Genomic DNA, 113,655 nt, shown 5'->3' on the forward strand with positions numbered 1-113,655 from the left:
TCACCTCGCCGGCATACATCGTGATCATCCGCGTGCAGGTCTCGGCGACGACGCCGAGATCGTGGGTGATCAGCATCAGCGCGGTCTTCGAGGTCTCGCTGATGTCGCGCAGCAGCTCGAGGATCTGCGCCTGCACGGTGACGTCGAGCGCGGTGGTCGGCTCGTCCGCGATCAGAAGCTGCGGCCCGCAGATCAAACTCGCCGCGATCATCACGCGCTGGCGCATGCCGCCGGACAGCTGGTGCGGATAGTCGTCGATCCGCCGCTCGGGCGAGGCGATGCCGACGCGGCGGAGCATCTCCAGCGTTTTGGCGCGCGCCTCCTCATGGGAAACGTCGGTATGGACGCGCAGCGTCTCGGCGATCTGGTGGCCGACGGTGAAGACCGGGTCCAGCGCGCTCATCGGCTCCTGGAAGATCATCGCGATCCGCTTGCCCCGGATCGCGCGCATCTGCCGCGCGCTGCAGGAAGCGAGATCGACGCCGTCGAACAGGATCTTGCCGTCGAGGCCGGCAAAATTGCCCGGCAACAGCCGCAGGATCGACAGGCCGGTGATGGTCTTGCCGCAGCCGCTCTCGCCGACGATGCCGACGCGCTCGCCGGGCGCGATGTCGAAGTCGATGCGGCGCGTCGCCTGCCAGACGCCCTGCGCGGTCTTGAAGCGGATGCCGAGCCCCCGCACGGACAGCAGCGGCCGCGCGCCGTCGCGCGCCCCCTCCGCCCTGCGCTGTGCCGGCTGGCCTGTCTCCATCAGCCCGCCGCCCGCTTCTTTTCTTTCACCAGCTGCTCCTCCATCAGCATCTCGGTGCCGATGATGCCCTCGCGGGTGAGCTCATCGAGCTCGGCGTCGGAGAGCCCGAGCATGCCGCCGAGGATCTCGCGGTTGTGCTCGCCGAGCGTCGGCGGCACCGAGCGGATCGCGAACGGCGCATCGCTCTCGCGAAACGGCATCGACGGCTGCGGATGTCGTCCGATGAACGCGCGGTCGACCTGCTGGATGAAGCCGCGCGCGTGGAGCTGCGGATCCTCCAGGAGATCGATCGGCAGCCGCGCCACGCCGGAGGCAACGCCGGCAGATTGCAGCGCGGTCATCGCCGCATCGGCATCGCGCGCCGCGGTCCAGGCCGTGATCGCAGCCTCGATCTCGGCCTCGATGGCGCGGCGGCCCGCGGCCGTCTTGAGCGCCGCGTCCGCTGCCCAATCCTCGCGGCCGAGCAGCCGGGCGAGCTTTGGCCACATCGCGGCGTCGGACGCCGCGACGACGATCCAGTTGTCTTCTCCGGCGCAGCGAAAGCAGCCATGCGGCACGAAATCCGGATGGCGGTTGCCGTATTTGGTCGGCGGCTTGCCACTGGTCGAATGCGCCACGATCCAGGGCGCGGCGAACGGCATCATGCATTCGATCTGGGCGAGATCGATGAACTGCCCCTGCCCCGTCAGTTTGGCGTGGATCAGCGCGGTCAGCACCGCGGCGGCGCCGTTGAGGCCCCCGACGGCGTCGCCGAACGCGGTATGGCTCATGACCGGCGGACCAGCGGGATCGCCGACCACGCTGGGCAGGCCGGAGCCCTGCTCCAGCGTCGAGCCGTAAGCGCGGCAATCGCGATGCACGCTGCCGGCGCCGAACGCCGACATCGACATCATCACCAGCTTGGGATTGATCTTGCTCAGCACGTCATAGCCGAGGCCGAGCTTGGGCAGCACCTCGACCGAATAATTGTCGACCACGAGGTCGGCATCGGCGAGCAGGCGCTTCGCCAATTCAAGCCCCTTCGACCGGGTCAGATCGAGCGTGATGCCGCGCTTGTTGCGGTTCATGATGCAGTAGCGCACCGACTTCTCGTACATCTGCTCCAGCACATAGGCCGGACGGCGGTCGACGCCGCGCCACCAGTCCGGATACTGGGTCGCCTCGATCTTGATGACGTCGGCGCCGAGATCGGCGAGCGTGCGGGTGCAGATCGGCCCGGCCCAGCCCATCGAAAAGTCGACGACGCGGATGCCCTCGAGCGGCAAGCGATCGGTTGCAGCGGGCTTGGGCGCTGGCACGCGCGGCGCAGCCTCGCGCCTCGCCTGCTGCTCGCCGAGATCAGGCACCCGGCCGCCGCGCAGCGGCGGCGTTGCGGTCAGCCGCTGCATCGTGCCGGCGGAAAAGCCGGTCTCGTCGCCCATGGTGATCGGGACGATGGCACCACGCGCACGCTTCTCCTCATCGGCGATGAGATCCGCGACCTCCGGCACCGGCACGATTGGAATCTTGCGCTTGAGCCCTTCGGCGAACCATTCCTGCGCGGTGCGCTGCTTCAGCTTCGGCAGGATCTTGGCTTCGATTTCGGCGACATGGCGCAGCCGGTCGACCCCCATGACCAGTGTCGGATCGTCGCGCAGCTCGTCGAGCCCGAGCATCTCGCAGAACGCGCGCCACTGCGCCGGGGTCACCGTGGTGACGCCGAGCCAGCCCTGCTTGGTCTCGTAGATGCCGACCGGAAAGGTCGGCCAGAACCGGTTGACGCCGATCCGCCGCATGATGTCGCCGCGCTGGAATGCCTCGAACATGATGTATTCGGTGACGGCGATAGAGGTCTCGAACAGGCTGAGATGGTTTGCGCGCCCGCGCCCGTCCTGCATGCGCCCGAGCACCGACGATGCGGCGGCGATGAAACCCCACAGCCCGCCCAGAATCCCGATCTGGAAATCCGGCGCATGCATCGGCGGCCCCTGCTCCGGACCGACCAGCTTCACCAGCCCGGTCAGCGCGCGGATCGTGGAGTCGGTCGCCGCGAAATTGGCGTAGGGACCGCGATCGCCGAACCAGGCGAGGTCGAGATGGATCAGGCCCGGATTATCCCGCTTGATCGCGTCGAGATCGATCTCGGGACAATCCGCCGCAGCGATGCCGCGCCCGTCGAGCAGGATGTCGCAGCCGGCAATCAGCTCCCGCAGGCGGGATGCCGCGCCCGCATCGCGCGTGTCGAGCACGACACTCGACTTGTTGAAGTTGAGGAACGCAAACCACGCGCTCCGGCCTTTGGGCGTCAGCGGCGCGGTGCGGCGAAGCGGATCGCCCTGCGGCGGCTCGACCTTCTGCACATCGGCGCCGAAATCGGCAAACAGCCGCGCGCAATAGCTCGTCGCCGCAGCACTTCCGATCTCGACAATCCGCAGATGCGACAACGCGCCCATCAGGCTTCCTCGCGACACATGACCAGCCGGTGACAGCGACTGATTCAGTTTTCTTGTTGGGTGAACTTGAAGCCGCGCGACGAGTGTGATGCAAGTGGAATTTTCTTCCGCTTGACGGAATTAGCGAGCGTATGACCGAAGCTGCTGCTCGGCGCGAAGCGAAGATTGTGCAGCTAATTGCAGGTGAGCTGCGCTTCGAACCAGTGTTGCACTGAGTTCGACAATCGCGGCCATGCGCGCAAGACATGCGCGTATGTGGCCGCGCTCGCACGGGTGATGCCGCGCAGTTCCTGCTCAATGGCGGGAAGATCAACACCGAGGCACCGGCCGGCCCTGGCGACGGTGCGACCATCGACCACAAGCTCTGAGATCAGCGACGCATTGCCGCGCGCGAACAAGAGGTCGAGCGGATCGGCATCGAGAATCTGATCACCCTCGAGGCGATCGAGATCGATGCTGACGAAATCGGCCGGCGCACCGACCGCGAGCTCGCCGGTGCCCGGCGCGCCGGTGGCGCGGCGGCCGTTGCGGATCGCGAGCGTGAAGAATTCCTGAGCAGTCCATGTACGCTTGAAGCCGAGACCACCGTGCATCATCTGCACCAGCCGCATCTCGCGCAGCACGTCGTCGTCCTCATCGAGCGCGAGGCCATCGACGCCGACCGCGATTGCACAGCCGCAAGCGTGCGCCGCCGCGATTGGCGCCAGCCCGGACCGCAGGTGCAGGTTGGAGGAGAAATTGGTGACGATGCGCGCGCCCGACGCCGCGATCATCTCGAGCTCGTCGGGCCGCGCGTGGATGCAATGCGCGAGCGTCAGCCGCTCCGAGAGGAAGCCGATGTCGCGGAGATAGCGGACGATACCGCCGGGAAAATGCCGGTCGGCCCAGGCGCGCTGGTAGATCGTCTCGAGCAGATGCATGTGGATGCGGCGGCCGGTCCGCGCCGAGTTCTCCGCGACTGCTTCCAGCAGCGGCTTCGAGCACCACTGCACCCCGGCTGGGCCAAGCTGCACATCGACCTTCGGCCCGCCGATCGCCGCAGCGATCGCGTCGGTCAGCTCGATATAGGCCTGCGGCGACATCGGGGCGCGCACGAACAGCTGTTCGATCATCTTGCGGTCGTCGGCCGGAAGACCTGACAGCACCGCTTCGCTGTCGCCATAGACGATCGGGTTCTGGTCGCGCACCGCGATGGCAAAGGCGATGCGGATGCCGACATCGCCGGCGGCGCGCGCGATTGCCCTGGCTTCATCGACGAGCGGCATGGTGCCACTCGGGCGGGTGTAGTGCACCATCATCGCCGCGCAGCCGGCCTGCGCCGCGCGGGCAAACGCCGTGGCGGCGCTGAGATACGGATCGACCGGCGTGCCGACCACCGTGCGCAGGATCCAGCTCTCCAGGGGCATGCCGACCGCGCCGAAGCTCGAGGCGCGCGGGCGGGCGTGGTCGTGGGCGTTGACGAAGGCGGGAAGGATGAGGGAACGCGGGCCTGTCGCCTGGCGCGCGGCTTCGGAAATATCGGTGATGACGCCGCCGGCGTGACGGAGCACGACGTCGTTGCGGATGTCGTGGTCAGCACCGCAGAACAGACGGGTTGCCGTGACGTCCATCGGTCCCTCCGCCGTCATTGCGAGGAGCGGAGCGACGAAGCAATCCATCTATTCCCGTGCCGAAGAATGGATTGCTTCGCTTCGCTCGCAATGACGAGTAAACTTAATTCGCCGTATACACCAGCTCCCGCTCCGCGCGCGGCGGCAGGAATTCCCGCGAAAACACTTCGGCCGGGGCCGGCGTGCGGGCGAGCTGGTAGCCTTCGACGATGAAGCCGATGGCGCGGGCCATGCGGTCGTCCTTGACGTCGCCGATGCCGATGTCCTTCATCTCCGGCGAGACGATCAGCTTCTCGAAGGAATATTGCAGGCGGCGCTTCTCGACATCGACATTGATGAGATTATCGTAGTTCAGCGCCGCCTTCATGGCCGCGTTCTGGTCCTTGGCGACCGCGATCGCGCCCTTGTTGATGGCGCGGACGAGTCCGGCCACCGCCTTCGGATTCGACGCGATCAGCTTGCGCGAGACCATCACGCCGTTGGAATAGAGGTCGAGCCCGTAATCGCCGAACGAGAACCATTTGAAGTCCTTGTCGGGGTCCTGGCGGTTCAGCACCAGGTTGAAATAGCTCGTGATGTTGAACACCAGCGCGGCGTCGATGTCGCCCTTGATCAGCATCGGCTCCTGCAGGTTCGGCGCCATGTTGGAGACCTTGATCTTCTCGCCATCGAGCCCGTTCTTGTGCACGAACACCGGCAACAGCCGCGTGGTCGGCGTCCCCTGCGCGCCGCCGAGCGTGTGGCCCTCGAAATCCTTGATCGTCTTGATGCCGCTCGAGTTCTTGGCGACGATCGCGAATGGCGGTTGGTTCCACATCATGTAGACCATGACCGGCGCATCCTGCGGCTTGGTCGCGGCGTTCTGGATGATCGCGTTGACATCGCCGAAGCCGGCATCATAGGCGCCCGACATGATGCGCGTCACCGTCGCGCCGGAGCCCTCGCCCTGGTCGATCACGACGTTGAGGCCTTCCTCTTTGAAGTAGCCGTTGTCCTTGGCGTAGAAGAACGCGGCGTCCGAGCCTTGCGTCTTCCAGCCCAGCGTGAACTTGATGGTGGTGTCCTCGGCGCGCGCGGGACCGGCGACCAGGGCCAATCCCAACAGCGCGGCGCTTACCTTTCTCAGCATCGAGATCTCCTTAAGCTTCATTGCTTGACGGTTGACGAGGTGTCTCAAGTGGCGATGACATTGTCCTTGCGCGTCGCCCAGCCGGTGACCTGGCCCTCGATCAGCGAGAACAGGACGTAGAGCGCGACGCCGAGGCCGGCGAGCACGAACAGCCCGGCGAACACCAGCGGCACGTTGAAATTGGAGGACGCGGTCATCATGACGTTGCCGATGCCGCGGTTCGAGGCGACGGTTTCCGACAGCACCGCGCCGACGAAGGCGTAGGAGACCGCGACCTTCAGCGAGGCGAAGAAGAACGGCATCGTCCGCGGCAGGCCGACGTTCCACAGGATGTCGAACTTGCTGGCGCCGAGCGCCTTCAGCACGTCCTCGAGCTCGGGCTCGGTGGTGGCAAGGCCGGTGGCGATGTTGACGACGATCGGGAAGAAGCAGATCGACAGCGAGGTCAACACCGCCGGCACGGTGCCGGAGCCGAACCACAGCACGAAGATCGGCACCACGGCGACCTTCGGGATCGACGAGAAGCCGACTAGCAGCGGATAACAGGTGTCGTAGGCGGTTTTTGACACCCCGATCACGGCACCGAGCGCGACGCCGAGCGCCACGCCGAGCACGAAGCCGATCATGGTGGTGGCCAGGGTCTGCACGATGTGCGGCCACAGGATCGGGAATTTCTCGAACAGCGTGACGAAGATCTGCGACGGCCGCGGCAACACGAGGTCCGACATCCCCGTCATCAGGCAGAACAGCTCCCAGGCGACGAAAAACAGCACGATCAGCGCCGCGGACCAGGCCTTCTGCCTGATGTCTGACACGGACATGGTCAGGCTCCCTCTCGCGCCGCGGTGCGCGCATCGACGATGAAGGCGCGGAGCTTCTGGTTGAGTGCGACGAAGTCGGGCTCGAAGGTCATCGCCACGGTGCGCGGACGGGCGAAATCGACCCTGGAGTCGTCGAGGATGCGGCCGGGCCGCGCGCTCATCACGCAGATGCGGTTGGCGAGGAAGCCGGCCTCGCGCAGATCATGGGTGACCAGCAGCACGGTCGGCCTGTGGGTGATCCAGAGCTGTTGAAGGATTCCCCACAGCTCCTCGCGGGTGAACTGGTCGAGCGCGCCGAACGGCTCGTCGAGCAGCAGCATGCGCGGCTCGTGGATCAGCGCGCGGCACAGATTGGCGCGCTGGAGCATGCCGCCGGAGAGCTGCCACGGATAGCGACCGCCAAAGCCCTTCAGCCCGACCTGCTCGAGCAGCGTGTTGGCCTTGTCGCGGAATTCGGTCTTGCGCAACTTGCGGAACTGCGAGCGGAACGGCTCGACGATCTTCAGCGGCAGCATGATGTTCTTTTCGATCGTCATCCACGGCAGCATGGTCGGGTTCTGGAACGCCATGCCGACCCGCACCGCGCGCGCCGCGACCTCGCGGCCGCCGACGATGACGACGCCGGTGGTCGGCCGCGCCAGGCCACTGACCAGCCGCAGGATGGTGGACTTGCCGCAGCCGGACGGGCCGACCAGCGCGACGAACTCGCCGTCGGCGATCCGCAGCGTGGTTGTCGACAGTGCCGGCACGGCGCGGGCGCCGCGGCCGAAGGTCACGGAGGCGTCCGACAGCGCGATCGCGGTCGGCGCGGACCCGGCGGCCATCGGCTCGCCGGCGAATTCGGAGTTTGGTTGCATGCGCATCACGAGCAAAGTGCATGCAAGCCGGATGCCAGCGGCCGTAGCGTTGAAAATCAAGGAGATCGCGCGTTCCGCGCCTCAAAGGCCGGATTCCTTTTGGGCAATCCGCGGCTCAAACTGCATGCAATTCGAGCGCCCGATTGCTCTGGCGGTATGATAAAGAGGCGTTCGAAGCACCTTCGAGAGGGATTCGCGGCAATGGCGGGGCGCGCCGACATCGGCAAGACGGCTGAATCGTCAGACAAGGTCAGCGTGATCTGCCGCGCGCTGCGGCGCGCGATCATCGAGCAGGCGCTGGAGCCCGGCGCCAAGCTGCCCGAGGATTCGCTCGGCGAGCGCTTCGGCGTCAGCCGCACCATCGCACGGCATGCGCTCGGGCAATTGGCGGCGGAAGGCCTGGTCGAGCTGCGGCGCAACCGCATCGCCGTGGTGGCGACGCCGAGCTGGCAGGAGGCGCGCGATGCCTTCGATATCCGCATCGAGCTCGAGCGGCTGGTGGTGCGGCAACTCGCGGGCAAGCTGACCAAGGCGCAGATCGCCGAGCTCACAGCCCATGTCGACGCCGAGGATCGCGCCCGCGACGGCACCGACGCGGTGTCGATCCGGCTCGCCACCGAATTCCACATCCTGCTCGCCCATATGACGAGCAGCCCGATCCTGGTGCGCTATGTCAGCGAGGTCGCCTACCGCTGCTGCCTGACGCTGTCGCTCTATAGCCGGCCGCATTCGTCGGAATGCGCGATCAACGAGCACCGCGCGATCATCGCCGCGCTGGCGAAAGGCGACGTCGACAAGGTGATGGGGCTGATGCACAGCCACCTGGATTCCGTGGCGACCCGCGCGCTGGTCGCGCCAAGCCCGCAGCGCGGCCGCGATCTGCTGGATATTCTGGCCCCCTATGCCGACGAGGCGAGCGGCGAGAAGCTGGTGAAGCTGCCGAAGGCGGCGCGGCGCTGATGCTCTTACCTCGCCCCGCCTGCGGGGAGAGGTCGGATCGCATCGCAGATGCGATCCGGGTGAGGGGGTACAGGTCTATCCGCGGCCGATACTCGCGGATGCAGCCCCTCACCCCGACCCTCTCCCCGCAAGAGCGGGGCGAGGGAGAACTGGCACCGCTTCCTACGCCTCGATCCCCCGCTGAATCAAAATCCGCTCGGCGCTGTCGTTCCAGACGTCCATCTTGACGATCTGCCCGCCCCGCACCACGAAGCGGTCGACATAGCGGTTGCCTTCGAACGGCGTGCCGTCGGTCCATTCGCCGTAGAGCGTGCCGACGCTATAGACGACGGTCTCGTCCGTGCCGGGGCAGACATCGAAGCGGTCCATTCTCTTCTTCACCCAGCGGTAGCGCTTCGCGTTGAAGGCGGTCGGCCCGCGCGGATGGTCGAATTCGCGCCCGCCGGTGAAGGTGATCACCGTGTCCGGCTTCATATAGGCCGCGGCCGCATCCGGATCGGGGATCATCGACGCCGTCAGATAGGCCTCGACGATCTCGGCATCGGACATCGGGCGGGCATCGGCTTTGGCGGGTGCGGACATGGGGCCTCCAGGAATAATCAGGACTCTACAATCTGCCGGCAAAAGTGTATGCATATTTTTTAGACAATCGAACCATAAAACTGCACACAATCTGGTGCTGCCGGATCCTCGCCCCTCCGCTAGGCTCAGACCATCCTGATGTTTCCTCGCCGATGATCGCGAAACCTGCCTTCGACCTCGTCTTCCGCAATGCCGTGACGCGCAGCTCCGCCGCCGCGGTCGATATCGGCATCGCCGGCGGCAGGATCGCCGCGATCGCGCCGCGCCTCGTGTGCGAGGCGGTCGACGTCGACCTCAACGGCCGGCTGGCGTTGCCCGGCTTCGTCGACAACCATATCCATCTCGACAAGGCCTGCCTGCTCGGCCGCTGCGGCCACGATCACGCCAGCCTCAGCGAGGCGATCCGCGCGGTGTCGGCGATGAAGCGCGACTTCACGGTCGAGGATGTCTATGCGCGCGGCTCAAAAGTGATCGAGCGCGCGATCACGGCCGGCACCACGCGGATGCGGACGCATGTCGAGATCGACCCGAGGATCGGGCTGCGCGGCTTCGAGGCGGTCAAGGCCTTGAAACGCGACTATGCCTGGGCGCTCGACCTCTCGCTCTGCGCCTTTCCGCAGGAGGGCCTGACCAACGATCCCGGCGCCGACGAGCTCTTGGTCGCGGCGCTCAACGACGGTGCCGAGGCGGTCGGCGGCTGCCCCTATGTCGACAGCGATCCGAACGCGCATATCGCGCGCATCTTCGACCTCGCGCAGGAGTTCGACGTCGATGTCGACCTCCATCTCGATTTCGACCTCGATCCTTCCTGGTGGCACATGGAGGAGGTCTGCCGGCAGACCGAGCGGCGCAACTATCACGGACGCGTCGCGATCGGGCATGCGACCAAACTCTCCGCGCTGCCGCCCGAGCGGCTGAAGGCGGCGAGCACGCGCCTCGCAGAGGCCGGTGTCGCGGTCACCGTGCTGCCGGCGACCGATCTCTATCTGATGGGCCGCGACGCCACCCACAACGCGCCGCGCGGGCTGACCGCCGCGCACCGGCTGGTCGCCGATGGCGTGCTCTGCTCGGTCGCGACCAACAATGTGCAGAACCCGTTCACGCCGTTCGGCGATGCATCGCTGCTGCGGATGGCCAATCTCTACGCCAATGCGGCGCATGCCGGGATCGGCGAGTTCGACGCCTGCCTCGATCTCGTCACCGACCTGCCGGCGCGGCTGATGAACCTGAAGGATTACGGCATCGCGGTCGGCAATCCCGCCGACATCGTCGTGCTCGATACCGACAGCGGAACCAACGCGATCGCCGAGCTGCCCGACGTGCTGATGGGCTTCAAGCGCGGCCGCAAGACGTTTGAGCGTCAGCGGCCGACATTGTTCCGGCCTGACACCGAGATGTTTGTCCCGTCATCCTGAGGCGCGAGCTCTTGCGAGCCTCGAAGGATGCACGGCCCCGTGAGATCCACGCGGAAAGAGCCGGGCCGTCGCCCTTCGAGACGCGCGCAAGAGCGCGCTCCTCAGGGTGACGGTGAACGAAGAGGCGAGTGCCGCCTTGCCAATACGCATTGTCGCCTTGCCCTGGCGCGAATTGACGCGTCCGCCGATCCGTTGTTGGTATCCCGCCAACAGCAACAAACAACCGGGCGGGAAACCATGAGCAAATCCACCACAATCAAAAGCGTCGAGACGCTCGCCTGCGATGCCGGCTGGCGGAATTATCACTTCGTCAAGGTGACGACGACGGACGGGCTGGTCGGCTGGAGCGAATATGACGAGGGCTTCGGCGCGCCCGGCGTGACGGCGGCGATCGAGCGGCTGTCGGCGCGCGTGGTCGGCAAGAACGCGTTCGAGCACGAGCGGATCTATGTCGAGTTGTTCGCCGCGACGCGCCCTGCCGCCGGCGGCGTGGTGGCACTGGCGCTCGGGGCGATCGAGAACGCGCTGCTCGACGTCAAGGCCAAGGCGCTCGGCGTGCCCTGCTACGACCTGCTCGGCGGCAAGATCCGCGACCGCGTGCGGGTCTACTGGTCGCATTGCGCGACCTGGCGCATCAATCATCCCGACTGGTACAAGCCGGCGATCACCGATCTCGACGGCGTCAAGGCGATCGGGGCTGAGGTGCGCGAGAAGAAATTCACGGCGATGAAGACCAACATCTTCGTCTATACCGACGGCAAGCCGCAAGGCTGGCGCCCCGGCTTCGGCTCGCCGTTCCAGCCCGAGATCAATATCGACCGCAATGTGCTGCGCAATCTCTGCATGCATCTGGAGGCGATCCGCGACGGCGCGGGGCCGGATGTCGATCTCCTGCTCGACCTCAACTTCAACGCCAAGACCGAAGGCTATCTGAAGATCCTGCGCGCCATCGAGAAGATGGACATGTTCTGGGTCGAGATCGACACCTTCAATCCGCAGGCACTCGGTTATATCCGCCGCCAGAGCCCGCACCCGATCTCGTCCTGCGAGACGCTGCTCGGCCTGCGCGAATTCCTGCCCTATTTCACCGAGCAGGCGATGGATGTCGCGATCATCGACACGCCGTGGAACGGGGTCTGGCAGTCGATGAAGATCGCCGCCGCCGCCGAGCATTTCGAGGTCAACGTCGCGCCGCATAATTTCTACGGCCACCTCTGCACCATGATGAACGCGCATTTCTGCGCCGCGGTGCCGAACCTGCGGATCATGGAAACCGACATCGATCGGCTGGCCTGGGACCACGAGCTGTTCACCCATGTGCCAGAGTTCGTCGACGGCCATCTCGTGATCCAGGATCGTCCGGGCTGGGGCACCGAGCCGAACGAGGAAGGCCTGCGCGCGCACCCGCCGAAGAACAAGGGCGGGCTGTTGAACTATGGGTTGAAGAAGTAAACTCTCTCCACACCGTCGTCCCGGCGAAAGCCGGGACCCATAACCACCGCTGCGTGGTGTGAAAAGGATTGTTGCCCCAGCGACGCACAAACAACTGAGAGTTGGGGTAATGGGTCCCGGCCTTCGCCGGGACGACGCATGACCCAACTCAACGGCCCTCAATTATCCTCGCGCACTGCCGTGAACGCGCTGTCGATCACGTCGCCGATCGGCTGCCAGGCATTGCCGTCGAACTGCACCAGCCGCATCTGCTTGATCGGGCGGAAGTCCTTCGGTCCGGTGTTGATCACGATCCCGGGCAGCGCGATCGGGCTCTGGTAGTCCTTCAGCGACGCGGCCTGCCGCATGATGTTCTCGCGCGACAGATCGTCGCCGCACTGGCGCAGCACCTGCATCAGCGTATCCGCGGCGGCGTAGCCGAACACGGCGTAGATGTCGTCCTTGTCACCGTCGGGATAATATTTGTCCATGAAGGCGAGCCATGCCTTGATCTGCGGATCGTCCTTCCAGGAGGCATCGCCGGCATCCTTGAGGAACGAGGTCGAGATCACACCGAGCGAATTCTGCAGGCCCGCCGGCCGCAAGGCGCTGGCGATCGAGGCCGACGCGTTGTCGAGGATGAACACCGGATGCCAGTCGAGGTCGGCGGCGACGCGGATCGCGCGCGCCGCGATCGCCGGCGCGCCGTCAAACACCAGAATATCGGCGCCGGAGTTCTTCAGGATTCCGATCTGGTTCTGGATCGCGGTCTCCGATGCATCGAAAGCGAGATCGGCGACGATCATGCCCGCGGTGTCGCCGAGCCCCTCCTGCAATCCCTTGAACAGGTCGCGGCCGAACTGGTCGTTCTGCCAGAGCACCGCGATCTTGCGGGAGGGATAGGCCGCTTGAATGTAATTGGCGTAGATCCGCCCCTCGGCGCGGAAGGTCGGCTGCCAGCCCATGGTCCAGGGAAAGGTCACAGGATGCGCCCACGCCTCGTCGCCGGAAGCAACGAACAGCTGCGGCACCTTGTTCTCGTTGAGGTACTTCCTGACCGCGAGATTGCTCGGCGTGCCGAACGAGCCGAACATCAACAGCACGTCCTGCTTCTCGACGAGATCGCGGGTCTGCTCCATCGCGATCTTCGGATTGGAGCTATCATCGACCGAGACGAACCTGACCTTGCGGCCGTTGATGCCGCCGTGCTCGTTGACCATGTCGAAATAGGCCGCCTCCGCCCGCCCGATGGTCGCGAATGCCGCGAGCGGTCCGGTGTACGGCATGACGTTGCCGATGCGGATCTCGTCGCCGGCCGCCGGCTGCGCCTGTTGCGCGCGCAACGGCGCCGCCGCGAGGACAGCTGCGAGGACCAGGGATATCGAAAGCGCAGTTTGTCTTTTTGTTTGCATCAACATCGCCACAAACGCCGGCGGCGGGCCGACGCTCCTCCCGAGCGAGCGGAGTTTATCGCCCAAGCCAATGCCGGAAAAATGAAATGTTGATGGCGGAGGCAGGCCTTCTTTCACCTCCCCCGCAAGCGCAGGGCAATCGCATATGGCAGCGAAAAGCTTGACGGCGCTATTTCCACATCGTCATGGCCGGGCTTGTCCCGGCCATCCACGTCTTTTTCGCGCGGAAACCAAGACGTGGATGCCCGGCACAAGGCCGGGCATGACGAGTCTGTGGAGGGATCGAGCGCACATGCGATAGCCCTGCCCGCAAGCGGGAGAGGGAGTGCAGTTCCGACTTGGCGATCAGCGCAATGTTATGTCGAGCCAGCCCAGCGGGTTGACCGCGACGCGGTCACCGCTGTCGACCAGGACGGTGGTGGTTTCAGCCTCAATGATCGCCGGACCGGCCAGCGAATGGCCCGGCCTGAGATCGTCGAGCGCGTAGACCGGCACCTCGCGCCAGGCACCGAACCAGGCCTGCCGCTTGCCGCGCGGCGCGCAGGGCGCAGCCGAGCTGGCCTTTCCGGCATCACTGCCGCCGCGCGCCACCTTGCCGACGGCGGCGACGCGGGCGTTGACGAACACCACCTCCTGGCCGCGCGAGGCATAGGTGTAGAGCTCCTCGTGGCGGCGATGGAAGCGCTCCTCGATTTGCGTCACGAGATCGGCGGCGCCGAGATCGAGGTCGCCGAGCGGCACGTCGATCTCGAACACCTGCTCGCCGTACCGCATCTCGGCCGAGCGTTCGGTCGCGATGTCGTCCTTGAACCAGTCGCGCAGCCGCCCCGCCGCCTGCGCTTCCAGCCCGGCGAACAAGGCGCGAACCTCGTCGGCGGAAATCCGGCCCGTGCCGTAATGGGTGCGGCTGACCTCGTAGCGCAGATCGCTGGTCAGCATACCCCAGGCCGAAAGCACGGAGGCGACCGTCGGCACGATGATGCGCTTGATCTCGAGCTCGCGCGCGACCTCGGCGGCGTGCATGCCGGCGGCGCCGCCGAAGCTGAGCAGCGCGAATTTGCGGGGATCGACGCCGCGGCGCAAGGTCATCAGGCGGATGCCGTCGGCCATCTTCAAATTGATCATCTTGTAGATGCCGGCGGCGGCCTCGATCCGCGACAGCTCGAGCGCTGCGGCAATCTGATCCACCGCCGTTTCCGACGCGACGCGATCGAGCGGGCGCGCGCCGCCCATGAAGGCGGCGGCGTCGAGATAACCGAGCACGACATTGGCATCGGTGACGGTGGCAGCCATGCCGCCATTGCCGTAGCAGGCCGGGCCCGGCACCGAGCCTGCGCTCTCCGGCCCGACCCGCAGCGTGCGGCCGCCGTCGACGCTCGCGATCGAGCCGCCCCCGGCGGCGATGCTGGCGATGTCGAGGCTGCGCAGCGCAATGCGCTGGCCTGCGAGCATGCCGTCGGCCGACAGCGAGGCCTGGCCATCGGCGATCAGCGAGATATCGGTCGAGGTGCCGCCCATGTCGAACGGCACGAGATCGGGAATCCCGAGCAGGTCGGCGCAGCGGCGGCTACCGGAAATGCCGCCGGCCGGCCCCGACAGCACAGTGCCCGCGGCAAGCCGCGAGGCCTCCTCCACCGGCGCCATGCCGCCATGCGATAGCACGACGAACAGCGAGCCGGCAAAGCCGGCCTCATGCAGGCTGCGCTCCAGATTGGTGAGATAGCGCCGCACGGTGGGCTCGACATAAGCGTTCACGATCGTGGTCGAGGCGCGCTCATATTCCTTGATCTGCGGCAGCACGTCGCTGGAGCGCGACACGCTGACGTCGGGCAGCTCCTTCGCCAGCTGCTCGACGGCGGCAAGCTCGTGTGCCGGGTTGAGATAGGCATGCAGAAAGCAGACCGCGACGGAATTCGCACCCGACCGTTTCACCTCGGCGACGACATCGCCGAGCGCTGTGGCATCGAGTGCAACCGCGGCGCTGCCGTCGGCCTTCAGCCGCTCGCGCACGCCAAAGCGGCGCTCGCGCGGCACCAGCGGCTCGGGCGGCGGCGTGCGCAGATCGTAGCGGTCCGGCTTCAGCCCTTCGCGCATCTCGACGACGTCGCGATGACCTTCGGTGGTCAGCAGCGCAACTTTGGCGCCCTTGCGCTCGAGCAGCGCATTGGTCGCAACCGTCGTGCCGTGCACCAGGCGATCGGTCGCGGCGAGCATCGCCGCGCGCGTCACGCCGAGGCGGCGCGCCAACTCTTCCAATCCCGCCATGACGCCGATCGACTGATCGGCCGGCGTGGACGGCGATTTCGCAAAAACCGTGCGCCCGGTTTGATCCGTCGCAACCAGGTCGGTGTAAGTGCCGCCGACGTCGACCCCAATCGTGTACATCGCTGCCTACACCGCTTTCGAAACCAAACCTTGCGCAAGGTCGCGCGCCCGCGCGTCCGCCGAGCGCTTCTCCGGTGGCCCCCAGCCGCCGCCGCCGGAAGACCGGATCTCGAGGCAATCGCCCGGACGAAGCTCGATGCCGACTTCTTTCGTCTTCAACACGCGCGGCGCGCGGCCTTCCGAGAGCAGCCGGTAGTGATGCGGCTCGCCGTCCTTGCCGCCGAGCATGCCGCAGGGACCATGGCGCGCGCCGTCGCCGGCGGTGTTGCCCTTGGCCGGCTTTTGCGTCTCCAGCACCATGTCGAGCGCGACGCCAAGGCCGCCGCGATGCTGGCCGTCGCCGCCGGAGTCCGGCCGGAATTCGTGCTGGCGGAAATGCAGGGGAAAGCGCACTTCGGCAACCTCGATGCTGCCGAATTTGAGACCGCCGACCGAGTGCCATTCGCCGATCGACGAATAACCGTCGCCGCCGGGCGAGGCGCCGCCGCCGGGCCGTGCCTGGAACATGTGCCAGATGAAATTGCGTCCGTTGCGTGGATCCTCACCCTGGATCGCGATACGGAAGCGGCGCCCCCACCCGCCCATCACCCGATCCGGACAGGACGCCGACATCGCCTTGATGATGGCTTCGACGATCTCGTTGGAGGGATGGCTGGTGCACAAGGTGACGGGACGGCCGGGATCGGCCCAAACAATCGTGCCCTGCTTCGCCACCACCTTGAGCGGCCGCAGCGCGCCGGTGTTCTTGGGAATGTCGGCATCGATCAGATAGGCAAAGGCCATCGCGACCGCCGCCTGCATGTTGGCATGCGAGGAATTGACAAAACTGGTCGACTGCGGATCGGAGCCGGTGAGATCAACCTCGATGTCGCTGCCCTTCTTGGTCACCTTGGCGGCGATCCTGATGTCGGTGCGGCCGTGGCCGTCATCGTCGAGCAGCGCCTCGCCGTAGAACACGCCGTCCTTCCAGCTCGACACCACGGCGCGGGTCTGCTGCTCGGTCGCGTCCAAAATCGCCTCGATCGCGGCTTCGACCGTCTCCGCGCCGAACTCGCTGAACAGTTTTGCGACGCGGCGCTCGCCGAGATGCGCGGCCCCGAGCATTGCCGCGAGGTCGCCGCGGAATTCACGGGGGTTGCGGATGTTCAAAGCCAGGAGGTCGAGCAGATCCTCGCGCGGCTTGCCGGCCTCGTAGAGCTTGATCGGCGGAATGCGGATGCCTTCCTGATAGATCTCGGTGGCGGCTGGATTGTAGGCGCCGTGGGTGGCGCCGCCGATGTCGCTCTGATGCGCGCGCACGATGGTCCAGAGCAGCCTTTTTCCGCCATCGAATACCGGCACGAAGGCCGTGAGATCAGGCAGGTGGCTGCCGCCCTGGTAGGGATCGTTGAGCAGGATGACGTCGCCGGGCGCGACATCCTTGAAGCGCTCCTCGACCGCCAGCGTCGCCCAGGGCAAGGCGCCGACATGAACCGGAATGTGGTCGGCCTGCGCGATCAGCCGCCCGTTGGTGTCGCAAATCGCCAGCGAAAAATCGCGGCTGGAATTGAGGATCTGCGAATAGGAGGTGCGAAGCATGGCTTCGCCCATCTCCTTCACGATCGACGACAGGCGGTGCTGGACGACGGAGCGGGTGATCGGATCGATCTTGGCGGACATCTTGGCCTTCTTGGCGCGAGCGACTTGCGCAGGGAGGATGGTGGAACCGGTCGATCGAAACCGGAATTCCTTCTTATAGCCAGTGGCTTGCGGATCGCAAATCGGCTGGCCCGGCCGAAACGGATCATTCCGGCGATCAGCAAGTCGTGATCGACAAGAATTTGCCTGACGACGGAATAGAACTCACGCTGCTGCGTCCCACCCATGCAAGCCGGCCCAAGCCCGTAACCGCTCGGGCCTCCCCGACAACTCCCAGGGTGAACGCAAATGCTTCCTCGATTCCTTAAGTCCGGCCTCGCGCCGCTCGCCGGCGTCGCCCTGCTCGCTTTTGCAGCTGCGGCGGCTGCTTTCGCGCATGACGACCATCATCCGGCGCAGGGCGCGCAGACGGCCGAAGAGAGCGCCTTCCTCGCCGAAAACGATACCGCGATGACCAAGATGATGAATGACATGGCCGCCAAGCCGAGCGGCGATATCGACCGCGACTTCGTCGCGATGATGACGCCGCATCATCAGGGCGCGATCGACATGGCGGTGATCGAGCTCCGCTACGGCAAGAACGAACAGCTGCGCCGGATCGCGCAGGAAATCATCGTCGAGCAGCAGCAGGAGATCGACGCCATGAAGCTCGCGATTGGAGCTCCGGTTACGGCATCCGCGCCCGCCCCGACGCAGCAGAGCCCGACGCCCGCCGCTCACGATCATATGAACATGTCCCACGGAATGAAGAACTAGGAGCCTCAAACGATGAACCGTCAAACCCTCAAGAGCCTGCTGGCCACGACCGTGCTGGCGATGTCGGGCCCTGCTTTCGCCGGACAGGCGCCGGGCGCTGCGTCCTCGCCCGACATTCCGGTCAGCCATCACGATCGCGTCTACGCCGCCGAGCAGTTCTCCAACACGGTGTCGGTCACCGACCCGGCCGACAACAAGCTGCTCGGCGTGATCCGGCTCGGCGACCCGCAGCCGGGCAATTTCAGCCCGCTCTACAAGGGCCAGGTGCTGGTCCACGGCATGGGCTATTCGCCCGACCATCACATGCTCGCAGTGGTCTCGATCGGTTCGAACTCGGTGAGCTTCATCGACACAGCAACCAACGCGGTCAAGCACGTCACCTATATCGGGCGGTCACCGCACGAGGCGTTCTTCACGCCCGACGGCAAGGAAGTATGGGTCACGGTGCGCGGCGAGAATTACATCTCGGTCATCGACGCGCAGAGCTTCAAGGAAACAACGCGCATCGAGGTGCCCGCGGGACCGGGCATGCAGATCTTCTCGCCCGACGGCAAGTACGGCTACATCTGTTCGTCGTTCAACCCGGAGACTGACGTGGTCTCGGTCGCAGACCATCAGATCGTCGCCAAGGTGAAGCAGGAAAGCCCGTTCTGCCCGAACATCGCGGCGTCGCCCGATGGCGACCAGGTCTGGTTCACGCTGAAGGATGTCGGCCGGACGCAGGTGTTCAACGCCAAGCCGCCGTTCGACCTGATTAAGACCATCGACAGCGGCCCGATCACCAACCACGTCAATTTCGCGAAGACGCCTAAGGGCACGCTGGCCTATGTCACGATCGGCGGCACCAACGAGGTCAAGGTGTTTCGAACCGACGACTTCTCGCAAGTCGCGACCATTCCCGTCGGCAATCTGCCGCACGGCGTCTGGCCGTCAGGCGACGGCACGCGGGTCTATGTCGGTCTCGAAAATGCCGACGCGCTGGCGGCGATCGACACCGCGACCAACAAGGTGATCGCCAACATCCCGATCGGCCAGGCGCCGCAGGCGATCGTCTATGTGCCGAACGCCGCGCCAAATCCGGATGACCGCCAGAACCTGCAGGCCCTCGGCGTCGCCGGCCAGGCCGCTCACCTCGCGCTCGCACCGAAAAAGCAAGCCAAGGGCGAGAAGCCGCCGACCAGCGTATCGCTGTTCGATCAAGGGCTGATCCAGGTGCTGCAGGCTTCCGTGACCGGGCTCGAGCCGAAGCAGCACTACGTGCTGGGATTGGCCGAACACGCCGACGGTGGCGGCATGGTGGAGCCGCTGGCAGCCTTCATGACCAATCCGGCCGGCTCCGCGATCGTCAACGCGGCCGGTCCGATCCGGCAGATCGTGCAGAGCGCGGCTAGGGCGGAGCGACGCTACCTCGTCATCGCATCCGGCGAACCGGCGAAACTCGGAGCGGTCGTGCAGGTCCAAGCGCCATGAGCGACATGCTGCACCTGGTCGAGCCGCTGATACCCGCCTTGCGGCGCTATGCGCGGGCCCTGGTCCGCGACCATGCGGCGGCCGACGACCTGGTGCAGGACTGCCTGGAACGCGCCGTCATTCACTGGGAGCAGCGGCGGTCGGACAATCCGCGCCCGTGGCTGTTCGCGATCCTGCATAATCTCGCCATCAACCAGTTTCGCCGCGCAACGGTGCACGGCGTTCATGTCGCGATCGACGAAACCAACGAGGGTTCGTTCGGCCAGGAAGCGGCGCAGGAGCACAAGGTGATGTATCGCGATGTCATGGCGAAGCTCGCCAGGCTTCCGCATGACCAGCGTGCGGTGCTGCTGCTCGTCGGTGTCGAGGATTTGTCCTACGCCGATGCCGCGAAGGTGCTGGGCGTGCCCATTGGCACGGTGATGTCACGCCTCGCGCGCGCCCGCGAGCGGCTGCATCACGAACTGGAGGGAACTCCCGGCGACCTGGATCATAACATCGTGCAATTGCGGAACAAGACATGAGCAACCGCCCCATTACAGAAGACGACCTGCACGCCTATGTCGATCGCGCGCTCGAGCCGGAACGCGAGGCCGAGGTCCGAGCCTATCTGGACAAGCATCCGGACGTGGCCAAGTGCATCGCCGCCTACTCGGATGAGCGTAACCTTTTGCGATCGGCGCTGCTGCCGATCGCCGAGGAGCCGCTGCCGCCGCAGCTCAACCTCGCCAGGATGATCGAGAGCCCTCGTCGCCGCCCGTCGTCGTTGCGCTGGGCCATCGCAGCGATGCTGATGCTCTCGCTCGGCGGCCTCGGTGGATGGATGATCCGTGGCGCGACACAGGCACCGGTCGGCGGAATTGTGGCGCTCGCCGAGGAGGCCAGCGATTCCTACAGAGTGTACGCCTCCGATCGCACGCGGCCGGTCGAGCTGCGCGACAGCACCGAGCTTGTGCAATGGGTCTCCAACCGGTTGCATCAACCGGTGAAGCTGCCGGATCTCACCAAGTCGGGATATCGTTTGATGGGCGGACGGGTAGTGCCGACCGCACATGGTCCTGCGGCCATGTTCATGTACGACGACGATCGCGGCGAGCGGCTCGTGGTTCTCACCCGCCCGATGACGTCAGACCAGAACGCGCCGATGGCCGCGCATTCGGGTGGCAACGTCGCGGGCTTCTCGTGGGCCGACGGCGGTACGGGCTACTCCCTGGTGGGGCCGCGCGGGGGCGATTCCCTGCGGCCGCTTGCCAACGAGATTCGCAAGCAGGCGCAGACGATCTGATCGGAACGGAGCGCTAGGGCCTAGTGTAGACCAGGAACAGCACGATCCCGATCACCAGCGCGCCGGCGATGAACAGCAGCACCGCGGGCAACCCGAACAGCGCCGCGACGCCGGCGGTGCTCGATTGCAGCAGCGCCGCGCCGAGGAAGAACGCGAGATTGACCGAGGACAGCGCCTTGCCGGTGTTCTGTGCGGCGACGAGCTGGCGCGTCATGCCGTAGATCAGCGGCTGCGCCGACGTCGCGAGCCCGATCAGGATCAACAGCACCAGGTCATATTGCGTCGGCATCACGGTAACGCCGAAGAGGTTCGAGACCGGGAAATGCGGCGCACCGGCCGCCATCAAGACGAGCAGCAGCGCGGCGATGGCGTGCGTCACCGCCACCATGGCGCGGCGGTGCCCGAACTTGCGATCGAAAGCGCCGATGCAGGCCGGGCCGACGATCATCGCCAGCGTGAACAGGCCGAGCACATTGCCGGCCTCGATCCGGCTCAGCCCTTTCTCGTCCATCAGCCACGGGCCACCCCACAAGCCGCGCAAGGTCAGCGACGCGCCGAGCGACACCAGCGACAGCGCGATCAGGCCGCGCAGGCCGCGCGACATGCCGAGCCGCAGTACCTCGGCCATCTGGTGCAGCGGCGAGGAATCATCCGCATGCGCCGCCGGCTGCCGCGGCACCAGCGCGAACACCGCGATCAGCACGACAATGCCGAAGCCGGCCGAAACCCAGAAACCGGCGCGCCAGCCGAACTGATCGACCACGAAGGCCAGCGGGCTTGCCGACAGCAGCATGCCGATATTGCCGATCGAGAGGATCAGGCCGGACCACAGGCCGAACTTCGCCGCCGACATCTGCTTGGCCGCGAGCGTCATCGGGCACATCAGCATGCCCGAAGTGGCGACGCCGAGCATGAGCTGGCCAAGCACAAAGCTCGCAGGCCCCGTCGCCAGCGCCGAGACCAGCGTTCCGATAACGGTACCGGCGAGCAGGCTCAGCGACACCGGCCGCACGCCGAAACGATCCATCGCGGCGCCGACCGGGATTTGCGAGGCGGCAAAGGAGAAATGATAGATCGAGGTGAGGCTCGCCAGCGCCTGCGGCGAGGTGCCGAAATCCGACGCCATCAGATCGAGGCTGATCGCCGGGATGGTCCGCAGCAGCGTCGACAGCATGTGGCCGGAGGCCAATGCCAGAAGTGCAAGCACCAGGGCGCGGAACCCGATCCCCGCCTCTTCCTTCGTCACCACGCCGTCCACGAATCGCCTCTTCCCCGAGCGGTTTGGCGACGGGCGTAACATTATTGGGCGGAGGGTGCCAACTTTGGCGGCACCGCGATTTTGGCACCCCACATGCCGTCATGGCCGGGCTTGTCCCGGCCATCCACGTCTTTTCTTCGCGTGGAAACGAAGACGTGGATGCCCGGGACGAGCCCGGGCATGACGAGTTTGTGGGGACTGCGTCCCTTACTGCCTATGGAATACCAGCGTGCGCAGCTCGATGCTCTCGCGCGGCGCGGCGTCTGCGGGCGTGGTCGGATCGACAAACGCGGTATGCGGCCCGAACCGCGTCCGGCCGTCGGTCGCCGAGTCGTAGCATTTCAGCAGGATCGCCTCGTCCGGCGTCATCTCGGGAATGTAGAACCAGCGATGGTTCGGATTGTACTTCACCGAATAGGTCTCGCCGCTGCGGTTCGGATAGATCAGGTCCGAAGCAATGAGATCCTCCGGCGCGACCGTGGTGCCGTCGGCCATCGCCAGCGGAGAATCGCGCAATGGACCGCGGATCGGGCGCCACAGATTGATCACCTGGACGCGGCCCTTGACCAGCTGCTCGGCCTCGTCGGGCAGGTGCTCGAACACGCGGTTGCGGCCGGAGACGGCGGTCTGATCGACATGGACGCGGGTCGCCGGCTGGCGCGGACCACCGCCGCGGATATCCGCTGCGCCCTCGACACGCTTGCGCACGGTGTGATCGAAGATGAGAACGCGATCCGCCTTCAGCGTCGCCTTCAGGAAGGCCTCGACGGCAGGATAGTAGACGTTGCGGACTTCGTTCTCGTCGTAATAGTCCCTCACACTGGTCGGATGCTTGACCAGCGCAAAGCCCTCGCGATCGAGCGAGAAGCTGTCGGCGATCAAACGCCCGTCAAAGATCGGAACATTGTGGGCTTCGGGCAGCGCGGTGGATTTGGGTTCGCCGGGCGGCGGATCGAAGGCGTAGGTCCGGGGCTTGCCCGGCGTCGGCGCGATATAATTCAGTTCAGCGGTCACAAACGGCAGCGACTCGATGCGAGTTTGTTGAAGGCCCATGGTGATCTCCCGGACTCGATTGTTCGTGCTTTTGATCTTGGCAGCGCCGGAGGAAGCGGCAAGGCCGCGGCGAAAATAGCAACGTTGCGGTTTTGGAATGTGCCAAACGGGGAAAATCCTTGCCGCGCGGCAGCCCGCGGACGAATGGATGTTTTGAATCACGGGTTCGTTAGCGGTGCAATAGTGCGGAGTTGAATCGCTTCCGCGCAGACGGTCCACATCTCCCGCTTGCAGGGCCGCCGCAGGTGCGCCGGCAAAATATCGAAAACAACCCCATGCAAAGGAGCTCGCGGCTGCCGGCCTTCGACCGGGCAGCTTGACACGTCGGGCAAATCAGGGATACATTTCCAATATTCCGAAATCGTGCAAGCACCCGTCGTCCTGGCGAAAGCCAGGACCCATTACCACCGAATTTGATAGCGAGCGGGATCGCGGCCCCAGCGTCGTACAACAACTGCCATCCGGGGTAATGGGTCCTGGCTTTCGCCAGGACGACGCTGGTGTCGCTTGCAGACTGCCTACAGTCCCGCGCCCTTCTCGACCGCGGTGCCAAACGAGCGATCGACGACGTCGGCGGCGTTGATCTTCTGCCGGATCAGGCCCCAGCGGTCGTAGAGGTCGATGGTCTTCTGCTCGTCGGCCACCACGCTGTCGTCGATCGGCGCGATGCGGATCTTGGCGCGCGTCAGCCAGTTCACGGCCACCGCGGGCGGGATGTTCATCAGCCTGCCCCAGGTCGCAGCGTAGCCCTCGACATTGTTCTGCGACCATGCGCGCGCGGCCGCCAACCGCCGCACGAAATCCTCGAGCTCGGCGCGCTTGGCCTTGATCGCATCCGGTGTCGCGACCTGGAAGCCGAGGCCGGGCGTAATGCCGTCGGCCGTGATAACGCGGCGCGACTTGAACAGCACCTCTTCCTGGCTCACATACGGCTCCCAGGTCGACCAGGCGTCGACCGAACCTTGCGTGTAGGCGACCTTCGCGTCCGACGGCGCGAGGAACACGATCTGCACGTCGTTCGCCTGCCAGCCTTTCGATTCCAGCGCCGCCAGGATCAGCTGATGGCCGATCGAACCGCGGCCGGTTGCGATCTTCTTGCCGCGCAGATCGTCAAAGCTCTTGATCGCAGAGCTTTCCGGCACCAGGACCGCGAGCCCGTCGCGCGACTGCCGCGCGGCCGCAATCGCCTTGACTGGAATTTTGGCGGCCGCCGCGAAGGTGAACGGCGCGTCGCCGACCAGGCCGGTGTCGATCGCGCTTGCGCCCAGCGCCTCTAGCAGCGGCGCGGCCGCGGCGAACTCCTTCCACTCGATCTTGTAGGGGACGTCCTTGAGCACACCGGCCGCTTCCATCACGGCCTGCGAATTGCCCTTCTGGTCGCCGACGCGCAGCGTGGTCTGCGCGGCAGCGCCATCGACGGCGGCGAGCGCAAGCACTGCCGCAACAATGAGACGGATCATTCGGCGGCAATCCCCCGCTGCTGGTCGCGCGCTTCGATCAGCTTGCGGGTCAGCGGGATCAGCGCCCGGCCATAGTCGATCGCATCGACCAGCGGGTCGAAGCCGCGGATCAGGAAGTGGCTGACGCCGAGATCGTAATAATCGCCGAATACCTCGGCGACCTGCTCGGGTGTGCCGACCAGCGCGGTAGTGTTGCTGTTGGCGCCCGTCAGTTTGGCGATCTCCGTCCACAGCCGCTTGTCGATGCGCGTGCCCTGATCGGCGAGCGCCAGCAGCCGCTTGGCGCCGTCCGTCGCGTGGTTGGGACGGCGATAGCCGGTCTGGTCCTGCAGCGCGGTGGCGCGCTCGAGGATGTGCTCCGCCTTCTTCCACGCCTTCTCCTCGGTGTCGGCGAGGATCGGCCGCACCGACAGGCTGAAGCGCGGCGTCGGCCTTCCGTGCTTCGCAGCCGCCGCGCGCACCCGCGCGGTGACATCGCGCACCTGCGCGTAGGACTCGCCCCACAGCGCGAAAGTATCGGCGTGCTTGCCCGCGACCTCGACCGCGGCGTCCGAGCCGCCGCCGACGAAGGTGTAGATGCCGCCCTTCTGCAACGGCTTCACCTGCGAGAAGCCGTTCTCGACGTTGTAATACTTGCCGCTGTAGTTGAACGGCTTCTCGCTGGTCCATTCCAGCCGCACCACATCGAGGAATTCGCCGGTGCGGGCGTAGCGCTCATCCTTGTCGTCGAGCGTGTTGCCGTCCTGGCGCAGCTCGATGGCGTTGCCGCCGGTGATGACGTGCAGCGAGACGCGGCCGCCATAGAACTGATCCAGCGTCGCAAGCTGCCGCGCCAGCAGCGTCGGCGCGGTGAAGCCCGGGCGCTGCGCGATCATCACCTTGAGCTGCTTGGTGATGGTCAGGACATGCTGCGCGACCTGCAACGCATCCGGCGTGGTGGAGTGGAACGCCAGCAGCGCGCGATCGAAACCGGCGAGCTCATGGGCCTTGGCCACCGTCTCGATATAGGGCGGATCGAGCACCGGGCCGGAGCGGACGATGGTCTCGGAGGCATTGTTGTTGGTGATGAAGCCGATGAACTCGACCGGCATGACGGGAACTCCGTTGTTGTTGGCTATTGTTTTCAGACGCCCAGCGCGGAGCGTCCGGCGGAGACACGGGTGGCATCGTCTTGCGGGGTATGGACGCGGCCGCACAGCACGTCGCGGTAATGCCGCTCCAGCGGATTGGTTCGCGACAGGCCGTGATTGCTGGTCAGCGACAAGGCATCCTCCACCACTGCCGCGGCGTTGTTGGTCACCGTCAGCTTGATGATGTTAGACTCGATCGCGGACAGCTGGAAGCCGCTATCGAAATCGGCGGCAAAGCTGTCGATCAGGCGGGCATTGACCGCAAGGCGGGCCTCGATCGCGCCGACGACCTCCTGCATCCGTGGCAAGGTCGCGAGCGGCGCGCCGAGATTGGCGGGCACCCGCTCCTTCAGGAATTCGACCAGCCAGTCGCGGGCCGCGCGGGCGATGCCGTCATAGATCGCGGCGACGAAGATCGCATGCACGGTCGCCTGGGTGACGTCAGGAACCTTCCAGTCGTCGGGCCTGCGGACGTCGATCTCGTAATCCAGCGGAAACACGACGTCGTCGAAGATCACGGTGTGGCTGCCGCTGGCGCGCAGGCCAAGATGGTCCCAGCTCTCCTCGATCCGCGTTCCCGGCAACCCTGCTGGAACCAGAAACAAGCCGACACGGGTCTCCGGCTCGTCGGTCTTCGCCCAGACCGAATACCATTTCAGGATCGGCGCGCCGGTCGAATAGATCTTCTTGCCCGTCAGCCGCCAGCCGGTTTCGGTGCGGCGCGCTGTGGTTGCGGGCAGGCCGCCACGCGCGGGCGAGCCGAGCTCAGGCTCGACGCGGAGCGCATTGATCAGCGCCACGCCCTCGACCGTCTCCTTGGCGAGCTTGCGCGACAGCCGGCCCGGCCAACGCGTGCTGCGCGCCATCACCAGATGCTGGATGTAATGCATCGACAGCACCAGCGCGGTCGACGGATCGGCCTTGCCGATGATGCCGAGCACGCGCGTGGCGTCGCGGGCGCCCGCTCCGCCGCCGCCGAGCGCCGCCGGCACGGTCAGCGCCAGCAGGCCCTCGCGCGACAGATCGGCGAAATTCTCGAACGGAAAACTGGCGTCGCGGTCGTGCGCCGGCGCACGCGCTGCAAACACGTCGGCGAGCCGCAACGCGCGCGCGATGTGCTCCGGCCCGTCCGCCGGATGCAGCTCCCTCGCCGCAGATCTCACCATGTCGCCTCCAGTCCGAGCAGGCCGAGAATCTGCTTGCGCAGCTCAGCCAGATAAGGATCGCCGCGATGCCGCGGATACGGCCGGGCGACAGCGATGTCCGCCTTGATCCGCGCCGGCCGATCGGAGAGCACGATGACGCGGTTGGCGAGCACCAGCGCCTCCTCGACGTCATGGGTGACCAACAGCGTGGTGAAGCCTTTGCGCTGCCACAGCGCGACGAGTTCTGACTGCATCGCGATCCGCGTCAGCGAATCGAGCTTGCCGAGCGGCTCATCGAGCACCAGGATCTTCGGATCGTTGACCAGCGCGCGCGCCAGCGCCACACGCTGCGCCATGCCGCCGGACAGCTGGTGCGGATAAGCGTTGCGGAACGAGGACAAGCCGACCAGCTCGATGACGTCATCGACGCGGTGACGCTGCGCCTTCAGGATGCCCTGCGCTTCGAGGCCAAGCGCAACATTGTCCCACACCGTGCGCCACGGAAACAGCGTCGGATCCTGGAACACGACAACCCGCGACGGATGCGGGCCGGCGATGCGGACTTCATCCTCGCGCAGCGTGCCTGCGCTCGGCTTCTCCAGCCCCGCGACCAGCCGCAGCAGGGTCGACTTGCCGCAGCCGGACGGGCCGAGCAGCGCGACGAACTCGCCCGGCGCGATCGCGAGGTTGACATTGTCGAGCACCGGCAGCGTGGCGCCATCGATATCGAAGGCGTGGCTGACGCCTTCGATATCGAGCTCGGCGCCGACCGCCGAATAGGTGATCGCCTCAGCTGCGGACTGCACTACCATTTGACGACGCCCTTCTGCCAGACCAGCAGGCGGTCGCGGGTGCGAAACAAGAGCGTGATGGCGCCGGAGCAGAGCAGCGACATCACGATCAGCGCCGCATACATGTTGGCATAGGCCGCCCAACCCTGCGCCCATTGCAGGTACCAGCCGAGCCCGGCCTTGACGCCGATCATCTCGGCGACGACGAGCACGGCGAAGGACGAGCCGAGCCCCATGAACAGGCCGACGAACACATGCGGCAGCGCGGCGGGGATCGCGACCTTCAGCACCAGGAATGACGGCTTTGCGCCGAGCGTGCGCGCGACGTCGTAATAGGCGCTGCTGACGCTCGCGACGCCCGACCAGGTCAGGACCGTCACCGGAAAGCCGGTGGCGAGCGCGATCAGGAAGGTCGAGGCGCTCCAGCTCGACGGAAAGGTGAAGAAGGCGATCGGCAGCCAGGCAGTGGCCGGCAGCGGGCCGATGAAGCGCAGCACCGGATGCACCCAATAACCGATCTTCTGCGACCAGCCGATCGAGACACCGGTGATAAAGCCGACGGTTGCGCCGATGACGTAGCCGCCGAGCTGCAGCTTGATCGAGGCGAACACGCTGTCGAGCAGTTTTGGCAGATCGTCGGTATAAACTTCGAGGATCGACTGCGGCGGCGGGAAGAACGGCAGCGGCAGCCAGGCGAACTTTGCGGTGGCGACCTCCCACAACGTCACGAAGGCGCCGAACGCCACCAGCCACGGCGCGCGTTTGCGCAACGCCTGCCCGGCGCCGCCGAGATAATCCGCGCTGAATGTGCCGAACAGGATGAAGGCGGCGATGACGATCGCGCCGATGCCGAGCGATCCGGTCCGCGACCAGTCGCCGACATCGGGCCAATAAAGGCATGAGAGGCCGAAGGCGAGCCAGACGAGGCTCGCCGCAAGGCCGACACCGTAGCTGCCGGAGAGGTTCGAGAACGTGACCGCCGCACGCGGCGCGGGCGCGGCCGTCGTGTCAGACACTGAATACGTCGACATAGATCCGCTCCGCGAATTTGGCCGTGTCGGTGCTCTGCTTGAACACCTGCACCGTCTTGAGGTCGTCGGCGTAGCCCTTCAACTCGCGCTTCAGCACCTCGCCGGTCGGGTGATGGTGATGGGTGTGGTAGCGTGCCATCGCCTCGAGATCGGCGAGGCTCGCCGCCTTCGGCGCATAGGGCTGGAACGACTTCGCCGCCTTGTCCGGGTTCTGCGAGGTGAACATCGCGGCGTCGAGCAGCGCCTGGGTGATGGCACGCGCGACTTGCGGCTCCTCACGCACCAGGCTGCCGCGCAGGCCGACGATGCAGCAGCTCTTGTCGCGATATTCGCCGTCGAGGTTGGAGGCGACCTCCTTGTACTGCGCATCCTTCAGCCAGAGATAGGCCAGCGGGTCCGACGACAGGAAGGCCTGCACCTCACCCTTCTCGACCGCGACGTTCAGGAGATTGCCGGGATAGGCACGCCAATCGACGTCCTTGATCGGGTCGATGCCGAGCTTGGCGAGCTGGATCGAGAAGAAATTCTTGTCGGGACCGGCGAGATCGCCGACCGCGACGATCTTGCCCTTGAGATCGGCAAGCTTGCCTATGCCGGAATTGGTGCGGGTCAGGACGCGCATGCAGCCGCCATGGGTGCCGGCGGCGATCTTGACGTCAAAGCCCTGCTCCAGCGGCTTCAGCCAGCGCAGCGCCATGCCGAGACCGGCGTCGCTCTTGCCGGTGGCGATCGCCTCCAGCAGCTGGTCGGTCGAACCCGAATAGTTGACCAGCTCGACATCGAGGTTCTGCTTCTGGAAGAAGCCGTGGTCGATCGCGACCGGCAGCGGCGCAAGGCAGACCGCGCCGGCGTTCCAGGACAGCTTCAGCTTGCGCGGCGCGCCGGTCAAAGCCGGTGCATCGGATGCGGTCTTGCAGATCGGGAATTCGGAGAAGTCGATCGCCGGCGTGATCGCCCGTGGCGCGAAGGCCTGCGCACTATACGCCCCGATCGGCGCGGCAAAGGCCGCGGCGGCGCCGGCACGCAGCAATGTGCGGCGATCCATCACCGTCTTGTTGTTATCTTTCGACATCTTCACTCCTGCATTTCGGCAAGGCTCCGCCCCGCGCGCAAAGCGTCTCCGTTTGCACGCCCCGTCGTTCGAAGCACATGGTTCAGAAAAAAGCGGATTTCTCCGGCGCGATTGCACTCAAAGCAACATGCAAATGATGCGGCGCGACAAGATCATCGTCAATGAAATGGAATTTCGAATGTTGTCGGCGCCACAGCTGAACTCTCCACGATCGCATCGCGCGGCGATGAAAGGATTTTCACGATCGTCCCGCACGGAGATGCGGCGCGATCACCCGCGACTGCATCAAATTTGAGCGTTTTGTGGCCGCGTGCGCGATGTCTTCTACGCGCGGCCTGCCTGACGAGATCATCCTTGCCGCGCAGCCGGCGAATTCAGATTTCCGTTTCGTTGACGGCGAACGGCTTGCTCATAGACTTGATCGAACGCTGCCGCGCGTTCCGCCGAGCAGCGAATGAATCAGGAAGAAAATTCAAATGCGCAAACTGACTCGCTCGGGCCCCTATACCTTCACCCGCCGCACGGCGGCCGCGTTGATCGCAGCCGTGATCACGCTGTCGACGTCGGCTGCGGCACTCGCGGCTGACGCGATCGTGCTGCGCGTCGGCGACCAGAAGGGCGGCAACCGCTCGCTGCTGGAGATTTCCGGCCTCGCCAAGGATCTGCCCTACAAGATCGAGTGGTCGGAATTCCCTGCCGCGGCCCCGATCCTGGAGGCGATCAACGCCGGCGCGCTCGACGTCGGCTACACCGGCGACCTGTCCTTCCTCACGGTCTATGCGTCGGGCGCCCCGATCAAGGCGATCGGCGGCACGCGCTCCGATGCGCGGACGCAGGCGATCCTGGTGCGCGGGGATTCGCCGATCAAGACCGCGGCCGATTTGAAGGGCAAGCGCCTCGCCGGCACGCGGGGCGGTTGGGGCCAGTTCCTGATCAATGCGACGCTGGAAAAAGCCGGCAGCAGGATCGAGGACGCAACCTTCGCCCCGCTCGGCCCGGTCGACGCCAAGATCGCGCTGCTCGCCGGCTCGATCGACGCCTGGGCGGTGTGGGAGCCATATATCTCCTACGCCACGCTGAAGGACAAGGCGCGCGTCGTCGCCGACGGCGAAGGGCTGACGCCGACCATCACATTCATCGTCGCCTCCGACAACGCGATCGCGACCAAGCGCGCGGCGGTGCAGGACCTGGTGCAGCGGCTCAACAAGGCGCGGCTATGGTCGCTCGACCATCTCGCCGAGTACGCCAGGAACACGGCCGAGCTCACAAAACTGCCGGAGGACGTGCTGCTCGCCGCCTACACTGCGCAAAAGACGAGCCCGATCGCGATCGACGAGGCCGTGGTGAACGAAGTGCAGGCCGCCTCCGATCGCGCCACCCGCTACGGCATCCTCGGCAAGACGCTCGACGTCGGCAAGGCCGTCGACCGGAGCTTCACGGCGAGCGCGAGCTTGAACTAGCGGCGCGAGTGAACCGGGCACGCTCTTTCCTCACCTCCCCTTGAAAAGGGGAGGTCGGATTGCACAGCAATCCGGGTGGGGATCTGCCTCCACAAGCGCCGGTGTCCGTGGACAGCAACCCTCACCCCGCCCTCCCCCTTTCAGGGGGAGGGAGACAGACGGCGGTGCTCGCCCGACGACAAATAAGATGCGCACCACCATGGAGACATCCGATGTCCGGCCCGCTCCATCTCGTACTGATTGTCACAGCACACCTGCTCTGCATGACCTTGTTGGTCGCGCTGTCGGTTTGATAGCGTCCTCTCCGGGCCAGCCCCAGGGAGAACAACAATGAACCTATCAATGAAGGACCGCGTCGCGGTGGTCACCGGCGGCAGCAAGGGCATCGGGATCGCGGTGGCGCGGCGGTTTGCCGAATCCGGCGCCAGGGTCGCGATCCTCGCCCGCGGCGCGGCCGACCTCGCTGCGGCGCGCGAAGCGCTCGCCAGGGACGGCCTTGTGGTGCGCGACTACGTCTGCGACGTCGCGAAGGCCGCCGATATCACCAAGGCCCACGACCAGATCGTCGCGGATCTCGGCAAGATCGATGTGCTGGTCAACAACGCCGGCACGGCACGCACGCTGGCGTTCGAGAGCATCAGCGACGAGGCCTGGCAGGAAGACCTCGACCTGAAACTGTTCGCCGCGATCCGTTTCAGCCGGCTGGTGTGGCCGGGCATGAAGCAGCGCAAATGGGGCCGCATCATCAACGTGCTCAACACCTTTGCCAAGGCGCCGGCCGGCAATTCCGCGCCGACCTCGGTGTCGCGCGCGGCCGGCATGGCACTGACCAAGGTGATGGCCAATGAAGGCGGCGAGCACAACATCCTGGTGAACGCGCTCTTGGTCGGCCTGATCATGAGCGATCAATGGGTCAAGCGGCATGCTGCCCAGGCGCCGAACACGGATTTCGGGGAATTCGCCAAGGGCCTTGCCAAGGGCACGCCGCTCGGCCGCATCGGCACGGCGGAGGAGTTCGCCAACCTCGCCTGCTTCCTGGCCTCGGAGCAAGGCTCCTACATCACCGGCACCGCCATCAATGTCGATGGTGGCCGGTCGCCAGTGGTCTAGAGCCCCGGTCCCGGTTCAACCCGGTCCGGAGCTCCAGATTCTGCTTTGGCGCGTTTTCTTCACGCGAACCGGTGTCCACTCGCTGGAAAACGCGGGCTGGCAACCAACGGCAGGAAGCGACGGCTCAAAAGCAAAAGGCCTCCGTTACCGGAGGCCTTTCATCTTAAACCGCGTCCTTGGCGGCCTTGACCGGCCGTGCGCGGACGATCTTCCGGGCCGGCTTGGCCTTGAACATCATCTCTTCGCCGGTGAAGGGGTTGGTGCCCTTGCGCGCCTTGGTCGCAGGCTTCTTGACCACAACGAACTTCGCGAAGCCGGGGACGAGGAACACCCCGGCCTTCTTCAGCTCCTTGTGGCCGACATCGACAAGCGAGTCCAAAACGTTCTTGACGTCGCGCTTGGAGAGTTCGGTGGTGGTCGCGATCTTCTCGATCACTTGCGACTTCGACAGTTGGGTAGCCATGGTTGCTCCATTGATTCTGGAGTAGGCACGATATGGCGGAAAACGCCGAGAAAAACAGTGTTTTCTGCACTCCCCACCACAATATCGCTGTGGACAGCCTCCGAATCAGGGTTTTTTCCAGTGTTTTTTCAAGTCAAGGCGCTTCCGACCCCTAAAATTACAGGGTTTGCGCGGCTTCGGCGCTCCCGAAACGTCCCTTCGAGAGAATCACCAGACGCAACTCGCGCGGCCCAAACTGCGACAATGCGGCGCCCGATCCGGGTTGCGAAGCGTCGCAATGCGCCACTTCAGGTTTCGGAAACGATCCTCCAAAAGGCCGAGGCATTAGAAAATGACTCGGGTTCCCATTCCATCGTAACATCGCAAAGGGGCGCCACGACCGATCCGGCTGGTCGCCCGATGCAAGCCTTTATGTAAGTACCGGAGACCCGCGTATGGATTTGAGCCGCCTCGAGATCAACCGCCGCACGGCCCTTCTGACCTCGGCCGCGATTGCGGCCAATGTCATCAATCCGATGCGGGCATTCGCGCAGGAGGCCCCGCGCAAGGGCGGCGTGTTCAACGTCCATTACGGCGCAGAGCAGCGCCAGCTCAATCCCAGCATCCAGGCCTCGACCGGCGTCTACATCATCGGCGGCAAGATCCAGGAGAATCTGGTCGACCTTGACGCCAACGGCCAGCCGGTCGGCGTGCTCGCCGAGAGCTGGGAGGCGACCCCGGACGGCAAGACCGTCACCTTCAAGCTGCGCAAGGGCGTCACCTGGCACGACGGCAAGCCGTTCACCTCGGATGACGTCGCCTTCACCGCGATGAACATGTGGAAGAAGATCCTCAACTACGGATCGACGCTGCAGCTGTTCCTCACGTCGGTCGATACGCCCGATCCGCAGACCGCGATCTTCCGCTACGAGCGGCCGATGCCGCTGAACCTGTTGCTCCGGGCCCTGCCCGACCTCGGCTATGTCTCCGCCAAGCATCTCTATGAGAATGGTGACATCAGGCAGAACCCGACCAATCTGGCGCCGGTCGGCACCGGCCCGTTCAAATTCGTCAAATACGAGCGCGGGCAATACATCATCGCCGACCGCAACCCGGACTACTGGCGGCCGAACGCGCCCTATCTCGACCGCATCGTCTGGAAGGTGATCACCGACCGCGCCGCCGCGGCCGCCCAGATGGAGGCTGGCGAGCTGCACTACAGCCCGTTCTCCGGACTGACGATCTCGGACATGGCGCGGCTCGGCAAGGACAAGCGCTTCATCGTCCAGACCAAGGGCAATGAGGGCAACGCCCGCACCAACACCATCGAGTTCAACTTCCGCCGCGAGGAACTGGCCGACATCCGGGTCCGCCGCGCCATCGCGCACGCGATCAACGTGCCGTTCTTCATCGACAATTTCCTGGGCGATTTCGCCAAGCTCGGCACCGGCCCGATCCCCTCGACCTCGACCGACTTCTATCCCGGGCCGAACACGCCGCAATACCCCTATGACAAGGCCAAGGCGATCGCGCTGCTCGACGAGGCCGGCTTCAAGGCCAATGGCGGCAACCGCTTCTCGCTGAAGCTGTTGCCGGCGCCGTGGGGCGAGGACATCTCGCTGTGGTCGACCTTCATCCAGCAGTCGCTGGGAGAAGTCGGCATCCAGGTCGACATCGTGCGCAACGACGGCGGCGGCTTCCTCAAGCAGGTCTATGACGAGCACGCCTTCGATCTCGCGACCGGCTGGCACCAGTACCGCAACGACCCGGCGGTCTCGACCACGGTATGGTACCGCTCCGGCCAGCCCAAGGGCGCGCCGTGGACCAACCAATGGGGCTGGGAGGACAAGACCGTCGACAAGACCATCGACGATGCCGCCACCGAGGTCGATCCGGCCAAGCGCAAGGCGCTCTATGCCGATTTCGTCAAGGAGGTGAACACCGAGCTGCCGGTCTGGATGCCGATCGAGCAGATCTTCGTCACCGTGATCACGGCCAAGGCGCGCAACCACTCCAACACCCCGCGCTGGGGTTCGACGAGCTGGCACGATCTTTGGCTGAGCGCATAAGGCCACATCTGCGCTAGGCGTGGCGCCCTCTTCTCCCTCGCCCCGCTCTTGCGGGGAGAGGGTCGGGGTGAGGGGCTCGCTCCACGATATTGCTCCATCGATAGACCTGTACCCCCTCACCCGGATCGCATCTGGCGATGCGATCCGACCTCTCCCCGCAAGCGGGGCGAGGTAAGAAGGGGCCGGTGCCCACCCCGAACCGGTGTCCACATCGTTCGAAAACGCTATAGATAAAATATGCGTATCCTGAGCCTTGCGGGGCGGCGGCTCGCCGCCTCGATCCCGACCCTGTTCCTGATCCTGATCGGCGTGTTCCTGCTGCTGCAGCTCGCGCCGGGCGACACCGTCGATGCGCTGATGGCGCAGATGGGCGGCGGCGACGCCGCGACCGCCGAGGCGCTGCGCAAATTCTACGGGCTGAACCTCTCGGTTCCGGCGCAGCTCGGGAACTATCTGTGGCACCTGGTCCGGCTCGACCTCGGCTTCTCCTCGATCTACGGCAAGCCGGTGGCGACGGTGATCCTGGAACGACTGCCGCCGACCATCCTGCTGATGACCGCGTCGCTGTCGTTCGCGTTCTTCTTTGGCCTCGTGTTCGGCGTGATCGCCGCGCGTGGCGTCAACCGCTGGCCGGACACGATGATCTCCACCCTCGGCCTGATCTTTTACGCCACGCCCTCGTTCTGGTTCGGGCTGATGGCGATCGTGGTGTTCTCGGTCTATCTGCAGTGGCTGCCGCCGGGCGGCTTCGAGGACATCGGCAACGTCCAGACCGGAATCTGGCGCGTGCTCGATATCGCGGCGCATCTGGTGCTGCCGACGCTGACGCTCGGGCTGATCTTCCTCGCGATCTATTTGCGCATCATGCGCGCCTCGATGCTGGAGGTCCTGAACCTCGATTTCGTCCGCACCGCCCGCGCCAAGGGGCTGGACGAGACGCATGTCATCACCCGCCATGTGCTGCGCAACGCGCTGCTGCCGATGGTGACGCTGATCGGGTTGCAGGCCGGCACCATGCTCGGCGGCTCGGTCGTGGTCGAGAGCGTGTTCTCCCTGCCCGGCCTCGGCCGCCTCGCCTATGAATCGGTGGTGCAGCGCGACCTCAACACCCTGCTCGGCATCGTCTTCGTGTCCGCGCTGCTCGTCATATCGGTGAACTTCGTCGTCGACCTGCTCTACGCGCGGCTCGATCCGCGCATCGCGGCGGAGGGCTGACGATGGATGCCGTGAAGCGCTACTTCCGCAGCCCGGCCGCGGTGATCGGCCTGATCCTGCTGCTGCTCGTGATCGCGATGGCAATCAGCGCGGGTCTCCTCTATCCGCGCGATCCGCTCGCCCTTGCCGGCCGGCCGCTGATCTGGCCGTTCTCCAATCCGCGCTTCCTGCTCGGCACCGACAATTCCGGCCGCGATATCGCCGCCCAGATCTTCTACGGCGCGCGGATCTCGCTGCTGATCGGCGGCGTCGCCACCGTGATCGCGATCCTGATCGGCATCCTGGTCGGCGCCTTCGCCGGCTATTACGGCGGCTGGATCGACAATGTGCTGATGCGGATCACCGAGGCGTTCCAGACGCTGCCGAACTTCGTGCTGCTGCTCGTGCTGGTCGCGGTGTTCGGCTCGACCCTGACCACGGTGACCATTGCGGTCGGCGTGGTGTCGTGGCCGGCGCCGGCACGGCTGACCCGCGCCGAGTTCCTGTCGCTGCGCAACCGCGAATTCGTGCAGGCCGGCAAGACGCTCGGCATGAAGGACGTCCAGCTCATTCTCGGCGAAATCCTGCCCAACGCGCTGCCGCCCGTGATCGTCTATGCCAGCGTGGTGATGGCGGTCGCGATCCTGCTGGAAAGCGCGCTCGCCTTCCTGCGTCTGTCCGATCCCAACGTCGCCTCCTGGGGCAATCTGATCGGGCTCGGCCGCGACGTGCTCCGGGTGCAGTGGTACGTCTCGGCGATCCCCGGCATTGCGATCCTCGTCACCGTGCTCGCGGTGTCGCTGGTCGGCCAGGGCCTCAACGATGCGCTCAATCCGAGGCTGAAGAGCCGATGAGCGAGAGCGTCCTTTCCCTCGACGCCCTGACGGTGCGCCTGCCCAAGGGCGCCGACCGGCCGCATGCGCTGTCCGACGTTTCGCTTTCAATTGCGTCGAACGAGATCCTCTGCGTGGTCGGCGAGTCCGGCTCCGGCAAATCGATGATGGCGAACGCCATCATGCGGCTGCTGCCGAACGAGGTGACGATCGAACGGGGCCGGATGATGTTCGACGGCCGCGACCTCTGCGCCGCCGATAGCGCAGAGATGCGCGATGTGCGCGGCGCCGGCATCGCGATGATCTTCCAGGAGCCGATGACCGCGCTCAACCCGCTGCGCACCATCGGCGACCAGATCGGCGAGATGTTTGCGATCCACACCGCTCTCTCGAAGTCCGAGATCAATGCGCGGGTGCTGGCGCTGCTCGAGGACGTCCGCATCCCCGACCCCAAGGCTGCCGCAAAAGCCTATCCGCACGAGCTCTCTGGCGGCCAGCGCCAGCGCGCGATGATCGCGATGGCGCTCGCCCTCGACCCCAAGCTGCTGATCGCGGACGAGCCGACCACCGCGCTCGATGTCACGACGCAGGCGCAGATCCTGAAGCTGATCCGCGATTTGCAGCAGCGCAAGAAGACCGCGGTGCTGTTCATCACGCATGATTTCGGCGTGGTCGCCGAGATCGCCGACCGCGTCGTGGTGATGCAGCATGGCGCGATCGTCGAGCAAGGCACGGCCGATGAGGTGCTGAACGATCCACAGCATGCCTACACGAAGCAGCTGATCGCAGCCGTTCCACCGCTGACGGCTCCGCCGCCGCGCATCCTTTCCGGCAAGGATATCCTGACCATCGACGGCGTCTCCAAGACCTACCGCACCGGCGGCTTCCTCGGCCGCGGCGCGCGGATCACGGAAGCCGTCAGAAACGTCTCGCTGCACCTGCCGCGCGGCGCGACGCTCGGGATCGTCGGCGAATCCGGTTCGGGCAAATCGACGCTCGCGCGCTCCATCGTGCGGCTGATCGATCCCGATGCCGGCGCGATCGTGCTCGACGGCAAGGACTGGGCAAAGCTCGGCCGCGACGACATCAGGCGCGAGACCCGCCACATCCAGATGGTGTTCCAGGATCCGTTCGCCTCGCTCAATCCGCGCCGCAAGGCGGCCGAGCTGGTGGCGCAGGGACCGATCGTGCACGGTACCGACCGCGCCACCGCGATTGCGGAAGCGCGAAAACTGTTCGAGCTGGTCGGCCTCGATCCGTCCGCCGGTGACCGCTACCCGCACGAATTCTCCGGCGGCCAGCGCCAGCGCATCGGGCTCGCCCGCGCGCTGGCGCTGAAGCCGGATGTACTGGTGGCCGACGAGCCGGTCTCGGCACTCGACGTCTCGGTGCAGGCGCAGGTCTTGAAGCTGCTCGCCGGGCTGCGCCAGCAGCTTGGCCTCTCCATCATCTTCATCACCCACGATCTGCGCGTCGCCGCCCAGATCTGCGATCTCGTCGCCGTCATGAAGGACGGCGCCGTGGTCGAGCAAGGGCTGACCGCCGAGGTGTTCGGCAAGCCGCAGCACCCCTACACGCAGGCGCTGCTGTCGGCGATCCCCGGCGGCGCGTTTGCGCGCGAGCACGGCACCGCAACCGTGTAGCCGGGTACGCGCGGCCCTACTCCGCCGCTTGTGGCTTGGGCTCCTCGCGCAGCCGGAAGCGCTTCAGCAATCCGGATACCGTGTCGCGGAAGCCGCCATATTCCAGCTCTGAATAGGGCAGCATCGCAGCGCCGGACCAGCCCTGGCTGCGCATCTCGATCGCCTTGCGCTGCGCGCGCTGGCGGACCTCGTCCCAGGCAAGGTTGTCAAAGAAGTCGGTATAGGACTCCGAGAACTTCCCGTCCCGGTCGATCGAGAAGCCGACGCAGGACACGATCGGCAGGCAATACATCCCCGTCACCGGGGTGTTGAGCGGCACCGGCATGAGCGGCATCACATGCGAGCCGCGCGCATCGCCGCCCACGAAGTGCGCCTTGGCGAAGGGCGAGATGATTTCTTCGGGCGCCGCAAAAATGCCCTGGTTCCTGACGACCGCGACCGGATCATCCTTGCCGGTGTACTTGCCCGCGATGGAGTGAAGGCGCTGCGCCGAAACGGCGACGGCGACCTCGCCATAGGTTTTCGAGACGATGCGATCAATGCCGAAGCGCTCGTTGTCGCGAAGCAGCGCCGCAATGTGGTAGCCGTCCGCGGGCGCATCGAGTTCGATCACGCTGTCGCCGGCCGTGTTGTCCATATCGATGATATGGAAACGGAAGCCCTTGATCATCGGGGGCAGCATCAGCCCGGCGCAATACATGGGATCGGCAAAAGCCAGATAGAGCGGCAGGTTGTAGGCGCCGGGGCCGCATTTGTCTGCGGCGAACACCATGAAGGACTCCGCGGGTCTCGCGCCCGAGAGGCTGTGGTCGAAGCTGAGTTCGGCGACGGCCGGGCCCGCGCCGCGAACGTTTCCGGACGGGGCGTCGACGAGAAGATCCTGGCCGGCGCCGTAGAGGCCGGAGGTCTTCGCAACCGCGGTGGCCGCGAGAAACGTCTTCCAGGCGAATTGGTGGACTTCGGAGCTCCCTTCGCCCCGCGTGTGCGTCATGACGATCGCAATATCGTCGCCGGTATGGCGCACGAAACCGTCGATCAGGAGACCGTTGTCGATCGCCTTCGCGACCTCCCCTTCGACAGCCGCCATCATGCGCGCAGATGGTTTCGTGTGGCCCCCAACGGAGCCAATGTCAGCCTTGATGACCGAAATAGTGAGTTTCATGAGCATCCCTCCGACCGCAGCGCAGCGCCTTCGCCTCGGCGCTCGCTGCGCCGGGGGCGACGGCGCGCTCATTTGCAAAAAAGAACGTCGTGTGGTGCGACAGGTTCCCTGCGCAAATTGCTTGCGGAACTATGGCCCCTCCGTCACCGCGTGTCGATACGGGCTATCGACGCATCTGGAATAGCTCGTCATGCTCGATGGGGTTACCACTATGAAGCGCGGTTGAGAAAGATCGGCAGGCCCCGCTTGTTGGAATAGAGAGGACGGTAGCGCTCGGTGTTGTACGCGCTTGCGACGTCCAATTTGCGTGGCCCGAGCTTGGCGTCGGGGATCGGCACGAGGTCGTAGCGGCCCTCGACCAGCGCCGACATCAGGCCGGTTTTGCCTTCCAGGATCGCATCGTAAGCCATGTTGCCGAACGTCAGCGCCACAAGCTTGTCGATGAAGTCCGGATCGCCTGACCGCAGGTCGTAGGTGAGGTCAGAGACGATGGTCTCCTCGCCGGTGCGCCGCTTGATCTCGTCCGCGAACGCTTCGGCCACGCTCGCCTTCCTGCGGTGACCGTAGGCGTCAGGCTCGCCGAATTCCTGCACCTTGTAACCCTCCCACTCGGCGCCCTCGCTGAGCACGATCAGCGCATAGTTGCTTGGGTTGCCGTGCTTGTCATCGAGGAGAAGCTGGATCAGCTTGTCGAGATTGACCTTGTACTCCGGTATGGCGCATCGGATCGAGGTTGCGTATGCGGTATAGAGCGCCGTAAAGCCGGCATCGCGACCAAAGACGCGGAAAATGCCGATTCGCTCGTGCGAGCCGACGGTGGTGCGCTGGCGCTGGATGGCATCGCTGGCACGGGTGATCGCGGTCGAGAAGCCGATGCAGTATTCGGTGTTGCGAACGTCGTTGTCCATCGTCTTCGGGATGGCAATGATCTTGACGCCTCGCCTGTTGAGCTTGTCCGCGTAGCTGAGAGTATCGTCGCCGCCGATGGCGATCAGATGTTCGATACCGAGCCCCGCGAGGTTCGCGAGCACCTCGTTGGTGAGGTCCCACGTCGTGGTTGCGATGCCGCCCTTGGTGCTCTCGGAAACCGGAAAGTCGCGGCCCGCGAGATGATCGGGCAACTTCTTCATTTTGGAGGGATTGGTGCGGCTCGAGTGCAGCACGGTGCCGCCGCGCCGGTCGATGACGCGCGTGTTTTCGCGGTTCAGCGGGATGATGTAATGGGACTTGCTCGACGGGTCGTCGAGGTTCAGGTGCGTGAGGGCCTCCCAGCCCCGGCGGAGACCGACAACCTCGATGTCATCCTCGCTGCCGCGATAGGTCACGCTCTTGATCACCGCGTTAAGGCCGGGGACGTCACCGCCTCCCGTGAGAATACCAATGCGCTTCCTCGCCATGCCCACCTCCCAGGGTTGCCATCTGGCAATAACGCCTGCGTCGCGTCGGGGTTTCCACAACGCTATCCGCCAACGGCGGAATACTCGTGATCGCGGCACCGGCCGAACCTGCTTGGGCCCCAATCTTCCAGCGACGTCCTCTGACCAGTCCCCAACTCGGGCGGCTTGCCCCTCCATGCCCTTTATCTCGCGTGCGTGGCGCGACGTTGCTCCGCGCTTACCGTGAACGGCGCGAGGCGAGGAAATACTCCGCCCAGCGCAGCAACTCGAAACGATCGCCCTTGACCAGCTCCTGCGCGTCGCGGCGCCGGTAGAGCACCAGCATCCAGGGCGCCAGCTTGCGGAGCAAGCCATGCGCCACGTACTGCACCGGCTCGGTGAACGGCAGCGCCAGCTCGCTTTCCGGCACGCCCTGCACCGCGCGCGCCAATTCGCGGCCGAGCGGAATCGTCAACGCGACCGCGCGGCCATTGCAGCCGGTCCAGCCATAGGCGTTCGGACCCAGCCGGTGCATGCGCGGCAGGAAATCCGCGGTCATCCCGACATAGCCGTTCCAGACATAGTCGAAGGAGACCTCGCCGATCTGCGGCCACAGGCGCTGCAGCCGCTCGGTCACCCGTGCCTTCAGCCGCCCGGTCTTGTCGCCCGGGCCGAGCACAGCACCACCGGTGACGAGGCGGTTGCGGGCGTCGTAGCGCGCGAAATAGAGTTCGCCATGGGTGTCCGACATCGCCTGCCGGCCGGGAATGATGGTCTTGCGCACATTGTCCGACAGCGGCTGCGTCGCCATCTGCCACGACAGCACCGGCATCACCTCGGTCGCGATTTCGGGCACCAGTGATTTCGCGAACTCGCCGCTATAGGCATTGGTCGCGACCACCAGCGCGCGGCCGGAGATTTCACCCTTTTCCGTCTTCACCACCCAGCGATCGCCGCGGCGCTCGAAACTGAGTGCCGGCGAGCGGGCATAGATCCGCGCACCGAGGCCGAGCACGGTGCGCGCAAGGCCGCGCGCCAGCGCCAGCGGATTGACGTGGCCGCCGGTCCTGTTCCAGAAGCCGCCGTACCACGCATCCGAGCCGAGCATGTCGCTGGTCTGGTCGCGCGACAGCAATTCGACCGGCGCGCCGAATTTCGACCATTGCTGCACCCGCCGCTCGGCGATCTTGATGCGGCCGGGCGAATGCACCGGCTGCACCCAGCCGGCCTGCTCCTGCTCGGCCTCGATGTTGTAACGCCTGACGACGTCGAACAGCATGGCCGCACTGTCGCGCAGCATCGCGACGAAGCGCTCGCCGGCCGCGCCGTGCCTCGCGATGATGTCGTCGGGATCGGGACGCGACAGCGTCGGGATCACCTGGCCGTTGTTGCGCCCCGAGGCGCCCCAACCCGGTTCGGCGGCCTCGACGATCGCGACGTCGACATTGGCCTCGCGCAGATGCAGTGCGGTCGATAGACCCGTGAAGCCGCCGCCGATGATCACGACATCGGCCTGCTGCGCGCCGGTCAGCTCGGGGCAATCAGGGCCGGAGGGCGTCACTGCCGCCCAGAGCGAATTGGGCCAGCGCACGGCATTGCTGTTCATCATGATCCTTCCTTGCGGCCGCCCGGTCATTCTGGTTAGCTAACTCTACTCTCCTATTCCAGCCGGGAAGACAACAAGTGGCACTCAAGAACGTCATCGGAATCGATCACGCCGTGGTCATGGTGAAGGACCTCGACAAGGCGGCCGAGAACTACAAGCGGCTCGGCTTCACCGTGTCGCCGCGCGGCACCCATAGCGCGCATATGGGATCGGGCAATTACACCATCATGTTCGACCCCGATTACATGGAATTGCTCGGCGTGCTGACCCCGACCGAACACAACGCTCCGGCGCGCGCCTTCCTCGAGAAGCGCGGCGAAGGCATCGAACGCATTGCGTTCACCGCGGTGGATTCTGCGCTAGGTGCCGAGGAGATCCGGGCGCGCGGCTATGCGCCGATCGGGCCGACCGATTTCGAACGCCCGGTGACCTTGCCGAACGGCACCGTCTCCGCGGCGAAGTTCCGCACCTTCCAGTGGCCGACCGCGGAGGCGCCCGGCGGCGTCCGCATCTTCGCCTGCCAGCACAAGACCCGCGAGACGGTGTGGATTCCCGAATTGATGACGCACGCCAATGGGGCAAAACGCCTCAAGCAGGTGCTGATCGTCTCGCCCGATCCCGCAGCCGATGCCGCGCATCTCTCCAGGATGATCGACGTCGCCGTCAGGAACGACGCCGACGGTGCGGTTGCGGTGCCGTCCGGCGGCGACCGCGCCGACTTCGTGTTCCTGACCAGGGATCAGCTCGGCAAGCGCTATCCTGGCGTGTCGCTGGATGGCCTGTCCGACCGCGGCGGCGCCGGCCTCGTGATCGCGGCCGATCTTGCCGCGACCGAGAAGGCGCTGGGCTCAGCCGGCGTGAGGAGCGGCAACAGCATCACCGTGCCGCCGGCTTCCGGCAACGGCACCCTGCTCGCTTTCGTCAAGGCATAGCTGCCATACCATGCGCGGCGCAGCGTTATGCAACGGCGCCGCGCATGTGGGACTAGGCACAGAAAGTTGAGGCGCTAGTATCTCTCCCAAACAAGAACCGTCCAGGGAGAGAAACATGTCGCATCACCTGATCTCGCGCCGGCAGATGCTGGCCGGCACCGCGGCCGCCGGCGCGGTCGGATTGACCGGATTTCCGGCCCGCGCCGACGTCAACTGGAAGAAATATTCCGGCACCACGCTCGAGGTGATCCTCGCCAAGGGGCCGCGCGGCGACAATCTGCAAAAATACATCAAGGAATTCACCGAGCTCACCGGCATCAAGGTCGAGTCGGAGCAGATCCCCGAGCAGCAGCAGCGCCAGAAATGCGTGATCGAGCTGTCCTCGGGCAAGCCGAGCTTCGACGTCGTGCACCTCAGCTATCACGTGCAGAAGCGGCAGTTCGAGAAGGCCGGCTGGCTCGCCGACATGTCGGGCTTTCTGAAGGATCCGAGCATGACGCCGCCGGACCTCGTCGAGAGCGATTTCTCGGCGGCCGGGCTGCAATATGCGCGCAACGACAAGGGCCAGATGCTGTCGCTGCCGTGGTCGGTCGACTATTTCATCCTCTACTACAACAAGGAGCTGTTCCAGAAGAAGCGTGTCGAGGTCCCGAAGACGCTCGAGGAGATGGCAATCGCGGCCGAGAAGCTGACCGATCCGAAGGAAGGCATCTACGGCTTCGTCGGCCGCGGCCTGCGCAACGCCAACATGGCGATGTGGACCAACTTCTATCTGAACTATGGCGGCGAATTCCTCGATGCCAAGGGCAACATCCTGACCGATGGCCCCGAGGCGATCGAGGCCACCAAGCTCTATCAGCGCCTGCTGACGAAATGCGCGCCTCCCGGCGTCGCCGGCTTCAACTGGATGGAGTCGATGGCGTCCTTCACGCAAGGCAGGTCCGCGATGTGGATCGACGCCGACGGCTGGGCGCCGCCGCTGGAAGATCCCGCCGCCTCGCGCGTCGTCGGCAAGGTCGGCTACACGCTGGTACCCGCCGGTCCCAAGGGCAAGTTCTCCTCGACCTATGGCGACGGCGTCGGCATCGCCGCGGCGAGCAAGAACAAGGAAGCCGCCTATCTGCTCTGCCAATGGGTGGTCTCGCGCGGACAGGGCGCGCGCCTGCTGCAGGCCGGCGGCGGCGTGCCGTTCCGCAACTCCATCGTCGACGATGCCGAAGTCGCCAAGGGCGTGAAGACCAAGGAATGGCTGCAGTCGGTGGTTGACTCCGCCAAGATCTCCAAGCTCGGCCTGCCCGTCATCATCCCGGTCGCCGAATTCCGCGACATCGTCGGCGCGGCGCTGACCGCGACGCTGTCCGGCGCCGATCCCGCCACCGAGCTGAAAAAGGCGCACGAGCAATTCCGCCCCATCCTGGAGCGTAGCGAAAAAGCGTGAGCGTGGTGACTCAGACTGAGCCGGCGGCAACGACCGAGAGCGTTGCCCCGGCGCGTGAATGGCGTCCGCCGTCCTACTGGCCGTTCGTGGTCCCGGCGCTGGTCGTGGTGCTGGCGGTGATCATCTTTCCGTGGGTGTTCACGATCTGGATGAGCCTGCAGGAATGGAAGGTCGGCTCGCCGACCGTCTTCGTCGGGCTCGCCAACTATTTGCGGCTGCCGACCGATCCGCGCTTCGTCGAGGCGGTCGGGCACACGCTGTCCTACACCGCGCTGTCGGTCGTGCTGCCGCTGGTGTTCGGCACGCTGGCGGCGGTGGTATTCCATCAGAAATTCGCCGCGCGCGGCTTCCTGCGCGGTATCTTCATCATGCCGATGATGGCCACACCGGTGGCGATCGCGCTGGTGTGGACCATGATGTTCCACCCGCAGCTCGGTGTCTTGAACTACCTGCTGTCGCTGGTCGGGCTGCCGCCGCAGCTCTGGGTGTTCAACCCCGCGACGGTGATCCCCTCGCTGGTGCTGGTCGAGACCTGGCAATGGACGCCGCTGGTGATGCTGATCGTGCTCGGCGGCCTCGCTGCGATCCCGACCGAGCCCTATGAGAGCGCGCAGATCGACGGCGCCAATTTCTGGCAGGTGTTCCGCTTCATCACGCTGCCGCTGATCATGCCGTTCCTGTTCATCGCCGGCATGATCCGCATGATCGACGCGGTGAAGAGCTTCGACATCATCTTCGCGATCACGCAAGGAGGGCCGGGCTCGGCGTCGGAGACCATCAACGTCTATCTCTACAGCGTCGCCTTCGTCTATTACGACCTCGGCTACGGCTCGGCGATCGCGGTGGTGTTCTTCCTCCTGATCGTGGCGCTGGCGGCACTGCTGCTTTACTTGCGCAAGCGCCTGCTGTGGACATCTGAACTCGGGGGCGAGGCATGAACCCGCGCCAGATTCTCGGGCGGATCGAACTTTGGCTGTCGGTGTTCGTCATCGTCTCGCCGGCGATCCTGTTCTTCCTCTGGATGGCCTCGCTGTCGCTCAAATTCGAGATCGACAACGCCTCCTATCCGCCGGTGTTCTTTCCGGAGCATATCGCCTGGAAGAACTATGCCGACGTGTTCGCGTCCAACCGATTCCTGACCTATTTCAGCAACAGCCTTGTGGTCACCGGCTGCGCCACGGGCCTTGCGATGCTGGTCGGTGTGCCCGCGGGCTACGGCATCGCGCGGATGGCGGCGCATAAATCGGCGATCGTGATCCTGATCGCGCGCATCACGCCGGGCCTGTCGTATCTGATCCCGCTGTTCCTGCTGTTCCAGTGGCTCGGCCTGCTCGGCACGCTGGTGCCGCAGATCATCATCCACCTCGTGGTCACGGTGCCGATCGTGATCTGGATCATGATCGGCTATTTCGAGACCACGCCGCTGGAGCTGGAGGAAGCCGCGTTGATCGACGGCGCGACGCGCTGGCAGGTGTTCCGCCATGTCGCGCTGCCGATCGCCAAGCCCGGCCTTGCGGTCGCCTTCATCCTCGCGGTGATCTTCTCCTGGAACAACTTCGTGTTCGGCATCGTGCTGGCCGGGCGCGAGACCCGCACGCTGCCGGTCGCGGTCTACAACATGATCTCGTTCGACCAGCTGAGCTGGGGCCCACTCGCAGCCGCCGCACTGATCGTCACCGCACCGGTACTGCTGCTCACCGTGCTGGCGCAGCGGCAGATCGTGGCGGGACTGACGGCGGGTGCGGTGAAGGGCGGTTAGAGCGCGTACTCGTAAATCCGCCCGCCGAATGACGCCTGCGTTACCGTCAGAAGCGGACAAACGACACGTGCTCGGTCATGTCGGCTGACGCCAATAGCGGAAGCCGATGGCACCCGGCCCCATTACGTCTGAGGACACTGAAATCTACATCTTGTCGATGATCGACGAACCACCGACTTCGGACGCGCTCTCTTTAGCAGCGGCCGCGACAATCGCGGGGATTACGTCCTCGGCACGATCAACGATAATGGGTTGAAGCAGGTGGTCTCTGTGAAGGAAACCTGCCCTGCGTATGTGGTCCAGCATTGCCATCATCGGCGCCCAAAAACCTTTGATGTTCACCAGGACCATCGGCTTACGATGCTGCCCAAGCTGGGCCCAAGTCATGATTTCCACGATTTCCTCGACGGTACCGATGCCACCCGGCAGTGCCACGAAGGCATCAGAACGCTCGAACATTCTGTGTTTGCGCTCGTGCATGGTGTCTGTGATCGTCAAGTCTTCGAACATCTTGAGCGCATCAGTCGTCGTTTCCCAGTTTGTGAGAAATCTCGGAATGATCGCGCCGACCTTGCCGCCGTTATTCAGTGTGCCGCGAGCGACCGCGCCCATCACACCATGGGTTCCGCCACCGTAGATCAGCGTCAATCCCGATGCTGCAAGAGCGTGTCCCAATCGTTCGCCTGCCTCGACGTAGGCAACGTCGTGACCGGGCGAAGAGCCGCAATAGACGCAGACTGCTTTGACCTTGCTCATGTGGAGGATAAACGCGAGGCACGGCCATAGCGTCAAGCTTGTTGTGCTCGCCAGAGTCGGCTTTGGGTCACAAAGGCGATATCCCTGACGCGTCCCCTCGCCCTCTAGCCAGCGAGCGCCTCCAGCACCGCGGCTGAATCGGTGACCCAGCCGAAAATGCCGCCCTGGGCCTTGATCATCTTCAGGCCCATCTCGTGGAATTCCGGGAAGTAGGACGCGCAGCCGTCTGATATCACGACGCAGCGGTAGCCGCGGTCGTTGGCCTCGCGCACCGTGGTGTTGACGCAGACTTCGGTGGTGACGCCGCAGACGAGGAGATTCTCGATGCCGTATTTCTGCAGGATGTCGCCGAATTCGGTGGCGTAGAACGCGCCCTTGCCGGGCTTGTCGATCACGATCTCGCTGTCGAGGGGATAGAGCTCCGGAATGATGTCGTGCCCCGCCTCGCCGCGGATCAGGATTCGTCCCATCGGTCCGGGATCGCCGATCCGCAAGCGAGGCGCACCGCGCTCGAGCTTCGCCGGCGGCGCGTCGGAGAGATCGGGCAGATGGCCCTCGCGGGTGTGGACCACGAGCAGCCCGGCGTCGCGCACCGCCGCGAGCACCGCGGCGATCGGCTTCACCGCGCGGGCAAGCCGGCTGACGTCATTGCCGAGCGTCTCGCCGAAGCCCCCTCGCTCCATGAAATCGCGCTGCATGTCGATGATGACGAGCGCGGTCCTGCTCCAGTCGAGCGTGATCGGCTCCGGCTCCGCCGCGATCGTCCCGCTTGAATTCGCCATGACGCACGCCCCGAATGCGAGAAAACCCGCATTTGATTAAGCAAACCGCGTGCCATTGCGCAATGATGCGGCGCATCGCGGCGATCCCGATCAGCAGATGACCGTACGCTGCATTTGCGCATTCTGCGATCTTGCTGGCATGATCGTTGCTAGCTGGGAGCCCGACCGAACGAAGATCATCGTTCGCGAAATGACAGCCCATTTCAAAATAGGCGGGAGGACAGGCATGAATGGACTTGGCGGTCTCAACAAATCACCAAATGGCGTGGTGATCGGACTGGTGCAGCTGCAGTTGCCCGTGGTTGCGACAAGGTCCGACCTGGCACGGCAGACGGAGCGCATCGTATGGATGGTCGGCAAGGCGCGGCGCAACCTCGGAACCATGGACCTCGTCGTGTTCCCCGAATACTCGCTACACGGCCTCTCGATGGATACCAATCCGGAGATCATGTGCCGGCTCGACGGGCCTGAAGTCGCGGCGTTCAAGCGGGCCTGCATCGAGAACAAGATCTGGGGCTGCTTCTCCATCATGGAGTTCAACCCGCACGGCAACCCCTACAATTCCGGCCTGATCATCGACGATCACGGCGATATCAAGCTGTACTACCGTAAATTCCATCCCTGGATTCCGGTCGAGCCGTGGGAGCCCGGCAACATCGGCATTCCCGTGATCGATGGACCGAAAGGCGCCAAGATCGCGCTGATCATCTGCCATGACGGCATGTTCCCGGAAATGGCCCGCGAATGCGCCTACAAGGGCGCGGAGATCATGATCCGCACCGCAGGCTACACCGCGCCGATCCGCGACAGCTGGCGCTTCACCAACCAGGCCAACGCGTTCCAGAACCTGATGGTGACGGCCAATGTCTGCATGTGCGGCTCGGACGGGTCGTTCGACTCGATGGGCGAAGGCATGATCGTCAATTTCGACGGCAGCATCATCGCGCACGGGACCACGGGGCGGGCCGACGAGATCATCACCGCCGAGGTGCGGCCCGACCTCGTGCGCGAGGCGCGGATCAACTGGGGCGTCGAGAACAACATCTATCAGCTCTGGCACCGCGGCTATGTCGCGGTGAAGGGCGGTGCGATGGATTGCCCCTACACGTTCATGCAGGACATGGTGTCCGGCCGCTTCCGCCTGCCTTGGGAAGATCAGGTCAAGATCACCGACGGCACGTCCTGCGGCTTTCCCGCACCGACACGGATGTTCGGCAAGACCGCGAAGGCCGCCGAGTAGCCACCTCCGGCGGCTACTTGAAGAAGTGCACGAGGCCGATGCTCAAGCCCAGCAGCAGCATCAGCGACAGCGTGACGGCGGCCGTCACCCGGCCGCCGACCGTCGAGAGCACCCGCACATCGACACCGAGCCCGAGCGCTGCCATTGAGACGACGGTGAGGATCGCCGCCGTCTTGGTCACCGGCGCGATCGCGATGTCGGGCACGAGCTGGAATGAGCGCAGCGCGGCCAGCGCCAGGAAGCCGATGATGAACCAGGGCACCAGCTTGAACGGGCTGATCGAGGCGGCCTTCGAGGTGCCCTCCCTGGCGGCGCCGGCCTTGCGCCGCCGCGCCACCAGCAGCGAGAGGCCGATCACGATCGGGCCCAGCATCAACACCCGCACCAGCTTGACCAGCGTGCCGATCTGGGTCGAGACGATGCCCGCCGGCACGGTCGCTGCCAGCACCTGCGGCACGGCATAGACGGTGAGGCCGGCGAGGATGCCGTATTGCGTCGCCGTCAGCTTCAGCAGCGGAATCAAGAGCGGCAGGCCGAGCACCATCAGCACGCCGAGAATGGCGGTGAACGAGATCGACGAGGCGATGTCGTCGCCATCGGCCTCGATCACCGGCGCCACCGCCGCGATCGCCGAGTTGCCGCAGATCGAATTGCCGCAGGCGATCAGGATCGCGAGCTTGGTCTTGAGCCCGAGCATCCGGCTGAGGCCATAGCTCACCGCCAGCATGATCGCGACGGTCACCGCGATGGCGCCGATCAGCAGCCCGCCCGACGCCACGATCGCGGCAAAGCTGATGGAGGCGCCGAGCAGCATCACCGCGACCTCGAGCAGCTGCTTGGCGCTGAAGGCAATGCCCGAGCGCCAGCGCGCCGACGGCTCCCAGGCGGTGCGCACCGCCATGCCGAGCAGGATCGCGACGACGAGGGCCTCGATATAGGGATGGTCGAAAACGCGCTCCTCGGCGGCCTGGATGCCGAGCGAGATGACCGTGACGACCCCGCAGAGCAGAATCCCCGGAATGAGCTGGAATATGCGCCGCAGCGCCCCCTGCTTCTGCCCCTGGTCTTGTTCTTGTTCCGGCACAAAATCCTCTTTTCGGAGAAGATTTTATGCGCCATGGCACCCCTCTTGGCTAATATATTTTCGGACTGCCCCGATAGAGAGAAGTTATGTCCCTCAACCTGCATCTGCTCCGCCTGTTCGCGGCCGTGGCGAGAACCGGAAGTTTCTCCCGCGCCGCCGACCTCCTGCACATCAGCCAGCCGGCGATCTCCAAGGGCGTGCGGGATTTCGAGCTGCAGGTCGGCTGCCGGCTGCTCGACCGCACGCCGAAGGGGGTGCGGCCGACCCGGGAGGGCGCGGCGCTGGCGCGGCATGCCGAGACGCTGTTCGCGGCCGAACGCGCCGCCGAGGACGAATTGCAGGCGCTGCGCAACCTCGACAGCGGGTCGCTGCGGATCGGCGCCAGCACCACGATCGCGACCTACATGATCCCGGAATATCTCGGCGTGTTCCACCGTGCCTTTCCCGGCATCGATCTGCACGTCGTCAGCGCCAACACCAGCGATATCGCCGCGCTGATGCTGGGACACGAGATCGAGATCGCGCTGGTCGAGGGACCGGTCGAGGACGAGAATTTGATCAGCGAAGCCTGGCGTACCGACGTGATGGCGCTGATCGCCGGCCCGGATCATCGCTTCGCAGCGGTCCAGGGGCCGATCGACATCCGGTCACTGAACGACGAGATCCTGATCGTGCGGGAACCCGGCTCAGGCACGCGCGAGGTGGTCGCGCTGGCGCTGGCGGCCCACCACGTCGAGCCGCAGCGGACACTCGAGATCGGCAGCACCGAGGCGATCAAGCAGGCGGTGGCGGCCGGCGTCGGCGTCGCCATCGTGTCGATCGCGACGATCGACGATCAGGTGAAGCTCGGAAAGCTGAAGGTGATCCCGATCAAGGGCATCCATATCGAGCGCACGCTCTGGCAGCTGAAATCGCCCGGCCGGCTCGAGGTGCCGGCGGCGGTCGCGTTCGAGGGGATCATTCGGGAGGCGCGCACCGCCAAGGCGGCGCCGCGCGGACCTGCGGCTAGAGCGCGGCGAACAGACCCTGCGCCCAGGCAACGGCATGCTCGAAGCTGAACACGCCTGGCTCGAAATAGACGGCCCGTGCCAGCACGATGCCGACCACCAGCACCCAGAACACGCTGGTGCCCGCGGTCTTCAGCCATTTCGACACGCCCTCGCTCGCGATCGAAGGATCGACCGCGGGGACCGGCTCGCCGAAGGGATCGAATGCGGATTGGCTCATCGTCGTAACCATCAGGAATACCCTGAGAATGTCGCGACGACGGGGGCGGAAGCAAGGGTAGTGGAATGCCTTTTGCGGCGGCTACTTGGAAGGACGTTTTCCGGCTCGAAAACCGGGGAGCATTTCCTTCTCAACGCCCCTTGTGGGCATCAACTGTCGGTTCCGCGCCGCGGCGCCACCCGTGGCAGCGTGATCCGCATGCGTGTCCCCATGCCCGGCGCACTGTCGAGATGGAGCTCTCCGCCCAGCCGGTTCGTGACGATGTTATGAACGATGTGCAGACCAAGCCCGATACGGCCGATATCGCGGCGCGTGGTGAAGAATGGATCGAAGGCTTGCCGCAGCACGTCGTGATCCATCCCGCAACCGTTGTCGGCGAACAGGATCTCGACCTGGTCCGCGCCTGAGGCGCGCAGCCGGATCGTGATCATGCCGCCCTTGCCATCCGGAAACGCGTGCGCCACCGAATTGACGAACAGGTTGGTCAGCACCTGGCCGTAGGGGCCGGGATAGCTGTTCATGGCAAGACCGGGCGGGCAATCGACCTCGAGCGCCAGGTTGTTCTTCGGCAAGGCCGGACGCAGGTTCGAGAGAACCTGCTCGGTCGCCGCGCCGAGATCGAACTGGCTCCGGTCGAAATAGCTGCGATCGACGGCCACCTGCTTGAACGATTGCACCAGATCCGCCGCGCGCTTGAGGTTGCCGACCAGCAGCGACGAGGCGCTTTCGACGACCTCGATGAAATCGCTCAGGCTGGATCGCTTCAGCTTGCCGCGCGCGGCCTCGGCAGCGAAGTCGGCGCATTTCTGCTCCAGCACCGAGGCGACGGTGAGACTGGTGCCCACCGGACTGTTGATCTCGTGCGCGACGCCGGCCACCAGCCGGCCCAGCGCCGCGAGCTTTTCCGCCTCGATCAGCGACGCCTGGGTCTCCTGCAGATGGTGCAACGCCTTCTCGGCTGCGTCGCGCGCGGCGCGGATCTCGCGTTCGCTGCGCTTGCGATCGGTGATCTCTTCGGCCGCAACGTTGACGCCGACGATGCTCCCGTTCGGTTCGCGCTGCGGATGCCAATGCGTGATCCAGCATCGCTCGTCATTGTGGCCGGGGCGCTGGCCGTAAACCTCCACGTCGGTGACGGGCTCTCCGGTCTCCATGATCGACTGAACGATACCTTCGACGGCCGAAGCCAGCGCGGGCACGCAATCGTGCACCGTACGCCCGAGGTGACCTTCGACCGAAATGCCGCAGATCTCGGTGAGACGCTGGTTGATCTGAAGGTAACGGCAATCCGGAGAGAGGTAGGCGAGCCCGATCGGCGCAGTGTCATAGATCAGCTGCAGCGCCGGTTGCTTTGGGAACTGAACGTCCTGGACGACGGACGACCTCATGTCCACTACCCCCCGTTGCACCAAGTCTAGCGCTTCACGCCCGGCCCGCAAATAGGCCAGCTGAGCCGGAAACGGTGGTCTGATCTGTCCGGATCAGGCACGGGTCGGGCCGGCAGCGGCCCCTGAACCGGTGCCTGCGGCGTGCTGACGCAACCTGGACAGCAAGCGCCCCTCAGCGAGGGCCTGCGAAGCGCGCAATTTTAGCTATTCACTGCAACGTGCGGACGAAAATTCTCGACGACGCGCAGCAGCACGCGCGCGCCGATGTCGGCATCGGCGAGCTCGACATGCTCGGCCGGATTGTGGCTGATCCCGCCGCGGCAGCGCACGAAGATCATGCCGATGTCGGCGACATCGATCATCGCCATGCCGTCATGCCCCGCCCCGCTCGGCAGCTCGAACGCGGCATAGCCCTCGGCCGCGACCGCCTCGGCGATCCGGGACTTGAGCCACGGCGCGCAGGGCACGCTGCGGTTCTCGTGGGTGACATCGATCTGCAAGGCGAGGTCGCGGCGTTTTGCGATCGCCTTGATCTGCCGCACGATGTCGGCGACGGCGCGCTTGCGATGCATGTCGTTCTGCGAGCGGATGTCCATGGTGAAGGACACCTTGCCGGGAATCACATTGGTGGCGCCCGGCATCGCGTTGACATAGCCGACGGTGCCGACGAGGCCTTGTTCGTCGGACCTGCAAAACTGCTCGATCGCAACGATGCATTCGGCAGCACCCGCCAGCGCATCGCGCCGCAGCTTCATCGGCACCGTGCCGGCATGGCCGGCGACGCCGGTGAGGCTGGCCGCCAGCCGGGTCGCGCCCGAAATCGCGCTGACGACGCCGACCGGCAGCGCCTTCTCTTCCAGCACGGGGCCCTGCTCGATGTGCAGCTCGACATAACCGAGCAGCTCGCGGCGGGCGCGTGCCGCCTTGCCGATATGATCGGGATCGAGCCCGAACTGGATCAGCGCGTCGCGCATCGACGTGCCGGCGCGATCGCGCGTGTTGAGCACGCTCTCGTCGAACGTGCCGGCGACCGCGCGGCTGCCGAGCAGGGTCGAGGCGAAGCGCACGCCCTCCTCGTCCGCAAAGCCCACGATCTCGATCGCGAACGGCAGTCGCCTGCCGCGCCGGTTCAGATCGGCGACGCAGGCGATTGCGGTGATGACGCCGAGCGGGCCGTCCCATCTGCCGGCGTCGCGCACGGTGTCGTAATGCGAGCCGAGCATCAGCGCCGGCAGCCCCGGCCGCTCGCCCTCGTAGCGGCCGCAGACATTGCCGATCGCATCGAGATGCGCGCTCATGCCGGCCTCGCGCATCCAGGACAGGATGAGATCGGCCGCCTTGCGATGCTCGTCGGTGAGGAAGATTCGCGCCAGATGCTCAGGCGTCTCGGAGATCGTCGCGAGCTGATCAATCCGCGCCACGATCTCTTCGCCAAGGGAAGACGGTTTCGAGGACGATTTTGTCTCGCTCATGCTGTTTCCCATCAATCCAACGCGGCCGGCGGAGCCCGCTTCACTCGTAGCAGGCCCGATCCGATTCACCAGCCGGCAAATGGCGCGTCGTGCGCAGGTCCCGACCGGGCTCGCACCGGCTGTCCGGCGGTTAGCGACTGCTTAACGGTATTGCATACAACAGCGATCGATCGCTCATAAAATAGGCAAATCGATCTCAATCGGCTTCCGAGCGTTCCGGGACCGATCACCATTCTCACATACATTCAATCATTTACGGAAGACTGATCGCCAAACGTGCTCTGGCATGAAGCTTGCGACACTTCCCCCAAGCTCCGCCGTCAGGCGGCTGCGACAAGGACAGGCGGGCCGGACCCGCCGGAGGGAGCAGGCGATGGATTTTGGCAGGATTTCAAGAAGGCATTTATTGCAGGGGAGCGCCGCACTGGCGCTCGGCAGCACGCTTGGCATTCGTGGCGCGGCGGCAGCGGAAACCACGATCGGCTTCATCTATGTCGGGTCGCGCGACGACTACGGCTACAACCAGGCGCACGCGCAAGGAGCCGCGGCGGTGAAGAAGCTTCCCGGCATCAAGGTGGTCGAGGAAGAAAAGGTGCCGGAGACCGATGCAGTCGAGAAGACCATCGAGTCCATGATCAATCTCGACGGCGCCACGCTCATGTTCCCGACCTCGTTCGGCTACTACAACCCGCACGTCCTCAAGATGGCGGGCAAGTTTCCAAAACTGCGCTTCGAGCATTGCGGCGGCCTGTGGTCCGACAAGGACCCGAAGAACGCCGGCAGCTATTTCGGCTATATCGACGAGGCGCAATACATCTCCGGCATCGTGGCCGGCTATTCGACCAAGAGCGGCAAGCTCGGCTTCGTCGCCGCCAAGCCGATCCCGCAGGTGCTGCGCAACATCAACGCATTCACGCTCGGCGCCCGGCTCGCCAATCCGAAGGCGACCACGCAGGTAATCTTCACCGGCGACTGGTCGATGCCGGTCAAGGAAGCCGAGGCGACCAACAGCCTGATCGACCAGGGCGTCGACGTGCTGACCTGCCATGTCGACGGACCGAAGACGATGGTCGAGAACGCCGCGCGCCGCGGCGCTCTTGTATGCGGCTATCACGTCAACCAGTCGCCGCTGGCGCCGAAGGCCTATCTCACCGGCGCCGAGTGGAATTGGGAGGCGCTCTACCCGAAATTCGTCAAGATGATCACCGCGGGCGAAGCGATCCCGAACTTCTATCGCGGCGGCCTCAAGGAAGAGATCGTCAAGGTGTCGCCCTATGGCGAGATGGTGTCCGCCGAGGCGCGCAAGCACGCCGACGACGTCAAGGCCAAGTTCATGTCCGGCGAGTTTACGATCTTCAAGGGCCCGCTCGTCGACAACAAGGGCAAGACGGTGATCGCGTCCGGTACCGATCGCGGCCAGCAGGATCCCGAGCTTGAGAAGATGGACTATCTCGTCGAGGGCGTGATCGGAGCCACCGCGTGACGACGGAAACGGCGGAATCGGTGGAGGCGGCCGGCATCGCTCCGGCCGCCGATCCCGGATTCCTCCAGCGCCACGGCGCGCGCATCGAATACATCCTGATCCCGGGCGCGGCGCTGGTCGGCGCGCTCGCGGTGTTCGGCGGCTTTGTCGCACTCTACGGCAAGAACCCGCTCGATCTGTATTTCTACATGTATTACGGCGCGTTCGGCACCGCCTTCTCCTGGCAGAACACGCTGATCCGCGCCGCGCCGCTGATCCTGACCGCGCTGTGCACGGCGCTGCCGGCACAGCTCGGCATGGTGATCATCGGTGGCGAAGGCGCCCTTCTGATCGGCGCACTGTCGGCGACCGCGGCGGCGCTGGCGCTGCAGGGCGCGGCGCCGATCGTGGTGCAGATCGCCATGGTGATCGCGGGCATGATCGGCGGCGGCCTCTGGATCACGCTGTCGGGCGGCCTGCGGCAATATCGCGGGGTCAACGAGACGATCTCGAGCCTGCTGCTGGTCTATATCGCGCTCGCGATTCTGAACCATCTGGTCGAGGGGCCGATGCGCGATCCGGCGAGCCTCAACAAGCCTTCGACGCGCGAGATCGGCGCCGCCAACATGATCGGCACCATTCCCGGCACCGACGTGCATTGGGGCCTGGTGTTCGGCCTCGTCGCCGCCATCGCCGCCTACATCCTGATCTATCACACCACCTTCGGCTTCGCCGCGCGCGTCGCCGGCGGCAACATCCGCGCCGCCAAGATCGTCGGCCTCGGTGTCGGCAAGCTGATCCTGACCGTCTGCTTCCTCGCCGGCAGCTGCGCGGGGCTTGCCGGCATGATCGAGGTCGCGGCCGTGCAGGGCCGCACCAATGCCAATCTCGCGGCGGGCTACGGCTTCACCGGCATCCTGGTCGCGTTCCTGGCGCGGCAGAATCCGCTGGCGATCATTCCGGTGGCGATCCTGCTCGGCGGCATCTCGGCTTCCGGCGGCCTGTTGCAGCGGCGGCTCGGCCTGCCCGACGCCTCCGTGCTGGTGCTGCAAGGCATCATCTTCGTGTTCGTGCTGGCGAGCGATGCGCTCTACGGGCGCATCGGTTTCCTGAAGGGAAAGTCCTGACATGGCGGATGCATCGCTCGGGCTCTGGACCGTCCCGCTCGCCGTGTTCGGCGGCGCCATCCGCGTCTCGACGCCGTTTTTGTTCGTCAGCCTCGGCGAGTGCATCACCGAGCGAAGCGGCCGCATCAATCTCGGCCTCGAGGGCACGCTGGTGATGGGCGCGATGAGCGCCTACGGCATCTCCTATCTGTCGGGCTCGCCGTGGCTTGGCGTGCTCGCGGCCGGCATCACCGGCGCGCTGTTCGGCGCGCTGCATGCCGGGATCTGCTCGCTGCCGCGGGTCAACGACATCGCGGTCGGCATCGCGCTGATGCTGCTCGGCACGGGCCTCGCGTTCTTCCTCGGCAAGCCGCTGATCGAGCCGACGGCGGCCCGGCTGCCCGCGATCGATTTCGGCTGGTGGAGCGACATCCCGCAGGTCCGCGCGGCGCTGCGCATCAACGTGCTGTTCCTGATCGGCGTCGCGATCGCGCCGCTGCTCTATTGGGCCTTCAGGACCACGCGCTGGGGCCTCTTGATCCGCACCGCCGGCGAGAGCGCCGATGCGGCGCGCGCGATGGGCCATTCGGTACTGCTGATCCGGCTGCGCGCCACCATGGTCGGCGGTTTCCTCGCCGGCATCGGCGGCTCGTTCCTGTCGCTGTTCTATCCGGGCAGCTGGAACGAAGGCCTCTCCTCGGGACAGGGCATCACGGCGGTGGCGCTTGTCATCTTCGCGCGCTGGGACCCGATGCTCTGCCTGTGGGCCTCGCTCGCCTTCGGCGGCGCCGCCGCGCTCGGGCCCGCGCTGCAATCGGTCGGCATCACCTCCGGCTATCATTTGTTCAACGCCGCGCCCTACATCCTGACGCTCGCGATCATGATCATCACCTGCTCGCCGAAGCGCACGCTGACCGGCGCACCCGCCGAATTGTCCATCACCCGATAGCATCTCGAAAGATCATTTCATGCCCGAGCGCTTCATCAAGTCCGAGCCCTACGCCTGGCCCTACAATGGCGATCTGCGGCCAGAGAATACCGCACTCATCATCATCGACATGCAGACCGATTTCTGCGGCGTCGGCGGCTATGTCGACAAGATGGGCTACGACCTCTCGCTGACCCGGGCGCCGATCGAGCCGATCAGGAAGCTGCTCGCGGTAATGCGCGCGCAGGGCTTTCACATCATCCACACCCGCGAGGGGCACCGGCCTGATCTGGCCGACCTGCCAGCCAACAAGCGCTGGCGCTCGCGCCAGATCGGCGCCGGCATCGGCGACCCCGGCCCCTGCGGCCGCATCCTGGTGCGCGGCGAACCCGGCTGGGAAATCATTCCGGACCTCGCGCCGCTGCCGGGCGAGCCAATCATCGACAAGCCCGGAAAAGGCTCGTTCTGCGCCACCGACCTCGAGCTGATGCTGCGGCTGCGTGGCATCGAGAACATCGTGCTGACCGGCATCACCACCGATGTCTGCGTCCACACCACGATGCGCGAGGCCAACGACCGCGGCTTCGAATGCGTGCTGGTCGAGGACTGTTGCGGCGCGACCGACAAGGGCAATCACGATCACGCGCTGAAGATGATCAAGATGCAGGGCGGCGTGTTCGGCGCGGTGACCAGATCCGCCGACCTGATCGGGGCGCTGTCGTGATCATCGGCGAGCCGCCCGCACCATCAGGCGCGTTCGGCGTCGACGCCATCGCCATGACGATGCGGTTCGGCGACTTCACAGCGCTCGACAATGTCGAGCTCAAGGTGCGTCCCGGCTCGTTCCACGCCTTGCTCGGCGAGAACGGCGCGGGCAAGAGCACGCTCGTCAAATGCATTATGGGCTACTACCACGCGACCGAAGGCGACATCATTGTCGGCGGCCGCCAGCAGGCGATCGCCAATCCGAAGGACGCGCATGCGCTCGGGCTCGGCATGGTCTACCAGCATTTCACTTTGGTGCCGGCGATGACGGTTGCCGAGAATTTGGTGCTGGCGCGCGACGACGTGCCTGCCGTGGTCGACTGGCGCAAGGAGAAGAAGGAGCTGGAGGCCTTCCTGGCGCGGATGCCGTTCAAGGTGCCGCTCGACGCAAAGGTCTCGGATATCTCCGCCGGCGAACGGCAGAAATGCGAGATCCTCAAGCAGCTCTATCTGAAGCGGCGCTTCCTGATCCTGGACGAGCCGACCTCGGTGCTGACGCCGGGCGAAGCCGACGAGGTGCTCGGCATGCTGCGCGCGATGGTGGTCGCGGGCGAGCTCACCATCCTGATGATCACGCACAAGTTCCGCGAGGTGATGGCCTTTGCCGACGAGGTGACCATCCTGCGCCGCGGCAAGCTCGCCGGCAGCGGCCGGGTCGCCGAGCTGACGCCGGACGAGATGGCCCGCACCATGATCGGCGCCGAGCAGCTGACGGTGCAGCCGCCGCGCACCGGCGAGACCGGAGTGGCCCGGCTCGAGCTCGACAGGCTCACCGCGCTTGACGATGCCGGCGCGATCGCCGTGCACGGCGTGTCGCTGACCGTGAAGAGTGGCGAGATCGTCGGCATCGCCGGCGTCTCCGGCAACGGCCAGCGCCAGCTCGTGGAGGTCCTGGCCGGCCAGCGCGAGGCCGAGAGCGGCGCCATCCGCGTCCAGGGCGAGACCTATGCGGCGAGCCGCGCGGAGATGCGGCGCCACAGGATGTCGCTGTTGCCGGAAGAGCCGCTGAAGAACGCCTGCGTCGGCGGCATGAGCGTCGCCGACAACATCGCATTCCGCGAGTTCGATCGCGCCCCGTTCGCGCGCGGCGGCTGGTGGCTGAACCGTGCCGCCTTCCGCAACGACGCCGAGCGCAAGATCAACCGCTACAAGATCAAGACCCGCACGCCGGAGACGCCGATCGCGGCGCTGTCGGGCGGCAATGTGCAGCGCGCGGTGCTGGCGCGCGAGCTTTCGGGCGACGTCGAGGTGCTGATCGCCGCCAATCCCTGCTTCGGGCTCGACTTCGCGGCAGTGGCGCAGATCCACGCCGAGATCATGGCCGCCCGCAACCGGGGCGCGGCGGTGCTCTTGGTCAGTGAAGACCTCGACGAGCTGCTGGAGCTGTCGGATCGGCTGGTCGTGATGTTCCACGGCGCCTTCGTGCATGAGGCCCGCGCCAGCGAGGCCGACCTCACCGAGATCGGCCGGCACATGGCAGGGCACTAGAGCGGATCACGGATCAGCTGCGCGCCGGCGCCGCCGCGCGCTGCCGTGCCGGCGCTCCGCGCAGGAACGCCCGGCCGAAATCATCGACAGCGGGCGCCAGGATCGCCCGATCGCGCGGCAGCGTGTCTGGCATCTCGTCACGGATGAACGCCAGCAGCTTCTCGCGGATCTCGCAACGCAGGTCCCAGGATTGCGGTGCATTCCGTGCACTGATCAGCGCGCGCAGCTCGATGGTGCGCGGGTGGGTGTCGATCACCTGCAGATTGACCACCGCGCCGTCCCAGAGCCGCGACTCCTTCGCCGCCTGCTCCAGCCTTTTGCGGATCGCCGGCACGTCGGCGCTATAATCAACATGCAGCGCAATCGCACCGATCAGGGATTGCGCGTCGCGCGTCCAGTTCTGGAACGGGCGCTCGATGAAATAGGACAGCGGTACCACCATGCGCCGCCAGTCCCACAGCCGGATCACGACATAGGTTGAGGCGATATCCTCGACCCAGCCCCATTCGTTTTCGATGATGACCGCGTCCTCGATCCGGATCGGCTGGGTGACGGCGATCTGCACGCCGGCGATCAGATTGCTCAGCAACGGCCTTGCGGCAAGACCGACGATCAGGCCGGCGGCGCCGGCGGAGGCGAACAGGCTGACGCCGTATTGCCTGACCGAGTCGAACGTCATCAGCGCGGTGGAGACCGCGATGATGACGATCAGCGTGTCGGTGACCCGCTTGAAGACGCGCACCTGGGTGACGTGCTTGCGTGCCAGGAAATTCTCGGCAACGTCGAGGCGAAATTTATCGAGATATCTGGCCGACGCCATGTCGACGGCGCGGATCGAGATCCAGCCGATCAGCGCGATGACGGCGACGCCGAAGAAATGGCTGAGTGTCAGCCGCAGCAGATCGTTGAGCGGCGCCAATGGCAACACCAGCGCGAGGGCGGCAAGACACAGCGCCAGCCGTGACGGACCGGCCGTCCGGTCAAGCAGTATCGGCGCGACGGAATTCTTTGGTCCCACCATGCGATGGACGATGCGTTGCGCGATGGAGTGAACGACGAGCGCAACGGCGATCGCAGCCGTGATCAGGACGAGGCCGACCACCCAATCCGGAACCCAGCGAAATGTGTGTTCCAATCCGGTTACGATCTCCTGGACGTCTTGCATGAAACCCGCCTGCTCCCGCATTGCAGGCTGCTAACGCGTGGAATCCGGGATCGCTTCTGACGTCTGTGCAACGCAGCAATTCACCCGATGCAATTCGGATGCGCAGGATGTTGCGTCAATTCGGCTGGTGGCACCGGCGCTAGCCGATCTCAAACGCTTCCGCGGCGAGATGCTTCATATTGGCGTGCCAATGCTCGGCGACCGCAAGCCGGGTCGGCACCCAGACGTGCTCGTGCTTCTGGATGTAGTCGAGAAAGCGCATCAGCGCGGCGGCGCGGCCGGGACGCCCGACGACGCGACAATGCAGACCGATCGACATCATCTTCGGTGAGGTCGCGCCCTCGGCATAGAGCACGTCAAAACTGTCCTTCAGGTAGGTGTAGAACTCCTCGCCGCCGCCAAAGCCCTGCGCGTTGATGAAGCGCATGTCGTTGGCATCGAGCGCATAGGGGATCACGAGATGCGGCTCGGTGCCGGCGGCCTTGATCCAGTACGGCAGATCGTCGGCATAGGAATCGCAGAGATAGCGCAGGCCGCCCGCCTCCATCAAAAGCCGCAGCGTGTTGATCGAGGAGCGGCCGGTGTACCAGCCGAGCGGCCGCGCGCCGGTCGCCTCGGCATGCACGGCAATGGCGCGGGCGATCTCCTCGCGCTCCTCGTCCTCCGACATGTCCTTGTGCTCGACCCAGCGCAGGCTGTGGCTTGCGATGTCCCAGCCCGCCTCCTGCATCGCGGCGACGACATCCGGGTTGCGCTTCAGCGCCATCGCGACGCCGAACACCGTGGTCGGCAGCTTCCGCTCGGTGAATGTCCGCCACAGCCGCCAGAAGCCGGCGCGCGCACCATATTCGAACATCGTCTCGATATTGGCGTGCCGCTGGCCGACCCAGGGCTGCGCGCCGAGCACGTCGGACAGAAACGCTTCCGAGGCGCGATCGCCGTGCAGGATGTTGTTCTCCCCGCCCTCCTCGAAATTGACCACGAATTGCACGGCGATTCGCGCCGCGTCGGGCCATTTCGGATCGGGCGGATTGCGGCCGTAGCCGCGGAGATCGCGCGGATAGCGGGCCTCGGTCACATCAGATTTCCTCGAAGCGGATGTTCTGCGCGCCCTTCCACAACACGGTTTTGCCGAACGCAGTGAGGTTCTCCAGCCCCGAGGTCAGCGTGATGAAGTGATTGCCGGCGAGCTGGCCCATCTTGCTGGCGAAATGCACACCGCCATAGGCGAGCAGGATCTCGGTCTCGCTGATGCCGCCGGGATAGAGGATGATCTGGCCCGGCGCCGGATAGCTGGTGTGGTTCTCGTAGGACACGCCGAAGTCGAGATCGCCGAGCGGCATCCAGACGCCCTCGCCGCTCCAGCGCACGTGGATCGCCTGGCTCTCGAACGGCATCGCCTTGCGGAACGCGGCGACCGTCTTCGGCGCCAGCTGCTCCTCGAAACGGGCGTCAAAGGTGAACTCGCCGGCGCGGACAATCAGTTTGCTCATCGATCTCTCGTGGGTGGGCTAAGAAGTGATGTCCCAACCATTGCCGCCGGCCCGGGCCGGACGCAAGGCCGATTCCGGCCCCGGAAGCCGGTTTTTCGCCGCGCGGCGGCCTCCAACGCAGATTTGAGCAGAGTTGCATTGCGCCGCGCCTTCCCGTTTGCGAGCCTACGAGGGTACGTCGAACAGGTTGACCTTGATGACAACAAGCAGTCTGCACGGACATGTGGCGCTGGTGACCGGCGGATCGCGCGGCATCGGCGCGGCGATCGTCAAGATGCTGGCGGATGCCGGCGCAGCCGTCGCCATCAATTATCGCGAGCGCTCGGCCGAGGCGGAGACGCTGGCGAAGGGCATCATTGCCGCCGGCGGCCGCGCCGTCGCGATCGCCGCCGACGTCTCGGAAGCTGCCGCCGTCGCCGCGCTGGTCGAGCGCGCCAAGTCCGAGCTCGGCCCGGTCGACATCCTCGTCAACAATGCCGGGATCGCGATCGTCAGGGGTGTCGACGACCTCACCGAAGAGGATTTCGACCGCACCATCACGGTCAATCTCAAATCGGCGTTTCTGTGCACGCAGGCGGTGCTGCCGATGATGCGCACCCGCAAATGGGGCCGCATCGTCAACATCTCCTCCGGCGCGGCGCGCGGCGCCGGCTCGATCGGGCCGCACTACAATGCATCCAAGGCGGCGATGGAGGGGATGACCCGCGGCTATGCCGCGCGCCTCGTCAAGGAAGGCATCACGGTCAACGCCGTCGCGCCCTCGCTGATCGAGACCGACATGATGAGGGGACAGAGCGAGCTCGTCAGCCGCATCCCGGTCGGCCGTTTCGGCACCGCCGAGGAGGTCGCGCAGGCCGTGATGCTGCTGGTCAACAATCCCTACATGACCGGACAGACCATCGCGATGAGCGGCGGCATGGCGTTCAACTAGGGCATGTCCCCATAAACCCGGCGGCATCATGCGATGAAGCTTACGTCCGCTTTGTCCTTATAGCGGTCATTTTGTGCAGCATCGGAATATGTCGCGATGGGCCAACTCCGGACTCATGCGCCGCAAGAGTCCCGCAAAATGACGGGCCAGTTCAAATGTCCGCCCGGAGTGGCACCTGCTACTTGCAGCCGCGGCAAATCGTAAGCTTGCCCTTTAGTTTGTCATCGTCCCCGGGATCGACCGATTGCTGCCGGGAGACACGATCTGCTTCTTGATCGAGCTTGGGCTGCTTTGCCCGGTGCGACCTGACGGGTCGCGTCGTCCGGCTTGACGTGTCGTCGTCGATGCCGACGCTAAAACCATCGTAATCGGGGACCGGTCCAGCCGACGGCGGCGACCTGTCGATCACCTGTGCTGGCGAAGCGCTGCCTGACTCTACCGGCGTGTGTTCGACAGTGGCAGATCGTGGGGCAGTGGAGCGTGGCAAAGACTCTTTGGCGGCTCGGGGCAGTACCGAACTCTTAGCGGTCGCCGTCGGCGGCAAGACGCTGTTGGTTTTGGCCGGAGATGCCGATCCCTCATCCGACGGCGGCGGCGCAAGCGAAAGCGGAGGGGAAAGCGAGGTCTGACATCTCGCGCTGTCTTGTGACCAAACTCCCGCCGCCAATAAACCAAGGGCAAACAGTGTTGCGTTCTTCATTACTCGTCCTGCAAATCACTTGGAACGAAAGCATTGATCGCGTGACTCCTATCGCCACGCTTCGACAAGAATTTCCACATCTGACATGGCGATCAAAAATTGACGGAAGTTGGGAGCCATGGGCGGATACATGCGCGCTTCGGTCCACCCTCGTTCTGGCCCCACTGCCCGCTTCGGGTCCAATCGCGACCGCTTGGCCCGGTCTCGGTAAGATCCGGTATGCACCTCACAGCGGACCGTTTGGCGGTCGGGTGCATCGATCGCGATGGGCCATCAGCGGTGGTTCAGCCTTGCCTCATCCCGGGTAGCCCCCAAAACCAGGGCTCGACAGGCCTCCGGGCCACCGGGCTCCGGCCCAATTCGCAGGACCAACAATCCGGTGACGGAATACCCAAACCGGCATAGCATCCGCGCATTGGAGGCGATCATGTTCAACCCAACTCAAATTGTCATCCAAGCGTTTGTCGATCAACTCAAGGGTACATACGGCCAAATCTACGGAATCCTCGAGCCCGCCTATCCGGACATCATCGGTTTCGTTGGGCGCCTCGCGTTGGAGAATATTGCCAATAGCGATGCGGCCTACCACGACATGAACCACACCATCATGGTGACGTTGGTGGGACAGAACATTTTACTCGGGAAGCATACGAGCGAAGGCGGCGTCAGGCCGCGCGACTGGCTCCATTTCATGATTTCGCTCTTATGCCACGACATCGGCTATGTACGCGGTGTATGTCGAGGCGACCGGGACGGACTTTATGTTTGTAACGAAAACGGTGATCGCGTCCGGATATCTGCTGGTGCCACGGACGCGTCCTTGACCCCCTATCATGTGACACGATCCAAGCTCTTCGTCCGCGAGCGTTTCGGCAAGGTGAGCTTGACCTCCATCGACACAAAGGAAATCGAGGCGAACATCGAGCACACGCGCTTTCCGGTACCGGGGGAAGAGGAGCATACCAGTACGGCGGATTATCCCGGCCTGCTTCGTGCCGCGGATTTGATCGGCCAATTGGCCGACATTGACTATTTGCGGAAGACGTCAGCCTTGTTTGCCGAATTTCAGGAGACTGGCGCAAGCGAGAAACTCGGATATCAGACCCCCGATGATTTACGCGCAGCGTATCCTGCTTTCTTCTGGAAGGCCGTCTGCCCCTATATCGGCGACGCACTTCGATATCTGCGGGTCACGCAGGAAGGTAAGCAATGGATCGCCAACCTTTATGCGCACGTGTTCTCGGAGGAGCACAGGGGAGCGATTACTCGAGCATAGCCGAGTGGAAGAATAACTGGCTATGCCGTCTTGACCCGCTCGTTCGATTGCCTTACGCCTCACGCCATGAACCGCTCGATCCTGATCGCCAATCTCTGGTGGCTCGCCGACTGACAGGCGGGCCGAACGCGTTCATGCATTTCGGGGCCGCCGCATTGGGCGGCCTTTTTCTTTCACCTCATCCAGCCCGCATGCGGTGTCCCCATTCAACCGAATGGAGATAAGCCGTGACCAAACCGATCATCCTCACCGGCGACCGCACCACCGGGCCGCTGCATCTCGGCCACTACGTCGGCTCGCTCAGAAGCCGCCTCGCGTTTCAGGACAGCCATGAGCAATACCTGCTGCTCGCCGACATGCAGGCGCTGACCGACAACGCGCACGACATCGGCAAGATCCGCGGCAACGTCATCGAGGTCGCGCTGGATTATCTCGCCGTTGGCATCGATCCCGAACGGACCTCGATCTGCCTGCAGTCACAGCTTCCGGCGCTTGCGGAATTGTCGATGCTCTATCTCAACCTCGTCACCGTCGCGCGGCTGGAGCGCAATCCCACCATCAAGGACGAGATCCGCGCCCGCGGATTTGGACGCCACATCCCTGCGGGCTTCCTGTGCTACCCGGTGGCGCAGGCCGCCGACATCACCGCGTTTCGGGCGACCGTCGTGCCGGTCGGCGAGGACCAGGCTCCCCTGATTGAGCAGACCAACGAGATCATCAGGCGCGTCAACGCGCTCGCCGGCCGTGCGCTCCTGCAGGAGGCGGTGGCCGTCATACCACGCGCGGGACGGCTGCCGGGCGTCGACGGACGCGCGAAGATGAGCAAATCCGCTGGCAATGCGATTGCTCTCTCGGCCTCGCCCGGTGACATCACGGCTGCGGTGCGCGCGATGTTCACCGATCCCGATCATCTGCGCGTCGGCGACCCCGGCAAGGTCGAGGGCAATGTCGTCTTCAGCTATCTCGACGCGTTCGATGACGATCACCACGCCGTCGAGGAATTGAAGGCGCGCTATAGGCGTGGCGGTCTCGGCGACGCGGCCGTCAAGCGGCGGCTGGAGGACATCCTGCAAGCCCTGATCGCACCGATCCGGACCCGGCGCGCCGAGCTGGCAGGCGATCGCGACCATGTCGCTGACGTGATCAGGCGCGGAACCCTGAAAGCCCGGGAGATCACCGAGCGCACCAAGCGCGATGTGATGGCGGGACTCGGCTTGTTCCAGCTCTGAATGCGCCGTCATCAAACCATGGCAGGAACTGTGCTTGCCTGTAACAGTTGTCCGCTTGGCGAAAACCGGATTTGGAGCTTGTCGTGATCGATCCGAAAACGCTTCTCGAACGCGCCGCGCAATTGACCGATCAGGCCAAAAGCGAGGAAGAAGCCGGCATCCGCGAGCGGCTGCTGCGCATGGCCGAGCATTACCGCGACCTGGCCGCGCATGAGGCCTGGGCGAACGAGAACCCGCCATCGGTCGGCGCGATCACCAGTGCGCTCAGCCCCCGCGCCCATTGACCTGTTCTTCGTCAGCTCACGCGAATGCGATAGCCCAATGACTGCCGCGCGCTCGGCGCGATGTGCATGAGGCCGGGCTTGCCTGTGAACTCGCCATCGAATTCGACCGGGCTGGCAAAGCCTTGCCACGGCTCGATGCAGAGGAACGCCGCGCCGCCGACCTTCGACCAGATGCCAAGTTCGCGAAAGCCGCGCCACGACACCTCGATCGCAGGCCCCTGCGCAGCAGCAAAGCGAACCGACGCGCTCGCAACCTGATCGAGGATCATGGCGTCGTCGTCGAACAATTGCTCGGACAACGCGAGCACCTTGCCCTTGATCGGACTTGGCTCGGATTGCTGCCGCATCAGTCCCTCCGTCAGCCGCCGGATCGGCGCCGGCTCATCCTTCGCGAAGGTCAACGCGTACGCCTCCTTTGCCAATCCCGGAAGCAGCGGCCAGTTGAAGGCGGGATGACCGCCGAGCGAGGCCGGCAGCGTCTCGGCGCCGGTGTTGACGATGTCGAAGGCGACGTCGAGATCGGCGCCATCAACGGTATAGGTGACCTCGAGCCTGAACGCGAAGGGATAGCGCGCACGCGTCTCCGCATCGTCGGTGAGCGCGAGCTTGCAGGATCGGGCCCCCTGCTCCACCCAGGCAAAGCAGCGGTCGCGCGCGAAGCCGTGCTGCGTCATCGGATAGCTCTTGCCGTTGTGGCGCAGCGTATCGTTCTTCAAGCGGCCGACGATCGGGAACAGGATGGGCGCATGGCGCGGCCATTGCGGGCCGGCCTGCCACAACAGTTCGGTCCCGTCGGCATTTCTGAGCGACGACAATTCGGCGCCCTGCGCCGAAATAGTCGCGGCGATTCCATCGCCGCGCAGCGTGTGACTGTCGCTCATGCCTCGCCTCGCCGGGTTGCGATATGCTCCGACAGGAGATGTTCGAAGCCGGCGAGGCCGTCAACCCCAAAGCAATAGCGCCGCCCACGCGGGGCGGCCCACGCTCCGGGCCTAGCCGGTAATCTTGGAGAAATCGGGCTGGCGGCGCTCGGCAAAGGCGGCAAAGGCCTCGCGTGCTTCCGCACTCATCAGCCGTTCCTGGAAGATCTCGCCCTCGCGCGCCATTTGCGCGCTGATCCTGGCGGGGTCGCGCATCAGCGCCTTGGTGTGCTGGAGCGAGCCGAACGGCCGCTTCGCCAACGCGTCCGCCGCCGCGCGTGCCTTGGCGCGCAGGTCCGCGAGCGGCACGACCGCGTTGGCGAGGCCGATCGAGACCGCCGTCTCCGCCTCGACCGGTTCGCCGAGCGCAAACATCGCGTAGGCCCGCGCATAGCCGATGCGCTGCGGCAGCAGATAGGTCGACGCCGCCTCCGGCACCAGCGCCAGATTGACGAACGGCGTGATCAGCCGCGCAGTCGGCGCGAGGTAGACGAGGTCGCAATGCAGCAGCATGGTGGTGCCGATGCCGACCGCATTGCCCTGCACGGCGGCAACCAGCGGCCGCGTCGCCTTGGCAAGTCCGGCGAGGAAGCGCGTCACGTGGCGCTCGCCCTGCACGCCGCGCGACACCGCCGCGAAATCGGCGAGATCGTTGCCGGCGGTAAAGCTGTCGCCGTCGCCCTGCAACAGCACGGCGCGGATCGCGGAATCGCCCTCCGCGCGCTCGAGCGCATCGGCCATCGCGCCATACATCGCGTTGGTGATCGCGTTCTTCTTGTCCGGGCGCGCCATCGTCACGGTGAGGACACCGCCGTCCAGCACTACGACCACTTCACTCATGCTTCACTCCTGTTGCTCGGTTCTTGCTTGACGCGTCTTCTTCACGCGAACCGGTACCCACTTCGCTTTGAAGACGCTCTAGCTGTCTTAGTCCTTCGGAAACTTGTCTTGCAGGCTGGACAGCCAGCGCGACACCACGTCGATCTCCGCGTCCGAGAACCCGTCCATCAGACGGTTGTTGATCGCCCTGGTCCGCGTCGCGGCGCGTTTGCCGAACTCCTGCCCCGCCGCGGTCAGATGGAGCCGCTGGCTGCGGCCGTCCTCGCCATCGCGCCGGCGCTTCACGAGGCCTGCACGTTCCATCCGGTCGGCGAGCCCGCTCATCGCCGACGGCACGATGTCGAGCGCCTGCGAGACGTCGCCGATCAGCGCGCCGTCATTGCGCCCGAGAAAGAACAGCACGCCGGCCTGGGCCGACGTCAGATCGTGCGTGGCCGTCTCCTGCTCGATGGCGCGTTGCAACCGGCGATAGGCCACGGTCAGAAGAAAGATCAGCCGGTGTTCCGCTTTCATGCCGCCCGTTATATATTTCGCACGCGAAATATCAAGATACTTCGTGCACGAAATATCCGACGCTGCGGCGTTTTGCGGCGTGCTCGAAACCATGGTGTTCCCTCAAAAGCCCGGCCTGCATATCGACTGGAATGAGCTCCCGCCGACGGGTTGATTGCGACATTTTGATCCTGTCGCTGGATCGTCGCACTGCGGCCCAGCAGAAAATCCTTGATCGACATCGATCAAACGGGAAATCTTCCCACCCGGGAGCCGCCCGGTTGCGTTGCGGCACCGGCGGGGTCACGAGAGTGTCATGACGTTAGCGGCAAGTCCGGCCAAGGAGCGTGTTGTCCGCCCAAAGCGGCCGCGCCATCTAAGCGAAGCCATGCGCTGTGAGACCGCGTTTCGCCTGATCCTGTCCGAATGCCTCGAGGAAGTCGCCACCAATCACGAGGCGATGAGTTCCGGCGATTCCGCCGCGCTGCACCAGACCCGTATCGCGCTGACGCGGCTGAAGGCGGCGATCGCCTTCTATGGGCCGATGGCGGCGGACACCGAATGGACGCGACTGAAATCCGAGTTGAAATGGCTGAGCGCCCATCTCGGCGCCACGCGCGACCTCGACGTCGCGATCGAGAACAGCAAGGGCCTGCCTGAAGAAGGCATGCTCCAGACGGCGCGAACCGACGCGTTCGAGGCGCTCAAGGAGGCGTTGCAAAGCGATCGATACTGGCGATGGTTCGACAGCATGTGGGACTGGGTCGGCAGCGGACCCTGGACCACGCGGCAGGACCCCCGCGCCGCGCAACGGCGAGCCGTGCCGGTCGCGGTGTTTCACGCGCGGCGGCTGGCGCGATGGCATGGCAAGCTGTGCCAGAAGAGCCGCGGGCTGCAAGGCATGGGCAAGAACAAGCGCCACCGCGTCCGTCTCGCCAGCAAGCGGCTGCGTTACGCGATCGAGTTCTCGGAGGGCGGTTTGCCCCCCGACGAATACGCGTCATGGCGGATCATCCTGAAGCATCTGCGCAAGGGACAGCAATTGCTCGGCGAATTGAACGATGACGAGGTGCGTCGCGGGCTGCTCGAGAGCGTCGATGCACCCGCGCGACGCGCCCACGAGCGCAAGGCCAAGCACCAGCGCGTGCACGAACGGAAGCGCAAGAGCCGGCTGCTGCGCCACGCCGCGGCGGTCTATCGAAAAATCTCCGACTGAACGCGCATCAGCGCAACTGCGTCGGCGCGCGGATACCGCTCGCGCTGAGGACCGCGCCTAGAAATGATGTATAAAACATCACTTATTGCCCTTGTGCCATCATTACTTGATGTGCATAAATAACATTCAAATAGACGCGACTCTCAGATCGACGGCCATCAATCGATGATCACCGCGGCGCAGCTACGAGCGGCCAGAGCCTTGCTCGGCATCGACCAACGGCAGCTCGCCGAACTGTCCGGACTTTCGGTGCCAACCATCCAGCGGATGGAGGCGAGCGAAGGAACCATTCGCGGCAACGTCGACTCGCTCGTGAAACTGATCGACGCGCTCGGCACAGCCGGCGTCGAGGTCATCAATGAGGGCGCCGTCAGCAGCGGCGGCGGCCGCGGGGTGCGATTGAAGGCCGGATCAGGCTCACCGAAGGTGCAGACATGATCCCGGCGGTCACTCAGCAGATCTGGTGTGTAGCCGCCCTGCTGGGAACGACCGCTCTCGCGATTGCAACCAGCAGATCGCGCCAATCGACAGCCATCGTCTACGGCGCGACGTTCGCGATTTCGTTGATCGCGCTGGCCGGGGCCATGATTTCGCTCATCTCCCGTACCAGCGCGACGGAACTGGCTCTGCCGATCGGGTTGCCCTGGCTGGGATCGCATTTCCGCCTCGATGCGCTCGCCGCATTCTTTCTCGTCGTGGTCAATCTCGGCGGTGCGGCCGCAAGTCTTTATGGCCTCGGCTACGGCAGCCACGAATCCGCGCCACAACGCATCCTTCCCTTTTTCCCGGCGTTCCTGGCCGGCATGAATCTCGTCGTGCTCGCCGACGATGCGTTCACCTACCTCTTGTGCTGGGAATTCATGTCGCTCGCCTCGTGGGTGCTCGTCATGGCGCATCACCGTGACGCGGATAATGCCCGCGCAGGCTACGTCTATCTCGTGATGGCAAGCTTCGGAACGCTGGCTCTGTTGCTTGCCTTCGGCCTGCTGGCGGGAGCCGGCGGCAGCTACAGCTTTGCGGCCATCCGCGCTGCCCAGCACACTCCGTCCGAAGCCGCACTGGTGCTCGCGCTGATGCTGCTCGGCGCCGGGTCGAAAGCCGGCCTGATCCCGTTGCACGTGTGGCTGCCGCTGGCTCATCCGGCCGCGCCGAGCCATGTCTCGGCGCTGATGAGCGGCGTGATGACGAAGGTCGCGATCTACGGATTCATCCGGGTCGTGTTCGATCTGCTCGGGCCGCCAAGCTGGTCGGCGGGTGTCGCGGTTCTCATCCTCGGCGGCGCCACCGCCGTCATGGGGATCCTCTACGCGCTGATGGAGAAGGATCTCAAGCGCCTGCTCGCCTACAGCACGATCGAGAACATCGGCGTCATCTTCGCAGGCCTCGGCCTTGCGCTGGCATTTCAGGCGAACGGCCTCGGCCTCGCGGCGGCCCTCGCCTTCACGGCCGCATTGTTCCACGTGCTGAACCATTCGTTCTTCAAGAGCCTGTTGTTCTTCGGGGCCGGCGCGGTGCTGACGTCGACCGGCGAACGCGACATGGAGAAGCTGGGCGGCCTGATCCACCGCATGCCGCTCACGAGCTTCGTCTTTCTGGTCGGCTGCGTCGCGATCTCCGCGCTGCCGCCGTTCAACGGGTTCGTGTCGGAATGGCTGATGTTTCAGGCCGTCCTGCAGAGCCCCGACCTGCCGCAATGGCTGCTGAAGATCATGGTGCCCGCGGTCGGCGCCTTACTGGCGCTGGCCGCGGCGCTCGCCGCCGCATGCTTCGTCAAGGCCTTCGGCATCACGTTCCTCGGCCGCGCGCGGAGCCCGGCCGCGGAAGCCGCCGGCGAAGTCGATCGCTATTCGCTCGCCGCGATGTTCAGCCTCGCCGCGCTCTGCTTCCTCGCCGGCATTCTGCCCGGCCTGGTGATCGACGCGCTTTCGCCGGTTGCGCAAACCGTGATCGGCCACCGGATGCCGCTTCAGGCGGACGATCCCTGGCTCTCGATCGTTCCGATCGAGGAGAGCCGCAGTTCCTACAACGGATTGCTCGTCTTTGCTTTCATCACCGCCGCGGCGTCGCTCGCGGTGTACTTTATCCATCGCTTTGCGTCGCGCGCGATCCGGCGCGGACCGGCCTGGGGTTGCGGCTTCTCCGACCCGACACCGGCGGCGCAGTATTCCGGCGTGAGCTTTGTGCAGCCGATCCGCCGCGTCTTCGGCACGCTGGTTTTCCAGGCCCGCGAGCATGTCGATATGCCCGCACCAGGCGAACTGCGGCCGGCGCGCCTCAGGGTCGATATGCACGATCTGGTCTGGGAGCGGCTCTACACACCCGTGGCGGAAGCCGTGTGGTTTTTCGCCGATCGGCTGAACCAGCTCCAGTTCCTGACCATCCGCCGCTACCTCAGCCTGGTGTTCGCAACCCTCATCACATTGCTGCTGGCGCTCGCGATATGGTCGTGATCTCGGACATCCTCGTTCAGCTCGGCCAGATGGCGCTTGTGCTGCTGCTCGCGCCGCTGCTGACCGGCGTCGTGCGCAAGATCAAGGCGCGGCTGTTGCGGCGGAAAGGGCCGTCGATCTTCCAGCCCTACCGCGACCTGCTGCGACTGCTGCGCAAGGAGGTCGTGCTCGCCGAAAACGCGTCCTGGCTGTTTCGCGTCACGCCCTATGTGACGTTTGCGGCCATCTGGGTCGCGGCGGCGCTGGTCCCGACATTTGCGACCGGCCTGCAATTCAACTGGAGCGCCGACCTGATCGCGATCGTCGCCCTGCTCGGCAGCGCGCGCTTCTTCCTCGCGCTTGCCGGCATGGACGTCGGCACCAGCTTCGGCGGCATCGGCTCCAGCCGCGAGGTGATGATCGCCGCGCTCGCCGAGCCGGCCATGCTGTTGATGGTGTTCTGCGTCGCGCTGATTGCCGGTTCGACGCAGCTGTCGACGGTCGCGACCTTCATGGCGTCGTCGGAGGTCGGACTGCGCGTCTCGCTCGGCATGGCGATGATCGCCCTCATCATGGTGGCGCTCGCCGAAAACGCGCGCATCCCGGTCGACAACCCGGCGACGCATCTGGAGCTGACCATGGTGCACGAGGCGATGATCCTCGAATATTCCGGGCGTCACCTCGCCATGATCGAGTTCGGCGCCTTCCTCAAACTGCTGCTCTACATCTCCCTGATCATCTGCGTGTTCTTCCCGTGGCAGATCACCACGGAAGGCGCGGGGCCGCTGTCCTATCTGGTGAGCGTTGCCGCCTACATCCTCAAGCTTGCGGTCGCGACCTTCCTGCTTGCCGTGTTCGAAACCGCGACGGCCAAGATGCGGGTGTTCCGCGTCCCCGAATTCCTCGGCGCAGCGCTGATGCTCGGCCTGCTCGGCACGCTGCTTCGGTTCGTGTCACGGGGCTTCTGATGCACAACCTCGCCTTCGACATCGCCCATCTGCTCGCCGGCGGGCTCGTGCTGATCAGCTTCATGATGCTGTATCAGGACCGCCTGTATGCGCTGCTGAACATCTTCGCACTTCATGCCGTGGTGCTCGCAGCTTCCGTCGCCTGGCAGGCCTTCATCCAGAATGCGCCGCATCTCTACGTGACCGCAGCCATCGCACTGGTCTTCAAGGCGATCGTCATCCCGGTGGCGTTGCATCGGATCATCAAGCGCCTCGGCATTCATCGCGATATCGAGACCGCGGTGAGCATCGGTCCGACCATGCTCGCGGGCATGGGGCTCGTCGCCCTGTCCATGGTACTGATGCTGCGCGTCACCGGCGCCGCCGATCCGCTGGCAAGGGAAGACCTCGCCTTCGCGCTGTCGGTGGTGCTGCTGGGATTGCTCGTCATGGTGACGCGGCGCAACGCCGTCAGCCAGGTCGTCGGCTTCATGTCGCTGGAAAACGGCCTGGTGCTGGCCGCGACCGGCGCCAAGGGCATGCCGCTCGTCGTGGAGATCAGCGTCGCCTTCTCGATCCTGATCGCATTCATCGTGATCGGCGTGTTTTTGTTCCGCATTCGCGAGCGGTTCGACACCGTCGACGTCGGTGCGCTCGATGAATTCAGGGGGGAGCGCCGATGACTGCCGCGTCGGATGCCGTCACCTGGGTCCTGTTGATACCGATCACCGCCGCGGCGGTGCTGGCCGCGCTGCGCGGTTACCGGTTGACCGCGGGCCTCAATGTCCTGGCCAGTCTCGGCACCTTGCTGGCCGCGCTTTCGCTGCTCGTGGTCGAGCGCCCGCAACCCGGCCAGTACCTGCTGATCGACGATCTCAACATCGTCTTCATCGTGCTCAACACCTTCGTGGGATTCACCACGAGCGTGTTCAGCGCCAGCTATATCGCCCATGAACTCGAAACCGGACGGCTGACGCCGGGCTATCTGCGATTCTACCATGCCATGTATCAGGTGATGATGTTCGGCATGAACCTCGCATTCGTGTCGAACAATATCGGCCTGATCTGGGTCGCGGTCGAGGTCGCGACGCTCACCACCGTGCTGATGGTCGGCATCTACCGGACCCATGCGGCGCTGGAAGCGGCCTGGAAGTATTTCATCCTCGGCAGCGTCGGCATCGCGCTGGCGCTGTTCGGCACGATCCTGGTGTACATGGCCGCGCTGCCGGTGGTCGGCGAGGGTCAGGACGCCATGGTGTGGACGGTGTTGATCAGCCGTGCGGCGACGTTCGACCCGGCATTGCTCAACGTCGCCTTCATCTTCCTGCTGCTCGGATACGGCACCAAGGTCGGCCTGGCGCCGCTGCACGCCTGGCTTCCGGATGCGCATGCCGAGGGCCCGACCCCGATCTCCGCCGTGCTCTCCGGCCTGCTGCTCAACGTTGCGCTCTACGCGGTGCTCCGCTTCAAGATCCTGCTCGCCGCCAATCCGGATGCGATATCGCCGGGCCCGCTGATGGTGACGATGGGGCTGACCTCGCTGCTGTTCGCGGCCTTCATGCTTTACCGCCGCCGCGACATCAAGCGGCTGTTCGCCTACTCCTCGATCGAGCATATGGGCATCATCGTGTTTGCGTTCGGCATGGGTGGCCCGCTCGCCAACTTTGCCGGCCTGCTGCACATGGTGATGCACAGCCTCACCAAGTCGGGGATCTTCTACGCGGTCGGCCACATTGCACAGGTGAAGGGCACGCAGCGGATCGCCAACATTCGCGGCCTGACCGAGTCGCATCCGGCACTCGGCTGGAGTCTCGTGATCGGCGTGGTCGCGATCGCCGGCCTGCCGCCGCTCGGTATCTTCATGAGCGAATTTCTCATCGTCAGCTCCACCTTCGCGCGCCAGCCGCTGCTCGCCATCCCGCTGGTGTTCGGCCTGCTGCTCGCCTTCGGCGCGTTGATCCTGCGCCTGACCAGCCTTGCGTTCGGCGAGCCGCGCGGCAATGCCGCGCCGGCGGATGCGTCCTATTTGCCGATGTTCGCGCATTTCGCGCTGGTGCTGACTGCGGGCATCTACCTTCCGGGACCGCTGGTCGTCTGGTTCCAGCACGTCGCCAACCTGCTGGGTTAGCGCGAGGGAGAACGGGATATGCCGAGGTTGATCGATCTGATCCGGGCCGGCCACAGGATCGAACGGAATCATCCATGGCCGCGCGCCGTGGTGGACGGCGATACCTGGCGCACCGCCGCTCACGCATTTGCCGATGGCGGCCTGAGCCTGCTCGGGCTGTGGGGCGAACCGTCGCGCGTGCACATGGCCATCCTCGACGACCGCACGTCCGATATCGGCGTGATCAGCCTGGATTGTCCCGATCGCCAATTTCCGTCGGTCGCGGCCCATCATCCGCCGGCGCTTCGATTGGAGCGCACCCTCCACGACCTGTTCGGATTGGAGGCCATGGGCATACCGGATCCCCGCCCCTGGCTCGATCATGGCCGCTGGCAGACGCGCTTCCCGCTGGGCGAACGTCGCGATGCATCGGCGGACGCAGCGCCCTATCAATTCCTCCCGGCCGAGGGGGACAGCCTGCATCAGATCGCGGTCGGTCCGGTGCATGCCGGCATCATCGAGCCCGGGCATTTCCGCTTTACCGCGAGCGGAGAGACAGTGGTCCGCCTCGAGCAGCGGCTCGGCTACACCCACAAGGGCGTCGAGGGGCTGATGGCCGGAAGCACCGTCGAGCAGGCCGCACTTCTGGCCGGCCGGGTCTCCGGCGACAGCACGGTCGCCTATGGGCTGGCATTCGCGCAGGCGGTCGAGGCCGCGCAGCGGATTGCCGTGCCGCCGCGCGCGCTGTTGCTGCGGGCGCTGATGGCCGAGCTCGAGCGACTGGCTAATCATCTCGGCGATATCGGCGCGATCTGCAACGATGCGTCATTTGCGCTGATGCAGGCGCATTGCGCCGTGCTGCGCGAATCCGTGCTGCGCGCCGCCGACGCTGCATTCGGCCACCGCCTGATGCGCGACCTCGTCGTTCCCGGCGGCGTCGCGCGCGATATCGCCGGCGATGGAGCCGACGCAATCCGGGCCGTACTCGACCAGATCCGCCGACATTTCCCTGCGCTGGTCGAGCTCTATGACAACACCGCCTCGTTGCAGGACCGCACCGTCAGCACCGGTATCGTTGCACCAACGCTCGCCCGGCAATTCGCCGCAGGGGGCTATGTCGGGCGCGCGAGCGGCCGCGACCATGACGCCCGACGCAAGCCCGGCTATCTCCCCTATGATGGCCTCCGCTTCGAAGTCCCCGTCCTCAGCGACGGCGACGTCAACGCCCGGGTCTGGATCCGGATCCGCGAGGTTGAGCAGAGTCTCGCGCTGGCGTACCAGATCCTCATTGGCCTCGAGGCCGGCCCGGTGCAAGTGCCGCTGCACAATACGGCGGAGCCTTGCGAGGGCATGGCCCTCGTCGAAGGTTTCCGCGGCGACATCCTGGCCTGGCTGCGCCTGAACGGCGATCGGATCGAGCGATGCCATCTGCGCGATCCGTCGTGGTTTCAGTGGCCGCTGCTCGAGGCGGCCATCGAAGGCAACATCGTGGCGGACTTCCCGCTCTGCAATAAGTCGTTCAACTGTTCCTATTCCGGGCAGGATCTCTGAGGGCTTGAGGCGATGCGCAAACTTCTGTTCCAGAGCCTGTTTCGCCAGCCATTGACGGAGCAAGCGCCGCGCCCGGACGACGCTGCGCTCGCGGAGCTCGCGGCCACGGTCGGCCGCACCGCACGACGACGCCTCGGCCGCAGCCTCTCGATCCGCGAGGTTGATGCAGGCTCCTGCAACGGATGCGAGCTGGAAATACACGCGTTAAGCAATGCGTATTACGACGTCGAACGGTTTGGAATCCGGTTCGTCGCCTCGCCCCGTCACGCCGACGTGCTGCTGGTCACGGGTCCGGTCACCAAGAACATGCGCGAGGCGCTGGAGCGCACCTACCGTGCGACGCCGGATCCCAAATGGGTCGTCGCTGCGGGCGATTGCGCCAGGGATGGCGGATGCTTCGCCGGCAGCTACGCCGTGGTTGGCGGAGTCTCCGCGGTTGTTCCGGTCGATCTCCACATTCCGGGTTGCCCGCCTTCGCCGATCGCCATCCTGCGGGGCCTCGTGTCCTTGCTCGAGGCGGTCGACGCCGGGGTCGCGGCAAGGTGAAGGCACGGAAAGAAACGAGCACCTCCGCCCGCACTGTGGGCTAGGCGCGCTAGCCGCTGTCGCGCAGCACCAGCTCGAAGCCGAGATCGACACGACGCTCGCCGCCGCGCTCCAGCGTCAGCGTCGCCGCGGTGCGGCCGATCGCGTCGCCGTGCACGCTGATCGTGCTCAGGGTCGGCGAGATCAACTGGCCCATTTCGAGATCGCCAAGCCCGATCACGGCGACCGGCTGCGCCGATGCAGGCCCGTCGCGCAGCAGCCCGGCCTTGCGCAGCCCGGACATGAAGCCGATCGCATGCGCATCGTTGGCGGCGAACACCGCGTCGACACCGGGCAGGCGTGCATGCGCCGCCACGCTGCCGGAATCCTTGCGGTCCAGGATCAGCCGCCGCGGCTCGGCAAGGCCGCTGGCCATCGCCTCGTCCCTGAAGCCGAACCAGCGGCGCGTGCCGCGCGGATCGTCGCCGCCGATGAAGGCGAGCTGCTTGCGGCCCTGCGCGACCAGATGCTTCGCGACGGCGACACCGGCCTTGTAATTGTCGAAGCCCGCGACCGCGTCGATCGGGTTTGCCGGCAGATCCCAGGTCTCGACGATCGGGATGCGCGCATTGCGCAGCAGGCGGCTGCCCTCCTCGGTCGCCGGCGAGCCGACCATGATGATCGCCTCGGGCCGCCGCGACAGCAGCGCCGCCAGCATGCGGTCCTCGCGCTCCGCGTCATAGCGCGACTGCGCCAGGATCACGGAGAAGCCGAGCGGCTCGAGCTTGTCGGACAGGCCCTGCACCGTGTCGGCGAAGATCGAGTTGGCGATGGTCGGTACCAGCACGCCGACCGAATTGGTCCGTGCGCTCGCCAGCGCGCCCGCCACCAGGTTCGGGATATAGCCGAGGTCGCGCATCGCCTGCTCGACCCGCGCCCGGGTCTCCGGGGCGACCAGGTCGGGCATCCGCACCACCCGGCTCACCGTGATCGAGGAAACGCCGGCGCGCTTGGCCACCTCTGAAAGGGTGGGCGCGGCACCGGCCGGGCCGGTCCCGGGGGCGGTCAGTTCGGAGCTCATGGGCCGGAGCCTGCACGATTCCGGGTTGCCAAGCCATGATGTTAGCGCTAGCATCACCTAATGTTAGCGCTAACATGAAGCAAAAAGGGAGAAACGGCATGATTTCGGACGAACAGGCCCAAGCTTACAAGCGCGACGGGGTGATCGTGGTCCCCGAGGTGCTCAACCAGGAGACCTTAGGCAAGGTGCGCACGGTACTCGCGGAGCTCGTGGCCGGCGCCGCCAGCGTGAGCGAGCACACCGACGTCTACGATCTCGAGCCTGGGCATACGTCTGACAATCCGCGCGTCCGCCGCATCAAGGCGCCGCACAAGGTACATCCGATCTTCGACGAGATCGTGCGCAGCCCCGCCGTGATCTCGATCCTCACCAAGCTGATCGGCCCCGGCCTTCGCCTGCACGGCTCCAAGCTCAACATGAAGTCGGCGCAATACGGCTCGCCGGTCGAGTGGCATCAGGACTGGGCATTCTATCCGCACACCAATGACGACATCCTCGCGATTGGCGTGCTGCTCGATGATTGCGATATCGAGAACGGTCCGATGCTGGTGACGCCGAGGTCGCACACCGGCGCCACGATGTGGGATCATCACGGCGAGGACGGCCACTTCGCAGGCCTGATCGACCCGGACCAGATTCAGGACGACATCAAGCGCGCGGTGCCCTGCATGGGCAAGGCCGGCAGCATGTCGTTCCATCACGTGCGCGCGCTGCACGGCTCGGCGACCAACACATCGAACCGGCCGCGCAACCTGCTGCTCTATGAAGTGGCCGCCAGCGACGCCTGGCCGCTGATGGGCGTGAAGGATTTCGACGAATTCAACAGCCGCCTGCTGGCGGGCCCGCCGGTGGTCGCGCCGCGGCTCACCGATGTGCCGGTGCGGATGCCGCTGCCGCCGGCCAAGCGACAGGGATCGATCTACGAGACCCAGTCGGCATCGAAGAAATCCTACTTCACGCGCGCCGCTTAAGACCGACCCCAATGCCCGCGGCCAGGCCGCGGGCATTGCTGCTTTCACGAGCACGATCCCCCGCGACAAAAGCGGAGATCGTGCCCGATCAAGACGACCATAAAAACCAAAACAACGGGGAAACGAATGACCGAGATGGCAAGAGATGGCGCTCGCACATCGCGCCTGCGTGTGATCCTGGCCGCAAGCATCGGCTCCGCGCTCGAATGGTACGACTTCTTCCTGTACGGCACCGCCGCCGCGCTGGTGTTCGGCGAATTGTTCTTTCCGAAGAGCGATCCGGTGGTCGGCACGCTGTTGTCGTTCCTGACCTTCGGCGTCGGCTTCGTGGTGCGGCCGTTCGGCGGCCTTTTGTTCGGCATCCTCGGCGATCGCTATGGCCGCAAGCCGGTGCTGGTCTCCACGCTCCTGATGATCGGCATCGGCACCACCGCGATCGGCTTCCTGCCGACTTATGGGCAGATCGGGATCTGGGCGCCGATCCTCCTGGTCGCGATGCGCGTCATCCAGGGCCTTGGCGCCGGCGCCGAATATGGCGGCGCGGTGATCTATCTGGTCGAGAACGCACCGCCGAAGCATCGCGGCTTCTGGGGCGGCTTCGCGCCGCTCGGCGTCTCCGTCGGCAACCTGCTTGCGGCCGGCGCCTTCGCGCTGGTGACCATGCTGCCGCGCGAGGATTTGATGAGCTGGGGCTGGCGCCTGCCCTTCCTGGCGAGCTTCCTCCTGATCGTGGTCGGCATCTTCGTCCGCATGCGCATCACCGAGACGCCGGTCTACACCGAGGCGGTGGTCGCGCGCGGCAAGGTCGAGAGCAATCCGGCGATGGAAGCGTTGCGCCGACACCCGCGCAACTTCTTCGTCGTGCTCGGCGCCCGCATGGCCGAGAACGGGCTCGGCTATTTCTTCCCGGTGTTTGGGCTGAGCTACGTGATCACCACGCTCGGCGTGCCGAAAGCCGAGGCGCTCAGCGCGCTGATGCTGGCATTCACGGTCGAACTGTTTGCGATCCTCGGCTTTGCGGCATTGTCGGACCGGATCGGGCGGCGGCCGGTCTACATGTTCGGCGCGCTGGCCGGCGTGGCGCTCGCCTTCCCGTTCTTCTGGATGGTCGGCACCAAGGAGTGGATCATGATCGCGCTCGCCTTCATCCTGGCGCGCGCCGTGGTAACGGCGGCGATGTTCGGGCCGCAGGCGGCGTATTTCGCCGAGCTGTTCCCGCCGCAACGCCGCTTCGCGGGCTTTGCCTTCGCCCGCGAGCTCGGCTCGCTGCTGTCGGGCGGCCCGGCACCGTTCGTCGCCACCGCACTGGTCGCGGCCTACGGCACCTGGTGGCCGGTCGCCTGCTACGCGATGTTCCTGTCGGCCTGCACCGTCGTTGCGATCTGGATCGGGCCCGAGACCTACCAGGAGAACATCGCCGCCGACGAAGGCGAACATGCCGAGCTGCCCACGGCGATCCCGGCGCGGGCCTGATCGGTGGCGCAGCAACTGCGCGTCCTGCAGTCGCTCTGGGCGATGGAGCGGCGGCTGGCCGATGAGGGCGAATGGCCGCTGCAAACCCAGCTCGCGATGATCCGCGATGCTGGGTTTGACGGCGCCGGCGTGCGCTTCATCGATCCTGTCTTTGCGCGCGAGGTGACGAGCTTCCTTCGCGCGCATGGCATGATCTGGCAGGCGCAATGCTACCTGAAGAGCCTCGACGACCTGAAACCGGTGCTCGAGCTGGTCGCCCGGCTCGGCGCCGATCATGTCAACCTGCAGCCGGACGTTCGGCCGCGCCGGCTCGCGGATTGCATTCCGCTGCTCGAAGGTTGGCGGCGGCTTGCCGCGGAGGCCGGCGTCGCCGTGCATGTCGAGACCCATCGCGACCGCATGACGACCGACCTGTTCTTCATGCTCGACCTGCTCGACTGCTTTCCCGATCTGCGGCTTACCGCCGATCTCTCGCATTATCTGGTCGGCCGCGAATTCGCCTGGCCGGTCGACGACGTCAACCACGCGATGATCCATCGCATCCTCGACAATGCCTGGGGCATCCATGGCCGTATCGCGAGCCGCGAGCAGGTGCAGATCTCGCTCGGCTTTCCGCAACACCAGGGCTGGGTGTCGCTGTTCATGGGCTGGTGGGACTACGGTATCCGCTCGTGGCGGAAACGTGCCGGTCCCGACGCGACCCTGACCTTCCTGTGCGAGCTCGGTCCCCCGCCCTATGCCATCACCGGGCCCGACGGCAGGGAACTGTCCGACCGCTGGCAGGACGCGTTGGTCATGAAGGACATGATCCGCGCGCTGTGGGATCGTATCGCGAACGAGCCGCAAGGCGCGCTCCCGCATTGATTCAAGCAAGCCACGGCGGCATCCTGAACACCCACAATCCGGAACGCCGCGAGGACCCGTGCGCGACCGCTGGGCTTATCCGCTTCAATGCCTCGTCGCCGTCTCGGCGATGGCAGCCTTCGCGCATACGAAGGCGGCCGCGGCAGAGTTCGCCCTGAATGTCGCGACCCTGCCGCGCGTCGCGACCATCGACCCGCGCTTTCAGTCCTACAACATCGAGATGGTCGAGGTGACCGGCGGACGGTTCTGGAGACCCTATGCAACCGCCGCCACGCGCCGGCGTGCAGAGACGGAGCGGTTCGCAGCTCGCGCTCCGATCGACCTGCACGATGGCAGGCTCCGCAAGCTCGCCGCAGCCCTCTCACCCGCGTATCTGCGCGTCAGCGGGACCTGGGCCAACAGCACGTTCTTTGCGGATTCCGAGACGCCACCGGCTGCACCGACGGCCGGCTTCAACGGCGTGCTGACGCGACGACAGTGGCGGGACGTGATCGAGTTCTCGCGCGCCGTCGACGCTCCGATCGTCACGTCCTTTGCGATCAGCGCGGGCGCGCGTGACGCCGCGGGGCAATGGAATCCCGAACAGGCCCGGCAACTTCTCGCTTTCACGCGATCTGCAGGCGGGCGGATCGCCGCAGCCGAGTTCATGAATGAGCCCGATCTGCCGGCCATCGGCAGCGCCCCTGACGGCTACGATGCTGCGGCCTACGGCCGGGATTTTGCAGCGTTCCGCGCCTTCATGAAGGACACCGCGCCCGACGTGACGATCCTCGGCCCCGGCACGATCGGCACCGGCGCTGAGGCCCAAGCGCTTTTCGCCGCATCGGCAGCCGGCGTCGACGCGGTCTCTTATCATCATTATGGCGCGCTGTCGGCGCGATGCGGCGGTGATCGCAGGGCAAGGCATGCATTGTCGGACGAATGGCTGGCGCGAACCGGCGAGAGCCTCGCCCTCTACGAGACGCTGCGCGACCAGCTTGCGCCGGGCAAGCCGATCTGGCTGACCGAGACGGCCGAGACCGCATGCGGCGGCAATCGCCTGGCCGCAACCTTCGCCGACACGTTCCGTTACCTCGATCAACTCGGACGGCTGGCCAAGGCCGGCGTCCAGGTGGTGATGCACAACACGCTTGCGGCGAGCGACTACGGGCTGCTGGACGAGCGAACTCATCTGCCGCGGCCGAACTATTGGGCTGCGCTGCTGTGGCGGCGGTTGATGGGCACCACCGTGCTCGATGCCGGTATCGCGGAGCGTCACGGCTTCCATGTCTATGCGCATTGCGCGCGCGACATGCCCGATGGAATAGCCCTGCTCGTCATCAACAACGACCGGCGGATGCGGCACAAGCTCACGCTCTCAGCCGCCTCGCAACGTTACACGCTCGCGAGCGAAAAGCCTGCCGACGGCAACGTTCAGCTCAATGGCGCGACGCTCTTGCTCGGGACCTCTGACAGTATCCCCGCTCTCAACAGCGAAGCGGCTGTCGCCGGAACGATCGTCTTTGCACCCAGAACGATCACGTTCCTGATCGTCGCCGACGCCGGCAACGCCAATTGCCGGTAGCGGCCCGACGTCGCCTTACGCCGCGTCGCGGCTGGCGTCGGAGGATTCCGGCGGGCGCGCCACCAGATGGCCGAGCATGATGGCAGTCATCAGCCGCTCCATCTCGAGCCGCGCGGTGACATGCGACATGGTCGGCCGGCCACCGAGTGCGAGCTGGCTGACGTCGTCGATCGCCGTCAGTCCGCGCGGATAGAATTCGCGGAAGATCACGCGTTCGGCCAGGCCATCGACCAGGCGGAAATTCAGCGTCTTGGCCAATTCGCTCAAGGCTTCGCCGACCAAGCGCTTGTTGCGTGACCCAAGCGTGGAGAGGCGGTTGCGCAGCACCACCCACTCGAATGCCGGCTGATCGTGTGCGCTGCGCTGGCGCCGCGCCTCCTCCACCATCTTCGAATAGTGGCTGATGCCGGTCACCTTGAACTCGTTCGGATCGACGGTGCCGAGCACGTCGAAATCGAGGAAGCTGTCGTTGAGCGGCGTGATCAACGTGTTCGCCAGCGAATGCGTGAACGTCGTCAGATAGGTGTCATGGCCGGGACAGTCGATGACGACGAAATCGTGCGACCGGCCGAGCCGCTCGACGATCTCGGCAAGCGCGCTGCGCCCGAGCGTCTCGACCTCGCTGCTCCTGCCGCTCACCGTCTCGAAGCACATATGCGCGGGAACGCCGAGATCCAGCGAGGTTTCCCGCGCCCAATCCCGCCGGTTCTCGACGTAGTGCGTCAGCGACTTCTGCTTGTTATCGAGATCGATGGTGGCGACGCGCTGACCCGCCTTGATCAGCGCGATGGCGACATGCATGGCAATTGTCGACTTGCCCGAGCCGCCCTTGTTATTTCCGACAACTATGACTCGTGCGTTTGTCATGGGAATCCATACCGGACGCTTGAGTGAAAGCAGGACGAAACAGAATTTAATGAATGGCTCGAATCTCCCTGATTCGACGAATCTCGACAAGAGTCGCTGCTACATTGTCGTGATCGAAATCAAGAAGCTGCGACATCATTGTCACAGCTTCTTCGAGCACGTATCGTGAACGCAACTAGCGTCCCTGAAACACAGCCGCGCGGCGCTCAACGAACGACTTGATGCCCTCGGCCGCGTCTGATGTGTTGAGCACGCGTTCGCGGATCTGCGGGATGATCGCAATCGCCGCCTGCTCGCCGGCTTCGATGAACTTGCGGCCCGCCTCCTTGGTCACCTGAATTCCAAGCGGCGCATTGCGCGCGATGATCTCCGCGAGCGCCATCGCGCGCTCGACCTGCTGGCCCGCCGGCACGACTTCCTGCACGAGACCGATCCGATGCGCCTCGGCGGCGGTGAACTCGTCGCACAGCAACAGGTGATACATCGCATCGCCCCACCCGGCGCGGCTAATATAGCGGAAATGCGCGCCCGCCAGCGGCGCGATGCCGCGTTTGGCTTCCATCTGGCAGAAGCGGCTGTCGTCCGCGGCGATCACGATATCGCCGGCCAGCATCATCTCGATGCCGACGGTGAACACGATACCCTGCACCGCCGTGATGATCGGCTTCCGGCAGCGCTTCGTCAGCCCGAACGGGTCGACGTTGCCCTCCGGCAGCGGCTTGCGCGTCGCCGTCGGACCGAAGAACTTCGGCATGTCGAGACCCGCGGTGAAACTGCCGCCGGCGGCGCAGAGCACGCCGACCCAGAGGCCGTCGTCATTGTCGAGCAGCGTCAGCGCGTCGGAAAGCTCAGCCATCATCTCCGGACTGAAGGCATTCTTCTTCGCGGGATTGTCGATGATGATCTTGAGGATGTGGTCGTGCCGCTCGTGGCGGACCCGCCCTTCGCTCGCGCTGCCGGACATCTGTTCCTCCCTGCTTTGTGATTGGATGATTTCTGGATGATAGTTGTCATCCAGATGCATGATGCTCATAATCCAGAAAGAGAGTCAAACAGGGGCGAGGCGAGATGGGCCATTCCCAGGCCGACAAGGCCAGGAGCCGTGAGCGCATTCTGAACGAGGCTGCGACGCAGATCCGCGACAAGGGCCTCGACGCGCTCAGCATCGGCGGCCTGATGCAGCAGGTGAAGCTGACCCATGGCGGTTTCTATGGGCACTTCGCCTCGCGTTCCGACCTGATCGCCGCGGCTCTGGAACAAGCGCTGCATGCAGGCGAAGCGTCGGCTCACGCGGCGCGCGATCCCGACAAGCCGGGCAATATCAACACACTGGTGCGGAGCTATCTCAGCCGCGCCCATCGCGACTCGCCCAAGTCGGGCTGCGCGATCGGCGCGCTGATCTCGGATGTCGGTCGCGCCGATGCGCAGTGCCGCGCGGTGATGGAGCCGCACATCGAATCCTTCATCGCCAAGGTCGCCGAGACGTTCGGCGACGATGACGACGGCAACGCGATCCTCGCGGTGAGTGCGATGGTCGGGGCGCTGGCGATCTCGCGCGTCCTCACCGACCAGAAGCGGTCCGATGCCGTCCTGCGCACCGTGCGCGACAGCATCGTCGCGATGGCGTCCGACGAATGATTTCGCCCGCGCCGCGGGCACCTTGATGGAGCAAGCCATGAACGACCGATCCGCCCTCGAGCCGACCGCCGTACAAGGAAGCGTGCTGATTGCCGGCGTCGGCGCGTCGAACGGCCTCGGCGCCGCGATTGCGCGTCGCTTTGCCGCCGGCGGCTATCCCGTCGCGATCGCCGGCCGCAACGCCGACAAGCTCGCCGCGACAGCGGCCGAGCTGGCCGCAAGCGGCGCGACGGTCACGCATGTGGTCGGCGACGCCTCCACGGCGGCCGATGTTGCGCGCTTCGTCGCGGCGGCCGAGCGGCTCGCACCGCTCGCGATGGCCGTGCACAATGCAGGCTCCAACCGGCCGGCACCGTTTCTAAAGGTCAGTGAGCAGCGCTTCGAGGAGCACTGGCGCGAACACGCGCTCGGCGGCTTCCAGCTGGCACAGGCCGCGATCCCCGCTCTGCTTGCGCGCGGCGGCGGCACGCTGGTGTTCACCGGCGCCAGCGGTTCGCTACGCGGCAAGGCCAACTACTCACCGTTCGCTGCCGCCAAGGCCGCGCTGCGCGCGCTGGCGCAGAGCGTGGCGCGGGAATTCGGGCCGCAGGGCATCCATGTCGGCCATGTCGTGGTCGATGGCGGTATCGAAGGCGACCGCCTGCTGAGCATGCGTCCGCAATTGAAGGATGAGCGCGGGCCGGACGGCATGCTCAACATCGCGGCCATCGCCGACGCCTATTGGGTGCTGCATCACCAGCATCGCAGCGCCTGGACGCTGGAGCTCGACCTGCGGCCGTGGGCGGAGCAGTTCTGAACGCGCTGCGCCGCCCTCCCGCCCGTGAATATAGGTTGCGATCGGCCGGAATCTTGTCAGCTTATGCGGCAAGGTCCGTCGAGATCGCACCCTGTCCCGGGAGAAGGCCATGTCGCAGCCCACGCCGATCCTGCACCATTTCGATCAATCGCCGTTCTCCGAGAAGATCCGCATCATCTTCGGATTCAAGAAGCTCGCCTGGAGCTCGGTGCGGATCTCGCGGATCATGCCGCGGCCGGACCTGATGCCGATGACCGGCGGCTATCGCCGCACGCCGACGATGCAGATCGGCGCCGACATCTATTGTGACACCCAGATCATCATCCGCGAGCTGGAGCGGCGCTACCCGACGCCGACGCTGTTTCCGGCCGGCAATGCCGGCATGCCCTGGGCGCTCGGCATGTGGACCGACCGGCCGTTCTTCCAGAACACGGTCAACCTTGTGTTCGGCTTCATCGGCGACAAGGTCCCGCGGGATTTCATCGAGGACCGCGAGAAGTTGCGTGGCGGCAAGTTCGACGTCGCCGCCATGACCGCGGCGCTGCCGCAGATGCGCGACCAGTTCCGCGCCAATATCGACTGGATCGACGCGCAACTCGGCCACGGCCGGCCGTGGCTGTTCGGCGAGTTCAGCCTCGCGGACGTCAGTGCCTACATGAACGTGTGGTACGCGCGACAGAGCCTCGCCACGATGGACGAGATCATGAATTCCTTTCCGCGCGTTGCGGCATGGGAGGAGCGCATCCGCGCCATCGGCCACGGCACGCGCACCGAGATGTCGTCAGCCGACGCGCTCGAGATCGCCGCGAAGGCACGGCCGGAGTCGCCTGTGTGCGGCGACCCCAGCGACCCGAACGGTCGCAAGCCCGGCGACGTCGTTGCCGTGATGCCGGATGACTACGGCAAGATCCCGGTGCGTGGCGAGATCGTCTCGCTGTCGGCGCAACACATCGCGATCCGCCGGTCGGATGAACGCGTCGGCGAGGTGGTGGTGCATTTCCCGCGCGCCGGCTTCCTGGTGGTCCCGGGCTGATTGGCGCAGGCTGCTCCGAAGCGGGCCTGGAAACGCTGCGTTTCGCGGCGTGACCTTGCCGGCCCCCTGAACCGGCAATAGTTCCCATCTATCTCCAACCCAAGGCTCCACAGCGCAGGCTTGCGGATCGATCCGCAGCAACCCGACCTTTCGGCCTGCGTGCGATGGGTGGCCCGTGGCGGATGCTCCGCCACGCCGACAACCGGACTGACCATGACGACCTCCGTCGAATTCGGGCTTGATACGTTTGGCGACGTCACCAACGACGCCGCCGGCACGCCGCTGCCCCATGCCCAGGTGATCCGCAACGTCGTCGACGAAGCGGTGCTGGCCGATCAGCTCGGGATCGATTTCATCGGGCTCGGCGAGCACCACCGCGCCGATTTTGCGATCTCCACGCCCGAGACCGTGTTGGCGGCAATCGCGGCACGCACCCAAAACATCCGCCTCGGCTCGGCGGTGACCGTGCTGAGCTCGGACGATCCGATCCGCGTCTTCCAGCGCTTCGCCACGGTCGACGCGGTCTCGAACGGCCGCGCCGAGGTGATCCTCGGCCGCGGCTCCTTCACCGAGTCGTTCCCGCTGTTTGGCTTCGACCTCAGGCAATACAACGAGCTGTTCGAGGAGAAGCTCGATCTGTTCACCGAACTGCTCAAGCAGGAGCCGGTGACCTGGCAGGGCAAGCTGCGGCCACCGCTCAAGAACCAGTCGGTCTATCCGCCGGTCGAGCACGGCCGGCTGAAGACCTGGATCGGCGTCGGCGGCAGTCCCGAATCGGTGGTGCGCGCGGCGCATTACGACCTGCCGCTGATGCTTGCCATCATCGGCGGCGATCCCAAGCGCTTTGCACCTTATGTCGACCTGCACCAGCGGGCCTACCAGCAGTTCGGCCGCGAACCGAAGCCGATCGGCGTGCACTCGCCGGGCTATGTCGCCGAGACGGACGCGCAGGCACGCGAGGAGCTGTGGCCGGACTACAAGGTCATGCGCGACCGTATCGGCAAGGAGCGCGGCTGGCCGCCGATGGGCCGCGACGAGTTCGTGGCCGAGGCCGAGCACGGCTCGCTCTATGTCGGCGCGCCGGAAACCGTTGCTCGCAAGATCGCGGCGACCGTCAAGGCGCTCGGCGCGGCGCGCTTCCAGCTGAAATACTCGGCGGGCCCGCTGCCGCACGACAAACTGATGAAGAGCATCGAGCTCTATGGCCGCGAGGTGGCGCCGATGGTGCGCGAGATGCTGGCCGCGTGACGCGCCAGAACCGGCATGACAAAGCAAAACCCCCGGCGCTTTCGCGCCGGGGGCTCTGTTAGATCGCAATCAGATCAACCGGTATTACCAGTTGCGCTGAGCGCGGAGCAGCAACATGTAGGTGTTCTGGTCCTTCAGCTCGTAGATTGCGCCGGGCTTGCCGATCGTCGGGCTGCCGGGGAAGGCGACCGTACCGGCGAAGCTCTGGTCCAGACGGGTGTAGGTGAAGTCGGCCGAGAAGGTCAGGTTCTTCACCGGGGTCCACTGGGTCTGCGTGCCGAGCTGCGCGATGCTGTAGTCGGGGTTGCAGGACGTCAGAGCCGAACCAGCGCCGAAGAAGTTGCTCAGCGAGCCGCCTACGCCGTTGCCGGCCGGACCGCAGATGTAGCCCTTGGCCGTGCTGTTGTAGTTAACCTGGGCCCAGGCACCGTAGATGCTGGTGTTCCAGTTCGGGTTCCAGTTGTGCACGTAGGCACCGCGGAAGCCGTAGGTCGTGATCAGCTGCTGCTGGCCGCCGGTCACGAAGATCGAGTCCGGCGCGATGCCGAAGCCGATGCTCTGATAGGCACCCGGAATGTTGGTGCCGCCGAAGATGGTGTTGCCACCAGCCGAACCGGCGAGGTCCTGGATGTTGTAGCGGGTCGCACCGTTGGTGTAGACACCCTGCAAGTTGATGGTGTCGCCAGGTCCGGTCGGGATGTTCTTGATCGACAAGGCCAACTGACCTGCCCAGCCCCACTTGTCGTCCGGATGACCGGTCAACTCGGTGCCGCCGTAGTAGGCCACATGATTGTTATGCGCGGCGAACGACGCCTGGAACAGACCCCAGGCCTGATCGACGCGCAGCATCGCGACGAGATCCGGAGCGATCGTGCCAGCGTAGTCGCTGATGCCGAACACGTTGGTGTTGCCGGGAACGCCGAAGGTGACGGGCGCACCGAGGTTGACCACGCCAGCCTGATAGTAGGCCGACTGATCCTGAGCCGACAGAGACAGCGACACGCCGTTGCCGAACTGCGCGGTGTAGGTGAACTGGTTCACACCGGTGATCGTGCCGCCGCCGCCGACGAGACCGTCGTAGCTGTTGCCCGGGTAGTTGGCCCACGGAGCCGAGAACTGCGAGACCGCCTTACCGATGGTGAAGCCCGCGAACTGGATGAAGGCGTAGTAGACGCCGACCGTACCAGCGGCGACGTTACCGGAGCCGGCATTGTTCGGAGCCGAAACTGCGCCGATCGGCGAGTAAACGGTCGCGCCGTTGCCCTGACCGGCATAGCTGTCCGAGGTCCAGGAGAACGTCGCATCGAAGAACGTGCGGACCACGCCGTATTCGGTCGCGGTGCGCGTATCGATGTTCAGGTCTTCACGCGAACGCCAAGTGTAGCCGTTGGTGAAGCGGTTGTTCGCACCACCAGCACCCGAGGTGTTGCCGGTGTGGTCCGAGTTGGTGTTCGCCAGAACGTCGACGCGCAGGTAGCCGCCCAGCTTGATACAGGTGTCGGTGCCCGGGATGTAGTAGAATCCGGGACCATACAGGGAGCAAACCTTCACGTACTCGACCGCTTTGGCCTTGACGGGAAGATCGGCCGCCTGAGCTCCGCCGACCGCGACGAGAGCCGCCGCCGAGCCGAGGATAAGGCTCTTAACCATCTTCATGTTAAACCTCCAAGTTGCTCTATCTCAGGGAAGGTTCCGGATCCGCCGGGTAAGACACCCTCAGGTTGGTTCCCTTTGTCCCTTAAATCCCCGCTTAGTCGCTTCGCGTCTTCGGACACACCCGCATGAACGCGAGGGACTTAAGCGAACCACCTAGAACGGGACGACCTCGGGATGCCCCCCTCCGTCGTAGTTCCATATGAGACAGAAGGCCCCCGATCACGCAACAAAAGACCGCTCGGTTTGGGGCGAGTTGCGGCTGTTTTCGGGCAAATGTTGCACAAATATCACGGGCTTTTGAATTGCGACAACCCCACAAGCCATTGAAATATAATACGAATATTTCAGTTACCGCTATCGGGCACAAGATTGGGCAACACCGCGCGGAACGGTGTGCAAAACGCGTAGTCCTACTGAGAAAGCGAAAGCCGGAATCGGCCTCGGCAGCGCTGATTCCGGTATCCGGGCACGACATTTCGGCCCAAAACGCCGCGATTTGAACAACATAGCCCGCCCTGAATACCGTCGACTCGCGCCTGGAAGGGGGCTTTCCGATGGCTCGGAGCAGGCCGAATGACGGCGGGCGGTTTGCCACGCATGTGCAGTAACGATGCTACATGTCACTGGGATGTCAGCGCGCAGAATCGGTCGATTTGTTCTCCCCAGCCCCGGCGCGCTGAAATATCTCTACTGTGCACGGCGCACCCGCAAGGCTCGTCTCCGACGGAGCCGCATCGCGCTCACTCGTCCAAAATGTCCAGGAGATCCTCGATCCGCTCGAAGGGCGGCTCGTGTATGTTGCCCGAATAGAACACGCGATCGCCATCGCGCTGGAGCGAACGTGCTCTGGATTTGGGCAGCCTCCCTGGGAGGAACGTCGCCGCGACGGCCTCCGGGCCGACATCGAGCCTCACGATCCCTCTCCGCTTGCAATCGATCCTGAGCCTCGCCGCGGCGAAGAAGTCCCGCCCCGCCGACGGCAGCCTGCCGAAGCGGCGCGAGGTCTCTTCCTCGAGATCCTCCAGATCGTCTTCGCTCCGGCACCTTGCGGCACGGCCATAGATTTCAAGCCGCACGGATTCCGATTGCACATAGCTCCTGGGCAGCAGATCCGCGAGCGGAAGGTTGAGATCGGGCACCCACATATCGGCGGACCGGTCGTTGGTCTTCTCCGAGGCTTGCTTCAGAAGGTGGCTGTAGAGCACCGGACCGAAAACCTGCACGTGGCCGGATTGACGCTCCGAAAGCAGATCCCCGGCGCCTCTGAGGTCGAGATCCCGCTCGCTGATAGCAAAACCGGCGCCCGGTCTGCTGAACTCCTCCAGAACGGCCAAACGCCTCCCGGATTGTTCCGAACTGGATTCGGTCAGCATGTATGCGAAGGCGCGTGTCCCGCCGCGTCCCACCCGGCCTCTGAGCTGGTGGAGCTGTGCCAGACCGAACTTTTCCGGCCAGCAGACCACGATGGTGTTGGCCCGGGGGATGTCGAGACCGCTTTCCACGATGTTGGTCGCCAGGAGGACGTCCGCCTCGCCTTCGACGAAGCTCATCATTCGATCGTCGATTTCGTCGACGGGTAGCTTGCCATGCAGGCAGACGATGCGGAGCTCCGGGGCCATCGACTGCACGCGCGCCAGCATCGGATCCAGATCCTGGATGCGCGGACAGATCAGAAAGCTTTGCCCGTGACGTCGCTGCTCGCGCAGCAATGCTGCGGCGATGGCGGCGTCCGAGAGCGGAGCGATCTTGGTCGCGACCGGAAGCCGATGAACGGGCGGGGATGCGATCACGCTCAGCTCCCTGAATCCCGCAAGGCCCGCCGCAAGTGTGCGCGGAATCGGCGTGGCACTCATCCACAGCGTATGGGCGCCCTTCGCCAGCCCTGAAAGCTTGGCCTTCTCGGCCGCGCCGAAGTGCTGCTCTTCGTCGACAATGACCAGGCTCAGCTTGGCGAACCTCACGTCCTTCGATGCGATCGCCTGCGTGCCGACCACGACCTTCATCTTGCCGCTTCGCAGTCCCTCCTTGGTCTCCTTCATCTCCGGAGCCGACGTCGCCCGCGACAGGCTTCCCACTTCGATGCCAAGCGGAGCAAACCGTTTGCGGAAGGTTGCAACGTGCTGCCTTGCCAGAACAGTCGTCGGCACGACGACGGCGACCTGCTTGCCCGACAGCGCAACGGCCGCCGCCGCGCGCAATGCCACCTCGGTCTTGCCAAACCCGACGTCGCCGCAGACGACCCGATCCATCGGATGACCGGACGCCAGATCATCGAGGACGTCGCGAATTGCCTTCGCCTGGTCGACGGTCGTGAAATACGGAAAGCGCGCGACGAACCGCTCATAGGCGGGACCGGGAGCGACCAGCTTGGGAGCGCGCCGGCGGCGCCGTTGCGCGATGTGTTTGGCAAGCGCCTTGGCGGCAGTCTGGATTTCCCGCTCCGCCTTGCCACGCCGCGTCCACCACGTACTGCCATCGGCCCTGTCCAATGCCAGCTTGCCGAGCTCCGCGGCATACGGCCAGATCAGCGCAAGATCGGCCGGCGGAACGAGAACGGCATCATCCCCCGCGAATGCCAGCCTGATCATCTCGCGCGATGATCCCTTCCCCACATCGAAAGTCTGCAAGCCATCGAGCACGGCCAGCCCGCGCTGCAAATGCACGACGACAGCGCCGCGCTCCGGCACGTCGGGATGATCGAAAGCCGAACTCCAGGCTCTCGCCATGGGCTGCGGATGATGCGCCCTGCTGCCGAGCACGTCGGTCGCCGTCACGACGACGAGCGGCTTGCGCCCTGAGCCGATGAAGCCGGTGTCGAAGTCGGCCAGCAGCGCGCCTTCGCCGCCTCGCCCCTTCGCCGCCTCGTTCCAGTCGGCGAAGCGCTCCGCCTTGATCCCGCTCATTCGCTCCATCGCGCGCAGATCGTCCTCGACCGCAGCGACAAACAGCAGCCGCGATCCGGCGCGCTCGGTGTCGGCGACAAATGCGCGAAGAGCTTTCCGCGACGAGGCGACCTTCGAGAAGTCAGGCGTGGCGGTGAAAGCTGCCTTTCGAGGCAGCGAGCTCATCCGTCTGGTCAGCCGTTTCCAGTCAGCGGGCCCCAGATACTCGCGCTCCGCCTCCCTGCGGCCGGCCGCCTCCTTGATCGTGCTCAGCCAGCTATCGGCGTGGCCCGAAACGCCGGCGTCCGCGATCCAGTGCGCGCGCTGACAATAATCCGGCAGCGCCGCCCGCTGTGCCCGCTTGCCGCCCAACGCGATCCGTTCGGACATCGGGTCGATGTGCAGTTCCTCCGCGTCGAACACGACGTCGTGCTCGTCCGGATCGACACCTGCGATTCTGCGGATCACGCCACCGGAATGCTCAATTCTGAACGGCCCCAGCGCGCCCGCGGGAAATACCTCGAACGTCATTCCGTGGAACAGAGCGCTGCCGGGATAATCCGCCTCTTCGTCGAGATCGTATCCCAGAGCTTCCAGACGATCCTTGAGTTCCTGCTCGGAATAGCCCGCCCCCACCTTCAGGCTGATGCTGAGGCGCGCCGAGCTGGCTGGCAACGGCAATCGCTCCATGATCGCTTCCGCCGTCGACACCAGGAAGACCGGCTTCTTGCTCCGGGCGAGGCGCCTCAACACCGAACTGCGCCGGCCGGCGATCTCTCGTGACGGCTCCAGCCCGTCAAAGGGCAAGGTATTCAGCCGCGGAAACACCAGCACCTCGAGCGAGGGATCGAGCGAATGCAGCACGCTGCCGAGGCGCTCGGCCCTGTTCTCGCTTTCCGCAAGGAAAACGATGCCGTCCTGCCCGGCCTTCTTCCACTGCTCGAGAAGATGGAGCGCCAGCATGCCGAGCGGTGAGGAAGACGAGATCCCGGAACGCGCCGATCCCTTGCTTTTCTTCTTCGCGCCAGCAGCAGCGCGGGCCTTCTTGGTATTCGCCACGTCAGATCCGTCGTTATGTCGTGATTACGATCGCCCGTTGACCTGGATCTCCGGGCGACTCGGGGCTTGTCGCCCGCCGCCATGGAAGCGAAAGCGGCACAGATTTCCAGCCAAGCCGGCCCAATCCGCCCGAAATGGCGGCGGGGGCGGCCGGAAAAAAACGATTCCTCTCTTGAAATCAACGGCTTGGTTGCTGGCTGGGGCGGGAGGGATCGAACCTCCGAATGGCGGAATCAAAATCAGCTTGATTATTCAATGATTCCAACGCGTATTTGGAAAAAAGCACAGAATTGCGCTCTAACAATATCAATAGCTTGGCAATAGTTTCCAAATGAATGTCGGAGCCTGCGACACAGAAATCGGTCCTCGAAATCTAGTCGCGACCTCCACACCTCAGACCGTGAGCTGAGCTCGATCCTTTCCAACAGTTGCGTGGCGACACTGAGGCCCTCCAGGTAAGACCCATCTCGAGGATTCTCAGGCAAACCAGATTGCGGCCCCAATGCCGCTCACGACGGCATGATCGTTGGTCCAAAGGAATTTGGCGTCAGCCTTCGGGTCTCGGTAACGATCAGCCATACGATTCAGTACGCTGAATCGACTTGAAGTGGTCGATACAGGCCGACGGCGGCGTTGGTCTGAGGAGGAGAAAGCGCGGATTGTTTTGGAGAGCCTGTTCGAGCCTCGCCTGGTGGCGGCGACAGCGCGGCGATACGGCTTGTCGCGTTCTCTATTGGTGACTTGCCGACGAGCCTTCGCGGCGAACCGGACCAAATCCGAGGCTGGCATTGTCAGGGCAGTTGTGGCCGAGGGTGGGCCCGTGGCGTCGGTAGCAGCCTCATCGGTGAGCGCGACAGCACATTCGACAGAGCGTCGGATTGAGATCGAGCTGGCTGGCGGGCGGCGCGTCATTGTCGATGTCGACGTTGAGGCGCTTCGCCGGATCATCGAGGCTCTGGATCCGCGATGATTCCGGTTCCTACGGGAGTTCGGGTATGGCTGGCGACGGGCCACACCGACATGCGCAAAGGCTTCGCCTCATTGTCGTTGCAGGTGCAGGAGGTGTTGCGCCGCGATCCCCTCAGCGGTCATTTGTTCTGCTTCCGCGGGCGCCGAGGCGATTTATTGAAGGTGATATGGCATGATGGTCAGGGGGCGTGCCTGTTTACGAAGAAACTCGAGAGAGGTCGTTTTGTCTGGCCGTCGCTGAGAAGATTTTCTATCGCTTGGTCCATGGCGCTTCAGGGTGGCGCAAGAAACCTCGTTCCAGCCAGCGAAGCGATCTAGATCACGGCCCCGAGACATTCAAGCGCGTTGGACCAAACGTCGATAGCTGCAAGCAAGCAGAGAGTGCGTTCCACAACTCCATCGCCGCGGCAGGATGGTGAAGCCTTGGTCGGTGCGATTAAGCAGACGCTCCGCACTCGGGCCAAGCGGTCAATGCCACTTCGATCATTCGATCAAGCACCGAACGATCGGCGCCCACATTTGGAAAGTTTACCACTGCGTGCAGCACACCAAAATAGTACCACGACAAAGCGTCGACATCCGCATCTTGTGCAAGCTCACCAGCCGATATGCCGCCACGCAAGATACCAATTATTACTCCACGCTGCCTCCCGGCAGCAGCGACCGCGGCAGCGTGGCCTGCTGCAGACAACTCTGCGGCCTCGTTGCAGCTTCGCGCGATCAGACAGCCATGTGGGCGATCAGGCACTAATGGGTCCGGCAGGAATGCGCGCAGGATGGCCATAAGCCGTTCTCGTGGCGAATTGGCTTGCACCGCGTGCATTCGCAGCAGGGATCGCTCCGTGTGGGCCTGCAGGGCTTCCAGGAACAGGCCCTCCTTATCTCCGAAGCGTTGGTAAATGCTCGAGCGTGAAAGCCCTGTCGCCGCAGTGAGATCGCTGATTGAAGCGGCGGCATAGCCGTGGCGCCAGAAAACACCAGCGGCCGCGCTAATAACGGCACGCTCGTCGAATTGCGGTTTTCCGCTCACAGAAACTCCAGTTGACATCTTGGAATGACCGATCCAAGTTACTTGAACTGATCGTTCCAAGATAGTCCCAAGAGGCACTTTATGCAGACGAGGCGTACCGTCCTTGCCGCCATCGCTGGCGCCGCCGTGATGAGATCTTCCGGACAGGCAGCCAGCACGGATCGCATTCAAGCCGTTGGCTTTGACATCTTCACCATTTTCGACCCACGCAGCCTGGACGACGCCGCTGAGACACACTTCCCCGGCAAGGGCCGGGAGCTTGCCGGGCTGTGGAAGACAAAGCTTTTCGACTATTTCTTTCTACGCACCCTAAACGGGCGATACGTCGATTGTCGCCAGCTGGGCGCGGATGCGCTGCGCTTCGCCTGCGCCACTAAGGGGCTGACACCCGACCCCGAAGCCATCGCAGCGATGGTTGACGTTTTCTTCCATTTGAAGATATTTCCAGATTCCGCCGAGGCGCTTAGGCGCATGCGCGATGCTGGGTTGCGCCTAGCGTACGTATCGAACCTGACCGACGCAATGCTGAAATCAAGCGGCGATGCGGCCGGGATCGCCCAATTGTTCGAACAGCGGCTGAGCACCGATCAGGTGCAGGCATACAAACCCGATCCCCGTGCTTACGCCATGGCCGAGCGCGCTTTCGGACTGGAACGTGGGAAAGTGCTGTTCGCTGCGACCGGCGGCTGGGATTATGCGGGCGCGAAATCGTTCGGACTGGAGACCTTTTGGGTCAACCGCACTGGAGCGTTGCGTGAGAATTTGGGCGTCGAGCCCGACGGCGAAGGCCGGAGTCTGACTGATCTCGCCAACTATGCCGTCGCCCGTGCCCGATAGCGCCAGTACTCTGAAACACTGGTCGCGCCGCGGGTTTGGACCTCCCCTGTGGGTCAGTCTGATCGGAATGTGGATTGGTCCTGGGTATCTCGTCCCGGAGTGTGGGGGACTCAGCCATGCTGATCCCTCAGGTCCGGGAGGACCTAGTGATAGATAGTCCATGGCAGCGCCACGACCACGCACACCATCCGAGCGGCGATACAGCGATAAGGCTTTGCTCAAAGAATCAGCCACCCAGCACGGTCGCAATCAGAGGACCGCCGCCAAATGGCGTAAACGTGCCTTCGTGCACGAGGCGGCGATGGGCCCCAAGACCCTGCGCGCGACCGCGGAAGAGGCGATGGTCATCGTCGCCTTCCGTAAACATACGTTGCTGTCTCTGAAATGACTATCTCTACGCACTGCAGGCAACGATCCCACATCTCACGCGCTCATCCTTGCACCGCTGCGCCATGGGATCAGCCCCTTGCTCGAGATCGCCGGCGACAAGCCCGCAAGACTAGCGATGTCACCGTCATATCTTAAAGTAAGCCAACGAATACCAGGACGTGAGGCCACCTAATGGGCGCCCACGTCCTCTGGGGGACTGTTGGTAGCAGTCCATGCGCTTCCGACCTACGAACGACGATGATGTCGATGGGCGATAGATGTTCGAGCGGCGCGGAGCGAATAAAGACCACTGGAAAATTCACTGAGGCAACGTCTCGGTTGGCTGTCTTCAGACCTTCATTGCTCCGATCGACTTGTCGAGCGACTTCCTAAGGTCGCCAAGCCCCCTCGGACCCAGCGCCAACGCGAGTTGCTCCTGTGCCCGCGACCATAGTGGGTAGCAATCGATCAGCTTCTGTAAGCCCGCATCGGTAATCGCAATCGAGCGTATCCGGCTGTCGGTCGCATCGATGGTTGCCGAGATAAAGCCCTGCTGCTCCAGCCTTGCAAGACTTCGCGTCAGCGTGGTCCGATCGAGCTCCAGCTTGTTCGCCAATTTGCGCAACGGCATCGCAGACACATAGTACAAGGCAGCAAGAACAGAATATTGGCTGATGGTGAGCCCGGCCGGCTGAAGATGCTCGTCGTACATCTTTGTCACCGCGCGCGAAGCACTGCGAAGCTTCTGGCACGAACAAGCACCGGGATGATGTCGCAGCGCTTCCAATCCGGAATGCCGTTTCGGCCGCAGATGATCTTTCGTCATCGCAAAACTGTACACGATCTGTAGCGGAGAACCAAAACCTTGTTCGGCACCCAGCTTGACATTTACGTGTCTATACACTCTTTTAGGTGTGTGTACACCTTCTTTGGGTACTCGGGAGGATGCTATCGATGTTGTCGAGGGTGGGCTTAGGACTAAGGTTACTCGTAGCGGGGGCTATCGCCTTGTTTGCAACAGCGAGCGGCGCCGCTGAAATCTCCGACAAGGTGGTCAGGCTCGGGGTGCTTACCGATATGTCGGGTTCCTATGCCGACATAGCCGGCCCTGGCGCGGTCGAAGCTGCGAAGATGGCGATCGAGGACTTTGGCGGTAGCGTGTTCGGTGCGCCGATCGAACTGGTCGTGGCGGACCATCAAAACAAGGCAGATGTCGGGCTGGCCAAGGCGCGGGAATGGTACGACGCCGGCGGCGTCGACGCGATTTTTGAGATGATGGCATCTTCGGTCGCCATCGCTGTCTTCGAGATGACGAAGGAAAAGCAGAAGATTGCGATCGCGTCCGGCGCCGCCACGTCGGCACTGACCGGGAAAAACTGTTCTCCGTTCGGTATTCATTGGACATACGACACCTACGCCCTCGCAGCGGGGACCGGCCGGACGATCGCCAGCCAGCCCGACGGCAACACGTGGTTTTTTGTCACGGTCGACTACTCGTTCGGGCACTCGCTCGAGGCGGATACGACGAACTTCATCAAGGAGGCCGGCGGCACCGTGGTCGGGTCGGTACGGCATCCGTTCCCGACCTCGGACTTCTCATCGTTTCTGCTACAGGCGCAGGCCTCCAAGGCGAAGGTTGTTGCACTGGCGAATGGTGGCGCCGACATGATCAATTCGGTACGCCAGGCGCACGAGTTTGGCATCATCGAGGGCGGCCAGAAGATTGCTGCCCTGCTTCCCCATCTGACCGACATTCACAGCCTTGGTCTCTCGATCGCACAGGGCATCATCCTAACCGAAGGATTCTACTGGGACCGAACCGAACAGACGCGCGCTTGGTCGAAGCGATTTTTCGAACGACGTAAAGTAATGCCGACCATGGTTCAGGCCGGCGTTTACTCGTCGGTCACACATTATCTGAAGGCGATTCAAGCAGCCGGCACCGACGACTCCAAAGTCGTGATGACAATAATGCGCGAGACCCCGGTGCATGACATGTTCGCGGATAATGGCAAGGTCCGAATCGACGGACGTATGGTTCATGACATGTATGTCATGCAAGTGAAGTCGCCCCGCGAATCCCAGTACCCTTGGGACTATTACAAACTCTTGAAGACGGTTCCCGGCGAGGAGGCCTTCCGCCCACTGGCCGAGAGCGAGTGTTCGCTCGCGAAATAGCCAACGAAGCACTATCAACTTTCGGACGCAGACGATGCTCGGACTAATCCAAGAACGACCGCTACTCATTTCGGACGCTCTCACCCATGCCGCGCTGTACCACGGGCGAACGCCCGTGGTATCGCGCCGGCGGAACGGCTCCTTCTACCACTCCAGTTGGTCAGAGCTGGAATACCGAGTGCGCCGGCTGGCCAATGCGCTCCGTCGCGCCGGCATCGGTCACGGAGATCGGGTGGCAACGCTCGCATGGAATAATCATCGCCACGTCGAAGCCTATTTTGCCATCACCGCGATCGGAGCGGTCTGCCACCCGATCAACCCGCGCCTGTTTCCAGAACAGGTCGCCTACATCACGCGTCATGCCGATGACGTTGGCCTGCTCTACGATCTGGAATATGCGGCGCTGGCCAAGACCGTTGCCGAAAACTGCACGCTGCGTGTCAATGTCGCGATGTGTGGGTCTGATGAGCTCGCGACAGGTGGTTGCGCGGACGTCGAGGCGTACGAGGATTTTATCGCTGCCGCGAGCGACGATGCTGCAGTCTATGCTGCGTTCGACGAACGCACAGCCGCGTCGCTGTGCTACACGTCGGGAACGACCGGCAATCCGAAGGGGGTCTTGAGCACGCATCGCGCGCTGATGATCCATGCCATGGTTGGCCGCACGTCGGACCTGTTCGATCTTCGTCCGGCCTCCACGGCATGCGCCATCGTCCCGCTCTATCATGCCCATGCCTCGTGGGGATTGCCCTTTGCCGCCGCCATGACTGGATGTGCCCTGGTGCTGCCTGGGCTTCAGCTTGATGGCCCGTCGATCGCTGAAACCATCAATGCATTTCGCGTTACGGTCGCCAACGGTGTTCCGACCATTTGGAACGACCTGGTCGGTCATCTGTCCACGGCGGGTGGCTCGATTCCGTCCCTCGGGCGCATCGTCGTGGCCGGCTCGGCGCCGGCTCCGGCACTGGTTCATGCACTGGAAAACGATCACAAAGTCGACGTCTGCCATATATGGGGGATGACCGAGACCGGTCCGTGCGGCACCTCGGGGGCCTCGCTCTGGGGATCGGAATCGGGGTCCAACCAGTTGGCTAGGAAAAACAAACAGGGGCACGGCGTTTTCGGCGTACAGATGCGCATTTCAAACGACAAACATGCGCATTGCCCATGGGGCGACGAGCATATCGGTGCGCTTCAGGTGCGTGGCCCATATGTGGTGTCGGGCTATTTCAAGCAGGAGGGCGCGGGCTCGGTCGACGCGGATGGTTGGTTCAACACCGGCGATGTCGCCTCAATCGATAATGATGGCTACCTCAAGATCGTCGATCGCGACAAGGATCTCGTCAAATCCGGCGGGGAATGGATCTCATCGATTGACGTCGAAAACACGGCGGGGTCATTTCCCGGTGTGCGTGAGGCGGCTGTTATCGCTATTCCGCACGAGCGCTGGGGCGAGCGTCCCCTCCTCCTCGTCGTGACCGCGGACAATGCGAAGATCGAAACCGACGCGTTGCTCGACTTTCTGAGCGACCGGCTAGCGAAATGGTGGGTGCCGGATCGGATCGTGTTCGTGCCATCACTTCCCAAAACCGGTACCGGAAAAGTCATGAAGGCGGAGCTCAGGAAGCAGTTTGCTGATGCTATCGCCGTGGAGGCTTGACCATGCGTTCTTCATCAAAGACCACCGAGCATGCAACCGCCCCGGTCACGTTCCAGTGGGATGATCCGTTCCTGCTCGACGACCAGCTCACCGAAGACGAGCGCCTGATCCGCGACACTGCGCGGGCCTATGCGCAGGACAAGCTGCTGCCGCGGGTCACCAAGGCCTATCTGGAAGAGAAAACCGATCGCGAGATCTTCAACGAAATGGGCGAGCTCGGCCTGATCGGCGTGACGCTGCCCGAGGAGTATGGCTGCGCCAATGCGAGCTACGTGGCCTATGGCCTCGTGGCGCGCGAGATCGAGCGCGTCGATAGCGGCTATCGCTCAATGAACTCGGTGCAGTCGTCGCTGGTGATGTATCCGATCTACGCCTATGGCGACGAAAACCAGCGCAAGAAATATCTGCCCAAGCTCGCGACCGGGGAATGGGTCGGCTGCTTCGGCCTGACCGAGCCGGACGCCGGTTCCGATCCCGGCGGCATGAAGACCCGCGCGGAGAAGGTCGCCGACGGCTACAAGCTCAACGGCGCCAAGATGTGGATCTCGAACGCGCCGATCGCCGACGTGTTCGTGGTGTGGGCCAAGTCGGCGGCGCACGACAACCAGATCCGCGGCTTCATTCTCGAGAAGGGCATGAAGGGCCTGTCGGCGCCGAAGGTCGGCGGCAAGCTCTCGCTGCGCGCCTCGATCACCGGCGAGATCGTGCTCGACAATGTGGTGGTGCCGGAAAGCGCGCTGCTGCCCAACGTCTCCGGCCTCAAGGGCCCGTTCGGCTGCCTCAACCGCGCCCGCTACGGCATCTCCTGGGGCGCACTGGGCGCTGCCGAGGACTGCATGCACCGCGCGCGGCAATACACACTCGACCGCAAGCAGTTCGGCCGGCCGCTCGCCGCCACCCAACTGGTGCAGAAGAAGCTCGCCGACATGGAGACCGAGATCGCGCTCGGCCTGCAGGCATCGTTGCGCGTCGGCCGCCTGATGGACGAGGGCAAGATGGCCCCCGAGATGATCTCGATCGTCAAGCGCAACAATTGCGGCAAATCGCTCGACATCGCCCGCATGGCGCGCGACATGCACGGCGGCAACGGCATCCAGATCGAGTATCACGTGATGCGCCACGCCGCGAACCTCGAGACGGTGAACACCTATGAGGGCACGCACGACGTCCATGCCTTGATCCTGGGACGGGCGATCACGGGTGTTGCTGCGTTTTGAGCTACTGAAAAGCGAGGTCCCACTATGAACCAGAAAAAGGTCCTGTGCTCGAGCTGCGACATCTATTGCCAGGTAGGTGCGGAGCGCCGTGACGACGGCCTGGTCCAGATCAAGGCCCTCGACCCGCGCCCGGATCGGGCTAATATCTGCATGAAGGGAGTCCATGCGCCGGAAGGATTCGATCATCCGAACCGAATTCGCTATCCCCTCAAGCGCGCCGGCGCGCGTGGCGCGAACAAGTGGCAGCGCGTGTCTTGGGATGTGGCACTCGACGATATCGCCGGTCGGCTCGGGACCCTCATCGCCGCGCACGGTCCTGAGGCCTTCGCCGTGTCCGAAAGCCCCTGGAACATCCAGACTGGAAGCGGCATGTCGCGCCGCTTCATGAACTTGATCGGCTCACCGAACTGGCTGAGCGGCGTGGCGCTGTGCGCCGGCAACACCGCGGCGATCAACCGCATGGTCTATGGTTGGTATCCTTACCCCGATTATACCAAGACCAACTGCGTCGTGCTGTTCGGTCACAATCCGTGGAAGCATAGCTGGACGCCGGTCTATAATTCGATCCGGCAGGCTCAGAAACGCGGCGCCAAGCTGATCGTTCTGGACCCGCGGCGCAGCGAGAATGCGGAGCTTGCGGACATATGGTTGCCGCTTCGTGTCGGCACCGATGCTGCGATGTGTCTTGGCTGGTTGCACGTGATCATCAACGAGAACCTGTACGACCACGATTTCGTCGCGCGCTGGACCGTCGGCTTTGACGCATTATGCCGGCGGATTCGGGACTACCCCTTGGACAGGGTCGCCGCAATCACTGGCGTCAATCCCCAACAGATCACGGCCGCAGCTAGACTCTACGCAACGACCTCGCCTGCCGTAATCCCGTGGTCGCCGATCACCGACCAGCAACGCAACTCGACCTCAGCGATCCGCCTGCAAGGCATCCTGCGCGCGCTAACCGGCAATCTGGACGTGCCGGGCGGCGAGGTCCTGCACGGCTTTCATCCGACAATCGTCAACGACTCCGAACTCGAACTCCACGACCAATTGCCATCTGCCCAGAAGATGAAGCAACTGGGCTCGGACATCCATCCCGCCTTCACCTATCGCGGCACGGCCTCCCTTAATGAGCCAACCAAGCGGGTCTGGGGCCACGAATACGCTAACATCGTCGCCGGCAGCTACATGGCAAACCCCAGCGCGGTGTTCCAAGCGATGGCGGACTCGATACCGTACCCGGTCAAGGCGTTCTTCAGCCTTGGCAACAATACAGTCATGAGCTTCGCAAATATGCAGCTGATCTATCGTGGTCTGATGAACCAAGACTTGGTGGTGGCGCTTGAGCATGTAATGACTCCGACCGCCCAGCTCGCCGATTATGTGCTGCCTGGCGACAGTTGGTTGGAGCGCCCTGCGCTCTCGGACGGCTTTGGCTGGACCGCGATCATGCGAACGTCACAGCAGGTGATGTCTCCGCAAGGCGAATGCCGCAATGTCTACGATTTATGGAAAGGCCTTGCCGACAGGATGGGAATTGGCGCGCAGTTCCCGTGGACAAATCTGAATCAGCTATTGGATTACCGAGTCGCGGCCATGGGCAAGACGTTCGACGAGTTCGCCCGCGACAGTCCGACTCATATGGAGAAGCTACGCTTCAAAAAATACGAAGAAACCGGATTTGCCACGCCGACCGGCAAGGTCGAGCTCTATTCGACAGTGCTTGAGTCGCTGGGCTTCGATCCCTTGCCATATCACCGCGAAGAGCCGGCCGTTAGTGCAGACCTTCCATTGCTGGTTTTTACCGGCATCCGCGAGCCCGAGTTTTTTCAGACCGGGCAACGCCACATTGCCTCGCTACGCGCGCGCAATCCGGAGCCGCGTGCTTTCCTCAATCCCGATGACGCGGGCGAAAATGGTATCGAGACTGGCGATTGGATCGAGGTGAGGACCGAACAGGGCAAATGCATCGCTCAAGCCATGGTCCGGCATGAAATGCCGAAAGGATTGGTACGCGTCCCACACGGTTGGTGGAAGCCTGAGACGACGCAGGGATCCCGCTATCTCAGCGGCGCCTGGACTTATGCGGATGCACAAATCTGCCCAGACGGTCCCGATTACCTTGATCGCGAGCAAGGTATTCCGCATCTGCGCGGGATTGCTTGCGCCATCAGGAAGCTCGAACAGGACGATTAAAATCTTACGATGTTGATCTCAGTCGAAGAGGGCCATGCCGACCACTAGCACCGTGCCCCTGCGAAACTTATCGGGAACATGCGCTGCACATTCATTGAGCAGCTTAGTACCTAGATGATCCTGGATGGCTCTATCAGCAGTTTTCGGCGACTATTGCTTGCGATCAACTGATCAGGATCCACAATCTTTGGCGATATGCACGGTTGGGGCTCGACCGATCTCGAGGTGCAAGTTGGCGACGCCATCGACATATTCGCCGTCTTTGACGATGTAGAAGCCAAGCAAGCGAACACGTCCAGTGATAGGCGCTAAATGTCGAAGAGGTGGCAGCCAAGACGACCCAGGCTTCCGTGAGCGCCCAGTTAGTCATTAGCGGTGCTACGGAAGCCGCTTCGGCGTCGCTGCAGATGCTAGCCTCTGGCGAATTGCTCTCTCAGGAGAGCGCTCGGCTAAGGCAAGAAGCGGGCAACCTCTTGGCCACCGCAGCTATTCAGCTCGTCCTGTGTTGGAATGCGCGGTCCACGAGACCTGGATGCTAACTGACATGTCCAGCGACCGTGCGGCGGAACGGTTAGCACCTTCGAGGAGCGCAGAGACGATCTCCATCACATTAGAGTCGGTCTCCAGCTCCGAAGCGGCCGTTAGTTGCTCTTCCGTCAATCCATACATTGTCATCCTCCGCGATATCGGCGTTGCGCCGTGAAAAGGTTGCCTTATAAGGGCTGCGTTAGCTTCATCTAGAAGCTAGGCTCATGTTTCTGCGAACTGACGGACATGTCTCGGCCAATTCGAACCGATTCATGGGGATGGCTTCTTTGAAGAGCGAACGGACCAGAGCGGCCGTTGCATCAATCGCCTGTCTCGCCGCAAGCTCATGCGGGTAACCCAAGTCCGTTCGGCAGAACATGTATGGTCAGGCGTGTGACAACAATGTCCAACTGTGCCAATAACAATATCCAATGCTGCCAAAATAAGAACACCCTGCGAGGTGTACCCTTCGAGACTTGGAACAGGCGGACACCCGGACAACTCAGGGATCAGACGTTCTCCGTATTGCCGGCTGTCTCGAAGGGCGTGCGAGATCTTGAGCTTCAGCTAGGCCGCCTGCTCGACCGCACGCCGAAGGGCGTGCGGCCGACGCGCGAAGGCCGGGCGCTGGTGCCGCACGCTGAAGCGCTGTTTGCGGCCGAGCGAGTTGCTGAGGACGAGCTACTATCGCTGCGTAGTCTGAATAGTGGATCATTGCGCATCGGGGCGAGCACCACGATCGCGACCTACATGATCTCTGAATATCTCGGAGCGTTTCGACGAACTTATCCAAGTATACATCTCGTCATCGCCAATACGCGCGACATCGTCAATGCGATGCTTCACATGATACTGAGGTCGCTTGGTGGAAGGTCCCGTCCAAGATAACGCACTAGACAGCCGGGCTTGGCGCACTGATGTGATGAGCCTCATTGTCGACCCGCAGCATCCCTTCGAAGAGTGCGGCATCGATGGAGCTGCACTTTCCGATGAGGTGTTGATTGTCCGTGAACCGGGCTCAAGTTCCAGAGAGATGGTGGCGCAGGCACTCGCCACGCACGGTATCGAGCCGAAGCGCACGTTGGAGGTCGGCAGCACGGAAGCGATCGAGCAAACGGTCGCTGCTGGCCTTGGCGTCGCCATCGTCTCCAGCATCACCATTATCGATCAAGTAAGGCTCGGCCGACTCAGGATGGTCCCGATCCACAACCTCTTCATCGAGCGCACCATGTGGCAGTTGAAGGCGCTGGGACGGATCGATATTCCTGCGGCGACTGCGTTCGAGCGGATAATCTGGCAGGACAGCCGGCTGCGCAGGTGACTAGAGCGATACTTGGAAGGTCAGATCTTTCGAACTTACGACGGTTGCCCCCATTGAACACGTAGGCTTCTGATCAACGGTACTAAGCTTCGCTGACCCTCCTCTGGTAAATACAAAGGCTTACGTAGGCAGCCGAAAGTAGCGGCGTCGCAAATCCAACCTCTGCACCGCGACGTACGAGGTCGCCGATGATGTTCTCTACCTCGATCGGTCGTCCCCGTTGAAGATCGCGGAACATCGAAGACGCGAGCGGTGACCCCTTGGTGGTCAGCTGCTCCCTCGTCTTCTCCAAAAAACTCTCCGAGGGCGCTTCACCAGTTATTTTAACGATCCCCACGATCTCATCCAACAGCGCGAGTATGAACTCCTGGCCACCGGCGCAGGCCTCGATTTCGCCAATTGGCCCTCGCATAAGGCAGGTGATAGCGCCAAGCGATGCAAGCAGGATCCACTTTTCCCACATCTCACGCCGGATTACTCTCGACAATCTAGCACCGATTGAGGCCTGATGCATGAACTTGTCGAAAGCAGCGATGCGCGGCGTCATCGTCCCATCCAGTTCGCCATAGGCGAGATCCTGCAGCGGGCTGAGTTGGACGATACTACCGTCGTCTTCAAGCGTTGTTGCCACTTTCAAAGCGCAGCCAATCAGATTGCCGGACGAGAAGCGTTTGGCAAGCACGTCCATATGCTGCATGCCGTTGAGCACGGGAATGATCATGGTTTCCTTTCCAATCGCCCGCCCTAGCTCCTCGATTGCAGATTCGAGTTGGAAGCCTTTGACAGCGAGGAGCACGGCTTCATATGGCCCGTTGATGTCGCCTGCGGTGACGATCTTGGGATGCAGCACCGCGTCGCCGTGAGGGCTCTTCAGACGCAGTCCTTTCTCGCGCAACTGCACGGCGCGAGCCGGTCTGACAAGAAAGGTGACATCGGCGCCGGTCTGAGCAAGCCTCCCGCCAAAATAACCACCCGTTGAACCGGCCCCTACGACGAGTAGACGCATAGCACGCCTCCTTCAGTTCAGACTCTACCACCTAGGACGCACAATCGTAGATCTCTCGATCTAATAGTGTTCACGATTCCAGCGCCGCCACGCCCAACCGCGGATAGTCGGTGTAGCCCTCAGCCTCTCCGCCGTAGAAGGTGGCCCTATTGTAAGCGTTAAGCGGCTCGCCTTTACGGATTCGCTCGGGGAGATCCGGGTTGGAAATGAACAGACGACCGAACGCGACAGCGTCGACCCACCCATCCGACAGAGCGGCGTTCGCTGAAGCCGGCGTGTAGTTACCGGCGGCGATCAGGACGCCGGGCCAGATGGGTCGGAACAAACCGGAGGCTGTCGGGGCATCCTTACGATCGACTTCCGCCTGGCCCGCACCGCTAGCACGAGGTTCAATCAAATGTAGGTAGGCAAGATTAAGCTTAGCGAGCTCATGAATTGCGAAGCTGTAGAGAGGCAACGGTTCCACCTCTCCGCTGTCGTTCGCGATTCCAAAAGGCGAGAGCCGTACACCGACCCGGTCGGTACCCCAGACTTCAGCGACAGACCTTGTCACCTCCAGCAAGAAGCGAGTTCGGTTTGCGATCGAACCACCATAGGCGTCGACGCGGACGTTCGTACGGCTCTGCAGAAATTGTTCGACCAGGTAGCCATTCGCTCCGTGAATCTCGACGCCATCAAACCCAGCCTCGAGTGCGTTTCGTGCCGCCTTCTGATAGCTGTCGATCACACCCGAGATCTCGGATGTCGTAAGCGCTCTTGGCGTCTCGAACGGCACCCGCTCAAACGTCGCTGTGAAAGCGTTTCCGATAGCGGCAATTGCAGACGGAGCGACCGGAAGCGCAGCCCCCGGCTGATGCGACGAGTGCGAGATGCGACCAACGTGCCAAAGCTGGAGAAATATCCGGCCGCCTACGGCATGAACGGCGTCGGTCACCGTCCTCCAACCGATTACTTGATTGGACGAATAGATGCCCGGCGTCGCCGGCATCCCTTTTGCGGCCTCGGATATCGGCGAGCCTTCGGCAATGATGAGCCCGCCCGGAGTTGCGCGCTGGCTATAGTATTCGACGTTCAGTGCACGAGGTATGTCACCAGGTCGCCCCGCGCGCATGCGGGTCAAAGGCGCCATGGCTACCCGGTGGCTCAATCGGTAGGGACCAACTGTCAACGGTGAAAACAGAAATTGATCGCGCAAAGGCTCTGTCCATCTAGGGTGAGGTGTCAGCTAACGCCAATGTCGGAACGTCTTTGGGGCTCATGACGTCCTTATCGTATGATAACCGTAATATAACAGCAAGCAATCCTCGGGGCCTCGCGAGGTCGTGATGCGACGCGATAGCCGTTAAGAATGTTATTCGCATTTACCGACGATTTATGAGCCGATCTTCCCACCTCGCCCCAATGCATTCTGGCGCAGGGCGGTCAATCAGATGCGTAAAAGATCAAGTAGGTCACCGCACCAATTATCATAGACATAGAAATCGACAATTCCAGGCGCATCACAGCCCCCTCCAAATCGGAGCCCAACAACGCTGAAATCTGATGAACTATCGCGATCATCGTCGTTATGTCGATGCCATCGTCAGAGACCGCGGATGATGCGCTTGTATCATACGAGCAGCGCGAGCATCCTCACGAGAATCGTAACACCCAGGGCCAATATTAACGTCAGCGCTTGTCCGTACTGAACGTCCTCGAGCTTCACGTCGTCCATTAGCGAAATCTGGATGAACACCAATGAAGAGCATTCCATTTCTTGCCCCGATCTAAGCTTGCCACCTAAGACCACACTGATCGAAGTGACGCCCTAGTTGCCAGGAGGTGATTGCACGCAGATCTGTAAGATTCTGTACGTACATTGCCCAAGAGTGACGGTGTGGAGGGTGATCCGCTATGTTTCACTGGCCCGACAGCTTGGAGAAATCAGGCGGGCGCCGCTCGGCGAAGGCGGCGAAAGCTTCGCGCGCTTCGGGCGTCGTCAACCGTTCCTTGAACAGCACGCCCTCCGCGGCGATCTGCGCCGCGATCCGCTGCTTCTCGCGCATCAGCTGCTTGGTCATGCTGAGCGAACCGGCCGGCTGTCTGGTCAGCGCAACCGCCGCATCGTGAGCCTTCTTGCGCAGATCGGCGAGCGGCACCACCGCGTTAGCGAGACCGCTCGCCAGCGCGCCCGGCGCATCCATCGGCTCGCCGAGCGCGAACATCGCATAAGCGCGCGCATGCCCGATCCGCAGCGGCAGCAGCCAGCTCGACGCGGCCTCCGGCACCAGCGCGAGATTGACAAAGGGCGTGATCAGCCGCGCGTTCTCGGCGAGATAGATCAGATCGCAATGCAGCAGCATGGTGGTGCCGACGCCGACCGCATTGCCCTGCACCGCCGCGACGAGCGGCTTGCCGACCTTGCTGATGGTCTCGATGAAATGGTGGGCCGGACTGTCGACGGTGTTTTCACCGCGGGCCTGGGTTGCGAAGTCGGCCAGGTCGTTGCCGGCAGTGAAGCTGTCGCCGTCGCCCTGGAACAGCACCACGCGGACGGAGGCATCCGCCTCCGCATGCCCGAGGGCCGCGGACATGACGTTGTACATCGCGCCGGTCAAGGCGTTCTTCTTCTCCGGCCGCTGTAAGGTCAGCGTCATGATGCCGGCGGCGATATCCACTTTGACATGCTCGGTCATGGCAATCTCCCTTAAGCGACCGCGCGGGTCGGCTTGGTTTCAAACTTGCCGTCGAGGAAGCCGGTCAGCCGCTGCCGGATGATCGCTTCGGCCTCGGCCATGATGCGGTCGATCAGCTCCTTGACCGTCGGAATGTCGTGGATCAGGCCGACCACCATGCCGCAGCTCCAGGCACCGGCATCCATCTCGCCCTCGATCATCACCTTCGGGTAGACGCCGGCCACCTGCTCGTGGATGTCCTCGATCTTCAGCCTGGCGCCCTTCTCGCGCTCGATCTCGAGCAGCTCATCGACGCCCTTGTTCTTCAGCACCCGCTCGGTGTTGCGCAGCGCGCGCATCACGAGACGCGTGTCGAGCTCGTCGGCGTCGAGCAGCGCCTGCTTCACATTGGGATGAACCGGCGCTTCCTTGGTCGCGATGAAGCGCGTGCCCATGTTCATGCCGGCCGCGCCCATCGACAGCGCCGCGACGAGGCTGCGTGCATCCGCCATGCCGCCCGAGGCGACGAATGGGATCTTCAGTTCGTCCGCCGCGCGCGGCAGCAGGATCATGTTCGGGATGTCGTCCTCGCCGGGATGGCCACCGCACTCGAAGCCGTCGACGCTGACCGCGTCGCAGCCGATCTTCTCGGCCTTCAGCGAATGCCGCACCGAGGTGCATTTGTGGATCACCTTGATGCCGGCCGCCTTCAGCGCCGGCATGTACTGCTCCGGGCTGCGGCCCGCGGTTTCCACCGCCTTGACGCCGCCCTCGCGGATAACAGCGATGTATTCGGGATAGGGCGGCGCGGTGAAGCTCGGCAGGAAGGTCAGGTTCACGCCGATCGGCTTGTCGGTCATGTCGCGGCAGCGCGCGATCTCCTTCGCCAGCAGCTCCGGCGTCTTCTGGGTCAGGCCGGTGATGATGCCGAGGCCGCCGGCGTTGGACACCGCGGCCGCCATCTCGGCGAAGCCGACAAAATGCATGCCGCCCTGGATGATCGGATGCTGGATGCCGAACAGTTCAGTGATTGCTGTCTTCACAAGTCTCTCCCGCGTTTCCGCTCAGTGGACGATTTCGAACAGGCCCGCCGCGCCCATGCCGCCGCCGATGCACATGGTCACCACGCCGTATTTCGCCTTGCGCCGCCGGCCCTCGATCAAGAGGTGACCGGTGAGCCGCGCCCCGGTCATGCCGTAGGGATGGCCGATCGCGATCGAGCCGCCATTGACGTTCAGCTTGTCCGGATCGATGCCGAGCTTGTCGCGGCAATAGATCACCTGCACCGCATAGGCCTCGTTGAGCTCCCAGAGATCGATGTCGTCGATCTTGAGGTTGTGCCGCTTGAGGAGCCGCGGGATCGCGGCAACCGGGCCGACGCCCATCTCGTCCGGCTCGACGCCGGCGGCGACGAAGCCGCGGAAGATGCCGAGCGGCTTCAGGCCCTTCTGCGCGGCAACCTTGTCGCTCATGATCACGCAGGCCGAGGCGCCGTCCGAGAGCTGGCTGGCATTGCCGGCGCTGATGGTCTTGCCCTCGAACACCGGCTTGATCTTGGCGAGCCCGTCCGCCGTGGTATCCGGCCGCGGGCCCTCATCCTTCGCCAGCGTCACCTGCTGGTAGCTGACTTCCTTGGTATCCTTGTTGACCACGGCCATTTTGGTCGTGATCGGCACGATCTCGTCGTTGAAGCGGCCCCCCTGCAGCGCGGCGCCGACGCGGCGCTGGCACTCGAGGCTGTACTCGTCCTGCTTGTCGCGCCCGATCCCGTAGCGCTCGGCGACGACTTCCGCCGTCTCCAGCATCGACATGTACATCTCGGGCTTCATCGCCATCAGCTCGTCGTCGACGGCGTGGAAC

99 protein-coding genes and 1 pseudogene (1 of these 100 running past the window's edge) are annotated in these 113,655 nt (G+C 64.4%); 54 read left to right on the forward strand and 46 right to left on the reverse strand.

All coding sequences use genetic code 11. From position 1 onward, the window contains the following. The 6 genes from J6525_RS07875 to J6525_RS07900 all read right to left on the reverse strand — a co-directional run. Positions 1-751, reverse strand: the 5' portion of a protein-coding gene (locus J6525_RS07875; protein ID WP_225643412.1) for an ABC transporter ATP-binding protein. Its footprint begins 326 nt before the window's first position; the window shows 751 of its 1,077 coding nt (coding positions 1-751); the start codon lies at positions 749-751; the stop codon falls past the left edge of the window. Next, the gene (locus J6525_RS07880; RefSeq protein WP_225643416.1) at positions 751-3,183 is read right to left on the reverse strand and encodes a CaiB/BaiF CoA transferase family protein; all 2,433 of its coding nucleotides are present in this window, start codon (positions 3,181-3,183) and stop codon (positions 751-753) included. Before J6525_RS07880 ends, J6525_RS07875 begins: the two co-directional genes overlap by 1 nt. Positions 3,184-3,356: 173 nt before the next feature. Continuing rightward, positions 3,357-4,793, reverse strand: coding sequence for an amidohydrolase family protein (locus tag J6525_RS07885; protein WP_225643418.1), 1,437 nt, complete (start codon positions 4,791-4,793; stop codon positions 3,357-3,359). 103 nt (positions 4,794-4,896) lie between these two features. Further along, on the reverse strand, positions 4,897-5,922 hold the full coding sequence (locus J6525_RS07890; RefSeq protein ID WP_225643420.1) for an ABC transporter substrate-binding protein: 1,026 nt from the start codon (positions 5,920-5,922) through the stop codon (positions 4,897-4,899). Positions 5,923-5,966: 44 nt separating this feature from the next. After that, positions 5,967-6,743: an ABC transporter permease gene (locus J6525_RS07895; protein ID WP_225643422.1), complete on the reverse strand. Its 777-nt coding sequence runs from the start codon at positions 6,741-6,743 to the stop codon at positions 5,967-5,969. Between the two features lie 2 nt (positions 6,744-6,745). Next, positions 6,746-7,600, reverse strand: a complete 855-nt coding sequence (locus J6525_RS07900) for an ABC transporter ATP-binding protein (RefSeq protein ID WP_225643424.1) — start codon at positions 7,598-7,600, stop codon at positions 6,746-6,748. A gap of 201 nt (positions 7,601-7,801) precedes the next feature. Between J6525_RS07900 and J6525_RS07905 the strand changes: the two genes are divergently transcribed. Continuing rightward, complete coding sequence (locus tag J6525_RS07905) at positions 7,802-8,560, forward strand: GntR family transcriptional regulator (RefSeq protein ID WP_225643426.1); 759 nt, start codon at positions 7,802-7,804, stop codon at positions 8,558-8,560. 162 nt (positions 8,561-8,722) lie between these two features. Here J6525_RS07905 and J6525_RS07910 read toward each other — a convergent pair whose 3' ends face one another. Next, the gene (locus tag J6525_RS07910) at positions 8,723-9,142 is read right to left on the reverse strand and encodes a nuclear transport factor 2 family protein (protein ID WP_092082564.1); all 420 of its coding nucleotides are present in this window, start codon (positions 9,140-9,142) and stop codon (positions 8,723-8,725) included. Between the two features lie 152 nt (positions 9,143-9,294). On the opposite strand from J6525_RS07910, the gene J6525_RS07915 reads away from it, so the two are divergent. Beyond that, complete coding sequence (locus J6525_RS07915; protein WP_225643428.1) at positions 9,295-10,557, forward strand: amidohydrolase family protein; 1,263 nt, start codon at positions 9,295-9,297, stop codon at positions 10,555-10,557. A 237-nt stretch (positions 10,558-10,794) separates the two neighbouring features. After that, the gene (locus J6525_RS07920; protein ID WP_225643430.1) at positions 10,795-12,009 is read left to right on the forward strand and encodes a mandelate racemase/muconate lactonizing enzyme family protein; all 1,215 of its coding nucleotides are present in this window, start codon (positions 10,795-10,797) and stop codon (positions 12,007-12,009) included. 158 nt (positions 12,010-12,167) lie between these two features. Here J6525_RS07920 and J6525_RS07925 read toward each other — a convergent pair whose 3' ends face one another. The 3 genes from J6525_RS07925 to J6525_RS07935 all read right to left on the reverse strand — a co-directional run bounded on the left by J6525_RS07925 (position 12,168) and on the right by J6525_RS07935 (position 17,444). Beyond that, positions 12,168-13,400 carry an ABC transporter substrate-binding protein gene (locus J6525_RS07925; RefSeq protein WP_376708454.1) on the reverse strand — a complete coding sequence of 411 codons (1,233 nt, stop codon included), beginning with the start codon at positions 13,398-13,400 and terminating at the stop codon, positions 12,168-12,170. Between the two features lie 345 nt (positions 13,401-13,745). Continuing rightward, positions 13,746-15,785: a hydantoinase/oxoprolinase family protein gene (locus J6525_RS07930; protein WP_225643434.1), complete on the reverse strand. Its 2,040-nt coding sequence runs from the start codon at positions 15,783-15,785 to the stop codon at positions 13,746-13,748. A gap of 6 nt (positions 15,786-15,791) precedes the next feature. Beyond that, entirely contained in the window at positions 15,792-17,444 is a 1,653-nt protein-coding gene (locus tag J6525_RS07935; protein WP_225643436.1) for a hydantoinase B/oxoprolinase family protein, read from the reverse strand. Positions 17,445-17,711: 267 nt separating this feature from the next. Between J6525_RS07935 and J6525_RS07940 the strand changes: the two genes are divergently transcribed. From J6525_RS07940 to J6525_RS07955, 4 genes are read left to right on the forward strand one after another with little or no spacing between them, the layout of a single operon-like run. Continuing rightward, positions 17,712-18,179, forward strand: a complete 468-nt coding sequence (locus J6525_RS07940) for a DUF305 domain-containing protein (RefSeq protein WP_225643437.1) — start codon at positions 17,712-17,714, stop codon at positions 18,177-18,179. 12 nt (positions 18,180-18,191) lie between these two features. Then, the gene (locus tag J6525_RS07945) at positions 18,192-19,649 is read left to right on the forward strand and encodes a YncE family protein (protein WP_225643439.1); all 1,458 of its coding nucleotides are present in this window, start codon (positions 18,192-18,194) and stop codon (positions 19,647-19,649) included. After that, positions 19,646-20,173 carry an RNA polymerase sigma factor gene (locus tag J6525_RS07950; protein WP_225643441.1) on the forward strand — a complete coding sequence of 176 codons (528 nt, stop codon included), beginning with the start codon at positions 19,646-19,648 and terminating at the stop codon, positions 20,171-20,173. The genes J6525_RS07945 and J6525_RS07950 overlap by 4 nt, the downstream gene beginning before the upstream one ends. Continuing rightward, entirely contained in the window at positions 20,170-20,934 is a 765-nt protein-coding gene (locus tag J6525_RS07955; protein ID WP_225643443.1) for an anti-sigma factor family protein, read from the forward strand. The genes J6525_RS07950 and J6525_RS07955 overlap by 4 nt, the downstream gene beginning before the upstream one ends. Positions 20,935-20,947: 13 nt before the next feature. Here the strand turns inward: J6525_RS07955 and J6525_RS07960 are convergent, their stop codons facing one another. From J6525_RS07960 to J6525_RS07995, 8 genes are all read right to left on the reverse strand, one after another. Continuing rightward, a complete protein-coding gene (locus J6525_RS07960; RefSeq protein ID WP_225164515.1) occupies positions 20,948-22,183 on the reverse strand; it encodes an MFS transporter in 1,236 nt (411 codons plus the stop codon). A gap of 216 nt (positions 22,184-22,399) precedes the next feature. Next, positions 22,400-23,245, reverse strand: coding sequence for a CmcJ/NvfI family oxidoreductase (locus J6525_RS07965; protein WP_092082542.1), 846 nt, complete (start codon positions 23,243-23,245; stop codon positions 22,400-22,402). A gap of 518 nt (positions 23,246-23,763) precedes the next feature. Beyond that, entirely contained in the window at positions 23,764-24,705 is a 942-nt protein-coding gene (locus J6525_RS07970; RefSeq protein ID WP_225643445.1) for an ABC transporter substrate-binding protein, read from the reverse strand. Next, positions 24,702-25,796 carry an LLM class flavin-dependent oxidoreductase gene (locus J6525_RS07975; protein WP_225643448.1) on the reverse strand — a complete coding sequence of 365 codons (1,095 nt, stop codon included), beginning with the start codon at positions 25,794-25,796 and terminating at the stop codon, positions 24,702-24,704. The genes J6525_RS07970 and J6525_RS07975 overlap by 4 nt, the downstream gene beginning before the upstream one ends. Before the next feature lie 32 nt (positions 25,797-25,828). Next, positions 25,829-27,001 (reverse strand): acyl-CoA dehydrogenase family protein, encoded by a 1,173-nt coding sequence (locus J6525_RS07980; RefSeq protein WP_225643450.1) that lies wholly within the window; start codon positions 26,999-27,001, stop codon positions 25,829-25,831. Next, positions 26,995-27,792 carry an ABC transporter ATP-binding protein gene (locus tag J6525_RS07985; RefSeq protein WP_225643452.1) on the reverse strand — a complete coding sequence of 266 codons (798 nt, stop codon included), beginning with the start codon at positions 27,790-27,792 and terminating at the stop codon, positions 26,995-26,997. Before J6525_RS07985 ends, J6525_RS07980 begins: the two co-directional genes overlap by 7 nt. Further along, complete coding sequence (locus J6525_RS07990) at positions 27,786-28,802, reverse strand: ABC transporter permease (RefSeq protein WP_225643454.1); 1,017 nt, start codon at positions 28,800-28,802, stop codon at positions 27,786-27,788. The genes J6525_RS07985 and J6525_RS07990 overlap by 7 nt, the downstream gene beginning before the upstream one ends. Continuing rightward, complete coding sequence (locus J6525_RS07995; RefSeq protein ID WP_225643456.1) at positions 28,780-29,874, reverse strand: ABC transporter substrate-binding protein; 1,095 nt, start codon at positions 29,872-29,874, stop codon at positions 28,780-28,782. The genes J6525_RS07990 and J6525_RS07995 overlap by 23 nt, the downstream gene beginning before the upstream one ends. Before the next feature lie 476 nt (positions 29,875-30,350). Here J6525_RS07995 and J6525_RS08000 point away from each other — a divergent pair, with 476 nt between their 5' ends. Together J6525_RS08000 and J6525_RS08005 are read left to right on the forward strand one after the other, a co-directional pair. Continuing rightward, positions 30,351-31,334 carry an ABC transporter substrate-binding protein gene (locus tag J6525_RS08000; RefSeq protein WP_225643458.1) on the forward strand — a complete coding sequence of 328 codons (984 nt, stop codon included), beginning with the start codon at positions 30,351-30,353 and terminating at the stop codon, positions 31,332-31,334. 330 nt (positions 31,335-31,664) lie between these two features. Beyond that, a complete protein-coding gene (locus J6525_RS08005) occupies positions 31,665-32,444 on the forward strand; it encodes an SDR family oxidoreductase (RefSeq protein WP_225643460.1) in 780 nt (259 codons plus the stop codon). Positions 32,445-32,607: 163 nt separating this feature from the next. Here J6525_RS08005 and J6525_RS08010 read toward each other — a convergent pair whose 3' ends face one another. Continuing rightward, on the reverse strand, positions 32,608-32,907 hold the full coding sequence (locus J6525_RS08010) for an HU family DNA-binding protein (RefSeq protein WP_021077434.1): 300 nt from the start codon (positions 32,905-32,907) through the stop codon (positions 32,608-32,610). 434 nt (positions 32,908-33,341) lie between these two features. Between J6525_RS08010 and J6525_RS08015 the strand changes: the two genes are divergently transcribed. The 4 genes from J6525_RS08015 to J6525_RS08030 all read left to right on the forward strand — a co-directional run bounded on the left by J6525_RS08015 (position 33,342) and on the right by J6525_RS08030 (position 38,625). Next, complete coding sequence (locus J6525_RS08015) at positions 33,342-34,955, forward strand: ABC transporter substrate-binding protein (RefSeq protein WP_225643462.1); 1,614 nt, start codon at positions 33,342-33,344, stop codon at positions 34,953-34,955. 237 nt (positions 34,956-35,192) lie between these two features. After that, positions 35,193-36,170 (forward strand): ABC transporter permease, encoded by a 978-nt coding sequence (locus tag J6525_RS08020; protein WP_038383993.1) that lies wholly within the window; start codon positions 35,193-35,195, stop codon positions 36,168-36,170. A 2-nt stretch (positions 36,171-36,172) separates the two neighbouring features. After that, positions 36,173-37,003 (forward strand): ABC transporter permease, encoded by an 831-nt coding sequence (locus tag J6525_RS08025; RefSeq protein WP_225643464.1) that lies wholly within the window; start codon positions 36,173-36,175, stop codon positions 37,001-37,003. Further along, complete coding sequence (locus tag J6525_RS08030; protein WP_225643466.1) at positions 37,000-38,625, forward strand: ABC transporter ATP-binding protein; 1,626 nt, start codon at positions 37,000-37,002, stop codon at positions 38,623-38,625. Before J6525_RS08025 ends, J6525_RS08030 begins: the two co-directional genes overlap by 4 nt. 16 nt (positions 38,626-38,641) lie before the next feature. Here the strand turns inward: J6525_RS08030 and J6525_RS08035 are convergent, their stop codons facing one another. The 3 genes from J6525_RS08035 to J6525_RS08045 form a co-directional block, all read right to left on the reverse strand. Further along, on the reverse strand, positions 38,642-39,787 hold the full coding sequence (locus tag J6525_RS08035) for a fructose-1,6-bisphosphatase (protein WP_225643468.1): 1,146 nt from the start codon (positions 39,785-39,787) through the stop codon (positions 38,642-38,644). Positions 39,788-39,996: 209 nt separating this feature from the next. After that, on the reverse strand, positions 39,997-41,184 hold the full coding sequence (locus tag J6525_RS08040) for a 6-phosphofructokinase (RefSeq protein WP_092082520.1): 1,188 nt from the start codon (positions 41,182-41,184) through the stop codon (positions 39,997-39,999). 217 nt (positions 41,185-41,401) lie between these two features. After that, on the reverse strand, positions 41,402-42,769 hold the full coding sequence (locus tag J6525_RS08045) for an NAD(P)/FAD-dependent oxidoreductase (protein WP_225643470.1): 1,368 nt from the start codon (positions 42,767-42,769) through the stop codon (positions 41,402-41,404). Positions 42,770-42,846: 77 nt separating this feature from the next. Between J6525_RS08045 and J6525_RS08050 the strand changes: the two genes are divergently transcribed. The 4 genes from J6525_RS08050 to J6525_RS08065 all read left to right on the forward strand — a co-directional run bounded on the left by J6525_RS08050 (position 42,847) and on the right by J6525_RS08065 (position 46,898). Continuing rightward, on the forward strand, positions 42,847-43,701 hold the full coding sequence (locus tag J6525_RS08050; protein ID WP_225643472.1) for a VOC family protein: 855 nt from the start codon (positions 42,847-42,849) through the stop codon (positions 43,699-43,701). A 115-nt stretch (positions 43,702-43,816) separates the two neighbouring features. Then, positions 43,817-45,139, forward strand: a complete 1,323-nt coding sequence (locus J6525_RS08055) for an ABC transporter substrate-binding protein (protein WP_225643474.1) — start codon at positions 43,817-43,819, stop codon at positions 45,137-45,139. Beyond that, entirely contained in the window at positions 45,136-46,077 is a 942-nt protein-coding gene (locus tag J6525_RS08060) for a carbohydrate ABC transporter permease (RefSeq protein ID WP_225643476.1), read from the forward strand. The genes J6525_RS08055 and J6525_RS08060 overlap by 4 nt, the downstream gene beginning before the upstream one ends. Then, positions 46,074-46,898 carry a carbohydrate ABC transporter permease gene (locus J6525_RS08065; protein WP_225643477.1) on the forward strand — a complete coding sequence of 275 codons (825 nt, stop codon included), beginning with the start codon at positions 46,074-46,076 and terminating at the stop codon, positions 46,896-46,898. The genes J6525_RS08060 and J6525_RS08065 overlap by 4 nt, the downstream gene beginning before the upstream one ends. Before the next feature lie 144 nt (positions 46,899-47,042). On the opposite strand, the gene J6525_RS08070 is transcribed toward J6525_RS08065, so the two are convergent. Both J6525_RS08070 and J6525_RS08075 read right to left on the reverse strand, forming a co-directional pair. Continuing rightward, positions 47,043-47,654 carry an LOG family protein gene (locus tag J6525_RS08070; RefSeq protein WP_225643479.1) on the reverse strand — a complete coding sequence of 204 codons (612 nt, stop codon included), beginning with the start codon at positions 47,652-47,654 and terminating at the stop codon, positions 47,043-47,045. A gap of 104 nt (positions 47,655-47,758) precedes the next feature. Continuing rightward, positions 47,759-48,436, reverse strand: coding sequence for a cysteine hydrolase family protein (locus J6525_RS08075; RefSeq protein ID WP_092082508.1), 678 nt, complete (start codon positions 48,434-48,436; stop codon positions 47,759-47,761). Between the two features lie 226 nt (positions 48,437-48,662). Here J6525_RS08075 and J6525_RS08080 point away from each other — a divergent pair, with 226 nt between their 5' ends. Continuing rightward, positions 48,663-49,676 (forward strand): formamidase, encoded by a 1,014-nt coding sequence (locus J6525_RS08080; protein ID WP_028339439.1) that lies wholly within the window; start codon positions 48,663-48,665, stop codon positions 49,674-49,676. 13 nt (positions 49,677-49,689) lie between these two features. On the opposite strand, the gene J6525_RS08085 is transcribed toward J6525_RS08080, so the two are convergent. Then, positions 49,690-50,760: a YeiH family protein gene (locus J6525_RS08085; protein ID WP_225643482.1), complete on the reverse strand. Its 1,071-nt coding sequence runs from the start codon at positions 50,758-50,760 to the stop codon at positions 49,690-49,692. A gap of 86 nt (positions 50,761-50,846) precedes the next feature. Here J6525_RS08085 and J6525_RS08090 point away from each other — a divergent pair, with 86 nt between their 5' ends. Next, positions 50,847-51,818 (forward strand): LysR substrate-binding domain-containing protein, encoded by a 972-nt coding sequence (locus J6525_RS08090; protein WP_225643483.1) that lies wholly within the window; start codon positions 50,847-50,849, stop codon positions 51,816-51,818. Here J6525_RS08090 and J6525_RS08095 read toward each other — a convergent pair. From J6525_RS08095 to J6525_RS08105, 3 genes are all read right to left on the reverse strand, one after another. After that, the gene (locus tag J6525_RS08095; protein WP_038377517.1) at positions 51,766-51,987 is read right to left on the reverse strand and encodes a hypothetical protein; all 222 of its coding nucleotides are present in this window, start codon (positions 51,985-51,987) and stop codon (positions 51,766-51,768) included. The genes J6525_RS08090 and J6525_RS08095 overlap by 53 nt on opposite strands. A 149-nt stretch (positions 51,988-52,136) precedes the next feature. Next, a complete protein-coding gene (locus J6525_RS08100; RefSeq protein ID WP_225643485.1) occupies positions 52,137-53,375 on the reverse strand; it encodes an ATP-binding protein in 1,239 nt (412 codons plus the stop codon). A gap of 200 nt (positions 53,376-53,575) precedes the next feature. Continuing rightward, positions 53,576-54,847, reverse strand: coding sequence for an allantoate amidohydrolase (locus J6525_RS08105; RefSeq protein WP_225643487.1), 1,272 nt, complete (start codon positions 54,845-54,847; stop codon positions 53,576-53,578). A gap of 373 nt (positions 54,848-55,220) precedes the next feature. On the opposite strand from J6525_RS08105, the gene J6525_RS08110 reads away from it, so the two are divergent. The 5 genes from J6525_RS08110 to J6525_RS08130 are packed head-to-tail and all read left to right on the forward strand — an operon-like array spanning position 55,221 to position 60,596. After that, complete coding sequence (locus tag J6525_RS08110; protein ID WP_225643488.1) at positions 55,221-56,330, forward strand: BMP family ABC transporter substrate-binding protein; 1,110 nt, start codon at positions 55,221-55,223, stop codon at positions 56,328-56,330. After that, a complete protein-coding gene (locus tag J6525_RS08115) occupies positions 56,327-57,436 on the forward strand; it encodes an ABC transporter permease (protein WP_225643491.1) in 1,110 nt (369 codons plus the stop codon). The genes J6525_RS08110 and J6525_RS08115 overlap by 4 nt, the downstream gene beginning before the upstream one ends. A gap of 1 nt (position 57,437) precedes the next feature. Next, complete coding sequence (locus J6525_RS08120) at positions 57,438-58,364, forward strand: ABC transporter permease (RefSeq protein WP_018270387.1); 927 nt, start codon at positions 57,438-57,440, stop codon at positions 58,362-58,364. 19 nt (positions 58,365-58,383) lie between these two features. Continuing rightward, the gene (gene biuH / locus J6525_RS08125; protein WP_225643493.1) at positions 58,384-59,067 is read left to right on the forward strand and encodes a biuret amidohydrolase; all 684 of its coding nucleotides are present in this window, start codon (positions 58,384-58,386) and stop codon (positions 59,065-59,067) included. Continuing rightward, positions 59,064-60,596: an ABC transporter ATP-binding protein gene (locus J6525_RS08130; protein ID WP_225643495.1), complete on the forward strand. Its 1,533-nt coding sequence runs from the start codon at positions 59,064-59,066 to the stop codon at positions 60,594-60,596. The genes biuH and J6525_RS08130 overlap by 4 nt, the downstream gene beginning before the upstream one ends. A 13-nt stretch (positions 60,597-60,609) precedes the next feature. On the opposite strand, the gene J6525_RS08135 is transcribed toward J6525_RS08130, so the two are convergent. From J6525_RS08135 to J6525_RS08145, 3 genes are all read right to left on the reverse strand, one after another. After that, entirely contained in the window at positions 60,610-61,761 is a 1,152-nt protein-coding gene (locus J6525_RS08135) for a mechanosensitive ion channel family protein (protein WP_225643497.1), read from the reverse strand. 139 nt (positions 61,762-61,900) lie between these two features. Further along, the gene (gene puuE, locus J6525_RS08140) at positions 61,901-62,839 is read right to left on the reverse strand and encodes an allantoinase PuuE (protein ID WP_225643499.1); all 939 of its coding nucleotides are present in this window, start codon (positions 62,837-62,839) and stop codon (positions 61,901-61,903) included. A 1-nt stretch (position 62,840) separates the two neighbouring features. Further along, the gene (locus J6525_RS08145; protein ID WP_016843084.1) at positions 62,841-63,254 is read right to left on the reverse strand and encodes a DUF3830 family protein; all 414 of its coding nucleotides are present in this window, start codon (positions 63,252-63,254) and stop codon (positions 62,841-62,843) included. Between the two features lie 196 nt (positions 63,255-63,450). Between J6525_RS08145 and J6525_RS08150 the strand changes: the two genes are divergently transcribed. The 4 genes from J6525_RS08150 (at position 63,451) to J6525_RS08165 (ending at position 67,674) form a co-directional block, all read left to right on the forward strand. After that, a complete protein-coding gene (locus tag J6525_RS08150) occupies positions 63,451-64,185 on the forward strand; it encodes an SDR family NAD(P)-dependent oxidoreductase (RefSeq protein WP_225643501.1) in 735 nt (244 codons plus the stop codon). Positions 64,186-65,312: 1,127 nt separating this feature from the next. After that, a complete protein-coding gene (locus J6525_RS08155) occupies positions 65,313-66,161 on the forward strand; it encodes an Npun_R2479 family HD domain-containing metalloprotein (RefSeq protein ID WP_057015250.1) in 849 nt (282 codons plus the stop codon). 227 nt (positions 66,162-66,388) lie between these two features. Further along, a complete protein-coding gene (trpS, locus tag J6525_RS08160; RefSeq protein ID WP_225643503.1) occupies positions 66,389-67,390 on the forward strand; it encodes a tryptophan--tRNA ligase in 1,002 nt (333 codons plus the stop codon). Positions 67,391-67,473: 83 nt separating this feature from the next. Then, positions 67,474-67,674 (forward strand): hypothetical protein, encoded by a 201-nt coding sequence (locus tag J6525_RS08165; protein ID WP_168857972.1) that lies wholly within the window; start codon positions 67,474-67,476, stop codon positions 67,672-67,674. A gap of 11 nt (positions 67,675-67,685) precedes the next feature. Here J6525_RS08165 and J6525_RS08170 read toward each other — a convergent pair whose 3' ends face one another. The 3 genes from J6525_RS08170 to J6525_RS08180 all read right to left on the reverse strand — a co-directional run bounded on the left by J6525_RS08170 (position 67,686) and on the right by J6525_RS08180 (position 69,947). Next, positions 67,686-68,555: an aldose 1-epimerase family protein gene (locus J6525_RS08170; RefSeq protein WP_225643505.1), complete on the reverse strand. Its 870-nt coding sequence runs from the start codon at positions 68,553-68,555 to the stop codon at positions 67,686-67,688. Between the two features lie 111 nt (positions 68,556-68,666). Next, the gene (locus J6525_RS08175; protein ID WP_028334453.1) at positions 68,667-69,434 is read right to left on the reverse strand and encodes an enoyl-CoA hydratase-related protein; all 768 of its coding nucleotides are present in this window, start codon (positions 69,432-69,434) and stop codon (positions 68,667-68,669) included. A gap of 87 nt (positions 69,435-69,521) precedes the next feature. After that, positions 69,522-69,947 carry a MarR family winged helix-turn-helix transcriptional regulator gene (locus J6525_RS08180; RefSeq protein ID WP_225643507.1) on the reverse strand — a complete coding sequence of 142 codons (426 nt, stop codon included), beginning with the start codon at positions 69,945-69,947 and terminating at the stop codon, positions 69,522-69,524. Positions 69,948-70,242: 295 nt separating this feature from the next. Here J6525_RS08180 and J6525_RS08185 point away from each other — a divergent pair, with 295 nt between their 5' ends. The 8 genes from J6525_RS08185 (at position 70,243) to J6525_RS08220 (ending at position 78,722) form a co-directional block, all read left to right on the forward strand. Beyond that, on the forward strand, positions 70,243-71,142 hold the full coding sequence (locus J6525_RS08185; RefSeq protein WP_225643509.1) for a CHAD domain-containing protein: 900 nt from the start codon (positions 70,243-70,245) through the stop codon (positions 71,140-71,142). A gap of 165 nt (positions 71,143-71,307) precedes the next feature. Next, on the forward strand, positions 71,308-71,580 hold the full coding sequence (locus tag J6525_RS08190) for a helix-turn-helix domain-containing protein (RefSeq protein WP_028339461.1): 273 nt from the start codon (positions 71,308-71,310) through the stop codon (positions 71,578-71,580). After that, positions 71,577-73,592 (forward strand): hydrogenase 4 subunit B, encoded by a 2,016-nt coding sequence (gene hyfB / locus J6525_RS08195; protein WP_225643511.1) that lies wholly within the window; start codon positions 71,577-71,579, stop codon positions 73,590-73,592. Before J6525_RS08190 ends, hyfB begins: the two co-directional genes overlap by 4 nt. Further along, complete coding sequence (locus tag J6525_RS08200) at positions 73,583-74,539, forward strand: respiratory chain complex I subunit 1 family protein (RefSeq protein ID WP_225643514.1); 957 nt, start codon at positions 73,583-73,585, stop codon at positions 74,537-74,539. The genes hyfB and J6525_RS08200 overlap by 10 nt, the downstream gene beginning before the upstream one ends. Continuing rightward, a complete protein-coding gene (locus J6525_RS08205; protein ID WP_225643516.1) occupies positions 74,539-75,201 on the forward strand; it encodes a hydrogenase-4 component E in 663 nt (220 codons plus the stop codon). The genes J6525_RS08200 and J6525_RS08205 overlap by 1 nt, the downstream gene beginning before the upstream one ends. Next, positions 75,198-76,646, forward strand: a complete 1,449-nt coding sequence (locus tag J6525_RS08210; protein WP_225643517.1) for a hydrogenase 4 subunit F — start codon at positions 75,198-75,200, stop codon at positions 76,644-76,646. Before J6525_RS08205 ends, J6525_RS08210 begins: the two co-directional genes overlap by 4 nt. Positions 76,647-76,664: 18 nt before the next feature. Next, entirely contained in the window at positions 76,665-78,176 is a 1,512-nt protein-coding gene (locus J6525_RS08215) for a hydrogenase large subunit (RefSeq protein ID WP_225643518.1), read from the forward strand. 12 nt (positions 78,177-78,188) lie between these two features. Then, positions 78,189-78,722, forward strand: a complete 534-nt coding sequence (locus J6525_RS08220) for an NADH-quinone oxidoreductase subunit B family protein (protein ID WP_225643519.1) — start codon at positions 78,189-78,191, stop codon at positions 78,720-78,722. A 49-nt stretch (positions 78,723-78,771) separates the two neighbouring features. On the opposite strand, the gene J6525_RS08225 is transcribed toward J6525_RS08220, so the two are convergent. Then, on the reverse strand, positions 78,772-79,782 hold the full coding sequence (locus J6525_RS08225) for a LacI family DNA-binding transcriptional regulator (RefSeq protein ID WP_225643520.1): 1,011 nt from the start codon (positions 79,780-79,782) through the stop codon (positions 78,772-78,774). Positions 79,783-79,880: 98 nt separating this feature from the next. Here J6525_RS08225 and J6525_RS08230 point away from each other — a divergent pair, with 98 nt between their 5' ends. From J6525_RS08230 to J6525_RS08245, 4 genes are all read left to right on the forward strand, one after another. Then, on the forward strand, positions 79,881-80,753 hold the full coding sequence (locus J6525_RS08230; RefSeq protein ID WP_225643521.1) for a phytanoyl-CoA dioxygenase family protein: 873 nt from the start codon (positions 79,881-79,883) through the stop codon (positions 80,751-80,753). Between the two features lie 126 nt (positions 80,754-80,879). Beyond that, positions 80,880-82,226 (forward strand): MFS transporter, encoded by a 1,347-nt coding sequence (locus tag J6525_RS08235; RefSeq protein ID WP_092090387.1) that lies wholly within the window; start codon positions 80,880-80,882, stop codon positions 82,224-82,226. Between the two features lie 3 nt (positions 82,227-82,229). Beyond that, positions 82,230-83,090, forward strand: coding sequence for a sugar phosphate isomerase/epimerase family protein (locus J6525_RS08240; protein WP_225643522.1), 861 nt, complete (start codon positions 82,230-82,232; stop codon positions 83,088-83,090). Between the two features lie 58 nt (positions 83,091-83,148). Further along, entirely contained in the window at positions 83,149-84,654 is a 1,506-nt protein-coding gene (locus J6525_RS08245; protein WP_225643523.1) for a hypothetical protein, read from the forward strand. A gap of 15 nt (positions 84,655-84,669) precedes the next feature. Here J6525_RS08245 and J6525_RS08250 read toward each other — a convergent pair whose 3' ends face one another. Together J6525_RS08250 and J6525_RS08255 are read right to left on the reverse strand one after the other, a co-directional pair. Further along, complete coding sequence (locus J6525_RS08250; RefSeq protein ID WP_225643524.1) at positions 84,670-85,521, reverse strand: division plane positioning ATPase MipZ; 852 nt, start codon at positions 85,519-85,521, stop codon at positions 84,670-84,672. 175 nt (positions 85,522-85,696) lie between these two features. Then, positions 85,697-86,485 (reverse strand): crotonase/enoyl-CoA hydratase family protein, encoded by a 789-nt coding sequence (locus J6525_RS08255; RefSeq protein WP_225643525.1) that lies wholly within the window; start codon positions 86,483-86,485, stop codon positions 85,697-85,699. 104 nt (positions 86,486-86,589) lie between these two features. Here J6525_RS08255 and J6525_RS08260 point away from each other — a divergent pair, with 104 nt between their 5' ends. From J6525_RS08260 to J6525_RS08275, 4 genes are all read left to right on the forward strand, one after another. Then, positions 86,590-87,159 (forward strand): TetR/AcrR family transcriptional regulator, encoded by a 570-nt coding sequence (locus J6525_RS08260; RefSeq protein WP_092090384.1) that lies wholly within the window; start codon positions 86,590-86,592, stop codon positions 87,157-87,159. A 37-nt stretch (positions 87,160-87,196) separates the two neighbouring features. After that, positions 87,197-87,955: an SDR family NAD(P)-dependent oxidoreductase gene (locus J6525_RS08265; RefSeq protein WP_225643526.1), complete on the forward strand. Its 759-nt coding sequence runs from the start codon at positions 87,197-87,199 to the stop codon at positions 87,953-87,955. 109 nt (positions 87,956-88,064) lie between these two features. Continuing rightward, positions 88,065-88,988: a glutathione S-transferase family protein gene (locus J6525_RS08270; protein WP_225643527.1), complete on the forward strand. Its 924-nt coding sequence runs from the start codon at positions 88,065-88,067 to the stop codon at positions 88,986-88,988. A gap of 213 nt (positions 88,989-89,201) precedes the next feature. Further along, positions 89,202-90,236: an LLM class flavin-dependent oxidoreductase gene (locus J6525_RS08275; protein ID WP_225643528.1), complete on the forward strand. Its 1,035-nt coding sequence runs from the start codon at positions 89,202-89,204 to the stop codon at positions 90,234-90,236. A gap of 84 nt (positions 90,237-90,320) precedes the next feature. On the opposite strand, the gene J6525_RS08280 is transcribed toward J6525_RS08275, so the two are convergent. Further along, positions 90,321-91,892: a porin gene (locus tag J6525_RS08280; RefSeq protein WP_225643529.1), complete on the reverse strand. Its 1,572-nt coding sequence runs from the start codon at positions 91,890-91,892 to the stop codon at positions 90,321-90,323. A gap of 740 nt (positions 91,893-92,632) precedes the next feature. Further along, entirely contained in the window at positions 92,633-95,737 is a 3,105-nt protein-coding gene (locus tag J6525_RS08285; protein WP_225643559.1) for a DEAD/DEAH box helicase, read from the reverse strand. 703 nt (positions 95,738-96,440) lie between these two features. Between J6525_RS08285 and tnpA the strand changes: the two genes are divergently transcribed. Together tnpA and tnpB are read left to right on the forward strand one after the other, a co-directional pair. Further along, a complete protein-coding gene (gene tnpA / locus J6525_RS46930; RefSeq protein ID WP_376708455.1) occupies positions 96,441-96,803 on the forward strand; it encodes an IS66-like element accessory protein TnpA in 363 nt (120 codons plus the stop codon). Then, positions 96,800-97,120: an IS66 family insertion sequence element accessory protein TnpB gene (gene tnpB / locus J6525_RS08295; RefSeq protein WP_312009760.1), complete on the forward strand. Its 321-nt coding sequence runs from the start codon at positions 96,800-96,802 to the stop codon at positions 97,118-97,120. Before tnpA ends, tnpB begins: the two co-directional genes overlap by 4 nt. Before the next feature lie 118 nt (positions 97,121-97,238). On the opposite strand, the gene J6525_RS08300 is transcribed toward tnpB, so the two are convergent. Further along, entirely contained in the window at positions 97,239-97,832 is a 594-nt protein-coding gene (locus J6525_RS08300) for a TetR/AcrR family transcriptional regulator (protein ID WP_225643530.1), read from the reverse strand. An 81-nt stretch (positions 97,833-97,913) separates the two neighbouring features. On the opposite strand from J6525_RS08300, the gene J6525_RS08305 reads away from it, so the two are divergent. Together J6525_RS08305 and J6525_RS08310 are read left to right on the forward strand one after the other, a co-directional pair. Then, positions 97,914-98,669, forward strand: coding sequence for a haloacid dehalogenase type II (locus J6525_RS08305; protein WP_225643531.1), 756 nt, complete (start codon positions 97,914-97,916; stop codon positions 98,667-98,669). Positions 98,670-98,822: 153 nt separating this feature from the next. Then, a pseudogene (locus J6525_RS08310) lies at positions 98,823-99,168 on the forward strand (IS481 family transposase); the annotation flags it as partial. Positions 99,169-99,387: 219 nt separating this feature from the next. On the opposite strand, the gene J6525_RS08315 reads toward J6525_RS08310, so the two are convergent. After that, positions 99,388-99,864, reverse strand: coding sequence for a MarR family winged helix-turn-helix transcriptional regulator (locus J6525_RS08315; protein WP_225643532.1), 477 nt, complete (start codon positions 99,862-99,864; stop codon positions 99,388-99,390). Between the two features lie 128 nt (positions 99,865-99,992). Between J6525_RS08315 and J6525_RS08320 the strand changes: the two genes are divergently transcribed. The 6 genes from J6525_RS08320 (at position 99,993) to J6525_RS08345 (ending at position 108,135) form a co-directional block, all read left to right on the forward strand. Then, a complete protein-coding gene (locus tag J6525_RS08320; protein WP_225643533.1) occupies positions 99,993-101,216 on the forward strand; it encodes an ABC transporter substrate-binding protein in 1,224 nt (407 codons plus the stop codon). A 34-nt stretch (positions 101,217-101,250) separates the two neighbouring features. Continuing rightward, positions 101,251-102,876, forward strand: a complete 1,626-nt coding sequence (locus tag J6525_RS08325; protein ID WP_225643535.1) for a long-chain-fatty-acid--CoA ligase — start codon at positions 101,251-101,253, stop codon at positions 102,874-102,876. A 2-nt stretch (positions 102,877-102,878) separates the two neighbouring features. Further along, a complete protein-coding gene (locus tag J6525_RS08330; RefSeq protein WP_225643537.1) occupies positions 102,879-104,093 on the forward strand; it encodes an acyl-CoA dehydrogenase in 1,215 nt (404 codons plus the stop codon). A 24-nt stretch (positions 104,094-104,117) separates the two neighbouring features. Then, a complete protein-coding gene (locus J6525_RS08335; RefSeq protein ID WP_225643539.1) occupies positions 104,118-106,286 on the forward strand; it encodes a molybdopterin-containing oxidoreductase family protein in 2,169 nt (722 codons plus the stop codon). Between the two features lie 930 nt (positions 106,287-107,216). Next, a complete protein-coding gene (locus J6525_RS08340; protein WP_225643541.1) occupies positions 107,217-107,702 on the forward strand; it encodes a LysR family transcriptional regulator in 486 nt (161 codons plus the stop codon). Positions 107,703-107,736: 34 nt separating this feature from the next. Beyond that, positions 107,737-108,135 (forward strand): LysR substrate-binding domain-containing protein, encoded by a 399-nt coding sequence (locus J6525_RS08345; RefSeq protein WP_249795951.1) that lies wholly within the window; start codon positions 107,737-107,739, stop codon positions 108,133-108,135. Between the two features lie 82 nt (positions 108,136-108,217). Here the strand turns inward: J6525_RS08345 and J6525_RS08350 are convergent, their stop codons facing one another. The 5 genes from J6525_RS08350 to J6525_RS08370 form a co-directional block, all read right to left on the reverse strand. Next, positions 108,218-109,141: a ketopantoate reductase family protein gene (locus J6525_RS08350; protein WP_225643546.1), complete on the reverse strand. Its 924-nt coding sequence runs from the start codon at positions 109,139-109,141 to the stop codon at positions 108,218-108,220. 70 nt (positions 109,142-109,211) lie between these two features. Further along, positions 109,212-110,336 (reverse strand): alkene reductase, encoded by a 1,125-nt coding sequence (locus J6525_RS08355; protein WP_225643548.1) that lies wholly within the window; start codon positions 110,334-110,336, stop codon positions 109,212-109,214. Positions 110,337-111,039: 703 nt separating this feature from the next. After that, the gene (locus J6525_RS08360) at positions 111,040-111,816 is read right to left on the reverse strand and encodes an enoyl-CoA hydratase-related protein (protein ID WP_225643550.1); all 777 of its coding nucleotides are present in this window, start codon (positions 111,814-111,816) and stop codon (positions 111,040-111,042) included. A gap of 11 nt (positions 111,817-111,827) precedes the next feature. Continuing rightward, entirely contained in the window at positions 111,828-112,838 is a 1,011-nt protein-coding gene (locus J6525_RS08365; RefSeq protein WP_225643551.1) for an NAD(P)H-dependent flavin oxidoreductase, read from the reverse strand. A 21-nt stretch (positions 112,839-112,859) separates the two neighbouring features. Then, the coding region (locus J6525_RS08370) for an acetyl-CoA C-acyltransferase (RefSeq protein WP_225643553.1) at positions 112,860-113,655 on the reverse strand (796 nt) is incomplete at its 5' end.

Origin of the sequence: Bradyrhizobium australafricanum (assembly GCF_020329495.1) — a bacterium.
Classification (GTDB): Bacteria; Pseudomonadota; Alphaproteobacteria; order Rhizobiales; family Xanthobacteraceae; genus Bradyrhizobium; species Bradyrhizobium australafricanum.

Bases quoted from the DNA above. Each gene is read 5' to 3' on its own strand.
- J6525_RS08075 (WP_092082508.1), bottom strand. From the start codon at position 48,436: ATGGCGAATTCAAGCGGGACGATCGCGGCGGAGCCGGAGCCGATCACG.
- J6525_RS08350 (WP_225643546.1), bottom strand. From the start codon at position 109,141: ATGCGTCTACTCGTCGTAGGGGCCGGTTCAACGGGTGGTTATTTTGGC.
- J6525_RS08030 (WP_225643466.1), top strand. From the start codon at position 37,000: ATGAGCGAGAGCGTCCTTTCCCTCGACGCCCTGACGGTGCGCCTGCCC.
- J6525_RS08265 (WP_225643526.1), top strand. From the start codon at position 87,197: ATGAACGACCGATCCGCCCTCGAGCCGACCGCCGTACAAGGAAGCGTG.
- J6525_RS08200 (WP_225643514.1), top strand. From the start codon at position 73,583: ATGGTCGTGATCTCGGACATCCTCGTTCAGCTCGGCCAGATGGCGCTT.
- biuH (WP_225643493.1), top strand. From the start codon at position 58,384: ATGCCCGAGCGCTTCATCAAGTCCGAGCCCTACGCCTGGCCCTACAAT.
- J6525_RS08150 (WP_225643501.1), top strand. From the start codon at position 63,451: ATGACAACAAGCAGTCTGCACGGACATGTGGCGCTGGTGACCGGCGGA.
- J6525_RS07995 (WP_225643456.1), bottom strand. From the start codon at position 29,874: ATGTCGAAAGATAACAACAAGACGGTGATGGATCGCCGCACATTGCTG.
- J6525_RS08190 (WP_028339461.1), top strand. From the start codon at position 71,308: ATGATCACCGCGGCGCAGCTACGAGCGGCCAGAGCCTTGCTCGGCATC.
- J6525_RS08345 (WP_249795951.1), top strand. From the start codon at position 107,737: ATGAGCCTCATTGTCGACCCGCAGCATCCCTTCGAAGAGTGCGGCATC.
- J6525_RS08340 (WP_225643541.1), top strand. From the start codon at position 107,217: ATGTCCAACTGTGCCAATAACAATATCCAATGCTGCCAAAATAAGAAC.
- J6525_RS08135 (WP_225643497.1), bottom strand. From the start codon at position 61,761: ATGCAAGACGTCCAGGAGATCGTAACCGGATTGGAACACACATTTCGC.
- J6525_RS08225 (WP_225643520.1), bottom strand. From the start codon at position 79,782: ATGAGCTCCGAACTGACCGCCCCCGGGACCGGCCCGGCCGGTGCCGCG.
- J6525_RS08180 (WP_225643507.1), bottom strand. From the start codon at position 69,947: ATGAAAGCGGAACACCGGCTGATCTTTCTTCTGACCGTGGCCTATCGC.
- J6525_RS08205 (WP_225643516.1), top strand. From the start codon at position 74,539: ATGCACAACCTCGCCTTCGACATCGCCCATCTGCTCGCCGGCGGGCTC.
- J6525_RS08280 (WP_225643529.1), bottom strand. From the start codon at position 91,892: ATGAAGATGGTTAAGAGCCTTATCCTCGGCTCGGCGGCGGCTCTCGTC.
- J6525_RS08210 (WP_225643517.1), top strand. From the start codon at position 75,198: ATGACTGCCGCGTCGGATGCCGTCACCTGGGTCCTGTTGATACCGATC.
- J6525_RS08120 (WP_018270387.1), top strand. From the start codon at position 57,438: ATGGCGGATGCATCGCTCGGGCTCTGGACCGTCCCGCTCGCCGTGTTC.
- J6525_RS08000 (WP_225643458.1), top strand. From the start codon at position 30,351: ATGCGCAAACTGACTCGCTCGGGCCCCTATACCTTCACCCGCCGCACG.
- J6525_RS08185 (WP_225643509.1), top strand. From the start codon at position 70,243: ATGACGTTAGCGGCAAGTCCGGCCAAGGAGCGTGTTGTCCGCCCAAAG.
- J6525_RS07910 (WP_092082564.1), bottom strand. From the start codon at position 9,142: ATGTCCGCACCCGCCAAAGCCGATGCCCGCCCGATGTCCGATGCCGAG.
- J6525_RS07985 (WP_225643452.1), bottom strand. From the start codon at position 27,792: ATGGTAGTGCAGTCCGCAGCTGAGGCGATCACCTATTCGGCGGTCGGC.
- J6525_RS07920 (WP_225643430.1), top strand. From the start codon at position 10,795: ATGAGCAAATCCACCACAATCAAAAGCGTCGAGACGCTCGCCTGCGAT.
- J6525_RS08235 (WP_092090387.1), top strand. From the start codon at position 80,880: ATGACCGAGATGGCAAGAGATGGCGCTCGCACATCGCGCCTGCGTGTG.
- hyfB (WP_225643511.1), top strand. From the start codon at position 71,577: ATGATCCCGGCGGTCACTCAGCAGATCTGGTGTGTAGCCGCCCTGCTG.
- J6525_RS07980 (WP_225643450.1), bottom strand. From the start codon at position 27,001: ATGGTGAGATCTGCGGCGAGGGAGCTGCATCCGGCGGACGGGCCGGAG.
- J6525_RS08010 (WP_021077434.1), bottom strand. From the start codon at position 32,907: ATGGCTACCCAACTGTCGAAGTCGCAAGTGATCGAGAAGATCGCGACC.
- J6525_RS08270 (WP_225643527.1), top strand. From the start codon at position 88,065: ATGTCGCAGCCCACGCCGATCCTGCACCATTTCGATCAATCGCCGTTC.
- J6525_RS07880 (WP_225643416.1), bottom strand. From the start codon at position 3,183: ATGGGCGCGTTGTCGCATCTGCGGATTGTCGAGATCGGAAGTGCTGCG.
- J6525_RS08360 (WP_225643550.1), bottom strand. From the start codon at position 111,816: ATGACCGAGCATGTCAAAGTGGATATCGCCGCCGGCATCATGACGCTG.
- J6525_RS08155 (WP_057015250.1), top strand. From the start codon at position 65,313: ATGTTCAACCCAACTCAAATTGTCATCCAAGCGTTTGTCGATCAACTC.
- J6525_RS07955 (WP_225643443.1), top strand. From the start codon at position 20,170: ATGAGCAACCGCCCCATTACAGAAGACGACCTGCACGCCTATGTCGAT.
- J6525_RS07895 (WP_225643422.1), bottom strand. From the start codon at position 6,743: ATGTCCGTGTCAGACATCAGGCAGAAGGCCTGGTCCGCGGCGCTGATC.
- J6525_RS08035 (WP_225643468.1), bottom strand. From the start codon at position 39,787: ATGAAACTCACTATTTCGGTCATCAAGGCTGACATTGGCTCCGTTGGG.
- J6525_RS07970 (WP_225643445.1), bottom strand. From the start codon at position 24,705: ATGATCCGTCTCATTGTTGCGGCAGTGCTTGCGCTCGCCGCCGTCGAT.
- J6525_RS08215 (WP_225643518.1), top strand. From the start codon at position 76,665: ATGCCGAGGTTGATCGATCTGATCCGGGCCGGCCACAGGATCGAACGG.
- J6525_RS08305 (WP_225643531.1), top strand. From the start codon at position 97,914: ATGCAGACGAGGCGTACCGTCCTTGCCGCCATCGCTGGCGCCGCCGTG.
- tnpB (WP_312009760.1), top strand. From the start codon at position 96,800: ATGATTCCGGTTCCTACGGGAGTTCGGGTATGGCTGGCGACGGGCCAC.
- J6525_RS08090 (WP_225643483.1), top strand. From the start codon at position 50,847: ATGTCCCTCAACCTGCATCTGCTCCGCCTGTTCGCGGCCGTGGCGAGA.
- J6525_RS08025 (WP_225643464.1), top strand. From the start codon at position 36,173: ATGGATGCCGTGAAGCGCTACTTCCGCAGCCCGGCCGCGGTGATCGGC.
- J6525_RS08065 (WP_225643477.1), top strand. From the start codon at position 46,074: ATGAACCCGCGCCAGATTCTCGGGCGGATCGAACTTTGGCTGTCGGTG.
- J6525_RS08325 (WP_225643535.1), top strand. From the start codon at position 101,251: ATGCTCGGACTAATCCAAGAACGACCGCTACTCATTTCGGACGCTCTC.
- J6525_RS08330 (WP_225643537.1), top strand. From the start codon at position 102,879: ATGCGTTCTTCATCAAAGACCACCGAGCATGCAACCGCCCCGGTCACG.
- J6525_RS07885 (WP_225643418.1), bottom strand. From the start codon at position 4,793: ATGGACGTCACGGCAACCCGTCTGTTCTGCGGTGCTGACCACGACATC.
- J6525_RS07905 (WP_225643426.1), top strand. From the start codon at position 7,802: ATGGCGGGGCGCGCCGACATCGGCAAGACGGCTGAATCGTCAGACAAG.
- J6525_RS08110 (WP_225643488.1), top strand. From the start codon at position 55,221: ATGGATTTTGGCAGGATTTCAAGAAGGCATTTATTGCAGGGGAGCGCC.
- J6525_RS07915 (WP_225643428.1), top strand. From the start codon at position 9,295: ATGATCGCGAAACCTGCCTTCGACCTCGTCTTCCGCAATGCCGTGACG.
- J6525_RS08105 (WP_225643487.1), bottom strand. From the start codon at position 54,847: ATGAGCGAGACAAAATCGTCCTCGAAACCGTCTTCCCTTGGCGAAGAG.
- J6525_RS08055 (WP_225643474.1), top strand. From the start codon at position 43,817: ATGTCGCATCACCTGATCTCGCGCCGGCAGATGCTGGCCGGCACCGCG.
- J6525_RS08145 (WP_016843084.1), bottom strand. From the start codon at position 63,254: ATGAGCAAACTGATTGTCCGCGCCGGCGAGTTCACCTTTGACGCCCGT.
- J6525_RS08020 (WP_038383993.1), top strand. From the start codon at position 35,193: ATGCGTATCCTGAGCCTTGCGGGGCGGCGGCTCGCCGCCTCGATCCCG.
- J6525_RS08315 (WP_225643532.1), bottom strand. From the start codon at position 99,864: ATGACGAAAGATCATCTGCGGCCGAAACGGCATTCCGGATTGGAAGCG.
- J6525_RS07925 (WP_376708454.1), bottom strand. From the start codon at position 13,400: ATGCAAACAAAAAGACAAACTGCGCTTTCGATATCCCTGGTCCTCGCA.
- J6525_RS08175 (WP_028334453.1), bottom strand. From the start codon at position 69,434: ATGAGTGAAGTGGTCGTAGTGCTGGACGGCGGTGTCCTCACCGTGACG.
- J6525_RS08320 (WP_225643533.1), top strand. From the start codon at position 99,993: ATGTTGTCGAGGGTGGGCTTAGGACTAAGGTTACTCGTAGCGGGGGCT.
- J6525_RS08285 (WP_225643559.1), bottom strand. From the start codon at position 95,737: ATGCTGGCGCTCCATCTTCTCGAGCAGTGGAAGAAGGCCGGGCAGGAC.
- J6525_RS07930 (WP_225643434.1), bottom strand. From the start codon at position 15,785: ATGTACACGATTGGGGTCGACGTCGGCGGCACTTACACCGACCTGGTT.
- J6525_RS07935 (WP_225643436.1), bottom strand. From the start codon at position 17,444: ATGTCCGCCAAGATCGATCCGATCACCCGCTCCGTCGTCCAGCACCGC.
- J6525_RS07945 (WP_225643439.1), top strand. From the start codon at position 18,192: ATGAACCGTCAAACCCTCAAGAGCCTGCTGGCCACGACCGTGCTGGCG.
- J6525_RS08080 (WP_028339439.1), top strand. From the start codon at position 48,663: ATGAATGGACTTGGCGGTCTCAACAAATCACCAAATGGCGTGGTGATC.
- J6525_RS08005 (WP_225643460.1), top strand. From the start codon at position 31,665: ATGAACCTATCAATGAAGGACCGCGTCGCGGTGGTCACCGGCGGCAGC.
- J6525_RS07900 (WP_225643424.1), bottom strand. From the start codon at position 7,600: ATGCAACCAAACTCCGAATTCGCCGGCGAGCCGATGGCCGCCGGGTCC.
- J6525_RS07940 (WP_225643437.1), top strand. From the start codon at position 17,712: ATGCTTCCTCGATTCCTTAAGTCCGGCCTCGCGCCGCTCGCCGGCGTC.
- J6525_RS08040 (WP_092082520.1), bottom strand. From the start codon at position 41,184: ATGGCGAGGAAGCGCATTGGTATTCTCACGGGAGGCGGTGACGTCCCC.
- J6525_RS08255 (WP_225643525.1), bottom strand. From the start codon at position 86,485: ATGTCCGGCAGCGCGAGCGAAGGGCGGGTCCGCCACGAGCGGCACGAC.
- J6525_RS08275 (WP_225643528.1), top strand. From the start codon at position 89,202: ATGACGACCTCCGTCGAATTCGGGCTTGATACGTTTGGCGACGTCACC.
- J6525_RS08100 (WP_225643485.1), bottom strand. From the start codon at position 53,375: ATGAGGTCGTCCGTCGTCCAGGACGTTCAGTTCCCAAAGCAACCGGCG.
- J6525_RS08220 (WP_225643519.1), top strand. From the start codon at position 78,189: ATGCGCAAACTTCTGTTCCAGAGCCTGTTTCGCCAGCCATTGACGGAG.
- J6525_RS07965 (WP_092082542.1), bottom strand. From the start codon at position 23,245: ATGGGCCTTCAACAAACTCGCATCGAGTCGCTGCCGTTTGTGACCGCT.
- J6525_RS08045 (WP_225643470.1), bottom strand. From the start codon at position 42,769: ATGAACAGCAATGCCGTGCGCTGGCCCAATTCGCTCTGGGCGGCAGTG.
- J6525_RS07975 (WP_225643448.1), bottom strand. From the start codon at position 25,796: ATGCCGGTCGAGTTCATCGGCTTCATCACCAACAACAATGCCTCCGAG.
- J6525_RS07950 (WP_225643441.1), top strand. From the start codon at position 19,646: ATGAGCGACATGCTGCACCTGGTCGAGCCGCTGATACCCGCCTTGCGG.
- J6525_RS07990 (WP_225643454.1), bottom strand. From the start codon at position 28,802: ATGTCGACGTATTCAGTGTCTGACACGACGGCCGCGCCCGCGCCGCGT.
- J6525_RS07890 (WP_225643420.1), bottom strand. From the start codon at position 5,922: ATGCTGAGAAAGGTAAGCGCCGCGCTGTTGGGATTGGCCCTGGTCGCC.
- J6525_RS08260 (WP_092090384.1), top strand. From the start codon at position 86,590: ATGGGCCATTCCCAGGCCGACAAGGCCAGGAGCCGTGAGCGCATTCTG.
- J6525_RS08335 (WP_225643539.1), top strand. From the start codon at position 104,118: ATGAACCAGAAAAAGGTCCTGTGCTCGAGCTGCGACATCTATTGCCAG.
- J6525_RS08230 (WP_225643521.1), top strand. From the start codon at position 79,881: ATGATTTCGGACGAACAGGCCCAAGCTTACAAGCGCGACGGGGTGATC.
- J6525_RS08015 (WP_225643462.1), top strand. From the start codon at position 33,342: ATGGATTTGAGCCGCCTCGAGATCAACCGCCGCACGGCCCTTCTGACC.
- J6525_RS08070 (WP_225643479.1), bottom strand. From the start codon at position 47,654: ATGAGCAAGGTCAAAGCAGTCTGCGTCTATTGCGGCTCTTCGCCCGGT.
- J6525_RS08170 (WP_225643505.1), bottom strand. From the start codon at position 68,555: ATGAGCGACAGTCACACGCTGCGCGGCGATGGAATCGCCGCGACTATT.
- J6525_RS08250 (WP_225643524.1), bottom strand. From the start codon at position 85,521: ATGACAAACGCACGAGTCATAGTTGTCGGAAATAACAAGGGCGGCTCG.
- J6525_RS08095 (WP_038377517.1), bottom strand. From the start codon at position 51,987: ATGAGCCAATCCGCATTCGATCCCTTCGGCGAGCCGGTCCCCGCGGTC.